The sequence below is a fragment of the Mycobacterium sp. PTI7 genome, from assembly GCF_056679845.1.
This window is the reverse complement of record NZ_CM155252.1, coordinates 4,545,350-4,655,923: the sequence shown is the minus strand read 5'-3', so window position 1 is coordinate 4,655,923 and position 110,574 is coordinate 4,545,350. Positions and strand designations below refer to the sequence as shown.

Sequence of the window (110,574 nt, the reverse complement as noted above, 5' to 3'; positions counted from 1 at the left end):
CTTGAGGACCGGCAGAGCCGAGAACACGGTCGGCCAGCCCGCGTAGAACGCCAATTGGGTCAGGGTCTCCGACGCCTGGTCCCGGGTGAGGCCGTTGTCCATGGCCTTGCCGAGGTGGAAGGTCACCTGACCCACCTGTCCGGCGGCTACGAGCGCACTGACGGTCACCAGGCTGCGGTCGCGGGGCGCAAGGCCGGGCCGCAACCAGAGGTCGGTGAAGAGGACGTCGGTGGTGTACTGGACGACGCCCGGCGCGACGGCGCCGAAGTCCCGGTCGACGCCGGTGCGCCGCCGGTCCTCGGCGGCCTGATCGATCGGCAGTGGCGGGTCGTCGGCGGAGGGCAGATCCGCGGCCTGAACACCACGCTCGTCGAACACGGGTGTGGCGGCGGCGACGGCCGCGAGCGCGTTGGGCCAGCCCGCGTAGAAGGCGAGATGGGTGATGATCTCCGACAGCTCGGCGGGGGTGACGCCGTTGTCCAACGCACGCCCGAACTGTGCCGGCATGTCGATCGTCTGATTGCGGGCGATCAACGCGGCGACCGTGACGACGCTGCGGTCACGCGACGACAGGCCGGGCCGGTCCCACAGTTCGCCTTCGATGATGCGGTCGCGGTAGTCGGCCAGTGCGGGGGATACCGCCGCGACGTCGCCGGTGGGCGTCGCCGCACCCGACCGGTCGGACTGCGCGCAGCCGCTCATCCACACCGACGCCGACGTGACCGTGGCGGCCAACAGCGTCCACCTGCCGCCCCTCACCGGCGGTACTCCTCGTCGCTCACGTGCTCCAGCCAGTTCACCCCGGTGCCGTCGACGTGGGTCTGGATCGCGAGGTGGGTCAGCGTCGTGTCCTCGGTGGCGCCGTGCCAGTGCTTCACGCCCGGGGGCGTCCACACCACGTCGCCGGGATTCAGCTGCTGCTTGGGCCCGCCCCACTCCTGCACCCAGCCCGTGCCGGTCGTGACGACGAGCGTCTGGCCGGCGGGATGGGTGTGCCACGCACTACGTGCGCAGGGACTGAACGTGACCTCCGCCGAACTGAAGTCCCGCGCGTCGTTGACGTCGAAGAGCGGCGTGACGCGAACCTCGCCGGTGAACGTCTCGGCCGGACCGGTCGACGAGGGGCGGGTCTCGGAGCGGGACACCTCCATCCGCTCGCCGTCGGCTCCCGCCGGCGTGGCCTTGAACGTGCCCATCGACAGGGCCGCCGCCGCCAGTGCCGCGGTCGTGAACAGTCGTCTCATCATCGTCGTGCTCCTTCGCTCGTGCGGTGGTCTGGCCGGGGTCAGCCCAGGTTGGTGGTGAAGAACTGGTCGAGGGTGTCGAACGGGATCATCTCGACGCGGTCGTAGAGGTCGACGTGGCCGGCGCCCGGGACGATCACCAGCTCCTTGGGCTCGGCCGCGAGTCGGTAGGCGTCCTCGCTGAAGTAGCGCGAGTGGGCGTTCTCACCGGCGACGAACAGCAGCGGCCGGGGCGAGATCGCGTCGATCTGCGCGAACGGGTAGTAGGCGTTCATCGCGGCCGTGCTGGTCTGGCTGAACGCCGTGGTCGAGCGGGGGTGCTCGCCGCGGGGCGTGCGGTAGTAGTCGAAGAATTCGCGGTCGACGGCGGTGGACTCCGCGGTCAGTTCGACCGGTGTTCCCGGCACCATGGCGCGGTCGGCGCCGTCGAGTTCCGCCCAGCGCTGGTCGGCGGCCGCCCGAAGGTTCTGCCGGCGCTGGTCCTCGGGCACGGCGTCGTTCAGGCCCTGCCGGTTGGCGCGGCCCATGTCGTACATGCTGACGGTGGCCAGCGCGCGGATGCGCGGGTCGACCGCCGCGGCGCTCAGCGAGAAGCTGCCGCTGCCGCAGACGCCGATCACGCCGATGCGGTTCCGGTCGACGAGGTCGTTGCCGCCGAGGTAGTCGACGGCCGCGCTGAAGTCCTCGGTGAAGGCCTCGGGCGAGGCCAGGTTGCGGGGCGACCCGCCACTCTCGCCGCCGTAGGAGGCGTCGAATGCCAGTGCCACGTAACCCCGTTCGGCCATCTGCTGGGCGTACAGACCGGAGGACTGCTCCTTCACGCCGCCGTAGGGATGACCCACGATGATCGCCGGGTGGCGGCGGGTGGTGTCGACGTCGGCGGGCACGTAGAGGTCGCCGACGAGGTCGATGCCCAGCCTGTTGTCGAACCGCACCTTCTCGACGTCCACCCGGTCGCTCTGGGGGAACGTCTTGTCCCACTCCGCGCTCGCCGCGGTGGGAGCGTCGGGTTGACCCGAGGACGACGCGCAACTGGTGAGCGCCAGTGCGCCGATGGCGACGAGGGCGGCACCGATCAGCGGGCGCGGGCCGCGGCGCTTCCGGGCGGTGGTGGGTGTGTCTGTCATGTCGAATCCTCATGTGACGTCGGTTGTTCGGGTCCGGTGGGTGTGCCTCCAGACAACGCCCATCCGGGCCGACGTGGGAGTCACCGTCGAGACGTGTACCGGCAGTGCATCCCTCCCGGTCGCCGATGGTCGTACGGTCGGACACGTGGACAACCGACACGAGGTACGTGACTTCCTGACGTCGCGGCGCGCCAAGATCACGCCGGCGCAGGTGGGCATGCCCGACTTCGGGCACCGGAGGGTGCCGGGCCTGCGCCGGGCCGAGGTCGCCGCGCTAGCGGGTGTCAGCGTCGAGTACTACGCAAAGCTGGAACGCGGGTCGCTCGGCGGGGTCTCGGCGTCGGTCCTCGACGCACTGGCCCGCGCGCTGCGGCTCGACGACGCCGAACGGGCACACCTGTTCCACCTCGCCCACGCCGCCGACGGCACCAGCGCCGGCATGCGTCCGCGTCGACGGCCGAGTGCCAAGTGGACGCCGCGGCCCGCGCTGCAGTGGATGCTGGCCGGCATCCATCCGCCCGCGCTGATCCGCAACGGCCGGATGGACCTGCTGGCCACCAACCACCTGGGCCACGCGATGCACACCTCGGTGTACGACAGCCAGCCGGGCGAGACGCCGAACTTCGCCCGCTACACCTTCCTCGACGACGACGCGCAGCGGTTCTATCCGGACTGGGACACCGCTGCCGACACCTGCGTCACCATCCTGCGGACCGAAGCCGGCCGCGACCCCCACGACAAGGCCCTGCACGACCTCGTCGGCGAGTTGTCCACGCGCAGTGAGCCGTTCCGCCGCCGCTGGAGCGCCCACGACGTCAGCCTGCACGGCGCGGGCACCAAGCGGTTCCACCACACCGTCGTCGGCAACCTGGACCTGAACTACGAGAGCGTCGACATGATCGCCGACGCGGGGCTGTCCCTGACCATCTACGTCGCCGAGCCCGGGTCGCCGACCGCGCACGCGTTGGACCTGCTGGCGTCCTGGGCGGGCACGCCCGCGGACGTCGACGCGCCGTGACGGTCCTGCGTCCCTGGGCGCTACTGGTGGTCGTCGGCCTCGCCGCCTGTTCGGCCGAGCCGGGCCGGTCGAGTGCCCAACCCGAAGCGCCCAGCCCGTCCGCGAGCGCCTCCGCCATGGACGTCCGACTGACCGTCGACGGCCGCGACGTCGAGGCGCGGCTGGCGGACAACCCGACCGCGCGCGCCCTCGCCGGACTGCTTCCGCTTCGGCTGAGCTTCCGCGACCTGAACGACGTCGAGAAGATCGCCCGGCTCCCGCGCCCGTTGACCACCGACGGCGTGCCCGGCGGCTCCGATCCCGAGGTCGCCGACATCGGCTACTACGCGCCCACGGACGACCTCGTCCTCTACTACGGGGACGTCGGCTACTTCGACGGCATCGTGCACGTCGGCCGGTTCGACGCGGAAGCGCTCGACTGGATCCGCGATCGGCCCGACGGGTTCACGGTCGCCCTCGACCGCGCGTGACGCGCGTCGAGACTGCCGTGGGGGTCGTGCTCCCGCGATAATCGCAGCCCTGAGCGCATTCTCGACGCAAACTCCCGACCTGCCGACTTCGACGCGATGGGGTTACACATCGACCGTCAGGGGTAAAGCTCGACCACAGATCCGTTCGAGCAGTCGAGGAGACACCATGACGTCGCAGGAACCCACGCAGCCGTCCGACGACGAGGTCGCCGACGAGGTCCTCGCGCCGGCCACGCCGGGTGCCGAAGCGCTCGGCACCGATGCCCCCGAGGAATCCGACGAGGCCACGGGCCAGTAGGCGCTGCCCTCACCGATAGCGCCGGGGAACCGTCCACGGCCGCCCGAACACCTCGTCGAAGGACTCCGGCACGAAGACGCTGTCGCCGCCCGCCGGGAAGCTGGTGAGTTCGCCGAAGACCACGCGTCCGTCAAGGTCGTAGAGGTCGACGCGCACGAAGTCGGTGTCCACGCCGAGGCGTTCGGCGAGGTCGATCATCGTGGCGAGGCCGGGCGCCCGCGGCGGTTCGGGCCGGGCCCAGGGTGGCCCACCGCTCATCGGAAGGTGCTGCCATTCCCGGGTGAAGAAGTCCTGGGTCCGCACGCCGAAGCGTCCGGCGTCCACCTGGACGAACTCACACCGGCCGTGGAACACGAAGAACTTGTAGTCCGCGGGGATGCCGCCGTCGGTGCCGGCCAGCATCTCCTCCACGATGACGCGGCGCGGGACGCGGCCGTACACCCATTCGCGGTTGGGTCCCTGGCCGTAGAGCTGGGTGAGCCAGCCGGCGGCCACCCGGATGAGTTCCGCGCGGGGCGCCGCCTCCGGGCGGACGTGGGAGTAGACCCAGCTGCCGGGGTCCGTCGGCAAGGTGGCGTCGGCCGGGGCCCGGCCCGAGACGACGATGGCCGCGCCGCTGCCGTGCGTCGGCTTCACCACGAAGTCGGCGGGGAGCGGTACGTCGGCGAGCTGCGCGGCGTCGTCGACAATGGCGTACGCGCGCGGCAGGAACCCGGGTCCGATCGCGTCGGCCACGTAGTCGCGCACGGCGGCCTTGTCGGCGAACGTCACGACCAGTCCACGGTGGTCGCGCAGCATCTTGTAGCGCACCTTGTCGCGGAACGTGCGCGGCCGCCGCGTACGCCACAGCCGGACGGCGCGGACGAGGCGGCTGCGCTCGCGCCGGCGGACGGTGGTCACGCGTCCAGGCTAGGAGCACGCTCTCCCGCCCGATAGGTTCTGTGTCGTGGCCCTGTCCCCAGACATCGTCGGCATGACGTACACCTACCCCGACCACTACGAGGTCGGGCGGGAGAAGATCCGCGAGTACGCCGAGGCGGTCAAGAACGACGACGCGGCGTACGTCGACGAGGACGCGGCTCACGAGCTGGGCCACGACGCGCTCCTCGCGCCCCTGACGTTCATCTCGATCTTCGGTCTGCAGGCGCAGATGGCGTTCTTCGAACACGCGAACATCCCGATCACCGACGAGAAGATCGTCCAGGTGGAGCAGGGGCTGACGTTTCTGCGGCCCGTCAAGGCGGGTGACAAGCTGTACTGCCACATCCGGCTCGACTCGCTGCGGCAGGCCTTCGGGGCCGACGTGCTGACCATCCGGAGCCGCATCACCAACCAGCACGGCGAGACGGTGCAGGAGGACTACACCACCATGGCGGGGCGCAGCGAAACGGAGTGATTGGGGCCGTGGAGTCCATCACATCGCGTCTGAGCACCCCCGAAACGGGCATATTGCATACACTCGCAAGCGTTGTGCTTGCAAAAGTTAGCAAGTGTGTTGTCAAGAATGGGCACGCACGCCTAGGCATGGAGGCGTAATGGCGATTCTTGAGGTCGGTGCACACATCGGCGGCATCGGCGACGAGATGGTCAACCGGATGCGTCCGGCGACGAATCTGTTGATCGACGCGGCGCGCGCAAGTTCGTCGTACGTCGACCGTCTGCTCCGCACGGACGGAGCCGACACCGGGCGCGCCGGATCCGGACTGCTCCTGCACGCCCTGCGCCGCGACGACGTGGGTCGCCGCCCCGGCGACGTCATCGTCCCCCGCGACGTCACGCGCTGCTGACGGCCACGCGGTACGGTTCCGGCAGGGTTTTGTTCGAGGCGCTACAAAATGCGTCTCCCCTGTGAAGGAGTCGCTCATGTCCGAGTCGATCGAGACGTTGATGCACGACAATCTGCTCGCGGTGTTCAATGAACGCGACGACGCCGCGCGCGCGTCCGCGATCGAGCGGACCTATGCGGCCGACGTGCGGTGGACCGACGACGAGGGCGTGACCACCGGACGCGCCGCGCTCGACGCCAAGTGCGTCGCACTGCAGGCCAACCTGGGTGATCAGCAGTTCGCGACCGACGGCCCCGTGCGCAGCCTCGAGGGCTTCGGATACCTCGGCTGGCACCTGCTCGATCCCTCGACCGGAGAACCGGTCCTGTCCGGCTTCGACACGGCACTGATCGCCGACGGGATGATCACCGACCTGTGGACCGTGCTGATCCCGCCGCAGTAGGCCGGGAATAGGACGCCCCCGCGCGGGCATTCGACTCTGATAGCCGACTACGCATGGGAGACGACCGATGAAGTTCGGAATCGCGACGTTCGTGACCGACGACGGGATCGACCCGGTGTCGCTCGCCCGCGCCATCGAGGAGCGCGGCTTCGAGTCCCTGGTGATCGCCGAGCACACCCACATCCCGGCCAGCCGGGAGTCGGCGTATCCCGGAGGCGGGGAGCTGCCGGAGCCGTACTACCGCACCCTCGATCCCTTCGTCACCCTCGCTGCGGCGGCGGCGGTCACGACGACGATCGAGTTGTTCACCGGCATCGCGCTCCTGATCCAGCGAGACCCCATCACGACCGCCAAGGAGGCGGCCAGCGTCGACCTCGTCTCGAACGGGCGCTTCGTCTTCGGGGTGGGCGCCGGCTGGAACATCGAGGAGCTGCGGCACCACGGCACGGACCCCAAGACCCGGGGCGCGCTGCTCGACGAACGCCTCGACGCCATCAAGGCGCTGTGGACCGCCGAGCCGGCCGAGTATCACGGCCGCTACGTCGAGTTCGACTCGTCCTACCTACGGCCCAAGCCGGTCCGGAAGCCGCATCCGCCCATCTTCATCGGCGGCAACTCCGATGCCACCGTCAAGCGGGTGGTCCGCCACGACGCCGGGTGGATCTCGAACCCGCTGCCCGCCGAGCAGCTCGCGAAGCGGATCGGACAGATTCGCGACGGCGCCGGTCACGACGTCCCGCTGGCCATGTTCGGCACCCCGATCGACGCCGACTACTGGCGCACCGCCGACGACCTGGGCTTCGGGCAGGTGGCGCTCATGCTGCCCACCCGGCCGCGCGACGAGACGCTCGCGCTCCTCGACGACTTCGCCGCGAAGGTTCGGCAGTACCGGGCGTGACCACCGGGGGAGGCTCCCGTCCCGACGTCGCGACGCCTACGGTCGAACGATGGATTTCGAGGAGTACCGCTCATACGACGCCACCGGCCTCGCCGGGCTGGTGGCCGACGGACAGGTGACGGCGGACGAGCTGCTGACACTGGCGCGCGACCGTGCGGCGCGGGTCAACCCGAAGATCAACGCGATCGTGCGGGACGTGCCCGCCGCACCCGCGGACGCACCCAGCGGCCCGTTCACCGGGGTGCCGTTCCTGATCAAGGACCTGGCCCAGGACTACGCGGGCCTGCCCACCTCGGCGGGGTCGCGGGCACTCCGGTCGACGCCGGTTCCCGCGCACGCCACCATCGTTCAGCGCTGGCTCGACGCGGGCCTGGTCATCTTCGGCAAGACCAACACCCCGGAGTTCGGCGCCAAGGGCATCACCGAGCCGGAACTGTGGGGCCCGGCGCGCAACCCGTGGGACCTCTCGCGGACGCCCGGCGGATCCTCGGGCGGGTCGGCGGCCGCCGTCGCGGCCGGGATCGTGCCGGCGGCGGGGGCCAACGACGGCGGCGGATCCATCCGCATCCCCGCCGCCTGCTGCGGTCTGGTGGGACTCAAGCCCGGACGCGGACTCACCCCGTCGGGCCCGTCGACCGGCGAGTCGATGCACGGCGCAGCGGTCCAGGGCGTCGTGTCGCGGACGGTGCGCGACACCGCCGCGATGCTCGACGTGATCAGCGGCGGTGAGCCGTTCGGCCCGTTCTCCCCCGCAATGCCCGAGGCGTCGTTCGCGTCGTGCGTCGGCCAGGACCCCGGCAGACTGCGCATCGGGGTCCGGGTCCCGTCGGCGATCAACCCGACACCGGACCGCGAGGCGGTGGCGGCCGTCGATGCCGCCGTCCGCGTGCTCACCGACCTCGGCCACCACGTCGAGGAGCTGCCCGCTGCGCCGTTCGACGACGCCGCGCTGGCCCGGGACTTCCTGCTCACCTGGTTCGTCTACACCGCATGGGAACTCGACGAGGCGAAGCGCCTGACGGGTGCGGGTGACGAGTCCTTCGAGCGCGACACCCTGATCCTCGCCGCGATCGGGCGCGCCACGCCCAGCGTCGACTACGTGGACGCCGTGCAGCGGCGCCACGAACACACCCGCCGGCTGAGCACGTTCTTCGAGTCGTACGACCTGCTGCTGACGCCGACGCTGGCGACTCCGCCGCCCAGGATCGGAGAGTTCGACCTGCCGTTCGCGTTGCAGCGCGCGTCGGACGTGCTCATCAAGACCCGCACGGCCCGGCTCCTGCGCTACACCAAGATCGTCGACGACATGGTGGACAAGAACCTGAACTGGGTGCCGTACACGCAGCTCGCGAACCTGACCGGGCGCCCCGCGATCACCGTCCCGATGTACTGGACGGCCACCGGACTGCCGCTCGGCGTGCAGTTCGTCGCGCCGCTCGACGGTGAGTCGACGCTGATCAGGCTGGCGGCGCAGCTCGAGGCCGCGGCGCCGTGGGCGGATCGGCGCGCGGGCGTTTAACGGGGTTCGCCGGTGGTAGTCCCCTCCTCGATCCGCCGCCGCCCGGCGTGCGATCGTGCCGAAGGAGCGATCCCCAGTGAGCCAAGGGCCCGACCCCGCCGAGGAACTGGTGGGGATGTTCGCACGGATGTCGGGGATGCTGCTGACGGAGACGACGGTGGCCGGTGCACTCTCCACCGTCACGTCGCTGGCCGCCGAGACCATCGCCGGCAGCGCCGGCTCGGGCATCAGCCTGATGGACCACCACGGTAGGCGAACCACGTCGGCCGCCACCGACGCCCTGGTTCGGCAGCTCGACGACGCCCAGTACGAGCTGGACGAGGGACCGTGTCTGACCGCGTGGCGGGAGGGCACCGTGATCCGCTCGCACGGAGACGACGACGCACGACGCTGGCCGGCCTGGATGTCACGCGCCACCGCGCTCGGCATGCGGTCGTTCCTCAGCGCCCCAGTCACCCACGGCGACGACCACCTCGGTGCCATGAAGGTGTACTCGACCACCGTCGACGCCTACGACGACCACGCCGAGCACCTCCTCCGGCGCTTCGCCGACCAGGCGGCCATCTTCGTCGGCAACGTCAAGACCGTCCGCTCCGCGGAACGCCTGAGCGAGCAGTTGAAGGAGACCCTGCGATCGCGCGACTTGATCGCGACGGCGCGCGGGATCCTGATGGCACGGTTGGGGATCGGCTCCGCCGAGGCATTCCGCGAACTGGCCATGGAGTCACACCGCACCCACCGGCTGGTCGGTGACGTCGCCGCCCGGATTGTCGCCTCGACGACGGACGCGTGAGTCGCTGATGGCTGCCTACGACGAGCTGGACAAGCGATTCCACTTAGCCTTCGAGTCCGCGGACATCTCGATCGACCAGCTGTGGCTGCGCTACTTCAGCCTCGGCGGCGACGCCGGCCGCTTCGAGCTGGACGCCTACATGAACGGCGCGATCGCGCTGCCCCCCGACCAGCACGACATGCTCGCCCACGCCATCAACGAACGGCTCGACGAGATCGCGCCGCCGCGCGCGCCCTACAGCGACGAGTTTCAGAGCGCGGACGAGTCGAGTGGGGTGGAGGGAAGCCTCTGAGCGGGCGGGCTCAGCCCTGGCCGCGGGTGTCGATGACCCGTTGGGCGATGTCGACGAGTTTCGCGTTGCCCTCCTGCGAGAGCTGACGCAACATGTCGAAGGCCTGCACGTCGTCGATGCCGAAGCGCTCCATGATGATTCCCTTGGCCTGACCGATGCGATCCCGGCTCGTCACTGCCGACTGCAGCTGCTCGCCCTGCTGGAACGACATGATGGCGGCCGCCGCGTGAGCGGCGAGCACCGTGCCGACCGACTGTCGCTCGGCGTCCCACTCCGTCGGCTCGAATCCGAACAGGTTGAGGGCACCCGCGGTGCGGTCCTTCGTGTACAGCTTGAACGAGATCCCGCTCCGCACGCCCAACTCCAGGACGGCCGGCGAGTACTGCGGCCAGCGCTGCTCCTCGCGGAAGTCGTCGGTGCGGACGACCACGTCATGGATCGCCGCATCCATGCACGGGCCCTGCTGATGCCGGTGCTGCAACTCGTCGAGCTGATGCGGCAGGTCGGTGGTGCCGGCATGGGACTCGAACCGGCCGCCTCGCCTGATCAGGAGGATGCCTGCGGTGCTGACACCGGGGATCAACTCCACCGCGGCCTCGGTGACCTCCGTGAAGATCTCCTCCACCGAGCGCGGAGCTGCGACGGCGCGGGCCATCTCGGCCATCTTCATCGCAAGGTCCTGTGGGTTCGGCTGGGACATGGAGTTGTGTCTGCCCGGTGAGGTTCCGGACAAACCTCCACCTGGCGAGCGGTCCGAGCGCGTCCGGGGGCGTGTCGGGGTCCGTCACCGCACCGTCAGAAACGTCTCTGACGTGCGCCGACGTAGCTCGGGACGGGACCCCTGCGGACGGGATGGCGTGCGGTGCGAGCGTCGTCCAGCGACCCCACAGCAACCGACCGTAGCGTCCCGCGGTGCGGCCAGACGAGCACGACGTGTCGGCCCTCGACCCAGGAGGAAGCCGATGAACCCCGAGCAGAAGCGCGCCCTGATCCTCGACGTGGTGATCCTCCTGCCCGCGGACGTGCGGCAGCGCGCCATCGAGTGCAGCTCTGCGCTCGCGACGCTGATGGACGATGACGGCGCCCGGGCGTGCTTCCGACTGGGGGCAGGCTTTCCCGGCGAGACCGAGGGCAGCTGTGAGCCGCACGTCTCGCTGTTCATGCTGACGGTCGACGAGGACGAGATCGACCAGGTGCGAACGGCACTCGACGACGTCGTCCCCGCCCTCGCGGCGTTCGCCGCCGAGGCCACCGAATATCGGTTCAACCGCGAAGGTGCACCCGAACTCTTCTACCGGCGCAGCGACCCGTGGCGACGAACGCAGGCGGCGGTGATCGGAGCAGTGGAGCCGTTGCGGCGGGGTCGGCTTCGCGATCACGGTCCCGGCGGCGAGGTCCTGGCCGACGTGGTGGCCGACGGCCGAGCGGACGACCCCGCGCTCGTCGGCCAACTCCTTCGCTACGGGTACGACGCGGTCTCCGACGACCATGACGACCGCTTCGACCCGCACGTCACGCTGACCTGGCCGCGTGACGAGGTCTTCCGCGTCGACCTCTCCGCACTGCCGCGACCGTCGGCGTTCGACGGGACGGTCGGCGAGATCGGGCTGTACGAGATGAGTCCGAACGGGACCTGCACCCGATGCCGAGGAACGTGGGCACTCGGTGCCCACGCCGCCGCCACGTGACCCCGCCGTGGCCGGAGATCCTGTCTCTGACGCTGCTGGCCGCCGTCCTGATCTTCGCGATGGTCCAGCCGCGCGGCCTGCCCGAGGCGACGCTGGCGGTACCCGCCGCGGCCGCGCTGTTGCTGACCGGTGCGATCTCGTGGGCCGAGGCGGAACACGAGGTCCTGCTGCTGGCACCGACCGTGGGATTCCTCGCCGCCATCCTGGTGCTCGCGCGACTGGCCGACGTCCTCGGCGTATTTCATTGGCTGGGAACGGTTCTCGGCCGTTCGTCGCGGCACCGACCGCAGCGGCTGCTCGCCCTGGTGTTCGTCGCGGCGTCGGTGACCACCGCGGTGCTCAGCCTGGATGCCACCGTGGTGCTCCTGACGCCGGTGGTGATCGGATCCGCGCGGCTCGCCGGCGTGCGGTCCGGTCCGCACGTGTACGCGTGCGCCCACCTGTCGAACACGGCATCCACCCTGCTGCCGGTCTCGAATCTCACCAACCTGTTGGCGTTCTCGGCGTGCGGGCTGTCGTTCGCATCGTTCGCCTCGGTGATGGCCCTGCCGTGGCTGGTGTCGATCCTGATCGAGTACGGCATCTTCCGGTTGTTCTTCCGGCGCGACCTGGCCGGGTCCGAACCGCTGCCCGAGGACGAGGACGAGGGTGCGGTGCCCGACGCCCCACTGTTCGCGTTCGCCGTCATCGGCGCCACTCTGGTCGGATTCGGGGTGTCGGGATGGCTGGGCGTCGAGCCTGTGTGGATCGCCGTCGCCGGGGCAGCGGTACTGGCCGTCCCGGCACTCGCGGGCCGGTCGATCACGCCGCGGGCGATCGTCGGGTCGGCGTCAGCGCTGTTCTGCGTCTTCGTGCTGGCGCTGAGCGTCGTGGTCGCGGCCGTCAGCACGAACGGCCTCGGCGACGCCATCGAGGCGGTGGTCCCCGCGTCGACGTCACTGCTCGGGCTCGTCGCGATGGCAGCACTGGCCGCCGTGCTGGCCAACGTGGTGAACAACCTGCCCGCGACGCTGATCCTGCTGGCCGCGGTCGGCACCACGGCGCCGCCCGGCCTGATCCTCGCGATGCTGCTGGGCGTCAACATCGGCCCCAACCTGACCTACGTCGGATCGCTGGCGACGCTGCTGTGGCGCCGCGTCCTGAACGCGAGCGGCCAACCGCCGCACCTCGGCCGGTTCACGGCACTCGGGGCGGTCACGGTGCCGATCGGCCTGCTCGGTGCGGTCGGCGCACTGTGGCTGGGCCTGCGGGTCGGACTGGGCCAGAACTGATTCCGGCCCAATCCGTCCCGGCTACGAGCCCGCCAGCCGCTTGTTGACCAGGCGCGTGATCCACGCCGGGGAGAACCGGGCGCCGACCGCGAGGGCCTTGGCCTGCCTGCCCACCGGGAAGTGCACCTGGTGGACGAGACGGCGCGGTGTCGACGGATCGACGGCCTTCACGATGTCGTCGGCGATGTCCTGTGCGGTGAGCCGGATGCCCAGCGAATCCGTGGTGCCGGTCTTCACGTCGGTCGTCATGGCGGTCTGAACGTAGAGCGGCCACATCGCCACCACCCGGATGCCGTACCGCGCCCACTCGAGGTCGAGCGCCTCGGTGACGGCCCGGACGAAGAACTTGGTGGCGCTGTAGTTGGCGAGTTCGGCCTGGCCGTAGATCGCCGACGCCGACGCCATGTTGACGACGGTGGAGTTGGGCGTGGACTTGAGATACGGGAACGCCGCGTGCAGACCGTTCACGACGCCCTTGGCGTTGATGTCGATCTCGCGGTGGTGCCGGGCCACCGGGATCTCCTCGAACCGTCCGGCGATCAAGATTCCCGCGTTGTTGATCATGACGTCGAGCCGGCCGCCCGTCGTCGCGACGAATGCTTCGACGGCCGAGGCCATCTCGTCGGCGTCGGTCACGTCGAGCCGCCCGGTGACGATCGTGGCCCCGAGCGACTCGACCTCGTCGGTCAGGGACTTCAACCCCACCTCGTCGAGGTCATAGGCCCCGATGGCATATCCGCGCTTGGCGAAGGACAGTGCTGTGGCGCGTCCGATACCGGCGGCTGCGCCGGTGATGAAGACCGATTTTCCCTGAGTCATGACCCCATCTTGTCGCACGGCCGCGACGGTCAGTCGGCCACGCTCTCGGATGCGTCCGGAGTGCGGGTGTCGACGACGCGCTGGGCCACGTCGGCGAGCGTGATCCCGGCCTCCTGCGACAGCCGGCGCAGTATCTCGAACGCGCGCACGTCGTCGACCCCGTAGCGCTCCATGACGATGCCCTTGGCCTGTCCGATGCGATCGCGCAGGCTCAGCGGCGAGTGCACCGTCGCACCCCACCTGCTGGCCGTGATGGCCGCCGCCGCGTGCGCCGCGAGGATCTCTCCGATCGTCTCGGCGCGGTCGTCCCACACGTCGGGCCGATGGCCGAAGACGTTCATCGTGGCCGCGATCCGGCCCTCGCCGTACAGCTTGAACGACAGGCAGCTGCGTACCCCGAGTTCGACTGCTGCCGGGGCATATTCGCGCCAGCGGGTCTCCGAGCGGAAGTCGTCGGCGCGCACCGTGGTGGCCGTGAAGGCGGCGTCCGAGCACGGCCCCTCCCCGAACCTGCGCTGCAGCTCGTCGAGCCGGGCCGAGAGGTCCGACGTCGCGCCCACCGAGACGACGTGATCATCCCGGATCAGCATGATGTCGGCGTGGTCGGCGCCGTCGATGAGTTCGACGGCGGACGCGCACACCTCGGCGAACACGTTCTCGACGGGCTCGTGCACGGGCGCTGCCTCGGCGAGGTGTGCCAGCCGGTTCACCAACCGCGGTCCCACCAGGTCGTCGGTGATCATGGTCGAGTCGTCTCCCTTCGCGCGGCGGCCAGATGTTCTCGGACCCACCACCTGTCGTCCCGAGTCGTCGAGTACCAGCCAGCCCTGGGCGGCGAGCCGTGCACTGACGCGTGCGCAGTCGTCCGTCGGCGCCCGGTCCCGTACCAGGGTCGCCACCGCGGCCCGGACGTCGGCGGCCAGAATCGGCGGTGCCGCCTTCGCGAGCACGTCCGCGACGAGGTCCACCTCGTCGGCGCAGAGCCGCCGCGGACACAGCGCGAGAAGCGGCACGTGACCGGTCCGCGGCGCCACCTCGGGATAGCCGGTGCGCACGAAGGCGACCAGCCGAGACATCACCGAGGGGCTCGTCATGGGGACGTGCTGTTCCCGGACGGATCTCGGTCAAACCGCCTGTTTGGCGTCAGGGCCGGCACACGTGTGTCGAGCGTGAATCTGGCGACGTCTGCCGGGCTCGAACCGTCGCCACGTTCACACTCGCGGTGACGACGTCAACTATCGCCGCGGCGGCCGCGGGCCGGGGCGCGTCGGCGGGGGCAGCGTGGCCCGGGGGCGGAACGGGCGGGTGGGAGGTTCGGCCTGCGCGACGGGTGCCTGCGCGCGCATCCGCGTGGTCTGCGGCTCGGCCGGCGGCGGGGGCGGTGCACCCAGCTTCATCGGCCGGGTCTCGTTGTCGGATGCCCCCTGCTCGAGGAGGACGCCGCGGGCGATGCGGTCGAGCGCGCCCTGCACCTGCATCCGGTCGGGCCGGCCGGCGAAGTCGTCGGACTGCGCCAGGGTCTCGGTGATCCAGCTCGAGATCACGTCGCGGGCCGTGTTGACCTCCGCGGCACCTGCGGGGGTGAGCGTGAACAGGTTGCCCAGCCGTGTCGCGTAGCCCGTGGACACCAGGCGGTCGAACGTCGGTTCCAGGATCTGGCGCGGCACGCGGCGCTCCTCGGCGATGGCGAGCAGGTTGGCGTTGCCCGCCGCCGCGGCATGGCGGTACACCTGGATGAGCGCCCACAGCCGCGCCGTGTCCAGGCGGCTGCGCGACGAGTGCGACACCGATTCCAGGTCGATCCCGTGGGTGCGCTGCAGCAGCCGTCCGATCGACACCTCGAGCAGTTTCTCCGGCGGCTCCGTGGTGGGCATGCCGAAGCCCTCGCCGAGGTCGGTGCTGCCGCTGGCCGCGGCGTCACGCAGCGGGACCTGCTTGAGGAACAGTGCGAGGACGAAGCCGACGACGGCGATCGGTGCGGCGAACAGGAACACCTGGCTCAGCGAATCGGCGTAGGCGCCGACGATCGGCGCCGCGATCTGCTCGGGCAGGCGGTGCAGCGCCTGCGGTGACGTCGCGGCCTCCGGTGGCGCGCCGCTGCCCGCCATCGCCGCCGGCAGCCGGTCCTCGAGGAAGTTCGAGAACAGCGAGCCGAAGATCGCGGCGCCGAACGAGCTGCCGATGGTCCGGAAGAACGTGACGCCCGACGTCGCGACGCCCAGGTCGGTGAAGTCGACGGTGTTCTGCACCACCAGGATCAGCACCTGCATGCTCAACCCGATGCCCGCGCCCAGCACCAGCAGGTAGAGCGACTGCACCAGCAGCGACGTGCCGGGGCCCATCGTCGACAGCAGCACGAACCCCAGCGCCATGATCGCCGTGCCGGCGACGGGGAAGATCTTGTACCGCCCGGTGCGGCCCACGATCACGCCGCTGCCCAGCGAGGTGACCAGCAGGCCGAGGACCATCGGCAGCGTGCGGAGTCCCGAGGCGGTGGCGGAGACGCCGTCGACGAACTGCATGTAGGTCGGCAGGAACGTCAGCGCGCCGAGCATCGCGAAGCCGACCACGAACGACAGCACGCAGCACACCGTGAACACGGGGTTCCCGAACAGCCGCATCGGCAGGATCGGTTCGGTGGCGCGCCGCTCCGCGACGACGAATGCGACCAGGGCGGCCGTCGAGCCGACGAACAGCGCGATTATGGTCGCCGATCCCCACGGGTAGGTGGTGCCACCCCAGCTGGTGGCCAGTGTCAGGCCTGCCGCGCCGAGTCCGATCAGGACGATGCCCGCGTAGTCGAGGACCGGGCGTGCGGTGCTGGCGAGCTTCGGCATGGCGGCGCCGACGATCGCGAGGACGATCAGCCCGATGGGCACGTTGATCCAAAACGCCCACCGCCACGTCAGGTGGTCGGTGAACAGCCCGCCGAGGAGCGGTCCGATGACGGTGGTCACGCCGAACACCGCGCCCAACGCGCCCTGGTAGCGGCCGCGTTCGCGCAGCGGGATCACCTCGCCGATCACCGCGACCGCGGTCACCGTGATGGCACCACCGCCGAGGCCCTGCAGCGCGCGCGCCGCGACCAGCATCCCCATCGAACCGGCCAGGGCGCACAGCACCGAGCCGCCGAGGAACAGCACGATCGCGACTTGGAAGATGCGCTTGCGGCCGAAGATGTCGCCGAGCTTGCCGACGACCGCGGTGACGATCGTCGACGCGAGCAGATAGCTGGTGACCACCCACGCCTGGTGGCCGGCGCCGCCAAGATCGGCGACGACGGTGGGCAGTGCGGTGGCGACGATGGTCTGGTCGAGGGCGGCCAGCAGCATGGCGAGCACGACGGCCAGGAAGATGAAGTTGCGCTGCCGGAGGTCCAGCGATTCGGGCACCGACGCCGACGGCGCGGCCGCTGCTCCAGGTTGACCCGTCATTGACACCGCGAGGGCTTACCCACGCGAGCCCCCGCTGACACGGGAACGTCGCGATCGTCACCGCGTCGTGTCGGGACCCTTCTTACTCAATGAGCGCGCTCGGCGGGCGGACGACCGTCTCCTGGCCCATGAACGGCGCGCTCTGGCCGGCCATCGCGACGACGGCGACGAGGCGGCCGACGGCGTCGGCCCGCTCGGACGCGTGCGACAGCCACGCGACGAGCACCCCGAGGAGCGCGACGACGAAAATTCCGGTCAGGAGGGCCATGGAACGAGCCTGCCGCCGGGCGGTGCCGGTCGCCACGGGCTGCACGGTCACGCGTGCACGAGATGCCGCCAGAGCGACGGAACGCTAGCCGTGCTAAACAGTTGGCATGACGCAGCGGCGTGCCATGTCGGCCGACACCCTGGTGATCGCCCTGCTGGTCGGGTCCGCGTTCGTCATGATCCTCAACGAGACGATCATGAGCGTCGCGCTGCCCGCCCTGATCGTGGATCTCGACGTCACGGCAGCCACCGCGCAGTGGCTCACCAGCGGCTTCCTGCTGACCATGGCCGTGGTGATCCCGATGACGGGGGCGCTGCTGCAGCGCTTTCCGGCGCGCGCGATCTACCTGGGATCGATGCTGCTGTTCTGCACCGGCACGCTGCTCGCGGCGCTGGCACCGGGCTTCGCCGTGCTGCTCGCGGCGCGCGTGGTGCAGGCCTGCGGCACGGCCGTGATGGTGCCGCTGCTGATGACGACGATCATGACCCTGGTGCCGGTGGAGCGCCGAGGCCAGACGATGGGCACGATCTCGATCGTCATCGCCGTCGCGCCCGCCGTGGGCCCGACGCTGTCGGGTCTGATCCTGGGTTCGCTCGGCTGGCGATGGATGTTCTGGATCGTGCTGCCCATCGCCCTCGTCGCCCTCGCCTTCGGCGCCCGCTACCTGCGCGTCGCCGCCGAGCAGCGCCGGGTGACGCCGGTGGACGCGCTGTCGGTGCCGCTGTCCGCGATGGCGTTCGCCGGACTGGTCCTCGGGTTGTCGCTGTTCGGCCAGTCCGCCACCGGGCACGCCGGCATCCCGGCGTGGCTGCCGCTGCTGATCGGCGCCGTCGCGATGGTGTGGTTCGTCCTGCGCCAGCTCCGGTTGCAGCGTCGCGACGGCGCGCTACTGGACCTGCGGCCGTTCACCTACGGCAGGTTCTCCGTGTCGCTGGCGCTGGTGGTCCTCGGGTTCATGGCGCTGTTCGGCGCCATCATCATGCTGCCGCTCTACGTCCAGGACGTGCTGGGCCGCAGCGCGCTGATCGCGGGTCTGATCGGCCTGCCCGGCGGCCTGCTGATGGGTCTGGCCGGTCCGTTCGTCGGCCGCGCCTACGACCGGCACGGCGCCCGGGTGCTCGTCGTCCCCGGCACGGTGCTGCTGTGCGGCGCGCTGTGGGGTTTCGCGACGTTGGCCGTCGCCTCGCCGCTGTGGGAGGTGATCGCCCTGCAGACCGTGATGATGCTCGGCCTGTCGATGATGTTCACGCCGTTGATGACCGACGCGCTCGGCGTCCTGCCCGAGACGCTGTACTCGCACGGCAGCGCCATCCTGACCACGCTGCAGCAGGTGGCCGGAGCGGCGGGGACCGCGCTGTTCATCACCGTGATGACGACGAACTCAGTGTCCGGCGGTGCGCCCGATCTGCCCGGGGTGCGGGCGGCGTTCACCGTCGCCGCGGTGATCGCGGTGGTGGCCGTGGGTGCGGCGTTCTTCACCGGCAGGAAGCCGGCTCCAGCCGACGCCGTCGCGGTGCACTGACGTCGGTCAGTACGAGACTGCGGTGCGCGGGTGGGCGCAGCTGACCAGCGCGGGCTCGGCGACCTTCTTGGGAGCGCGCCGCTTCTGCGGGCGGGCCGCGCGTGCGATGCGGCGCTCGAGGGCACGCGCGTCACGGTTGCTCAGTGCACGGTTCTTGCGGGCCAGGAGGTCGAGCTGCTCCCAGCTCAGGCCGTCGAGGTCGCCGTCGGCGTCGTGGGTCGCGATGACGACGGCACCGTGCAGCAGTGGCACGTTGCGTGCGGTGAACGGCGTCGTGGCCAGGAGGAGTTCGGTGGCGCTCTGGTTGACCCGGCGCTGGCATCCCGGTGTGACGGGGCTGAACCAGAAGTCGAACTGGCGATCGGCGCTGGTCAGCGACTCGAGGCCCTGGTCGGTGACGAGCTGGTCGATGTCAGCCTTGCTGAAGGCGCGGGTCTCGTGGATGGCGCCGTTGGCGCTGCAGTAGAGGACGGTGTTCATGTCGATGATCCATTCACTTCTTTCTCGGCGGGCGGGGGACCGGACCATGGCCCGGGCTGTTACTGGAGTTACCCATGTGATATTTGGGACAAACTTTGATAACGGAATAGGAACGGAAAAATTCCCCGGCGCACGCGAAGTCTCCGCACGCGGCGTCGCCGAACGTGCGGTGATGGCGGGATTCGGGCGGTGATGTCAAGCGGTTAGTGCATCTGGGTTATGCCGCTGCGTCGAGGAGTGCGGCGAGTCGGGCGGCTGGTGTGTCGAGGTTCAGGGTGGGTCTGGGTCGTGTGTTGAGGGTGTCTTGGATCCGTTTGAGGTCGGCCTTGGTGTGCACGCGCAGGTCTGTGCCCTTCTCGAACCAAAACCGGAGGAGTCGGTTGGTGTTCTCGTTGCTGCCGCGTTGCCAGGGCGAATGCGGGTCGCAGAAGTAGACCGGAGCCTGCAACTGCAGATTGATGTCGCGCCAGTTCGCCATCTCCTTGCCGCGGTCCCAGGTGATGGTGCGCCGTAGATGCGCTGGTAGTTCGCTCATCGCCGCGATCATCGCGGTGGCCACCGAGTCGGCGGTGTGATCGACCGGTAGATGCAGCAGGATGGTGAACCGGGTGCTGCGCTCGACCAGGGTGCCGATCGCCGAGCCGCTGCGGGCGCCGATGATCAGATCACCCTCCCAATGACCGGGTACGGCGCGGTCGGCGGCCTCGGCGGGTCGGTCCCGGATGGTGAACACGTCGCCGAACTTGCCGCGCCGTTCGGCCTGCCCCCGGGTCCTTCGTGCCGTGCGTTTGGTCGACAGACACTTGTGCAGGTCGGCGCGCAAACGGCCACGGGTCTGCACGTAGAGGCACTGGTAGATGGTTTCGTGGCTCACCCTGGCCAGCCTGTCATCGGGGTGATCGCGCGCCAACATCTCGGCGATCAGCCGTGGACTCCACCCGATGTCCATCCAGGCAGTGATCCGATCACAGAGCCGGTGGTCGTCGAGTTTGAAGGCCTTGGGCCGCTTGCCGTTCTGCGTGGCCCGCGCGTGAGCCAAACGGGCGTGGTAGTCCCCATCGGGGTTGCGGTTTCGTGCGATCTCCCGACTGATGACTGATCGATCGCGATTGAGTTCGCGGGCTATCGCCACCTGCTTGAGGCCCGCATCCAGACCGCGCATGATGACGACGCGTTCGTCGAAACTGATCCGATGCCCGCGCCCGCCCGGCCGATCCAGATCGCCAGGATCGACCAGCCCCAATGCACCCTTGCCGCTGCGCAACTGCATTGCTCCAGCGTCGCGCCACCACAGGCCGGCCGATGTCGAGGACACACCCATCTCCCGGGCCGCCTGCCTCAACCCGGTCCCCAGACAGATCCGGTCGAGCAGTTCCCGACGCACCAACACGCAATGGCGGTGACCACTCGGCATGACAACCTCCCAAATCAATGGATGTTGTCTTGACCGTATGAATCTGCCGGCCGTTTCGCCGCCGTACTCGCACGTACGGCGGCGGGCCTACGCTAGTCGGTCGTGCGGAAGGCGGCGGCGATCTCGGCGACCCGCGGATCGTCGCGCAACTGCTCCAGCGTCATAGGCAGGGGGAGCCGCCAGTTCGGGTACTCGTCGACGGTGCCCGGCAGGTTCGGCTGGCGGGGTTCGGCGATCACGTCGTACGGCGAGACGAGCTTCAGCCGGCTCGGGGTCGACGCCAGGAAGCGGTGCATCGCCATGATGACCGCGGCCTCGTCGGACGCGTCGTCGGCGAGCAGTCCCTCCGAGCGCAGCAGCGCCAGCCACTCGTCGCGTTCGCGGGCGGCGTTGGCCTCCTCGGCGGGGACGTCGTCGAGCAGTCCGAGGTCGGCGCGGGCACGCACGTGCTCGCCGCGCAGGAAGCCCGCGGCGGTCGGCAGGTCGTGGGTGGACAGGCTGGCCGCGGCGCGCGACGGCCACTGCGCCGAGGGGAGCAGCGGCTCGTCGGGGTCGGACTGATCGCGGGTGAACCATGACACCGCACACCCCAGCATCTCGTTGTCCGCCAACGCCTCCGTGACCTCCGGCTCGACGGTGCCCAGGTCCTCGCCCACCACGGTGGCCCCCGCGCGGTGCGCCTCCAGCGCCAGCACGGCGAGCATCACCTCGGCGTCGTAGTACACGTAGGTCCCGCGGCCGGGACCGTCGCCCGGCGGGATCCACCACAGCCGCCAGAGACCGGCGACGTGATCGATTCGCAGACCGTCGGCGTGCGCCAGCACCGCCCGCAGCATGTCCCGCAGCGCGGCATAGCCGGTGGCGGCCAGGCGATCCGGTCGCCACGGCGGCAGTCCCCAGTCCTGACCACGCGGCGTGAAGTTGTCCGGCGGCGCGCCGATGCTCACGCCGGTGGCGAGCACGTCGGCCAGGGCCCAGGAGTCCGCGCCGTCGGCGTCGACGCCCACCGCGAGGTCGTGCAGTACCCCCAGCGACATCCCCGCCCGGTGCGCCGCGTCGCGCACGCCGATCAACTGCTCGGCGCACTGCTCCTGCACCCAGGCGTGAAATGCCACGCGGGAAGCCAGTTCTCGGCGGGCATCTGCGACGGCTGCGCCTCCGACGTCGCGCAGATCCTCCGGCCACGTCGACCAGCGACCGCCGTGGCGCTCCGCGAGTGCGCAGTACGTGGCCCAGTCCCGCAGGCCGTCCGACGCGTCGGGTAGTGGGTCCGGACGCCCCTCGGCGCGCCAGAGCAGTTCCAGCGCATCGCGTTTGGCCGCCCACACCAGATCGTGCTCGATGCGCTCGGTGGTCGCCGAGACGCGGAGCGCGTCGACCTCGGCGCGGGTGTCCGCGTCGGCGCGACCGTAGGCGTCCAGGTCCTCGATGCGCAGCGCCAGCGGGTTGGCGAACCGTCGGCTGGACGGCGTGTACGGCGACGGCTGTACGGGATGCGTCGGGCCCGGGGCATGCAGCGGGTTGAGCAGGACCGCGCCGGCGCCGTGGGCCGCGGCGGTCCAGTCGACGAACTCGCGGAGGTCGCCGAGATCGCCGATGCCCCACGACCGCGCCGATCGCAGCGCGTACAGCTGCAGCATCCAGCCCCACGTCGCGGGCGCCGACGGCACCGTCGGCGGCGCCGCCACCAGGGTGGACGTCCGGCCGTCGCGGGTGTGCAGTCGGTACCACCCGGGTTCGAGGTCACCCGGGATCTCGTCACTCACGTCGACCCGTGACCCGTCCTCGCCCTCGACGGCTACGGCGCCCGGCATCGCCGTCGGCCGTCCGTCCAGGCGCACCGCGACCGTCGGCGGCAGGACCCCGGCGCGGTCGAGTTCCTCCAGCCGGTCCAGTTCGCGGCGACGGTCGGCCTCGGTGCCGGCGGCGACGTCCATCAAGCCGAGCACGCGGATCACGACGTCGGCGTCGACCTCCACCGGCTCGCGGCGCTCGTTGTTGTAGGAGGTGGCCACCCCGTGGGCGGCGGCCAACCGGCGCAGGTCCTCGGGTACCGGGGTCGGGTTCGTCACCGCCGCGCTATACCCGCGGGAACCGACCTTGAACCGATGCGGCGACGCGGTAGGATAACCGTTGACTTATATAAGTGGCTGCTCATACGATGGCAGGGTGCACGCGTTCGACGTCCTGGGCGATCCGGTCCGGCGTCGCATCCTCGAACTCCTCGCCGACGGGGAGATGCCTGCGGGTGCCATCGCCGACGCCATCCACCGGGACTTCGACATCAGTCAGCCGGCCGTGTCGCAGCACCTGAAGGTGCTGCGCGACAACGGGTTCACGTCGGTTCGTCCCGACGGGCCCCGCAGACTCTATGCGGTGGACGGCACCGCCCTGCGGGACGTCGACGAATGGCTCGACGGGTTCCGCCGGTTCTGGGCTCCGCGGCTGGACGCGCTCGGCACCGAGATCGCCCGAGGGCGACGCCGACGACGAGAGGAAGAGACATGACCGAGATCGACGTCCGACATCAGATCGACGCCGTCAGCCGACGGGTGGCACACCGCGCCCTCGAGACCGGCCCCGCGCACGTGGTCACCATCGGCCAGTCCTACGACACCGACGTAGACGACCTGTGGGACGCCGTGACCAACGTCGAACGGATTCCGCGTTGGTTGATGCCCGTCACGGGCAACCTGGAGGTCGGCGGGACCTATCAGCTCGAGGGCCATGCCCACGGCACGATCCTGACCTGCGACCCGCCCACCGCGTTCACCGCGACGTGGGAGTACGGCGACGACGTCAGCTGGATCGCGGTGACCACGAGCGCGGATGGACCGGACCGCTCACACCTGACGATCGAGCACGTCGTGGACGCCGACGACGACAACTGGCGCTCGTTCGGGCCGGGTGCACTAGGCATCGGATGGGACTCGATGGTGCTCGGGTTGTCGATACACCTGTCGACCGGCGAGTCCATCGATCCGTCGTTCGGCCCCGAGTGGACCGCCACCGACGAGGGCCGGCTCTTCCTGACCCTCTCCGGGGAGGGCTGGCACGCCGCGAACACGGCCGCGGGCGTGGACGCTTCGACGGCTCGCGAGCTGACCGACCGATGCCTCGGGGCCTACCTCGGCGAGGGCTGACGGGCGCTCCATCACGCGACTCTCGACGCAGGGAGACCCCTCAACGCACGCGGCGCGCCACGTCCGAGTGGACGTGACGCGCCGCGTGTGTCGTTACGTGCTGGGTCTAGCCAGTGCCGACGCAGACGCCGCCGGCGCATGCGCTCGCACCGCCGGGGCCCGCACCCGCGCCCGCTCCGGGCACGCCCGCGGAGGCTCCACCCGGTCCGGCACCTGCGCCGCCACCGGGGACGACCGCGCTCGCGCCGCCGGGGCCTGCGCCCGCTCCGGCACCCGGAACGCTGGCGGACGCGCCGCCTTCGCCCGCTCCGGCTCCGGTGCCACCGGGCACCTCTGCGGTGGCGCCACCTTCACCGGCACCCGCGCCGGGCGCGCCCGTGCCGCTGGGTGCGCCGCCCGCGCCGGACGGTGCGGTGGTGGTCATGGCGGGGGCGGACGTCGTGGTCGCCGTCGTCGTCGCGCTCGAGGTGCTCGACGACGTGCTCGACTCCTCGGTGCTGTCCGATCCGCCGCAAGCCACGGTCATGGTGCTCACGGCGAACGCGGCGGCAATCGCCGCGGTGACGGAGAGTCGGCGGGAAATCCGGGTCTGGGTCATGTCAGCGCTCGTCTTCTATGCGTAGGTTCCGTGCGTTGGGGGTGTTCCCCGAACGGAGTTACCCATCGAGGGCCGGTTCTATGCGTCGGGGCGGTCACGAGGTTTGTAGAACGGCCGAGTGGTGAATATCACCGGCCATGGTCGGACTGGGCGATGCCCTCGAGTGGACGAAACACCAGGTCACGTCGCGCGTACCGAAGGCTGACCTGGACCAACGCGATGCGGACTACATCCGAGAGCAGCTCCCCGGGCTGTGGTTGCTGGCGTCGCTGTACTTCCGCGCGGACGTCCGCGGCCTCGACCGGATCCGCAAGGACGGCCCGGTCCTGTTGGTGGGCAACCACAGTGGTGGCAACCTCCCGCCCGACACGTTCGTGTTCACGCTGGCCTTCTGCTCCTACTTCGGCGTCGAGCGGCCGTTCTATCAACTCGCGCACAACCTGGTGGTGTCGATGCCGGGTCTCGGCTCGCTGCGCAAGTTCGGCACCGTCGCCGCCAACCACGACAACGCGGTGATGGCCCTGAAGTCGAATGGTGCGCTGCTGGTCTATCCGGGCGGCGACTACGAGGTGTTCCGACCGTCGTGGAAGCGTCACGAGGTCGACTTCGGGGGCCGCAAGGGTTACGTGAAGCTGGCGCGCGAGGCGGGGGTGCCCATCGTGCCGATCGCCAGCGTCGGCGGTCAGGAGGCGGCGCTGTTCCTGGACCGCGGGCAGTGGCTGGCCAGACTCCTGCGGGTCGACAAGGTGGCGCGGCTCAAGAGCGTGCCCATCCTGCTGGCGCCGCCATGGGGACTCGCCATCAGCGACATGGTGCCGAGACTGCCGCTTCCGACCAAGATCTCGATCGAGGTGCAGGAGCCGATTTCGGTCGACGACGTTCAGGCCGACGGCGACGACGAGATCAACGACCGCGTGCTCGCCAGCCTGCAGTCCGCGGTGGACCGGATGGCCGCGCAGCGACGATTCCCGGTGCTGGGATGAGGCTCGACCGCAAGGTGATCGCCGATGTCCCGCCGCACGCGGTGTGGAAGCACGTGAGCGACCCGAACTGCTATCCCGAGTTCATGGCGCGACTCGAGCGCTGGGAGACCGTCACCGACGGCCCGATGGGAGTGGGCTCCCGCTACACCGTGCACTGGTTGGTCGGGTCGGTCCCGATCGGCGGCGTCGTGGAGATCACCGAGGCCGACGAGGGCCGCGACCTCGCGTGGATCGGGATCACCGGCGTGACGCTGCGCGGGAGGTTCCGGCTGCGGGACCACGGCGACGGCCGCACGAAGGTGACGTTCCGGCTGGCCTACGAGGCGCCGGGCGGCGTGCTGGGCCTGCTCGCCGACTGGGTCGCGGCACGTCAGGTGGGTCGCATCATGGACGAGACGCTCAAGCGGCTGAAGGTGCTCGTCGAGTCCTGACCGGTCACGCCGTTTGAAGGCATCCGAATCGGATATCTGGCGCCGGTGACCACAGCCGACCCCGATCCGCGCGACCCCACGGTGGCGGGCCGCTACCGCTTGGTCGCACGCCACGGGGGTGCGCCGCACCTTCGGTTCTGGCAGGGCGTCGACACCCGGTCGTACGCGTGGGTGGCCGTCACCCTCGTCGACGCGGACGGCGTCCTCCCGATCGAGCGCGTGGACCGGATCCTGTCGATGGCCTCCCGACTCCGGGGACTCGACGTGGTCGGCGTGGCGCGGGTGCTGGACGTCGTGCACACCGGCGCCGTCGGCGTGGTGGTGAGCGAATGGGTCCGCGGCGGGTCGCTGCGCGAGGTCGTGGACACGTCGCCCGCGCCGATGGCGTCCGCCGCGGCGATGGAGTCGCTGATCGTCGCCGCGGACTGCGCGCACCACGCCGGTCTGGTGCTGGGCATCGACCATCCCGACCGGATCAGGGTGAGTTCGCACGGCGACGTCGTGCTGGCCTACCCCGCCCCGATGCCGGACACCACGCCGACCGACGACCTGCGCGGGATCGGTGGCGCGCTGTACGCGCTGCTCGCCGACCGGTGGCCGCCGCAGGACCCGATGCCGACCGGGTGGACGCCGGCCGACCTCGCGGCCGCCGGTTGGCCGGTGGAACCCGCCGAGGTCGACGGCCGGATCCCGTTCCTGGTCTCCACCGCCACGTCGGGTCTGCTCCGTACCGACGGCGGAATCACCTCGGCGCGAACGCTTCTGACGCTGCTCCGCCAGGCGCAGGCGGATCCGGCGCCACCCGCGCCGCCACGGCCGGCACCGGCCGTCACGCCCGCCGACCCGGCACGGCGCCGTCAGGTCATGACGATCTCCGCCGTGGCGGCGGTACTCGCCGTCGTGGTGGCGATCGCGAGCGTGAACGTCATCCGATCCTTCGGCGGCAGCACCGGCAACGCCCTCGACGCCACCCGGCTGGGCCTGCTCCCCACGGCAACACCGCCGTCGGGCGAGCCGCCGGTGACCCGGCAGGCCGCGGGCACGCCGGTCCGGCCGACGGACGCGTCGGTGTTCTCGCCCGACGGCGCGCCCGACAACCCCGGCTCGGCGGGACTGGCGGTCGACGGGGAACGTAGTACTGCGTGGAGCACCGATAGGTACTTCGACCCGAACCCGTTCCCCGGCTACAAGACCGGGGTCGGTCTCCTGCTGACGCTGCCGCGCGCGTCGACGCTCACCGGCGTGGCCATCGACGTGGGGAGCAGCGGCACCGCAGTGGAGATCCGGACGGCGTCGGCCACCCCGACGGCCCTGTGGGACACGACCCGGCTGGCCGGGCCGATCGCACTGACGCAGGGCGTCAACCGGATCCCGCTGGCCGACAGGTCCGAGACGTCGTCGGTCCTGGTCTGGATCACCACGCTGGGCACGACCGACGGCGCGAGCCGCGCGACGATCGAGGAAGTCGAGACGTTCACGACCGCCCCTGCCTGATCCGTCGCGGCGGGAACGCCGAGCGGCGGGCGACCGATGCGACGCAGAGGGCGACCAGGGCCAGGACGATCATGACGATCGGCAGGCCGAGTCCGTCGTCGACGGTGATCAGCACGGCCCCGGCGACACCGCCGCCGAAGATGGCGACGTTGAACGCGACGCCGACGAGGGAGTTGGCGACGTCGGCGTTCTCGCCGCTCGCCTCGGCCATCGCCGTCTGGAGCTGGGTGGCGGCGCCGCCGAATGCCACGCCCCACAGCACGATTGCGGCGATCACGGCCGCCTGCGAGTCGTGCGCGACGGCGAAGACGACGCCGGCGGCGACGAAGGCCGCGATGCTGCTCAGGACCAGCACCCGCAGGGCCCGGTCGATCAGCAGCCCGGTGACCCACACGCCCACGATCGCGGCGAGGCCGAAGGTGACCAGAGCGACCTGGGTGCTGAGTCCGACGCCCGCGAATCCCAGGTAGGACGCGATGTAGGTGTAGAAGGTGTTGTGCGCCAACATCCAGGCGAAGATCACCACCAGGATGAGCGCCACCCCGGGCAGCGCGAACACCTTGGCCACCGGCATGCGGGACGCGGCGCGCTGACCGCTCGCGTCCGGGACGACGATCAGCGTCAGCACGATCGTCACGATCGCCAGCACCGACAGCGTGGCGAACGAGTAGCGCCACCCCCAGGTCGATCCGATCCACGAGCCGAGCGGGGTGCCGAACGCCAGCCCGGCGGGGACGCCGATCGACGCGATCGCGAGGGCCCGCCCGGCGAGGTCGGGCGGGCTGATCCGTCGGGCGTAGCCGGCGAGGATCCCCCACAGCAGGCCCGAGCAGGCGCCGGCGAACAGTCGCACGCCGAGCGACACCGCGATCTCCGGGGACACCGCGGTCACCACGTTGGCGAGCAGGATGCCTGCCATGCCGCCCACGGCGAGCGGCTTGCGCCGCAGTCCGCGGGTCGCCGCGGTGGCGGGGATGGCGGCGAGCACGGTGCCCAGCGCGTAGGCGCTCACGAGCTGTCCCGCCGTCGCCTCGCCCACGTGCAGGCCGTCAGCGATCTGCGGGAGCAGCCCGGCGGGCATGGTCTCGGAGGCGATCAGAACGAAGCCCATCAGCGCCATGATCAGTAGGGCGGCCGTGGGCAGCCCGTCGCCGTCGGCGGTGGTCGCATCGGTGGGGGAGTCTCGTAAGTCGGTCACTGGAACCTCGGGTGGTCGTCGTGCGGAATCGGCGTCGATCCCAGTGAAGTCGACTCGGCAGCGGGATGGGAGTGCCCACCCGTGCACGTACCGGCAGTGCACCCCTGCGAAGAACGCCCCGGTGGGACACCATCGTTATATGGTCTAAGTATGAGTCGAGTAGCGGTGATCACCGGCGGTGCGGGCGGCATGGGTCTGGCGACGGCCAGGATCCTCGGGAGGGACCACGACCTGGTGCTCTGCGACGTCCGGCAGGATCGGCTCGACGCGGCGATCGCGACGCTGACCGACCTCGGCGTCACCGCCACGGCCGTCGCGTGCGACGTCACCGACCGCAAGGCCGTGTCGCGCCTGTTCGGCACCGCGGCCGAGATCGGCACGATCGCCTCGGTGGTGCACGCCGCCGGCATCAGCCCGAGCATGGGCGACGCGGACCACGTCGCCAGGACCAACGCGCTCGGCACGGTCGCCGTGGGAGAGGCCTTCTTCGAGACGGCCGGTGAGGGCGCCGCGATCGTCAACGTGGCCTCGATGGCGTCGTACATGCTCCCCGAGGAGATCGTCCCCTACAACGTGTTCCCGGTGGCCCTCGACGATCCGGAGCGCTTCATGGCCGGGCTGTCGGCGGCGTTCGAGATCGCGCCGGCGCCGGCGCGGCCCGGCCTCGCGTACGGGATCAGCAAGACGTTCGTCAGGTGGTACAGCACCTCGCAGGCGGAGCGGTTCAACGGCCGACGGCTGCGCATCGTCTCGGTGTCGCCGGGTTCGGTCGACACCGAGATGGGCAGGCTCGAGGAGCAGGCGGGTGCGGGCGCCATGGTCGCCGACTTCGCGGTGCCGCGTTGGGGCAACGCGGAGGAGATGGCGGAGCTGTTCGCGTTCTGCGTCAGTTCCAAGGCCGGATACCTCACGGGCACGGACATTCTCAACGACGGCGGCGTGATCGCGTCGATGCGGGAGCGGGCGCGGGTCGCCGCCACGGCCTAACACCGACTGACCGAAAATAACATCAGACATGTTGAATGTGTGATGTTTCCTGTGATAATTTCGGCCCATGGCAGCGCAGCCGCGGCGGAACGGTAGCCACGCCCACCGGCGCTCGGAGATCGTCGAGTTCGTGAAGGCGCGGGGGTGGGCCCGCATCGACGAGCTGGCCGGGCAGTTCAGCGTCAGCACCATGACGATCCACCGCGACCTCGACCACCTGCACGCCCAGGGGATGCTGCGGAAGGTGCGCTCCGGTGCCGAGGCCCCGCCCAGCGAGGCGTTCGAGCGCAACGTCGACCTGCGCAAGGCGCTCAACCTGGCCGAGAAGCAGGCCGTCGCCCGGGCCGGATTCGACTGGGCCACAGCGCAGATGGACCTGCAGGCGATCGCGCTGGACGACAGCACCACCGCGCTGCACGTGCTGCCGCACCTCGCCGCACACCTGCCGCTGACCGTCGTCACCAACTTCCTCCCGGCGATCGACGAGCTGGCCGCCGACCCCGGGGTGCGGCTCAACGCGATCGGCGGCGACTACGTGCCGGAGTTCTCGTCGTTCGTCGGGTCGCAGTCGGTCCGGGCGCTGCGCGACATGCACTACGACGTCCTGTTCATGTCGGTGCCCGCGGTGTCCCGCGGCATGTGCTTCCACCCGTCGAGTGCGGCGGCCGAACTCAAGCGCGCCTTCATGGACAGCGCCGAACGCCGCGTGCTGCTGATCGACCACACCAAGTTCGCCCGCCGGGCCATCCACCGGATCAGTGCGCTCGAGGACTTCGACGCCGTGGTGGTCGACGACGGACTGGCCGAGCAGGACCTCGAGCAGCTCGGGGCGAGCGGGGTCAACGTCGTCGTGGCGTCGACGGCGCCGGCCTCCGACGAGGCGGTGCAGGCGTGACCGCGACCCGGCTGGTGGTCGCCGTCGACTGCTCGACCACCGCCGCCAAGGCGATCGTCGTCGACCCGTCGGGCGAGGTGGTCGGCACCGGTGCGCATCCCCTGGAGACGCGCAGTCCCGCCACGCACTGGTTCGAGCAGCAGGCGGACCAGTGGTGGACCGCCACCGACGTCGCGGTCCGGCAGGCGCTGGCGGACGTCCCCGACCGCGGCGCGGTGGCCGCCATCTGCGTCACCCACCAGCGGGAGAGCTTCGTCTGCCTGGACGCCGACGACCAGCCGCTGCGGCCCGCCATCCTGTGGATGGACGGTCGCGCCGACGTCGAGGTCGCGCGCTACGGCTCCGATCGCGTCGAGCTGCTGTCGGGCAAGCCCGCGGACATCACGCCCGGGCTCTACAAGCTGCTGTGGCTGCGCGACCACGAGCCCGAGACCATGGCGCGGTGCCACCGCGTCGCCGACGTGCACACCTTCCTGGTGCACGCGATGACCGGACGCTGGGTGTCGAGTACGGCGTCGGTGGACCCGCTCGCGCTGATCGACCAGGCCACCGGCGACTACGCCGACGAACTGCTGGAGCTGGCGGGTCTGCGCCGCGACCAGTTGCCGGACCTCGTCCCCACCGGGACGTCGCTCGGCCCGCTGCGGACCGAGGTGGCCCGGTCGTGGGGGCTCGGCGGCGACGTCGTGGTGGTGGCCGGTCTCGGCGACGGTCAGGCGGCGGGCGTCGGACTGGACGTCACGCACCCCGGCGCGGCCTACCTCGTGCTGGGCACCGCCGTGGTGATCGGCAGCGAGACCACGTCGTACCTGCCCGCGCGCGCCTACCGGTCGATGATCTCGGCGACCCCCGGCCAGACGACGGTCGAGACCTTCAGCTCGTCGGGCACCTACCTGCCGACGTGGTTCCGCACCGAGTTCGGCGAGCCCGGACTCGCCGGCGCGCCGGACCCCCGGCTGGAGCGCGAGGCCGCCGCGCTGCCCGCAGGCAGCGAGCGCCTGATGACCCTGCCGTACTGGAACGGTGCGCAGACCCCGCACTGGGACAGCCAGGCGTCGGGCATCACGCTCGGCTGGCGCGGCTGCCACACCCGGGCGCACTTCTACCGCTCACTGTTCGAGGGCATCGCGTTCGAACTGCGGATGCAACTCGACGGCCTCGAGGAGGCGCGCGGTGAACGCGTCGAGGTGCTCCGGGCGATGGGCGGCGGCGCGCGCAGTCCGCTGTGGACGCAGATCCTCGCCGACGTCGTCGACCGCCCGATCGAGGTGTGCGCGTCCGGCGAGGTGAGCGCCCTGGGCGCCGCGGCCGTCGCCTTCACCGCGATCGGCCGGTACGCCTCGCTCGCCGAGGCAGCGGCCGCCGTCGCGAGGACTGACGCCGTCATCGAGCCCCGTCCCGAGTTCGCCGCCGAGTACCGGCGGCTGCGCGGGCTGTACGAATCGGTCTTCGCCGAGACGCGCGACATCCTGCACCGACTGCACGCGCACGACGACCTACACGACGACACACGAGACGACACGCGAGGAGAACGACGATGAGAGCGGCCATGTTCTACGGGCCCGGCGACCTCCGGCTGGAGGACGTCCCCGCCGGGGAGCCCGCGCCGGGCGAGGTGCTGGTCGACGTCAAGGCGGCCGCCACCTGCGGCACCGACCTCAAGTCCTACCGGCGCGGCCACCCCAAGCTGTTCCCGACGCTGCCCTCGCGGTTCGGTCACGAGTTCGCCGGCGTGGTCTCCGCCGTCGGCGACGGTGTCGACGGGTTCGCCGTGGGCGACCGCGTGGTCGCCGCCAACACCGCACCGTGCGGGCACTGCTGGGCGTGCACACGCGGACGCCAGAGCCTGTGCGAGAACCTGGAATTCCTCAACGGCGCGTTCGCCGAGCAGGTGATCATTCCGCCGTCGATCGTGCAGCGGAACACCTACCTGCTGCCCGACGACCTGGACTTCGCGTCGGCCGCTCCGCTGGAACCGCTGGCCACCGTCGTGCACGGCATGGCCGAGACGGGGATCGAACTCGGTGACACCGTCGTCGTCCACGGCGCGGGCCCGATCGGCCTCATGTTCGTCCGGCTGGCGACGCTGCGCGGGGCGAACGTGATCTCGGTGGACCAGTCGCCCTGGCGGTTGCAGCAGGCGCTGGTGGCGGGTGCGGTCGAGACCATCGACCTGACGGACACCCCCGATGCCGACGACCGGGTGGCGCTGATCAAGCGGCACACCCCGCACGGCCGCGGCGCCGACGTGGGCATCGAGGCGGTCGGGCTCCCCGGCGTGTGGGAGCAGACGGTCCGGACGCTGCGGCCCGGCGCGACGGCCGTGCTGTTCGGCGGGACGCCCAAGGGTGCTCCGTTCTCCGTCGACTCCAGCGCCATGCACTACGAGGAGTACACGCTCAAGGGCGTCTTCCACCACACGCCGAACTACGTGCGGATCGCGGTCGACCTGCTGGCCAGCAAGAAGGTCGACGGGTCGATGCTGATCACCGAGCACCGGCCGCTCGACGCGCTGCTGCCCAGTCTCGAGGACATGGCGGCGGGCCGCGGGTCGAAGTACGTGCTGGTCCCGTGAGCGGCGCCGACGGTGACCTCCGCCTGGCTCCCGAGCGACAGCAGGTGGTCGACGCCTGTCGCCACCTGAGCCGCTCCGGCCTCGTCGTCGGCACCGCGGGCAACGTGTCCGTGCGGGTCGGGGACCTCGTGGTCATCTCGCCCAGCGGGGTGGACTACGACGCGATGTCGGCGCGCGACGTCGGCATCCACGATCTCGACGGCAACGCCGTCGACGCGGTGCTGGAGCCGTCCAGCGAGTTGGCGCTGCACCTCGCGGTGTACGCGACGACGGCGCACACGGCGGTGGTGCACACCCACGGGCCGGCGTCGACCGCGATGTCGACGGTGGCCGACGAGGTGCCGGCGTCGCACTACTACGCCGCGCTGTTCGGCGGCGCGGTGCGGGTGGCGCCGTACGCCACCTTCGGCACGACGCAGTTGGCGGACAACGTGACCGCCGCACTCGTCGACCGCACCGCGGCGCTGATGGGCAACCACGGCGCGGTGCTGGTGGGCGCGGCGCTGCCGAAGGTACTGAGCATGGTGCCCTACCTGGAGTACCTGTGTGACGTCCAGTTGCGGGCCATGGCCAGCGGTGCCCCGGTGCGGGTGCTCGACGACGACGAGATCGCGGAGGTCGGTCGCCGGCTCGCCGGCTACGGCCAGCAGGCGACGGGCGGCGACTCGGAGGCCTGAGCAGGGACGCTGGCGCGGTGGCGGCCGTGCCGCTACCCTCGGGCAGGGCTCGTGGAGCGGGCGCCCGACGGAGATGTCGGGTGTGCCAATTTCATTGCGACACAAGCTCGTTCGGTGTAACCGGGGTCGGGGTGGCCTGTCGGTGTCCCACGGGACCGATCTGGTCGGCCCATGGGCGGTGCGGCTGCCGAATCCCGCAGATCCGAACCGCGAAGGATGTCCCACTTGGTACGCGAGCCCCGTCTCCTGCACCGCCGCGCCGCCGTCAAGCTCCCGTTGCTCCTCGCCGGGGGAGCCGCGGTCTCCCGGCTGCCGCGGGCGTCGGCCGCACCGGGTCGGTGGTCCGCGGACCGGGCCAACCGCTGGTACCGGGCGCAGGAGTGGCTCGTCGGCGCGAACTACGTCACGTCGAACGCGGTCAACCAGCTCGAGATGTTCCAGGCCGGGACGTACGACCCGCGGCGCATCGACGCCGAGCTGCGGATGGCGCGCGCGATGGGCATCAACACCGTGCGGGTGTTCCTGCACGACCAGCTCTGGACCCAGGACCGCGCGGGGCTGCAGCGCCGGCTCGGCCAGTTCGTGGGAATCGCGGCGCGACACCGCATCAAGCCGCTCTTCGTGTTCTTCGACTCCTGCTGGGACCCGATGCCGAAGATGGGCAGGCAGCGCGCGCCGCGGCCCGGCATCCACAACTCGGGGTGGGTGCAGAGTCCTGGCGCCGAGCGTCTCGACGACCGCTTCTACACCCGCGTCCTCTACGACTACGTCGTCGGCGTGATGAGCCAGTTCCGGCACGACCCGCGGGTGCTCGGGTGGGATCTGTGGAACGAGCCGGACAACCCCGCCCCGCAGTACGCCCGCGTCGAGCGCCGCGACAAGGAGGAACTGGTCGCCGCCCTGCTACCGCAGGTCTTCGCCTGGGCCCGCTCGGTGAACGCCGTCCAGCCCCTGACCAGCGGTGTGTGGGACGGCTTCTGGGGCGACCCGGGCAGGCGCAGCCGGATGGCCGCCCTGCAGCTCGAGCTGTCCGACGTGATCACGTTCCACAGCTATGCCAAGCCGGACGAGTTCAGCTCGCGCATCGACGAATTGGCGCCGTGGGGGCGGCCGATCCTGTGCACCGAGTACATGGCCCGCACCCTGGGCAGCACGGTCGAGGGCATCCTCCCGATCGCGCGCAGGCACCGCGTCGGCGCGTTCACCTGGGGACTGGTGGCGGGCAAGACCCAGACGTTCCTGCCGTGGGACTCCTGGGAGCGCCCGTACCTCGAACCGCCCGCCGAGTGGTTCCACGACCTGCTGCACGCCGACGGCCGGCCGTACCGGGACGCCGACGCCGTCGTGATGAAGCGTCTCACCGCCCGGCCGCACCCGAAGTAGCGGTCAGCGCGGCGGCGAGGACAACCCGGCCCGGACGGTGCGGGTCAGCTCGTCGGCGAGGATCTCCGGTTCCCCGGCGAACAGCCCGTCGAGCGCGAGGGTGGCGACGACGGCCGGATCGGTCTTCTGATCGGCGGGGACGTAGCTCACCATGTCGGTGTCCATGTATCCGACGTGCAGCGCGGCGACGTGTATCCCCTTCGGCGCCAACTCGGTTCGGAGGGCGTCGGTCATGGCCCACCCGGCGGCCTTCGCGGCGGAGTACGCGCCGCTGGTCGGCGGGTGCACCCACGACAGCACAGACAGCACGTTGAGGATCGCGCCGCCGCCGGCACGGTCGCGGTTGCGCTCGATGACCGGCACGAAGGCGCGGGTCACCTGCAGGGTGCCGAAGTAGTGCGTCTCCATCTCGAGACGGACGTCCTCGAGGGACCCGTCGAGCAGCGTCGCGCGGGTCGACACGCCCGCGTTGTTGATCAGGACGTTGACGTCGCCGGCCTCGGCTGCGGCCCGGCGCACCGACTCGGGGTCGGTCACGTCGAGCTGGATGGGAATGACACCCGGGACGTCGATGGTGTCGGGGTTGCGGGCCGCCGCGTAGACCGTCGCGCCGCGGGCGACGAGTTCCTCGGCGAACCGCCGACCGAGCCCTCGATTGGCTCCCGTGACCAGTGCCGTGACGTGTTCCGTGTTCATGGTGTCCTCCTCCGTCGGTGCCCCACGAGGGGCTGCCGAGAAGAACGCCGAGAGTCGATCGTGACGTCCCGCTGCGCCGAAGAGTGCCGCTGGCAGGAAGCGTCAGGTGATGCTGACCACCGCTCGGTCGCCCACGGGGGCGCCCAGCGGGACGACGAGTGAGCCCAGCACCCCGAGCGCCACGCACACGCGGTCCCCAGACCCCGGCGGAACACCCGAGCGCAACTTCACCGCCACGATGTCGGGCGTCTCGGAGACCTCGGCGTGTACCGCGTGACACTCGGGCACGCCGCCGGTGAAGTGCACGGCGATGGCGTCGGCACCCGGAATGCGACTCCACGAATCGATCTCCTGGGGGCGGCCACCCTCGAGCGACGGGGTGTCGGTGAACTCGGTGGTGCCGACAGCGCCGGGTGTCTCGGGCAGCGTGGTGACCACGGGTGCGGCGCCGGCGGGGGCGGCGCCGAGCATCCCGACACCGATGACGAGGGCGATCGTCGCAGCCAGTCTCACGCGACGAATCCAACCACCAACGCCGCGGGCCGCGCCACCCGATGGGTGACGCGGCCCGGTACTGGCGATGCGGACTAGCTGAGCTTGTCCTTGATGTTCTCGCCGACCTTCTTGGCGCCGGAGACGCCCTGGTCCTTCTGGCCCTCGGCCTTCAGGTCGTCATTGTTGGTGACGTCACCGACGACCTCCTTGGCCTTGCCGATGGCGTCTTCTGCTGCGTTCTTGGCCTTGTCGACGATTCCCATGATGGGTTCCCTTCTTGTTGTGGTCGGTACCCGGTCGGGTACCGACGGCCTTCGATGTCGAGGGATGTGCCCCCCGGCACGATCAGGAGGTGATGGCCTTGAGCAGTCCGGCCTTGGCGCCGGCCTTGGCTCCCGCCTTCGCCTTGTTCTTCGCGATGCGCTTGGGCGTGCTGCCGCCGTCGCGCCGCTTCGACCGGCGACGGACCAGCGCCACGGTGATGGTCGCGCCGGCGATCGCCAGCACCACCAGCAGGCGGTTGTCGTCGAGGTTGGCGTCCTTCGCGGTGTCGGCGACGTCGGCACGGATCTCCGAGACCTTCGCCGAGACATGCTCGGCCTTCTCCTCCACGACCTGCTTGGCCTCGCCGGCCTTCTCCTGCACGGTCTCCGCGACGTCCTCGGCCTTGTCGACCGCGGCGTCGGCCGCCTGCTTCACCTGAGCCTTGGCCTCGTCGGCCGTGCCCTCGGCGCGAAGGTCGTCGTTGTCGGTCAGATCGCCTGCGGCCTGCTTGGCGCGGCCGGCCAGTTCGTCGGCCTTATTCGAGATGTCGCCCATGATGGCGGTCCTCCTTGGTTGGTTACTTGTCTGGGTAGACGGGACGAGCGGGGCGATCCGAATGCGCGATCGGCGTGACGTGCGCCACGGTCCTCAGGCCGGGTCGACGTGCACGGAGATCTGCGCGGTCGAGAGCGGATGGCCGAGCAGATCGGAGATGGTGTTCGCGGTGACGAGCGCGATCCGGTCCGACACCGCGGTCGACGCGTGCCGGGCGACGATCACCAGCCGCGCGCCGGTGCAGCGATGCCCGTCGACGGTGAGGTCGACGTGCAGCAGGAGCACCTCGCCGGACCGGTTCACCGCGCTGCGCACCGCCGTACGCACCACGCGGTCGCTGATCCGCAGCCGGTCACCGGAACGGGATCGCGGATCGGCGGGGAAGACGGCGTCGATCGGCCACGACCGGCGCGCGGCGCGGCTGATCCTCGACACGATCGCGTTGCTCACGTCGATCCACGTCGGGTCGGTCGGGCGTCGATGGAGTTCGCGCGCGGCGCGGCGTACGACCGGGTCGCCCGGCCCGTCGCCCGGCGTCATCGCCAGGCCGTCAGCCGCGCACTCAGCGTGGTGCGGGCCCGGGTCACGTGTCCGCGGGCAGCGCCGTCGGAGAGTCCGGTGACCACGGCGATCTCGGGGTAGGACATGTCCTCGACCTCCCGCAGCAACCAGCACGCGCGCTGCCGGTAGGGCAGCTCGGCGAGGGCGTCGCGGAGGTCGGCCATGAAGTCGCGGGCCGACACTGCGGCGAAGGGGTCGGTCCTGCCGTCGTCGGGCCAGTCGGGCATCCCGTCGCCGACCGTGGCGATGATCCGGCGGCGCCGGTGGTCGCAGATCTTGCGGGACAGGATCGCGAACAGCCACGTGCGCAACGAGGAATCGCCGCGATAGTTCGGCAGGTGCTGCCAGGCGGAGACGAACGCGTCCTGGACCACCTCGTCGGCGGCTCCGGCGTCTCTCAGCGTGGCGCGGGCATACCGGTGCAGCTGCGGGCCGTAGTGGTTGACGAGGTCGGCGAACGCCTCCTCATCACCGTCGGCCGCCGCGCCGACGACGGCGCGTTCGGGCAGCAGGGCATCGAGGACCATCGGTGGGCTCCAACGTCATGGCGGTGCAGCCCATCGGCGGCAGTGCGTGTCGACGATCTTGTTCCCACTGCGGTGAACCGGCCAATCCAGGAGTGAGGTACGTCACACCGCGAAAGGCGAACTCACAGCAAACGCACGGGGTGCGCTTTGCACCGGCCGCGTGCGGTGCCCCTGCTAGCGCGTCGCCGCCGGTGGGCGGTTCCGTCCGGTCGGCGCCGCGGCGGCGTTCACCTTGTCGGCCGCAAAGGTCGCGGCCTGGTCGGTGAGGCCGTCGGCGACGTAGGCGTCGTGCGATCCGGGGCCGCCGCCCGTCGAACACACGGGGTCGCCGGGGATGCAGACGTCGGTGGTCTTCGCGACGTAGCGCGATCCCACGTTGATGGGCGGCGCGCCGCTGTAGATCATCTGCAGGAAGCCGCTCGACGGCTTGCCGAACAGGACCACCGCGGCCACGTGGTCGGCCACCTCGGCGGGCATGGGCTCGGTGATGCCCGGCGGCAGGTCGAAGCCCTGCGGCACCGAGTCCTCGGTGATGTAGGCCGCCACGGCGGCGCCCTGCGAGTAGCCGCCGACGACGATCTTGGTGTCGGGGCAGCGCGCCGCGACGTCGCGAACCCGGTTGCTCGCATCGATGACACCGTCGGCGGCGGCCCCGAAGTCGAGGGACGCCGGGTAGTTCACGGCGTAGACGTCGACGGACTTGCCTTCGGTCTTGGCGCGCAGCGAGTCGATGAACGCCTGCCCGGTACCGCCGACGCCGGCGGGTTCGAAGGTGCCGCGGGCGAAGACCACCTCGACGTCCGCGCAGGGTTCCGGCTCCGCGTGCGCCGGGGCGGCGACGATGGCCGATCCCGTCAGTGCCAACACGACTGGTGCCGCCGCAGCGAACAACCGACCGACGTAACTCATCCCGACCGCCCATCTCGTAGTGTCCGTGGTCAGTGCTTAGCCTAGCTCTGCAACGGTGGTCGCGCAGATGTCGCCCGACCCCGCTCAGGCGCGGCGCAGCACCAGGAGTTCGCCCGAGAGCCGGCCGTCGGACAGCAGATCGCCGATGCGCGAACTCTGCCGTTCGGCCAACTGCCAGGCGGGTTCTCGCCCGTAGCGCTCCTCGAGCTTCGCCTCCACGGCGTCTTCGCGCTCCTGCCAGTCGCGGGGTGCCGACGGGAGATCCGCTGTGGCCTGCCAGGTTTCGACGTGCAGCCCGGCCGACCCGGCGAGATCGGTCAGGAGGCCGACCGTCGGGAAGTCGTTGCCCTCGGGGACGTCCGTGCCCAGGACGTCCGTGGCGACGAAGACGAGCAACCCGATCGCGCCCGCGGGACGGACCACCCGGCGTAGCTCGGTGAGGACGCCGAGCTTGTCCGGTGTGGTGCACAACACGCCCAAACACCACGCGGCGTCGAATGATTCGTCGGCGACCGGCAGCGCCGCACCGCCGGCCTGGACGACGGGGTGATCGAACAGTCGGCGTGCCGCCCGGCAGGCGCCCGCCTCGGGTTCGACGAGAAGCGGCCGCACCGACCGCTGCTCGGCGGCGAGGGCGGCCGGTCCGCCGACGCCGGCGCCGCAGTCGAGCACCGTCGTGCCCGGGCCGAAGTCCATCCGGTCGGCGAGCCAGTCCAGCGCGGCGGGACTGCCGCTGCCGCGGCATCCCGCGGGCACGTGATGGTCGGGTCCGAGGTCGATCGCCACCTCGGCCGTCCACTCGGCCACGGTGTCGAACTCCGCGTCCATCGCCTCGGTCACACGACCACCTCCGCTCGAATGCGTGCACCGACCTCGGCCTTGATCCGCGCACCCACGTGCCCACCCGCACCGCTCGCCAACCCCGACACGTTGACGCCCTCGACGCCGTCGATCGCCAGCAGCTCGCGGGCCTCCGCGACGGCGGCGTCGATGCCCGCCTGGACCGGGTCGGCGTGATTCACCACGTGCGCGACGACGTCCCGGTCCAGTTCGAGGCCGGGCAGCCCCTGCAGCACCGCGGCCGACACCTCGTCGGTGAACACCGCAACTGCAGCCAGCACGGGGATCCGGAGTCCTCGACGACGGGCCGCGGCCATGAAGTCGGCGACCATGGCCGGAGTGGTCACGTGGTTGAGCACCGCCAGCGAGGCGCCGGCGTGCTGCTTCTGCACGAGCCGCCCGGGTCGCGCCGCGACGGGCGGCGCGGTGGGGGTCTCGGGGACGGCCGCGCACATGCCGAGAGAGGCGGCCAGCGCCGTGAGCCGCGGGCCGTCGAGGTCGAACGTCTGCGTCACGTCGGGGCGCACGTCGTAACCGCGGCCGTCGCCGGTGACGCAGAAGACCGTGTCGACCCCGAGCCACAGCAGCCCGCGCAACTCCTGTTCGAGGACGATGCGGTTGCGGTCCCGGCAGGACAGCGTGATCCACGGCGTCGCGCCGCTGTCGAGGAGCAACCGACCCATCACCGCGGGCGGGAAGTCCGGCCGGTTCTGGTGCTCGCCGACCAGCACCGCGTCGCAGGACGGGCCGAGGATCGCCGCGGTCGCGGCCACCTCCGCCGGGTCGAACGGCGTGCAGCTGAAGTCGGTGAGGATGAGCGGCGCCCGGACCGGCGGCGCGACCGTCGGCGGCTCCGGCCACGGCACGGCCGCGTCGAACGCGCATGGTCCGGGCCGCATCTCGCACTGACCGTCGGGCCGCACACCGCCGCACGGCCCGTACTCCATGCGCTTGGGGCAGCCGAGGTCCACCGACGTCATGGAGGCGCGATACCCGCTCCCGTGGCTCGCAATCCGTCCTGACGGGCTAGGTGGCCGTGACCCCGGGGATCCGGCCCTCGCGGAACGCCTCGACGAAGTGCCGGTGGTCGTCGCGGACCACCGACGCGTACTCGAGTCCGAAGGCCGCCATGTCGTCGGCGAAGGCCGCCTCGTCGGCACCGATCACCGCGATGATGGCGTCCTCGGTCTGGAAGGGCACCAGCGACTGGTCGCTGTCGGTGTCGCTGACGCAGTGCACCTTCGCGACCGCCTGGCCCAGTTGCTCGACCACCTCGGCCAACTCGTCCGGCTCGGTGAGTTCCGTCCAGTCGAGATCCGCCTCGTACGGCGAGATCTCGCTGACGACGAAGCCGACGCCGTCGATGGTCGTGTAGCCCAGTAGCGGGTCGGCGTGCGCCTGCAGCGCCCGCTGGGACACCGCCGTGCGATGGCCCTGGTGCTCGAAGTAGCCGTGCACCTCGGGGTCGGCGACCACGCGGCTCGGCGCGGGGACGTTGCCCTGCTTCATCGACAACACCACGTCGTTGTCGAGCGCCTGGTTGAAGCCCTCGATCAGCACGGTGTAGGCGGGCAGACCGGCACTGCCGATGCCGAAGCCCGTCTTGGCGATGACGTCCTTGACGTCGTAGGCGATGCCGTGGAAGCGCTGCGCCCGCGGGATGGTCTCGAGGTAGGCGTCGAACGCGCCCTCCACCTTGGCCCGCTCGTCGTCGCCGAGGCGGCGGACGCCCGGCAGTTCGCGGAACTTGCGGTCGCAGTCGTCGACGATGGTGATCCGGTTGAGCATCTCGGCACGCGTCGACAGTCGCGCCGACTGCAGCGCGGAACGTACTGCCCCGCGGGACGTCTCGAGGTCGAGGGCGAACGTCGAGTCGTCCTCGACGGTCACGAACCACCGGACCTGGCGCACGTACGCCTGGATGAAGACATCGATGAGCGTCGTGATCGCCTGATCGGAAAGCGCCTTCTGCCAACACATCAGCGCGATGCTGGCGGCGAAGCGCTGCAGATCCCAGGTGAAGTGCCCAACGTAGGCCTCGTCGAAGTCGTTGACGTCGAAGATGAGCTTGCCCGCGCCGTCCATGTAGGTGCCGAAGTTCTGCGCGTGCAGGTCACCCTGGATCCAGACCCGGCTGGTGCGCTCGTCGGCCCAGCGGTCCTCGCGTGCGGCCACGTCGGCGTAGAAGATGCAGGCGCTGCCGCGGTAGAAGGCGAAGGGATCGGCCGCCATCTTGCGGAACTTGGTGCGGAACGAATCCGGGTCCGTCGCCATCAGGTCGGAGAAGGCCTCGACCAGGGACGCGACGATGAAGGCCTCCCGCTCGTCCTGGCCGGGCTGTGTTGACGACATGCCACACCATACGGCCGCGTCAGCCCCTGGCGGCGGCCCGTTCGGTGGGGAGGTCGTCCTGACTCGCCGCCCAGGAGGCGAGCAGCGCCAGGCCGTCGGCGGTCGGGGTGCCCGGTGCGGCGGTGTAGACGTTCAGCTGCAGGCCAGGATCGCCGGGCAGCTCCATCGATTCGAAGTCGAGGTCGAGCTGGCCCACCACCGGATGGCGCAGCCGCTTGCGTCCCGAGCGGTGCAGATGCACGTCCTGGGATGCCCACCGCTGGCGGAAGAGGTCACTGCGCGTGGACATCTCGCCGACGAGCGCGATCAGTTCCTCGTCGTGCGGGTTGCGGCCGGCCTCGAGGCGGAGCATCGCCGCCGCGTCGCGGGTGACCGTGTCGTAGTCGACGAAGAAGTCCGCGGCGGCCTCGGGCTGCAGATAGACGAACCGGGCGGTGTTGGCGGGCCGGCGCGGATCGGCCAGCACGGGGGCGTAGAGGGCGCGGGCCAGCTGGTTCATCGCGAGGACGTCGTGGCGGCCGTTGCGGATCCAGGCCGGTGCGTGGGTCATCGCGTCGAGCACCTGCTGCAGTGCGGGCCGGACGGTGGCCGACGTCTTGCGTCTGCGGCGGGTGGGCTGCGGACCGGATTGCCGCGCGAGGTGGAAGAGGTGGTCGCGCTCGGCCTCGTCGAGTCGCAGTGCCACCGCGAGACTGTCGAGCACGCCATCGGAGGCGCCCGCCAGGCTGCCGCGCTCCATCCGCACGTAGTAGTCGACGGAGACGCCGGCGAGCATCGCCACCTCCTCGCGGCGCAGGCCCTTCACCCGCCGGTTGCCGCCGTACGCGGGCAGGCCGGCGTCCTGCGGCGCGATGCGCGCCCGCCGCGAGCTGAGGAACTCGCGGATCTCGCTGCGCAGATCCATCGTGGCCACGACACCACGGTAGGCACCCCCGACCCGTGGTGGGAGGTACTGCGGGTACCCCGTTCGACAGACACTCCCAGTACCCAGGTTCCGGGCCTACCGTCGGGGACATGAGCATTCCCACCTTCACCCTCAACAACGGCGTCGAGATACCGGCCCTGGGCTTCGGCGTCTTCCAGTCCGCGCCCGAGGACACCGTCGCCGCGGTGACCACCGCGCTGGAGACCGGCTACCGCCACGTCGACACCGCGGCGGCCTATGGCAACGAGCGCGAGGTGGGAGAGGCGATCCGCCGGTCCGGGCTCGACCGCGACGAGGTGTTCGTCGAGACCAAGGTGTGGATCACCGACTTCGGCTACGACGAGACGCTGCACGCGTTCGACAAGGCGGTGGGCAAGCTCGGCGTGGAGCGACTCGACCTGCTGATCCTGCACCAGGCGCTGCCCGACGAGTTCGAACTCACCATCGGTGCATACAAGGCGTTGGAGAAGCTGTACGCCGACGGCCGGGTGCGCGCCATCGGCGTCTCCAACTTCATGCCCCGTCACCTCGAGCGGCTGCTGGCCGAGACCGAGGTGGTGCCCGCGATCAACCAGATCGAGGTGCACCCGTACTTCCGGCAGTCGGAACTGCTCGCGGTCGACGACGAGCACGGCATCCTCAACCAGGCGTGGGCGCCGATCGGCGGCATCACGTTCTACCGGGAGGGCCCGCACACCTCCACCCTCGACAACCCGGTGATCGGCGAGATCGCATCCACCCACGCGAAGACCCCCGCGCAGGTCATGCTGCGCTGGCACGTCCAGCAGGGCCGCCAGGTGATCCCGAAGTCGGTGACGCCCGCGCGGATCGCCGAGAACTTCGACGTCTTCGACTTCGAGCTGAGCGCCGAACAGCTCGCCGCCATCGACGCCCTCGACACCGGCATCCGCGGCGGACCGGAGCCCGAGGACATCACCCGCAAGAACTACGGCATCACGATTCCGGAGGCATGAGCATGCACACACGCACACTCGGTCAGGGACTGGAAGTCTCGGCCATCGGCTTCGGCGCCATGGGGATGTCGCAGGGCTACGGCCCCAACCCCGGCGACCGCGACGACATGATCGGCGTCCTCCGGTACGCGGTTGAGGCCGGCCTGACGTTCGTCGACACCGCCGAGGTCTACGGGCCCTACGTCAACGAGGAACTCGTCGGCGAGGCGCTCGCGCCGCTGCGGGACCAGGTGGTGATCGCCACGAAGTTCGGCTGGGACATCGCCGACGGCAAGATGGTCGGCACCGACTCGCGACCCGAGCAGATCCGCCGGGTGGCCGACGCGTCGCTGCGGCGGCTGCGCACCGACGTGATCGACCTCTTTTATCAGCACCGCGTCGACCCCGACGTGCCCATCGAGGACGTCGCCGGCACGGTCGGCGAGTTGGTCGCCGCGGGCAAGGTGCGCCACTTCGGTCTCTCGGAGGCCGGCCCGGACACCATCCGGCGCGCGCACGCGACGCACCCGGTGACCGCCCTGCAGAGCGAATACTCCCTGTGGACACGGGATCCCGAGCCAGAGGTGCTGCCCACATGCGCGGAACTCGGCATCGGGTTCGTGCCGTTCAGCCCTCTGGGCAAGGGCTTCCTCACCGGTACCGTCACGGGGTCTACGGGGTTCGGCGACGGGGACATCCGGAGCAATCTCCCACGGTTCACTGCCGACAACATCGGCGCCAACGAGGCCCTCGTCGGTCAGGTGCGCGCACTCGCCGAGGGCAAGGGAAGCAGCCCGGGGCAGATCGCACTCGCGTGGCTGCTCGCCCAGCAGCCGTGGATCGTTCCCATCCCGGGCACCCGCCGCCGGGAACGGATCGACGAGAACGCGGGCGCGTCGACGGTCGCGCTGTCGGCCGACGAGGTCGCCGACCTCGACGCGCTCGCCGCCCGGGTCGGCGTCCAGGGCGACAGGTACACCCCGGCGATGATGGCGATGGTGGGGCTGTAGCGCTGGAACTACCGTGGAGGCATGACCGCCGGAGACACCGCCCCGCCGCTGCGGGTCGCGAGCCTGCACCGCTATCCCGTCAAGTCGATGCTCGGTGAGGCCGTCACCTCGCTGCCCGTCTCCTTCGCGGGGGCCGACGGCGATCGGCGGCTGGCGTTCGTCGACCAGGAGACGGGCCGGGTGGCCAGCGCCAAGCAGGCCCGCCTGTGGCGCGATCTGCTGAAGTGCACCGCCGGCACCGATGACGCTGGGCGCGTGTGGGTTCGGCTACCCGACGGCACCCGGATGGCGACCGACGACGACGGATTCGACGACGCGATGTCCCGCCTGCTGTCGCGACCGGTGCGGCTGGCCGACCACCGGCCACCCGGCGCCACCCTGGAGCGTGCCGACCCCGAGCAGGTCCTGCGCGACGGCCTCGACGCCGAGGTCGACGCGCCGCTGCTCGAGCTGGCCGAGGGGACGCCGGGGGACTCCTTCGTGGATCTCGCACCGCTGCACGTCATCACCACCGCGACGCTCGAACGCATCGGCACCGAGGCCGCGCGCTATCGGCCGAACATCGTGATCGAGACCCCGCCGGACTACCGGGCGTACGACGAGAACGGATGGACGGGCCGCACGCTCGCGGTGGGGTCCGTGCGGCTGCGGGCGATGGGACCGACGCCGCGATGCGTGATCCCGACCCTCGAACACGGCGACCTCGGCCGGGCGACGCACGCGCTGCGCACCCCGGCCGTCGAGAACCGCGTCGAGTCCTTCGGGCTGGGCGAATTGCCCTGCGCCGGGGCGTACTTCGAGGTGCTCACCGAGGGCGACGTGCACGTGGGCGACGAGGTCACGCTCGACTGAGTCGCAGGCTCAGCCGGCGAAGGCCTTGGTCGGCAGGCCGCTGACGCCGGGACGGGCGCTGAACAGCGAACCGGCGAGCGGATCCGCACCCGCGTCGAGACCCTCGCGCGACGTCGTGATGAAGAGGGTGGCCATGTCGTCGCCACCGAACGTGCACGCCGTGACCTGGCGGGCCGGGACGTCGATCACGGCGTCGAGGACGCCCCGATCGGTGTAGCGGTGGACCGCCCCGCCGCCGAACAGCGCCGTCCACACCCCGCCCTCGGCGTCGACGGTCAGGCCGTCGGGCGACCCCCCGTCGGGGATGGTGACGAAGGAGCGGCGGTCGTGCAGGCCGCGGTCGGGATCCCAGGAGAACACGTCGATGCGGTGGGTCTCGGTGTCGTTGTAGTAGGCGAGCGTGCCGTCCGGCGACCACTCGATGCCGTTGGACACCGTGACGCCGGTGAGGACGACCGACACCGAGTGGTCCGGGTCGAGGCGGTAGAGCGACGCCGCCCCCGGGCGCTTGTCGTACGCCATCGACCCGCAGTAGAAGGATCCGTCCGGCGCGCACCCGCCCTCGTTCATCCGGATGCCCGGATCGGTCCACACCTCCGGCAGCAGCGACGTGGACCCGTCGTCGTCGACGAGCAGGAAGCCGCGTTCGACGGCGATCACCGCGCCGCCGGAGCGCCGGGGCCGCACCGCCGCGGCGATGCTGCCCGCGTGGGCGCGGTCGACGCCGCCCTCGGCGTCCAGTGCGAGCACGTCGCCCGCGGTCATGTCGACCCAGCGCAGCCCGCCCCAGCTCGTGGACCACACGGGTCCCTCGGCGTGCTCGGCGATGGGATCGGTGACCTGGTCCACGTTCACGCCCACCCGGGTCCCCACCGGCGGCGGCGTGCAAACGGGCTCAGGCGTGTTGGCGGTGCATCCCGTAGGGCACCGCCGCGACGAGCGTCACGGGTACGGACTCGCCGCTGGGCACCACGTACTCCCGCCGATCGCCCACCCGGGCGCCGAGCAGTGCGAGGCCGAGTGGTGAGCGCACCGAGTACACCTCGACGTCGCCGTACTCGGCGCCGCGCAGGCCCATCAGGAAGGTCTCGGTGTCCCCGGTCCGGTCGAACCGGACGGTGAGCACCATGCCGGGTTCGGCGACGCCGTCGTCCGGAGGGTTCTCGTCGACCACGGCGTACAGCAGCCACTCCAGGATCTGCTGGATACGGGACTGGCGGGCCGCGCGCACGGCGACGGCGTTCTCCTCGCCGTCGTCGGGGACGTCGGTGGCCACCAGGAGTTGCAGGTCGGCCAGCTCCTCCTCGAGTCGGCGGTAGGCGGCGGGCGTCATCCAGATCGGTTGCGTGGCGGTCATGGTCGCTCCTCTCGGGTGTGCGGGGGTCGTCGTCAGGGGCGGGCGTGCTGCCTCCGCCCCTGACGACTCGATGCGGGTCCTGGTCAGCGCAGCGGGTCGACGGTCCACAGCGCCGCGGGTTGCTTGCCGGTGGTGATCTGCTCGGCGAGCAGCCGTCCGGTGATCGGGCCGTGCGCGAGCCCCCACATGCCGTGGCCACCGGCGACGTAGACGCCGGCGGCGACCTCGCCGATCAACGGTCGGCCGTCAGTGGTGACGGGCCGCGGGCCCACCCACTCGTCGGTACGTTCGGTCCACCGCACGCCGCCCAGCAGCGGTCCCGCGGAGGCGACGATCGCGTCGAGTCGCGCGGGCACGCCGGGCTCGTCGGGTCCGCGGAACTCCATCGTTCCCGCGACGCGCAGGCCGCCCCGGTAGGGCGTGCAGGCGACCCGTGCCTCGGGCAGGTAGACGGGTCCGGGCACCGGCCGGTTCACGGGAACGGTGAACGAGTAGCCGCGTCCGGCCCGCACCGGCGTGCGGACCCACCGGGACACCAGTCGCGACAGCCAGGCGCCGGTGGCGATGACGGCCGCGTCGGCGATCAGCGGCTCGGCGCCGTCAAGGTCGACCCGCGCGCCTCGGCCCGCGGGCCGGACGTCGACCACGGTCGCGGTGCGGATCTCGCCGCCGCGCTCGATCACCGCGCGGGCCAGCGCCTTGGTGAAGCGGCCCGGGTCGACGAAGCGCTGGTCCTCGACGCTGACTCCCAGCGCGACCCGGTCCGACGCCAGCGGTGCCGCATCGCGCAGGCCCGGCCCCTCGAGGGTGCGGTACGACAGGGGCTGGCCGACGCGGCGCAGGCCCTCGAGTTCGTCGATCAGGTGGGCGGCGTGCCGTTCGGTGGCGAACAGCGCGGTGATCGGTCCGTCGGTGGTCGGGGCGTCCACGCCGTTGGCGGTCAGCACGTCGAACGCCTCGAGGCACTCGGCGTTGAACGGGACGTTCGCGCTCGCCGCCCGATCCCACGCGGAGCGGCGGCAGTTGGCGGCGAAGCGGGCGAGGAACGCCCACAGGCCCACGTCGACGCGGGCCGGAACGTGCAGCGGCGCAGCCGGATCGGTGAGCGATCGCAGACCGTGGACGAGTGCCGACGGCTGGTTGAGGGGGATGGTCAGAGCGGGCGACACCCAACCGGCGTTGCCCCACGACGCACCGGCCGCCACGCCACGGCGGTCCACGACCGTCACCGCCACGCCGCGTTCCTGAAGGAACCACGCGGTGGACAGGCCGACGATGCCGGCGCCCACCACGATCGCCGATCGCGGTCCACCGTCGAAGCGTTCGTCGCCGGCCATCACGCCACCTCCTGGAGTTCGTGTCTCCTTCGATGGTGGCGCAGTCTCGGCGTCGACGGTTGCCGGAATCCGACAATCCGTCGGGTGTTAGTTGTCGCCTTCGAACAACGCGGTCGTGTCGTCGTCGGTAGCGGCCAACTCGATGGTCATCGCCAGCCGCTTGCGGCCGTCGGTCAGGTCGAGGACGGTCAGCTCGGACATCTTCCGCAGCCGGTAGCGGACGGTGTTCTCGTGCACGCCGAGGCGTTCCGCGGCCTCGGGCAGGTCGCCCTGCGCGGCCAGCCACGCGCGGAGGGTGTCGACGTACCTGGTCCCGCGCGCGGCGTCGTGGCGCCGGAGTTCCGCGATGGGACCGCGCTGCGGCGCCCGACCCACTCGCGTCGCGATGCGCAGCCGCCGCAGCACGATGTCGTCCCACGACTCGTCGTAGGCCGGGGCGGCGCCGGCCGCGTTCCGCAGCTCGTGCAGGGCCAGGCACTCGTCGGCCTCGTCGCGGGCCGTGCGCAGCTCGAGAATGGTGGCGACGCTGCTGATCCCGGCCACGACGCCGGCCCGCTCGGGCAGCGCGGCCCGCAGGTCGTCCACCCAGCGGCGGGCGGCATCCACCCCGTCGCTGGGCAGCACGGTGTAGATGGTGTTGTCGGCCAACGTCGTTCGACCTGGACGCGACCACCCGAATCCGGTGGTCGCCTGCTCGAAGGCCAGCAGCAGCGCGGCGTGCAACTCGTCGTCGAGACGCGCGCGCAGCGCGATGACGCGCAGCCCGGACGGCGGCAGCGCGAGCCTGCTCATCACCGTCCCCGCGTCGACCGTGCCGTCGAGCAGCCCGATCACCAGGTCCGACTCGACCTGGCGTTCCAGGTCGGCGCTGGCGCGGGACCGCAGGAGGTGCAGGGCGACCAGGCGGGCGCCGTCGGTAAGCGCTCGCAACGGCTCGCCGACCAGTTCGTCCGCGCACGCCACCCACACCGAGCCGAGGAGTTCGCGACCGGTGCGCGCCGCCACGGCCATTCGTCCGGCGAGGCCCTCGTCGGGTGCGGGCGAGACGAAGATCGGGGCGTCCGAGGACGCGAGGTGGGTGGTGACGCCGCGTGCGGCGAACAGGCTCCGGAGCCGGTCCGGCGTCTGGCGACCGAGGATCGTCTCGGCGCGAGCCCCGTCGGCGTGCTGCTGCAGACGGGAGTAGGCGAGCACCCGTGAGTGTCGGTCCTCGATGGTGACCGCGCCGCCGATCGCGTCGGCCAGGCTGTCGGCGAGCGCGAACAGGTCGGTGGGCCCGCGCCCGGACTCGGTCTCGCGACCCTCCAGGACCAGCCCGAAGAGGACCGCCGCCACCTCGCTCCACGACACGTCGCGGTCGACCGTCAGCACGGCCGGACCGTCCGGGGTCGCGGTGACGGCGGTGTCGTCGTCGCGCACCAGCACGGCCACCGCTCGCGACGCCCGGGCCCAGGCGAGGGCCGTCTCCACCGAGTCGGCGTCGACGGCCAGCAGGACGTCACCCACCACCTGGCGATCCTCGTGCAGGACGACGGACCGCAGTTCGGTCGAGCGCGGTGCGGAGCCGGTCACCAGCCGGACGCCGTAGCCGCCGAGGACGTTGACGAGTCGGTCCAAGGTGACCATCGAGACTCCCCACGCCGGCCGTCGCGGCCCAGCCTAGGGGGTCAGTCGTCGGCCGACGTCCAGGCGTAGGGCAGGAACTTGCCGTCCAGCGTGACCACCACGCGGTCGCCGTCGGGATGCGGCTTGCGCGTGACGTCGAGGCTGAAGTTGATGGCGCTCATGATGCCGTCGCCGAACTCCTCGTGGATGGCCTCCTTGATGGCGCCGCCGTACACCTGCAGCACCTCGTAGAAGCGGTAGACCGTCGGATCCGTCGGGACGGCGGTGGGCAGCCCGCCGCGCCCGGGCACCGCGGCGAGCACCGGCACGACCGACTCGTCGAGGCCCAGCAGCTCGGCCAGCACCGCACCCTGCTCGGCCGGGATCGGGTGCTGGCCCTGCAGTGCGGCGATGGTCCACAGCAGCGGCCGCTGCACCGCGTCGGCGAGCTGCTGCCAGGTCAGCCCCTTCGCGAGTCTGGCGGCGACGATCTCGGCGGTGACCTCGTCGCGTGTCACGCGTTCACCTTGGTGGGGATCTCGAAGTCCTGCAGGGGGGTGCTGGGCCGGCGCCACTCGCCGCCGGTGCGGGCATGGGTCGCGTACAGCGTGAGGCCGACGAACGCCAGGCCGCCGACGAGATTGCCGATGACCGTGGGGATCTCGTTCCACAGCAGGTAGTCGGCGATCGAGAAGTCGCCGCCCATCATCAGGCCGGACGGGAAGAGGAACATGTTGACCACGGAGTGCTCGAAGCCCATGTAGAAGAACAGCATGATGGGCATCCACATCGTGATGACCTTGCCCGACACCGACGTCGACATCATCGCGGCGACGACGCCCGTCGACACCATCCAGTTGCAGAGCACGCCGCGGACGAAGAGCGTCAGCATGCCGGCCGCGCCGTGTTCGGCGTAACCGACCGTCCGGGTGGAGCCGATCTCGCCGAGTCGCTGACCGACTTCGTTCGGGTCGACGGTGAACCCGTAGGTCAGCGTGACGGCGATCATCACCGCCACCGTGACGGCGCCCAGGAAGTTGCCGACGAACACCAGACCCCAGTTGCGCAGCATCGACCGGACGGTCACGCCGCGACGCTTGTCGAGCAGCGCCAGCGGTACGAGCGTGAACACGCCGGTGAGGAGGTCGAACCCCATCAGATAGAGCAGGCAGAAGCCGACGGGGAAGAGCACCGCGCCGAGCAGGGCGTTGCCGGTCTGCACGGTGATCGTCACCGCGAACGCCGCCGCCAGCGCGAGGATGGCGCCGGCCATGTAGGCGCGGATGACGGTGTCCCGGGTCGACATGAACACCTTCGACTCTCCGGCGTCCACCATCTTCATCACGAACTGTCTCGGGTCCACATAGGACATGGCGAGGCTTCTTTCGTCGTCGGGGGGTGGTGAGTGCGTGCCAGCGTGCAGGTCGGCCATGACGTCGATGTGAAGTGGCTGAGAGGGCCCTGTGACGAACTCTTCACCGGCGGGGGCCGGGCGCTGTGAGGTCGGGTCGCCGGGCCCTGCTCGGCCGCCAGGGGAGTGGGGTGTCTCGCCCGCGCGTCAACGAATGATGACGCGTGGGGGAGTGCACATGGCTTGGTCCCGGCCGCAGCGCGCGCCGAGTGTCCAGTTGCGTCACGCGAAACGGCGTATGGCGTGGCATAAGTGGACACTCGGCAGCGTCAGAACCGCCCCGCGTCGACGACCTTCAGCACCGCCGCGCCCTCCTCGTCGGACGCCTCGAGGTCGACTTCGACGACGATGCCCCAGTCCTTGTCGCCCGCGGGGTCGTCGAGGATCTGCCGCACCCGCCACACCTCGGGTTGCTTGTCGATGATCAGCATCCCGGGCCCGCGCGCGTCTGCGCCGATGCCCACGTCCTCGTGCTCGTCGAAGTACGCGTCGACGACCTCGTGCCACCGCTCGGCCGTCCACCCGGACCCGCCGTCGAGTTCGCCGAGGTCGTACCAGCGGCCACGGGCGAACAGCTCGACGCGGCGGAACAGCGCATTGCGGATCATCGCGGTGAACGCTCGCTCGTTGCCGGTCAGCGGACGCGGCCGGGCCGGCACCGTGACCGGGGCGTCCAGCGGCTGATCGGGGCTGGTGAGCTGCTCCCACTCGTCGAGCAGGCTCGAATCCACCTGCCGCACCAGCTCTCCCAGCCACTCGACGACGTCGGTCACCGCCTCCGTCCTCGCCGACGCGGGCACCCCGGAGCGCAACGCCTTGAACGCATCCGACAGATACCGCAGCACCGCGCCCTCGGAGCGGGTCAGCCCGTACAGGCTGATCAGCTCGCGGAACGTCAGCGCCTTCTCCCACATCTCGCGCACGATCGACTTCGGCGACAGCCGCGCGTCCGCCGCCCACGGGTTGCTCTGCAGGTAGGTCTCGAACGTGGCCTGCAGCAGCTCGTCGAGCGGCTTGGGATAGGTGACGTCGTCGAGCAGTTCGATGCGCTCGTCGTACTCGATGCCCTCGGCCTTCATCTCGGCGACGGCCTCGCCCCTGGCCTTGTTCAGCTGCGCCGCGAGGATCTGGCGCGGATCCTCGAGCGTCGCCTCGATCACCGAGACCACGTCCAACGCATGGGTTTCCGACTCCGGATCGAGCACCTCGACGGCCGCGAGCGCGAACGTCGACAGCGGCTGGTTCAGCGCGAAGTCGGGCGGCAGGTCGACGGTGAGCTGGTAACGCCGGTGGCCGGAGGGTTCGGTGACGCGCTCGAGCACGCCGGCCTGCAGCAGTGAGCGGGCGATGCCGACGGCCTCGCGGACGTGCTGCAGCTGACGCTTGCGCGGCTCGTGGTTCTCGGTGAGCAGGCGGCGCATCGCCACGAAGGGATCGCCGGGCCGGTCGACGACGTCGAGGATCATCGCCGTCGACACCCGCATGTTGCTGGTCAGCGGCTCCGGGGTGGCGTCCACCAGTCGCGTCATGGTCGACTCGCTCCACGGCACCATGCCCTCGGGCACCTTGCGCCGCACCAGCTTCCGACGCTTCTTCGGATCGTCGGCGACCTTCGCGAACTGCTTGAGGTTCTCCACCTCGTGATCGGGCGCCTGCACGACGACGGTGCCCGCGGTGTCGAAGCCGGCGCGCCCCGCGCGTCCCGCGATCTGATGGAACTCCCGCGCGCTGAGCAACCGGGTCCGGGTGCCGTCGTACTTCGACAGCGCCGAGAACACGACGGTCCGGATCGGCACGTTGATGCCGACGCCGAGGGTGTCGGTGCCGCAGATGACCTTGAGCAGCCCGGCCTGCGCCAGCTGCTCGACCAGGCGCCGGTACTTCGGCAGCATGCCGGCGTGGTGCACCCCGATGCCGTGGCGCACCAGCCGCGACAGCGTCGTCCCGAACGCCGACGAGAACCGGAACGCGCCGATCAGATCGGCGATCGCGGCCTTCTCGTCCTTGGTGCTGACGTTGACGCTCATCAGCGCCTGCGCCCGCTCCAGTGCCGACGCCTGGGTGAAGTGCACGACGTAGATCGGCGCCTGCTTGGTGTCCAGCAGATCGCCGATGGTCTCGTGCATCGGCGTCGTGGCGTAGGAGAAGTACAGCGGTACGGGTCGTTCGGCGTTGGCCACCAGCGCCGTGGTCCGGCCGGTGCGCCCCGTCAGGTCGTCGCGGAGGAAGGCGACGTCGCCGAGCGTCGCCGACATGAGCAGGAACTGGGCGCGCGGCAGTTCGAGCAGCGGCACCTGCCACGCCCAGCCGCGGTCGGGATCGCCGTAGAAGTGGAACTCGTCCATCACGACCAGACCGATGTCGGCGTCGGCGCCCTCCCGCAGCGCGATGTTGGCCAGCACCTCGGCGGTGCACGCGATGATCGGCGCATCCGAGTTGACCGACGCGTCGCCGGTGAGCATGCCGACGTTGACCGCGCCGAACACGTCGCACAGCGCGAAGAACTTCTCGCTCACCAGGGCCTTGATCGGCGCGGTGTAGTAACTGGTCCGCCCCGCCGCCAGCGCGGCGTACAGCGCCCCGGTGGCCACCAGCGACTTGCCCGAGCCCGTCGGCGTGGCCAGCACCACGTTCGCACCGCTGACCAGCTCGATCAGCGCCTCCTCCTGGGCGGGGTAGAGGGTGGTGCCGCTTGCCTCGGCCCACGCCGCGAAGGTGGCGAACAGCTCGTCGGGGTCGGCGCCCGCGGCACGCAGGCCGCTCAGGTCGCTGGGGTCGTCGAGCAGGGGGGTGGCGGTCATGTCGGTCACCAGCCTGCCTGACGGCCCGACGCGCGCGTCAGCCGAACCCGATCCCGACGCCGACGTCGCCGCCCTCGTCCGAGTGGTTGGGGCACCGGACGTCGACGTAGACGGTGTCGCCGGACCGCATCGGCTCACCCGAGTGGTTCGGGTCGTTGATCGACACCACGGTGCAGTCCGCGAGGGGTTTGGTGTCGAAGCCGCTGAGCCAGTTGATCTGGACGAGGTACCCCTGGTCCTGCAGTTCGGCGATCGTCGCGTCGGCGCCGGCGGCCCGCGCGGCGGGCATCCCGACGACCGCGGCCGCGAGTCCGGCGGCCACGATCACGAGCACCGCCCAGTTGGATCGCATGACAGCGATGGTCCTCTCCGGGGCGGCTCCCGTGCAACACCGGTCGTTCAGCGGGCGCCTGTATCTTCTCGGCACTCGCGGTCGGCGGCCCGTCGCCCGGTGACACACCACAGGAGCACGTCGTGACTCGAGACGCGATCGACGGCCTGCGCGCCGACTACGACGCGACGCCGTACACCTCGGACGCCTTCGCGCAGTCCGCGCCGGGAAACCTGGCGGCGATCGCGCACGTCTTCGGTCTGGACGCACCAGCGGTCGCGACGGCGCGCGTCCTCGAGATCGGCTGCGCCGCAGCGGGCAACCTCATCCCGTTCGCCGCCACCCACCCCGACGCTCGGGCGGTGGGCATCGACCTGTCCAGGGTGCAGATCGACCTGGGCCGCGCCCGAGTGGACGCGCTCGGGCTGCGCAACGTCGAGCTGATCGCGGGCGACGTGGCGGCCATCGACGTCGCGGCGCTCGGTCGGTTCGACTTCATCGTGGCGCACGGCGTGTACAGCTGGGTGCCCGAGACGGTGCGGGACGCCATCCTGGCGCTGGTGAGCTCGGTACTCGCGCCGAACGGCGTCGCCTACCTCAGCTACAACACCTACCCGGGTTGGAAGGCCAAGGAGGTGGTCCGCGACGCCATGCTGCTGGCCGGCGGCGCCAGTGGGACGCCGAGGGAGAAGGTCGACGCGGCGCGCGACGTGGTCGGCTTCCTGCGGGACGTGGCGCCCGCCGACGGCGTGCTGGCCCGCACCCTCGCCGAATTCGTGGCCAGGGACGAGGACTTCGGTGATTCCTACCTGTTGCACGACGAGCTGGAGACGTTCAACGCGCCCTGCTACTTCTACGAGTTCGTCGGCCGCGCGGGCGGTCACGGCCTGGCCTTCCTAGCCGAGGCACGGCCGGAGACGATGTTCCCGTCGAACCACGGCCCGCGGGTCGCCGAGTACCTGACCCAGAAGTGCGGCGGCTCGCAGGTGCTGGTGGAGCAGTACCTCGACTTCGTGGTCAACCGGGCGTTCCGGGAGTCGCTGCTCGTCCACGCCGACCGCGCGCCCCGGATCCGGTATGCACTCGACCACGGCCGCTTTGGTGCGCTGCACGTCGCGGCCTGGTCGCCGCCCGTCGACGGGGTCACCGTGCTGGACCACTCCCGCCAGGAGTTCGAGGTCGCCGATGGCGCAACGCTGTTCACGAACGACCCGGGGCTCAAGGCGGCGCTCGAGACGCTGAACGAGCGGTGGCCGTGGACGACCTCTCGCGGCGAGCTGGTGCAGGCGGTGCGGGACCGGCTGACCGCCGCGGGCTTCACGCCTGGCGCGGACCTCGCCGCGCACGTCGACAACCTGCTGGGCGTGCTGATCGTGCAGGGCCACGCCCGCTACCGGCTCGAGCCCGTTCGGCCGCGCGGTGGCCCGGCGCTGCGCCTACCGGAGGCGATCCGGCGGACCGTCGAGGCGACGCGTGACGACCACGGGGCGTCGATCTTCAACCTCTGGCACGAGCCGCTCATCCTCGCGCCCGTCGACCGGGTGCTCCTGCCGCTGCTCGACGGCACCCGCGACCGCGCGGCGCTGCTCGCGGACCTCGTCGATCGGCAGGACGAGACGGGCCTGGGGGCCGACGAGCTCGCGGACTACGTCGACGCCCTGCCCGGGCACCTGCGCGACCTCAAGCTCGCGTGAGCCCGTCGGCCAGCGCGGCGCCGAGACGGTGACCCGACAGCCACGCCGACTCGACGCGTGGCGCGCCCGACGGACACCACGAGTCGCCGCACAGGCCCAGCGCGCGACCGCCGTGGGTGGTCAGTCCGAACGGCTCGTCGCCGTGCGTGCCAACGGGTTTCGCGAACGTCCAACGGTGGGCATGGGTCCACTCCGGCGCGGCGGCGACGTCGAGCAGGCGCCGTAGGGCGTCGAGGACGGGTGCCACGGCGTCCTCGGGGTGGTCGAGATGGAGGGCCGCGCGGTCGGCGGTCGTGTGGGCGACGAGCACCGCGGCCCCGTCACCGCGCCGGGCGCCGTCGTCGGCGATGAAGCTGACGTCGGCGTCGTCGTTGACGAACGCGGCGTCGGCGATCGGCCAGCACCGGTCGGCCCAGCCCGCGGCGACGGCGACGACGGGTTCGTAGGTCACCCAGTCCGCGGCGTCGGGCGCGAGGCGGGCGGCCTGCGGGTCGGGCATCGCGAGGACGACGGCGTCGTGGTCCAGGTCGTCCAAAGAGCGGATCTCGGTCTCGAGCCGGACGTCGTCGGGCACCGCGTCGACGACCAGGGATCGCAGGCCGTCGGGTGCGGCGTACCGCAGTGGACCGGTCGTGGTGTCGAGCCCGTCGGGGGATGCGACGCCGAACGTGTCGGTCCAGCCGCGGGCGAGGCCGGCGGCCACCCAGCGCTCCACGACCGCGGTGAACTCGGGCTCCTTCGTGGTGAAGTACGCCGCTCCGACGTCGACGCGCCGGCCGTGCACGCTCGGCGAGGCCATCCGCCCGCCGGGACGGTGGCCGCGTTCGATCAGGTCGACGGTGACGCCGCGCTCTCGCAACGCCCGAGCGCAGGCCGAACCGGACAGGCCTGCACCGATGACGGCGACGCGTGACGACATGACCTCACGGTAGTCACGTCGCCACGCGTGCCGGGGTGGGTCTAGTCGTGCTCGGCGTCGGGAATGCCCTCGGGCGGCGGGGTGCCGTAGGCGGGGGCAGCGGGCGGCACCTCCAGGGGCTGGCCGTCCTCGGCTTCGGGATCACCTTCGTGCTGTTCGGGATTGGTCATCTGACAGCCGTACCCGCTCCGCGTACGCGGTATCCGCTCAGCGAACTCCGTGTTTGGACGCGAACCGACCGGATATGTGGCGCCGCATGGCAACTCCAGGCACTCAGGGATCACCCAAGGCAGCACCGACGGCAGGCCGCTCCGCCGTCCAATGGGCCGCGATCGCGGTCGGGGCGGTGTTCCTGCTCGTCGGCATCCTCGGCTTCATCCCGGGGGTCACCACCGACTACGACACGATGACCTTCGCCGGTCACCACTCCGAGGCCAAGCTGCTCGGCCTGTTCAACGTGTCCGGCCTGCACAACGTGGTCCACCTCCTGTTCGGCGTCGTGGGCCTCGCGCTGTCGGGCACGTTCTCGGCCGCCCGCTGGTACCTGGTGGGCGGCGGCATCGTCTACGCGGTGCTGTTCGTCTACGGACTGGTGATCGACCACGACTCGTCGGCCAACTTCGTCCCGGTGAACACCGCCGACAACTGGCTGCACCTCGGTCTGGCGATCGGCATGCTCGCGCTGGGGATCGTGCTGGGCCGCGCCGACGCACCTCGGGACGTCCGCCACACCTAGCCGTGCCTATGGTCGAGCGGTGACGATCAGCTACGACGACGCGCTGCGCGACCGGATCCGGCACCACCTGGCCGGGCACGACCGCCGCGTGGTGACCGACCCGACCAAGCGGCACGCCGCCGTCGCGGTGGTCCTCGTCGACTCCGAGGAGGGCGAGGACCGCGTCGACCCGGCACCCGTCGACGACTGGATCGCGGGCCGGCCGATGGAGGCGGGTCTCGACGGACGCATGGTCGGGGTGTCGGGCGGGGCGGCGTTCCTGCTGTGCCGGCGGGCGTCGCGGCTCAGCTCGCACTCCGCGCAGTGGGCGCTGCCGGGCGGCCGGCTCGACCCGGGCGAGACCGTCGAGGTGGCCGCGCTGCGCGAACTCGAGGAGGAGGTCGGCGTCACGCTGCCCGAGTCCGCGATCCTCGGCCTGCTCGACGACTACCCGACCCGGTCGGGCTACGTGATCACCCCGGTCGTCGTCTGGGGTGGTGGGCGGCTCGATCCGCGGCCGTCGCCGGACGAGGTGGTCGCCGTCTACCGGATCGGCCTGCACCAGCTGCAACGCGACGACTCGCCGCGGTTCGTCGACATCCCGGAGAGCACGCGGCCCGTCGTGCAGATCCCGCTGGGCAACGACCTGATCCACGCCCCCACCGGCGCCGTCCTCCTGCAACTGCGGTGGCTGTGCCTGGAGGGCCGCCACGACGCCGTCGACCAGCTGGAACAGCCGGTGTTCGCCTGGAAGTAACGCCGCGGGCCTCTCCCAGCGAAGTACCAGTCGAAGCGTCGGACACGTGGACCGTCCGCGCGGAGTCGGAGGGAACCCAACCGTGAGTCGTCGTCAGAGCATCCGCCGCCTGGGGCTGACCGTCGCTGCCGCCACGCTGGCGCTGACCGGTCTGTCGACCGCGGGCACCGCGTCGGCCGAGCCGGGCTGCGCCGACTACCACTGGCTCGGTGCTGCCGGATCCGGCCAGCGCGACGGTGCCGGGCTCACCCAGAACGGTGGCATGGGCGGCGTCGTCTACCAGTCCTACCTGCAGCTCAGTTCCGAACTGGCGGCCGACGGACGCACCATCACCGCCGAGGCCGTGCAGTACCCGGCCGCGCCCGTCCCGCTCGAGGGCGGCATCGGTGGCTGGATGGGCTTCATGGACAGCGTCGAGGACGGCGCCGACGCGACCGCCGAGCAGCTCGAGGCGTTCACCGCCCGCTGCCCGAACACGATGGTGGTGCTCGCCGGCTACTCGCAAGGCGCCATGGTGGTCCACCGCAACCTGTACGACGTCGCCGAGAACCCCAACGTCGCGGCCGCGCTCCTGATCGCCGACGGCGACCGGCTGCCCGTCGACACCACGATCAACCTCGGCTCCACCGCCATCACGCCCGGCATCGGCAAGGGCGTCGCCCAGGAGCACTCCTTTCTCGCCTCGACCGACACGTCGCCGCTGCCGCCGTCGATCGGCGCCAAGACCATCAGCGTCTGCGACGTCGGCGACCCGGTGTGCGACTACGACCCGGAGGCCGACGAACTCGCCCCGGCGGCGCTCGCCATCCACACCTCCTACGCACCGATGGTCGGCGGCCCGCACGACTGGGGCACGCCGCTCTACCAGCTGGTGAGCAGCGCCTCCCCGCTGCCGGTGGTGCCGGCCGAGTAAGTGGCCCACCTACGGGGTAACTGAGGCGGAGTCGTCCCGCGAAGGAGCCTCACATGAGCGCCGCCACCAAAACCACGTCCACGAAGCACCAGGTGGTCGTCATCGGCTCCGGGTTCGGCGGCCTGAACGCCGTGAAGGGGTTCAAGCACGCCGACGTCGACGTCAAGATGATCGCCCGCACCACCCACCACCTGTTCCAGCCGCTGCTCTACCAGGTGGCGACGGGCATCATCTCCGAGGGCGAGATCGCCCCGGCCACCCGGATGATCCTGCGCAAGCAGCGCAACGCGCAGGTCCTCCTCGGCGACGTCACCCGCATCGACCTGACCCGCAAGCTCGTCGTCTCCGAACTCCTCGGCCACGTATACGAGACGCCGTTCGACACGCTGATCGTCGCGGCCGGCGCCGGGCAGTCGTACTTCGGCAACGACCACTTCGCCCAGCACGCGCCCGGCATGAAGACCATCGACGACGCGCTCGAGCTGCGCGGCCGCATCCTGGGCGCGTTCGAGCAGGCCGAGCGGTCCAGCGAGCGCGAACGCCGGCAGAAGCTGCTGACCTTCACCGTCGTCGGCGCCGGCCCGACGGGCGTGGAGATGGCCGGCCAGATCGCCGAACTCGCCGACGAGACGCTCAAGGGGAGCTTCCGGCTCATCGATCCCACCGAGGCACGGATCATCCTGCTCGACGCGGCGCCCGCGGTGCTGCCGCCGATGGGCGAGAACCTCGGCAACAAGGCCCGCGCGAAGCTGGAGAAGCTCGGCGTCGAGATTCAGCTCGGTGCGATGGTCACCGACGTCGACCGCAACGGACTGACGGTCAAGGACACCGACGGCACCGTCCGCCGCATCGAGTCGGCCTGCAAGGTGTGGTCGGCCGGCGTGGCCGCGAGCCCGCTGGGCCGCGACCTCGCCGACCAGTCCGGGGTGGAACTCGACCGCGCGGGCCGGGTCCAGGTGCTGCCCGACCTGTCGATCCCCGGCCATCCCCACGTGTTCGTGATCGGCGACATGGCCGCCGTCCCCGGCGTCCCCGGCATGGCCCAGGGGGCGATCCAGGGCGCCAAGTACGTCACCAAGCACGTGCGGCGCGAGCTGAAGGGCGCCTCGCCCGACGCGCGAAAGCCGTTCTCGTACTTCGACAAGGGCTCGATGGCGACGGTGTCGAAGTACAACGCCGTCGCCAAGATCGGGCCGATCGAGTTCGGCGGATTCCTCGGCTGGCTCGCCTGGCTGGGCCTGCACCTCGCGCTGCTCGTCGGGTTCAGCTCAAAGGTCGCCACCCTGCTGGCCTGGACCGGTACGTTCATCGGACACAGCCGCGGACAGCTGGCGATCACCGAGCAACAGGCTTACGCCAGAACGCGTTTGGAGACGCTCGCGGAGGTCGCCGAGCAGGTGCGGACCGAGGAACGCGCTGCCGGCTGACCGCCGGCAGCGCGTCGACGAGAGGTCAGGGCAGCAGGCGCTGCAGCGCGCCCCTGCCGACCTCCTCGGGCCGGTACTGCTCGGCGGCGAAGGCGCCGATCGCGACGAGTGCGCCGGTCGCGGCGGGTATCACCCACTGCAGCAGCTTCAGCTGCTTCTGCGCGGCGGCGACCTCCGGCGGCGTCGTCGAGGTGGGCGTGGTGCCGTCGGCTGCCGGCACCGCCCGGTGATCGGAGACCCGTCGGCCCAGGATGCGGCTGTAGCCGGTGACGCCGAGTGCGACGGCGGTGAGCCCGATCTTGGTGGCCGCCATCGACGGCACGCCCTGCTGGGCCTTCGCGCGCCCGAGATCGTGCTTGAGCAGCCCGGTGGCACCGATCAGGTGCACGCCGATCGCGGCGGCGTTGATCGGCGTCCAGCGATCCCAGCCGTCATTGGTGACGGCGCCGACGCTCGCCGCGTCGCCCGCCGACGACGCCGCGGGGTTGAGGGTGACGGCGTTGGCGAGGGTGCCGCCGAACCAGGCGGCCAGACCGAGGTCGTGCATCTGGTGGACCAGTGTTGCGCGTGCCATGGGTTCTCCTAGGTGAGGTGGTGGATCGTCGGCCGATACCCCGTCGAGGGCACGCGAAACGGTCCGCACCGCAAGAGAACTGACGTCACCCGTCGCCGGCGAGCCGGCGCAGGATCGTGGCCGTGGGCTCCTGGCGGGCCGTGCGGTAGGCGGTGCCTGCCCACAGGTGGACCAGGTCGGCGTCGCCCGCCGCGGCGGCGGCCTTGCGCAGCGCGCTGGTGAGGTGGTGCAGCGCCGGGTAGCCCAGCGGCGCGGTCGGCTCGAAGCGGTCGATGAAGCCGTTGCGCAGTCCGCGCGCCGGTCGCCCGGTGAACGCCCGGGTCAGCACCGTCTCGGTGCGCTCCGGGTCGGTGAGGGCCGCGCGGTGGGTGGCCGACGCGCCGCTCTCGTCGGCGAGCAGCAGGGCCGTGCCGACGGCGACGGCCTCCGCACCCGCGGCGAGCACCGCGGCCACGTCCTCGGGGGTGCCCAGCCCGCCCGCGGCGACGATCGGCAGCGAGGTGCGGTGCGCAACGTCGGCGACGAGGTCGGTGAGCGCGACGTCGGCGAGTGGCCGGTCGGGGCTCAACGTGCCCGAGTGGCCGCCGGCGCCGATGCCCTGCAGCACCAGCACGTCGACGCCCGCGGCCGCGGCCCGCTCCGCCTCCGCGCTCGACGTGACGGTCTGGGCGACGGTGGTGCCGGCCTTGCGCAACCGTGCGACGACGTCGGGACCGGGGATGCCGAACGTGAAGCTGACGAGTGGGACCGGTTGCGCGAGAAGTAGATCGAGCTTGGCGTCGAACCGATCGTCGTCGTCGACCACGTCCTCGGGCAGCGTCAGGCCGTACCGGTCGGCGTCGGGTTGGACCGCCGCGCGGTAGGCGCGGTAGGCGTCGGCCGTGATCGGCACGGGATTGGGCGCGAACACGTTGACGCCGAACGGGACGTCCGCCGCGCGCACGGCGTCGATCTCGGCCGCGAGCGCGTCGGCGGTCTTGTACCCGGCGGCGAGGAGCCCGAGGCCGCCGGCGTGGTGTGCGGCGATCACCATCGCGGGGGTGGTCGCGCCGCCGGCCATGGGCGCGGCGAGCACGGGGATGGTGAGGCCGAGGTCGGCCAGCGGGGACGTCATCGGAATACCTTCCGTCGATTCTGCCGGACTACGTGTCCGTCCTCGGTACAACGATTCTCGGCCGTCGGGCTTCCGCAGGGCAACGACGGGTCTTCTTCCTGCTGCGAGGGCTCGCCTACCAGCCTGAGAGGATCGTCCCCGTGCTCGCCGTCCTCGAAGCCTTCGCCGTCATCGGCGTCGTGATCGTCGTCGGTGCGATCGTCGGCAGGACGGGCGTCCTCGGTGACAACGCCCGAATGGTGCTCAACCGCGTGGCCTTCCACGTGGGGGTGCCTGCGCTGCTGCTGCTCAGCCTCTCGGAGGCGACGCTCGACCAGATCTTCTCGCTGCCGCTGCTGGTGTCGGCCATCGCGACGCTGCTGGCGTTCGCCGGGTGCTTCGCGGTGGTCGCCCTCGTCCGGCGGCGCAATCGCGGCGACTCGACGATCGCCTCCTGGACCGCCTGCTACGTGAATGCGGGCAACCTCGGCATCCCGCTCAGCGTCTACGTCTTCGGCAGCACCACCGAGATATCGGCGCTCATCCTGTTCCAGGCGACGGTGATGGCGCCGATCGGCATCGCGATCCTGAACTCCGCCGCGCGGCCCCGCCGCTCCGCCGGTCGCCAGGTGATCGCCCTGATCACCAACCCGATCATCGCGGCCAGCGCCGTCGGACTGGTGTTCGCCGGCACCGGCGTCAACCTGAGCGGACCGGTCGCCGATCCGCTGCGGCTGCTCGCCGACCTCGCCATCCCCACCGTGCTGCTGGCGTTCGGCATCTCGCTCAGCAGCCGCGCCGAACGCACCGCACCGTCCGACCGGGTGGACCTCGGGGTGGTCGTGGTGTTCAAGACGGTGCTCATGCCCGCGCTGGCGTTCGCGCTGGCCCGCTGGGTGTTCGGTGCGTCGCCGGAGCAGACGCTGCTGGTGACGGTGTTCGCGGCGTTGCCGTCCGCGCAGAACATCAACACCTATGCCGCCGTGTACCGCAGCAACGAGTCCCTGGCACGCGACGCGACGCTGATCTCGAGCGTGGTGTCCGTGCCGATCATCTGCGCCATCGTCGCCCTGCTGGGCTGACAATCGGTTTGCCGGGTGGTCTCCCGGGTATGGGTGCGATGGCGGCGGGTGTCGCCACGAAGAAGGGTGGACCAAGGGTGAAGTCGAAGACAGTCAGCAAGGCGCTCCGCGCGAGCGTCGTCGTGGCAACGGGTGCGTGGATGGCGCTGGTGGGTGGCTCCGTGCCCCAGGCGGCGGCCGAACCCGCGTGTCCCGACATCGAGGTCGTCTTCGCCCGCGGGACCAGCGAGGCCCCCGGCGTCGGCGGGATCGGGCAGGCGTTCGTCGACTCCGTCCGCGCCCAGGCCGGCGGCAGGACCGTCGGCGTCTACGCCGTGAACTACCCGGCGAGTTCGAACTTCGACGACCGCGACGCCTTCGCGCGCACCGTCGTCGACGGGATCCGCGACGAGGGCGGCCGCATCCAGCAGATGTCCGTGGACTGCCCCAACACCCGCCTCGTGCTGGGTGGGTACTCCCAGGGCGCGGTCGTGACGGGCTTCACCACCTCCGACGTGGTGCCCAGCGGCGTGCCCGCCGACCTGGTGCCCGCACCGCTGTCGCAGCAGGCCGTCGACCACGTCGCCGCCGTCGTGCTGTTCGGCACGCCCTCGGGCCAGTTCCTGAACAAGTACGGCGCTCCCCAGATCACGATCGGTTCGCGGTTCGCCGACAGGACGCTGCAGCTGTGCGCTCCCGGCGACACGATCTGCGACGGCGACTTCACCGGCGCACCGTCGGTGGCGCACGCGCTCTACGCGGTCAACGGGCAGGTCAACGAGGGCGCCGCGTTCGCGATCGGGAAGCTCTAGCCCGACTGCTCCCGGCGCGCCCGGGCCCGCCGCTTGCCCTCGTGCATCGCGGCGACCCGGGCCACGGGGATGGTCCGGCCCTGCTCGATCAGGTCGTCGGGCAGACGCTGCGGTGCGGGCATCGACTCGCGCCACGGGTCGCGTCCGCCGAGGGCGTCGAGCGCGGTGTGCACGGTCATCGCGGTGGGGTCGACGGCGTCGAGATCGCCCCAGTCGACGGGGAACGACACGGGTAGCCCCGGCCGCAGCCGCGGGGTGTACGCCGCGGCGACGGTGTTGCCGCCCGCCCGCGTCGAGTCGACGAACACCTTGCCGCCGCGTTCCTCCAGGACGTATTTGGTTGTGGCGAGGTCCGGGTCGAGCGCCTCCGTGCGGGCGGCCAGCGCGCGGGTGGCGGCGGCCACGTCGTCGGCCGGGGCCGCGTCGTCGATCGGCACGAACACGTGAATGCCCTTGGCGCCGCTGGTCTTCGCCGCACCGGCCAGGCCGCAGTCCGCCAGCGCCCGACGCACCAGGTGCGCGACGGCCACCACGGCGTCGAACCCCGAGTCGGCGGGCGGGTCGAGGTCGAGCACCAGGTGCGTGGCGCGGTAGAGGTCGTCGGCGAGGCCCAGCGCCGGGTGGTACTCGATGGCGCGCTGATTGGCCAACCACAGCAGCGTGCGACGGTCGTCGCACAGCGGGTAATGCACCTCGCGGTGCGACGCCTCCGCCCAGATCGCCGCGGTCCGCACCCAGTCCGGCGTGTACTTGGGCACGTTCTTCTGCATGAACGGCGCCCGGCCGCGCAGCGCCCGCAGCACCGTGAGCGGACGGCCCGCCAGGCCGGGGAGCATCCGCTCCGCCACCCCGTCGAGGTAGTCCACCAGATCGCGCTTGGTGGCCCCCGCCTCCGGGGTCAACGGCTGGTCGAGGTTGGTCAGGTCGACCCCGTCGCGCTGTTCCGCGGCCATCGACCCAGCCTAGGCCGCGCTACTTCGCCGGCGGTCCCGGTTCGGGCTCGTGGTACTCGGTGACCAGGTCGAAGTGCTCGCCGTGCTCACCGGCACCGGTGACCACCGCGCGCTCCACCAGTTCGGTGCTGCGGCGGTCGAGGGTCACCAGACGGTCGGTCCGCAGGTCCCGGTAGAGCGCCACGCACAGCAGCACCATCACGAACACGAACGGCACCGCCGCCACGATCGTCAGGTTCTGCAGACCGGTCAGGGCTTCATCGCCGCCACCGCCGATGATCAGCATGATCGCGGCGACCGCCCCGGTGAGCGCACCCCAGAACACGACGGTGCTCTTGCGCGGGTCGTGCGAGCCCTTCTCCGACAGCGAGCCCATCACGATCGATGCGGCGTCGGCGCCCGAGACGAAGAAGATCGCGACCAGCACCATGACCAGCACGCTGGTGATGCCGGCCAGCGGCATCGTGTCCAGCAGCCGGAACAGGGCGCCGGTGCTGTCGACCGCGCCGTCCGCGTCCACCATGTCGCCGACGGTGCGCTGGCGGTCGATCGCGGAGCCGCCGAAGACGGCGAACCACACCAGGCTGACCAGGGTGGGCACCAGCAGCACGCCGGTCACGAACTGGCGGATGGTGCGGCCGCGGCTGATGCGTGCGATGAACATGCCGACGAACGGCGTCCACGACACCCACCACGCCCAGTAGAAGATCGTCCAGCCCGACAGCCAGGCTGCGAGGGCCTCGTCGCCGTTGGCGTCGGTGCGGGCGCTCATCGCGACGAAGTCCCGCACGTAGTCGCCGAGTGCGCTCGGGATGAGGTTGAGGATCAGCAGCGTCGGTCCCGCGACGAAGACGAACACCGCCAGGGTGAGCGCCAGCACCATGTTGATGTTGGACAGCCACTGGATGCCGCGGGCGATGCCGGAGACGGCCGACAGGATGAACGCGACGGTCAGCACGGCGATGATCGTCACCAGGATCGGGGTGCCGATGGTGCCGACCCACCCGTTGAACTCCATGCCCTGGCCGATCTGCAGCGCGCCGAGGCCGAGCGACGCCGCGGACCCGAACAGGGTCGCGAATATCGCGAGGATGTCGATGACCTTCCCGGCCGGACCGTTGGCGCGGTCACCGAAGAGCGAGGTGAACGCCGCCGACAGCAGCCCCGGCCGGCCCTTGCGGAACATGCCGTAGCCGATCGCCAGTCCCACCACCGCGTAGATGGCCCACGGGTGCAGTCCCCAGTGGAACATCGTGGTGGCCATGGCGGTCTGGAAGGCCTCGTCGGTCTGTGCCTGACTGGTGCCGGGAGGCGGCGTGACGAAGTACGTCAGCGGTTCGGCGACGCCCCAGAACATCAGGCCGATGCCCATGCCCGCGCTGAACATCATCGCGATCCACGACGTGGTGCGGAACTCGGGTTCCTCGTCGTCGGCGCCCAGCGGGATGCGGCCGTACTTGCTGGCGGCCAGCCACAGGACGTAGATGACGAAGAAGCTCGCCGCAAGGACGAAGAACCAGCCCAGGCCCTTGATCAGCGAGTCCTTGGCGCCGGACGACACCGTCGACAGGCTCTCGGTGCTGAGCAGGCCCCACAGCACGAAACCGATCGCCAGCGTGCCGGTGACGCCGAACACGACCCAGTCCCTGCCGGGATTGCGATCGGCGGGCTCGACGCGGTTGGTGATCGGCGCCAGCGGGTTGTGCCCCACCTTGGGCTTGACCTTGCGTGCGCTCGGGTCCGGGTCCGCAGCGGACGCGCCTGCGGTGTTCACGTCCAGTGACATGTCGATTTCCTCGCCTCGTCCGTCGGCTGTGGGCGCACTGCGCTCGTGTGCGTATTAGACAGCACGAGCGTGTCACGTGCTGAGCGAATGACCAAACCGGTCCGTCGGGGACCGGTTCGTATTCGCTTGTCAGACAAGGCTTGCGCCTGCCTCACCCGGTGTGTCCGAGTCGGCGGCTCACGGCTGCGGCCGCAGCCGTGGCCATTTCGGCCACCACGTCGAATCGAATGGTCTCCAGCCGGTAGGCCGGACCCGAAACGCTGAGTGCCGCAACTACTTTGCCGGTGCTGTCGCGGACCGGCGCGGCGACGGCATTGAGGCCGATCTCCAGTTCCTCACGCACGCTGGCCCACCCGGCCGCACGCACGCCCGCCAGCTCGGCGCGCAGCGTCGCGAGGTCGGCGATCGTGTGCGGCGTGAACGTGGTGAGCGGGACGTCGACGAGGTCGTCGACCTCGTCGGGCGGGAGGTCCGCCAGGAGGACCTTGCCGCTGGACGTCGCGTGTGCGGGGCAGTTCTGGCCCACCCAGCTGCGCAGCGTGATCTCGGCGGGACCGTGCGCCTCCACGACGTTGATGATGCGGTCGTCGTCGAGGATCGCGAGGTTCGTGGTCTCGCCGCACTGCGTGGCGAGCCGGTCGCAGATCGCCTGACTCTCCTTGGCCAGATCCATCCGGGCGCTGGTCGAGCCGGCCAGCCTGACGATCGCGAAGCCCAGCCGGTACTTGCCGCGCTCGGAGAGCTGCTCGACGAATCCGCGCGACTCCAGCACCGCGATCAACCGGGACACCGTCGACTTGTGAACCCCCAGCTCACCGGCGATCTCGGTGACGCCGGCGGTGCCGAGTTTGCCGACGATTTCGAGGACGGTCAGCGCGCGATCGACCGATTGCACCGCAGCGACGGACTTCTCCATGGTCCGGCCAGTGTAGGCAATGGTGCTCGTCATCTAGTGGCCCCCCTTCCGTGCACGCGTCAGCCGCGCACCTTGTTTGCCACCCAATCGTGGAAGTCACCGATGTGATGTTCGGACGGAACCAGCACGCCACCTGCGCGGTAGGCGCGCGACGACATCGCCGGCTGGGTGCGCTCGCACGCGTCGAAGTCCTGCACGTTCACCCGGTGGAAGAGTTCGACCGAACGCTCCAGGTCCATGCCGCGTTCGACGACGTCCGGGACGTACAGCCAGTCGCACTCCACCACGGTCCGGTCGGCCGCCATCGGGTACATCCGGTGGAAGATCACGTGGTCGGGCACCAGGCTGATGAACACGTTCGGTCGCACCGTGATCGCGTAGTAGCGCCGGTCCTGCTCGGGCGACACGGTCGGGATCGGATCCACGCCCGCGCTGCCGTCGATCGTGAACCCCTGCACCTGCTCACCGAACAGCGCACCGTGGCCCACGAAGTACTGCGCCGCCAGACCGTCGGCGAACTCCGGCAGCACCTCGGTGAGTTCGGGGTGGATCGTGGCGCAGTGGTAGCACTCCATGAAGTTCTCGATGATGAGCTTCCAGTTGGCCTTCACGTCGTAGACCACCCGGCGCCCCACGGCGAGTCCACCGACGCCGTAGTTCTCGACCGCGTCGGCGGCGCCCAGGCGCGCGCTCACCGTGCCGACGACGTCGGTCTCGAACGACGGCGGCTCGTCGGCCAGGCACACCCAGGCGTAGCCCAGCCACTCGCGCAGCGCGACCGGGACGAGGCCGTACTCGGTGCGGCTGATCCGCGCCCCGTTCGCGTCGGTGAGCGATCCGAGATTCGGTGCGGCCTTGAGCTTTCCGTCGAGATCGTAGGTCCACGCGTGGTACGGGCACCGCAGGTGGCGCTTGACGGTGCCGGCGTCCTCGGTGCACAGCATCGCACCGCGGTGGCGGCAGACGTTCAGGAAGGCGTTGAGCGCACCGTCGCGGCCGCGGACCACCAGGACGCTCTCGCGACCCACCTGGACCTTGCGGAACGCTCCCGGGGTCGCGAGGTCGGCGCCCCGGGCCGCGCAGAACCACATCTGCTCGAAGATGCGGTCCTGCTCGGCCTCGAACACGCCCTGGTCGCAGTAGTACTTGCCGCCCAGCGTGGGCACCAGGGTGCTCGCGGGGCGGGGGTCGTCGATCGTCGTCATGTCGTCACCAGCCGGCGGGGGTCGAAGAGTCCAATGGGATGGGTGGTCGCCCCGTCGGTCGCGAGATCGGCGAGGACCTCACCGACCACGGGGACGAACTTGAAGCCGTGGCCCGAGAACCCGCACGCCACCGTCACGTTGACAAGGTCGGCGGGCCGGGTAATGACGAAGTGCTCGTCGGGGGTGTTGGAGTACATGCAGGTGGCGGTGTGCACCGCGGGGCCGTCCAGACTCGGCAGCAATTGCGTGACGCGGGAACGCATCTCGTCGATCTCGGCCGCGTGCACGGTGCGGTCGATCGTCTCGGGCGTGCACACCCGGCCGCGGCGGAAGAACGCCGTCTTCACGCCGCCGTCGGGTCCGTCGATGGCCGGGAAGCCGTAGATCTGCTCACCGGACTCGTTCTCGTTGATGTAGATGGGGTGGTCCACGAACGGTCCGACGCCGCCGCGTGCCTCCAGCCAGTACAGCACCTGACGCTCGATCGTGATCGGAATCCCCAACGCGGTCAACAGCGTCGGCGCCCAGGCGCCCGGACACACCACCAGCTGGCCCGCGGTGTAGGTGCCTCCGGCGGTGGTGACGCGGACCCCGCGCGGGCCGTCGGTCCAGTCCAGCACCTCCTCGCCGAACCGGAGGTCGGCACCCTCGCGGGCGGCGAGGTCGAGGTGCGCGCGCACGGTCGCCTCGGGCCGCGCGAACCCGGCGTTGGCCTCGTACAGCGCGACGTCGCCGGGCGCCGGGGTGAACGTCGGGTAGCGGCGGCGGATCTCGCCGGCGTCGAGCATCTCGTGCGGTAGCGACCACTCCTGGGCGGCGCGCAGACTGCCCGCGACGGTGAGGCTGTCGGGCGGTCCGATGAAGAGTCCACCGGTGAGGCGGTGAACCTCGACACCGGTGTCCGCGGTCAACTCGGCCCACAGCTCGTAGGCGCGCAGCAGCAGCGGCACGTACGCGGGATCCTCGAAGTAGGACTGCCGGATGATGCGCGAGCCGCCGTGGCTCGACCCGCGGTCGTGCGCCGGCGTGAACTTCTCCAGCCCGAGCACCCGCACGCCCCGGCGCGCCAGGTGGTACGCCGCCGCGCTGCCCATGCCGCCCAGGCCGACGACGATGACGTCGTATCCGTTGTCGCTCATCGGTGCTCGATTCTCTTCGCGCAGGCGCTCATCGCCTTATCAGCTTCATCTCGGGATCCACCACCGGTTCCTCGTGCACCGTCGCGCCGTAGGTCTCGGTCAGATAGTCGACGGACACCGCATCGCCGACCTCGACGGCCGCAGGCAGCCACGCGTAGGCGATGCAACGGCCGATCGTGGCTGAGTAGCCGCCGCTGGTGACGTAGCCGATGACGGCTCCCGAGCCATCCCGCACGGGTTCCTTGCCCAGCACCACGGCATTCGGTTCGTCGAGCACGATGCTGCGCAACGTCGTCGTCGGCGGAGCGGCGGCGTCCAGGGCCGCCCTGCCCAGGAAGTCGCCCTTCTTGGCCGACACCGCGAAGCCGACGCCCGCGGCTGCGGGGTGGTGCTCGGTGGTCATGTCGGTGCCCCAGGACCGGTAGCCCTTCTCCAGCCGCAGGCTGTTGAACGCGATCCGTCCCGCGGCGATCGCGCGGTGCTCGCGGCCCGCGTCCCACAGCAGGTCCCACAGCTTGGCGCCGTGTTCGGCGGATGCGTAGATCTCCCAGCCGAGTTCGCCGACGTAGGACACCCGCATCATCGTCACGGGCACCGGCCCGATGAAGGTGCGGATCGCCTTGAAGTAGCCGAACGCGTCGTGGGAGACGTCCGCGGCGCACAGCGGCGCCACCAGGTCGCGGGCCAGCGGACCCCAGACGCCCACGCAGCACGTCCCGCCGGTGACGTCGCGCACCGTCACCCCCGACGTGGGCAGGTGCCGCGTCATCCAGTCCAGGTCGAGGGGCCCGTTCGCGCCCACCTGGAAGAGGTCGTCGGCGAGTCGCGCAACGGTGAGATCGCTACGGATGCCGCCGGTCTCGTCGAGCATCAGGGTGTAGGTGACCGACCCGGTCCGCTTGTCCACGTTGTTGGTGGTGAGCCGCTGCAGGAAGGCGCACGCGCCCGGCCCGCTCACCTCGTAGCGGGTCAGCGGCGTCATGTCGTAGAGCGCCACGTGTTCGCGCGTCCACCGCGCCTCGGCGATCGAGATCGGCGAGTAGAACCGCCCCGACCAGTCGTCGCGTTCGGGGAAGGCGACGCCCTCGACGGCCAGCTCGGCCATCAGCGGCGCATTGGCCTCGTACCAGGCGGGCCGCTCCCAGCACGCCCCCTCGAAGAAGAACGCGCCCAGCTCCCGCTGGCGGGCGTGGAACGGGCTGACCCGCAGGTCGCGCGGATCGCTGCGGTACTGGTGCGGGTGCAGGATGTCGTACACCTCGACGAACGCCTGGGAGCTGGTCGTCATGATGAACTCGGGGCTCTTGGCGGGCTCCTCGAACCGGTAGAGGTCGCACTCATGGACGTCGGTGGCGGGTGCGCCGTCGAGGATCCACTCCGCCATCGCCTTCGCCACGCCCGCCGAGTGGGTCACCCAGACCGCCTCGGCGACCCAGAAGCCGGGCAGGTCGCGATGCTCACCCATGATGGAGAGCCCGTCGGGGGTGAACGAGAAGATGCCGTTGAAGCCCTCCTCGACCTTCGAATCAACCAGTGCGGGAAGCAGTTCGGCACTGGCTGCCCAGCCGGGCGCGAAGTCGTCGTCGGTGAACGGCAACATCGACGGCATGGACTGCCCGCCGGTGTCGTCCAGCAGCGTCGCCATGTCCACCGGCATCGGCCGGTGGCCGTAGTAGCCGATCCCCAGGCGGTCGCCGTGCTCGCGGTAGTACAGGTCCTGGTCCTGGTGGCGCAGAATCGGCAGACGGCGCCCGCCCCCGGTGTCGTCGTCGCCGCGCAGTTCGGCGAGCTGGCCGGTCTTGGCGTACTGGTGGGCCATCGGCACCAGCGGCACGGTCAGGCCCACGCGGGCGCCGAGCTGGGCGCCCCAGAACCCCGCGGCGGACACCACGACGTCGGCGGGGAACTCCTCGCCCGCCGCGGTGCGGACGCCGACCACCCGGCCGCCTCGATCGAGGACGTCGACCACCTCGTGGTTGCCGAGGAAGCGCGCCCCACGCGACGCCGCCCGCTCCGCCTGGGCCGTCGCGGCGCGCAGGGCGACGGCCAGCCCGTCGGTGGGGGTGTGGAAGCCGCCCAGGATGCGGTCGGCGTCGAGCAGGGGATGCAACCGGGCGCAGCTCGCCGCGTCGATCAGTTCACCGGGGATGCCCCAGGACGAGGCCCAGCCGTGGCGGCGGTGCAGCTCGACCCAGCGGGCCTCGGTGGTGGCCACCTCGAGGCCGCCGACCTGGTCGAACGCGTCGAGGCCGACGAACTTCTCGACCGTGTACCGGGCGAACTCGGTCATCGTCTTGCTGCCGTTGGTCTGGAACACGAGGCCGGGCGCATGCGACGTCGAGCCGCCGGTGGTGAACATCGGTCCGCGGTCGAGCACGGTGACGTCGGTGCACCCGCGTGCGGTCAGTTCGTCGGCCAGTGACGTGCCGACGATTCCCGCTCCGATGACGACGACCTTGGGGTGGGTCATGAATGCAACTCCTGTTGCGTCTTGTGCAACCAATGCGTGATGCGCAACAGTATGCGGCCGTCGTCGGGCGGCCGCAACACCTCGTCGGGGGTGAGTTGCGGGCTAGTTGCGCGGGGAGTCGACCAGGCCGCGGAGGATGAGGTCCAGCCCGTCCTCGAACGACGCTTCCAGCATCAGGGTCTGCAGGTGGCCGGCGACCGACTCGGTGTGCGGCGCGTTCGCCGCGGGCAGCCTGTCGGGCAGTCCCTCCCACGCCGCCAGGTCCGTGACCTGCACGTTCGCGGGCAACGCGGCGAAGGCCGTCTCCAGCATCGCCTGGCCGAGTAGGAAGTCGGAGATCGCGCGGAAGCGTCGGGCGGCGTTCGGTTCGTCGAACCCGCCCGCGCGCAGCAGGCCGATGGTGATCTCGACGGCGCGGATCTCGTTCGGCAGCCCCGTGGTGCGGGCCGCTGTGGCGAAGCCGACGAGGGGGAATTCGCGGGTGTAGACGTGGTGCAGCGCTCGCGCCAGCGTCCGCAGCGACTCGACCCAGTCCGCGTCGGGCGCCCATCGGTCCAGCGCGATGCCGATCATGCGGTCGGCCACCGCGCGCAACACGTCGTCGATGCCGGGGAAGTACCGGTACAGCGCGGTGGGGTCGGCACCGACGGCGGTGCCCAGCGTGCGGGCGCTCAGCACCGCGGCGCCGCGCGTCTCGATCAGGTGCACCGCCGCGTCGACGAACACCTCGCGCGACAACTCGATGCCGGTTCGGGTCCGCCGCCGCCGTCGGCCCGCCGCCGGCTGCCTACCCGGAGTGGTCACTCCGCCAGCTTATGTCAACACCGTTGACGTTATGTCGGGGATCGCAGAGTGTGGCGGGCGGAGGAGGCAGCGTGGACCTGAACGGGACGAGTGTGCGGCGCATCGAACGGATCCCCGGTGTCGGCGGGCACGTCGATTACCACGTCGATGTCGACGCTCGCGAGGTCCAACGGCGGCTGGTGTTCAGCGGCAACATCTTCGTGGGCCCCGTGGTGGTCACCGGCGACGACGACGACGGCGGCCGATGGGACCGGGTGATCGACGAGCCCCGCCGGTACGGCGAGTTCGCGACGGCCGACTGGATCAGCCGTTTCCTCGACCACCACCGCTGAACCGTTCGCGCAGCGTGTCGGTGAGGAACTTCGACGCCGACACCGGACGGAACTCCCGCGCGGCGCTGGTCAGCGCCTCAACTGCAGCACCGCTCAACTCGACTTCGGCGGCCGCGACGTTGAACTCCAGCTGTTCCACACTCGAGGCGCCGGGGATGGCCACGACGCCGGGCTGGCTGATCAGCCAGGCGAGCGCCACCTGCGCGGGACGGGCGCCCACGTCGTCGGCCACGTCACGCAACGTCTGCAACAGCGGCTCGGCGCGGCGCAGGTTCTCGGTGCCGAACAGCGGATTGAGCGCGCGCACGCCGCCGGGGCGGTTGTCCGGGCCGTACTTTCCGCCGAGCAGCCCCTGCGCGAGCGGACTGTAGGCGATCACCACGCGGTTCTCCCGCTCGGCGAACGGGACCAGGTCCTTCAGCGCCCGCGGATGGGCCAGCGAGAAGTGCACCTGGTTGCTGATCACGGGCCTGCCGAGCGCAGCATCCGCCTTCCGCCATCTGTCCAGCGAATAGTTGGAGACGCCGACCGCACCGATCGTGCCGTCGTCGAGCAGGTCCCGCATGCCCGGCATGATCACCGAGTCGGGGACCAGCGGGTTGGACTGGTGGATCTGGTACAGCGGGATGTGGTCCACGCCCAGTCGCCGCGCGCTGGCCCGGGCGCGCTGCCGGACCACGGCGGGCAGCGGCGCGACCGGCATGATCTTGCTGGCCACCGCGACCCGGCTGCGCTCCTCGCCCAACGCCTCGCCGAGGATTCGCTCGCTCTTGCCGAGGCCGTATACCTCTGCGGTGTCGAACAGCGTGACGCCCAGCGCGAGCGCCCGCTGCACGATCTCGCGCGCGGGTCCTGACGCGTAGTCGTCGCCGTACCCCCACTCGCGCGAGCCGAATTGCCAGGTCCCCAGGCCGATGCGGCTCACCTTGCCGATTCCGGCCACGTCGAGAAACTTCATGACCTCCACGGTACGGTTTCGACACGGGGACCGTGGGGTACAGCAACCCCTGCGCTGCAGACCAGCCGGCGTCGTACTTGTTAGCCCCGACCCGGCCCTAGGTGGTAACCGTGCTCGACATCCCCCGCGCACTCAATCCGTTGGACATCGCGCTCGCCGCGACCCGGATGTACTCGACTCTCCCGGTCGTCGGAAAGCACCTCGAACCGTTCGCCGGCCTCACCGCGATGGCCCTCTACGGCGGTCACTACGCGCCGGCCGCGCTGAAGGCGGCCATCAGCCGTCGCGCCGGAACCGGCGCCGAGGTCCAGGTGCCGGTCGAGGCGCCCGGTGAGGACGTCGAGGTCGAGGACATCCACGGCAGCCTGGTGCCGCCGTTCGTGCGGTTCCGTGCGCAGAAGCGCCGGTACCTGCACCGGGGTTCGGTCCGCTACGGCGACCACCCCTCGCAGCTGCTCGACGTGTGGCGCAGGCCCGACCTGCCGCCGAACGCGCCGGTGCTGCTGTTCGTCCCCGGCGGCGCATGGGTGCAGGGCACCCGCGTGCTGCAGGGTCACACACTGCTGGCACACCTGGTCCGCAAGGGCTGGGTCTGCCTGACCATGGACTACCGCGTCTCGCCGGTGCACCGGTGGCCCCGCCACGTCGCCGACGTCAACGCGGCCATCGCCTGGGCCCGCGCCAACGTCGACCGCTTCGGCGGCGACCGTGACTTCGTCGCGGTCGCCGGCTGCTCGGCAGGTGGCCACCTCGCCACGCTGGCGGCGCTCACCCCCGGTGACGAGCGATTCCGCGGCGAGCTGACCGACGACGCCGACACGTCCGTCGACGCCGTGGTCGGCATCTACGGCCGCTACGACTGGGAGGACCGGTCGACGGCGTCGCGCAGGAGCTTCCAGGGCTTCCTGGAGCACGTCGTGGTCGGCCGCAAGCAGTCCCGTCACCCCGAGGTGTTCGAGGCGGCGTCACCGATGGCCCGCATCCACGCCGACGCGCCGCCGACGTTGCTGATCCACGGCGAGCACGACGCCATCATCCCGGTGCAGGAGGCACGCGACTTCCACGCCGCACTCGGCGCGGTGTCCCGCAATCCGGTCCGGTACTGCGAGGTGCCGCGCGCGGGTCACGCGTTCGACCTCGTCGACACGTCCCACGCACGGCGGTGCGCCACCGAGGTGTCGAAGTTCCTCACCTCGGTGCGCGCGAGTCACGCCGAGCGTGACGCCGTCGTCGCCAGCTAGTCGGTCAGCCAGATCGCCCCGTCGCGTACCTCGACGGGGAAGGTCCGGAGCTTCACGGCGTTGCCGACGGCCTTGAACGCGGCCGAGTAGGGCTTGAATCCGAAGATCCGGCCCTTCGGCCCGGCGACCATGGCCCCGGTCCGAACGTCGAAGTCCGCTCGGTGCCAAGGACATTCGAGGCAGCCCTCCTCGGTGACGCGGCCGCGCCCGAGCTTGGCGTACTGGTGCCGGCAGACGTTGCTCGTCGCGAACGGGACGTCGTCGGGGGTGACGCCCACGGCGAGGACGCCGTGCGCGTCGGTGTCCACCTCGATGACGCGGCGGTCGTCCAGGTCGTCGAGCGCCACCAGACGCCGGCCTTGGGCGCGGACGGGATGGTCGTGGGTGACGGGGGGCAGGATGCTCTTGGTGTCGACACCGCGGCCGTGCGGATCGTTGCGGAGGTTCATCGACCCCCGATACCCCCGCCCAGAGGCCCGAAACCGGGTTTGACATCCCGCGACGCGGCAATCCGCATCGCATGCGCATCGTCATCACCGGAGCATCCGGCAACGTCGGGACCGCCCTCCTTCGTCGGTTGACCACCGCCGCGGATCCCCACGAACTGATCGGCGTGGTGCGCCGTCCGCCTGAACCGACCGGCGTGTATGCCGGCGTCACGTGGCACGGTGTCGATCTCGCCGAGCCCGCGGCGGCCAGTGAACTCCGCTCGATCTTCGAGGGTGCCGACGCCGTCGTCCACCTGGCGTGGGGATTCCAGCCCACCCGCAACACCGAGTACCTGACGAAGCTGGGCGTCGGCGGCACGTCGGCCGTGCTGAAGGCGGCGCACGCCGCGAACGTCGGTCACCTGCTGCACATGTCGTCGGTGGGCACCTATGCCGGCGGCCGCTACGGCGAGCGGGTCGACGAGTCGTGGCCGACCACGGGCATCCCCTCCTCGGCGTACAGCCGGGACAAGTCGGCGGCCGAGGCCGTCCTCGACGGGTACGAGAACGAGTACGGCGACGAGGGCGTCGGCATCACCAGGATGCGGCCCGGGTTCATCGTCCAGCGCGCCGCCGCGAGCGGTCTGATGCGCTACGCACTGCCCGGATGGGTTCCGATGCAGGCGGTTCCGCTGCTGCCGCTGCTGCCGCTGGACCGCAAGCTCTGCATCCCGCTGGTCCACGCCGACGACGTCGCCGAGGCCTTCACCAGCGCGATCGAACGGCGCGCGACCGGCGCGTTCAACCTCGCTGCCGAGCCGCTGATCAGCCGGTCCGACGTCGCAGAGGTGTTGGGCGCAAAGCAGATTCACGTCCCGTCGGGGCTGCTCGGCAAGCTCGTCGACGTGAGTTGGCGCCTGCGCGCGCAGCCGATCGACCGTGGCTGGCTCGACCTGGCGTTCAGCGTGCCGCTGCTGGACTGCTCGCGGGCCCGCACCGAACTGGGCTGGAATCCGCACTGGACGTCGGTCGAGGCGCTCGCCGACGTCATCTCGGGCGTCGCCGAGGAGGCCCACGCCGACAGCCCGCCGCTGCGTCGGCGGTCGATGGTGGAGCAGCTCCACCGCGACCTGACCGAGGGACTGATGACCACGAGGCACCTGCCCTGACCGACGTCGCCGAGCGGGTCGTCGTCGTGGGCGCCGGCCCGTGCGGCCTCGCCATCGCCCGCCAGCTCGGTCACCGAGAGGGCATCGACGCGCTCGTCGTGGACCGCGCGACCGCACCCGCATCGTCGTGGCGCGCCCGCTACGACGGGTTCCGGCTCAACACCTGCGGCTACTGGTCGCACCTGCCCGGCCAGCGGATCCCGCGTGCGGACGGTCGCTGGCCGTCGCGTGACGCGATGGTCGCCTACTTCGACGACTACGCGCGCCGGCAGCGGGTGCGGCTGCGGCTGGGCGTCACGGTGCTGCGGGTGGACGCGGACGGTGACCGGTGGCAGGTCACCACCGACCACGAAACCCTCAGTGCCGCAGCCGTGGTGGTCGCGACCGGCAACTACCACACGCCGGCCATCCCGCCGTGGCCCGGCATGGAGGGGTACGGCGGCGACCTGCTCCACTCGCAGGACTACCGCAACGCCGCGCCGTTCGCGGGCCGCGACGTGCTGGTCGTCGGTGCGGGCAACTCGGCCACCGACGTCGTGCTGCAACTCGCCCGCGGTGGCGCGGCACGCATCCCGATGTCGGTGCGGACCCCGCCGCACCTGGTCCCACGATCCGCTGCGGGCGTGCCCGTCGACGCGTTCAGTCCGGCGTTCGTCCACCTGCCGGCGCCCGTGCTCGACCGGGCCGCGGCGGTGATGCGGCGGCTGTGGTTCGGCGACCTCACCGACGCCGGGCTGCCGGTACCGGACCGCGGCATCTACACCGCACTGCTCGAGGACGCCCAGATCCCGACCATCGCCGACGAGCTGGTGCCGCTCGTCAGGTCCGGCCGGGTCGAGATCGTTTCCGCCGTCGAGTCATTCGACGGCGATCGGGTGCTCCTGGTCGACGGCACGTCGCTCGCCCCCGACGCGGTGATCGCCGCGACCGGTTACCTGCGCGGCCTCGAGCCCATGGTCGGCCACCTCGGCGTGCTCGACGGGGACGGCCATCCCACGTCGTCGCGACCGGGGCTATGGTTCTCGGGCTACGACGAGCCGCTCATCGGACCGCTGCGCGCGATGCGCAGACGATCGGGCCCGCTGGCGCGCGACGTTGCGCGTCACCTCACCGTCGCGGGCTGATCGGCCGCCTCGGCCTTGCGCTCGAGTGCCGTGCCCTCGATGTCGACGTCGGGCACGAACCTGTCGAACCACCGGGAGTGCGCCCACGCCTTGTCGCCGAGCATCGCGAGCACGGCCGGGATGAGGGTCAGCCGGACGACGAACGCGTCGAGGAACACTCCGACGGCCAGGGTCAGGCCGACCGACTTGATGATGGGGTCGCCGCCGGCGAGGAACGCGATGAACACGCCGAACATGATCAGCGCGGCGGCGGTGACGACGCGGGCGGACAGGCCGACGCCGGTGCGGATCGCCTCGAGGGCGTCGTCGGTCTTGACCAGCTCCTCCTTGATGCGCGACACCACGAACACCTGGTAGTCGCTGGACAGCCCGAAGACGATCGCGAGCACGATGATCGGGAGGAAGCTGATGGTCTCGCCGGGTGTGACGCCGAGAAGGTCGGCCGCCCAACCCCATTGGAAGACGGCGACCTGGACGCCCATGGCCGCGAACACCGACAGCAGGAACCCGACGATCGACGTGATGGGCACCAGCGCCGCACGGAACGCGACCGTCAGCAGGACGAACGCCAACCCGACCACGACCACCAGGAAGATCGGCAGCGCCGCCGCCAGTTTGTCGGACGTGTCGATGTTCGACGCGGTCGTGCCCCCGACCTGGATCGTGGCGCCGGTGCCCGCGGTGATCGCGTCGCGGTCGGCACGGATGCGCTTGACCAGGTCGGCCGTGGCGGTGTCGTTGGGGCCGGTCTCGGGGATCACCTGGATGACGGCGGCACCGTTGTCGGCCATGGCGGGGGCTGCGGTCACCACGCCGCTCTCGCGGGCGATGTTCGACGCGATCGTCTGCACCGCAGCCGGATCGGACGACCGAGAGGTGTCGGCGACCACCAGCAGCGGGCCGTTGAAGCCGGGACCCATGTGCTCGGCGGTGATGTCGTAGGCACGTCGCGAGGTGTTCGACTCGGCCTGTGAGGCGCCGCTCGGCAGGCCGAGGTGCATGTCGAGGGTGGGGAGCCCGATCAGGATCAGCCCGGCGACGCCGGCGAGCAGGACGGGCCTGCGGTGCGCGACGACGGCGCGGGCCCACTTCGCGCCCATCGTGCGCTGCGGCGTGTACGCGGCGACCTGGGCGACCTCCTTGGCGCGCCCCGGCTGCAGCGGCGTGGAGATGAACTTGGCGATCCGGCCGCCGGCGAAGCCGAGCAGCGCGGGCAGCAGGGTCAGCGCGATCAGCAGCGCCACCAGGACCGAGACCGCGGCGGCCAGGCCCATGTAGGTGAGGAAGGGGATGCCGACAACGGCGAGGCCGCAGAGCGCGATGATCACCGTCAGCGCCGCGAACACGACGGCGCTGCCCGCGGTGCCCACCGCCAGGCCGATGGACTCCTCGCGCGGCCGCAGCAGTAGCAGGTTGGTCCGGTACCGGTTGAGGATGAACAGCGCGTAGTCGATGCCGCACGACAGGCCGAGCATCAGCGCCAGCGACAGTGCGGCCGAGGGCATCTCGACGAACGCGGCGACCGCGAAGATGCCGAGTGCGCCGATGCCGACGCCGACGCATGCGGTGATGATCGGCATTCCCGCGGCGAGCAGGGAGCCGAACGTGACGACCAGGATCAGGAAGGCGACTGCGATGCCGATGATCTCCGGCAGCTCGGGGACCTCGACCTTGTACCCGGGGAACACGCTGCCCGAGTACTCCACCTGGACGCCGGCGGCGACGGCCGGCGCCATCGCCGTCTCGAGCTCGTCCAGCGCCGCGTCGTCGACCTCGCCGGGAGGCGCCCGCCACTGCACGGTGCCCAGTCCCACGCGGCCGTCGGGCGACGCCAGCCGGGTCTGGGCCGGACCGGCCGCGATCGCGACGTCGGGGATCTTGCCGACCTCGGCGACGGCCTGGTCGATCGCCGCGGAGGTCGCCGGGTCGGCCAGCGTGCGGTCGCCGGTCGCGGCGAACGTGACCTGCGTCTGTGCGCCTCCGAACGCCGGCAGCTTCTGCTGCAGCTGCTCGACGGCCTGCTGGGACTCCGTGCCGGGGATGCTGAAGCTGTCACTCGGCTGGCCGCCCAGGCCGAGGCTCGTCCCGGCCACGGCGACCAGCGCCGCGAGCCACGTCGCGAGCACCAGCCACCGCTTGCGGTAGCTGAATCGTCCGATGGCGTAGAGGTAGCGCGACATGACGCCTTCATGCCCGCTCGGCGCCGGCCTAAGCCTGTGACGTTGCTTTCATCGGCGCCTCGGGCTTGGTTAGTGCACTAACCATTCGCGTACTATGAAGGCATGGCACCGACGACGGCAGTGGAGGTCGACCCGCTCGCACTCGAGCAGCAGGTGTGCTTCGCGCTGGCCGTGACGAACCGCGCGGTGCTGTCGGTGTACCGGCCGCTGCTCGAGCCGCTGGGCCTGACGCATCCGCAGTACCTGGTGATGCTGGCGCTCTGGGACCACCGGAAGGCCGACGCCGAGGGCGCACTGTCGGTGAAGCAGATCGCCGCGGCGCTGCAACTCGACTCCGCGACGCTGTCGCCGATGCTGAAGCGGCTGGAGTCGCTCGGCTTCGTGACCAGGAGCAGGAGCGCCGCCGACGAGCGCACCATCCGGGTGGAGCTGACGCGGGCCGGTGCCGAGCTGCGCGACCGTGCGCTCCAGATACCGCTTACCGTCGTGTCCAAGCTGGGCGTCGATCTCGACGAGTTGATCGAGCTGCGCCGGGCACTCACACGCATCAACACCGCCGCGCTCGCCGCAGGCGCACTCGACAGCTGACACCACCGACCCGACAGGAGTCACCATGGCCGACGACAAGCCGACCGCCCTGCAGTACATCGCCTACTCCTACGGTCGCAGGCTGCCACCGTCCATGAGCCGCTGGGTGGCCGAGGACCTCGCAGGTCAGGGCGCGGTGCGCAGGCACGTCATCCGGATGGCGATCCCGCCGCTGCTGGTGCTCGGCCCGCTGTGGCTGATCCCCGCGTCGTTCTACGTGCACCTGGAGATGACGGCGCCGATCTACGTGTGGGCGGTGCTCATGGCGGTGGCGCTCAACAAGGTGTGGCGTAGGCACCGGCTAAGCCAGCACGGCCTCGACCCGAACCTGGTCGACGTGATCAAGCGCAAGCGGGACGCCCACATCCACGAGGACTACGCCCGCCGCTTCGGCGCACGGCCCGACGAGGCCAAGTGGCAGCAGAACAGCAGCCCGTTCTAGCCGTGATCCATCGTGCGCCGGGCTACCAGGTGTCCACGTAACGCCGCCTGCCGTCCTCTTTCCCCGTCGGCGCCGCCGCGAGCGTGTTCGCGATCAGGGCGCGGGTGTCGGCCGGATCGATGACGTCGTCGATCTCGAACATCGCCGCCGCGTTGATCGCCTTGGCGTTCTCCTGGGCTGCCGCCGTCGCCTGCCGGACCACCTCCTCGCGCGCCGCGTCGTCGGCGATGGCCTCGAGTTCCTTCCGCATGCCAAGGCGCACGGCACCTTCGAGGCCCATCGGTCCGAGGTGGGCGCCGGGCCACGCGACCGTCAGCAGCGGCTCGTGCAGGCTGCCGCCCGCCATCGCCTGCGCGCCCAGGCCGTAGCCGCGGCGGAGCACCACCGCGATCAGCGGGACGGTCAGCGACGCGCCGGCCACCAGGAGCCGTGAGCCGCGCCGCACCAGCGCGTCGGCCTCGGCGGCCGGACCGACCATGTAGCCCGGGCAGTCGATCAGCGAGATCACCGGCAGGCCGAACGCCTCGCACAGCTGCAGGAACCGCGCCGCCTTGTCCGCCGCGTCGGCGGTGATCGCGCCGGCCATCACGCGGGTGTCGTTGGCGATCACGCCGACCGGCCTGCCCTCGATGCGCGCGAACGCGGTGACCATCTCGCGGGCGAACCGCTCGCGCAGGAACGTGACACTGCCGGTGTCGGAGAGCGTTTCGATGATCGGCCGCACGTCGTAGGCGCGGCGGGCCCGCTCCGGGACGAGCGTGCGCAGCGCCGTCTGATTGGCGGCGGTGCCCGGGGGAGTGGCGCCCTGGAAGTAGCCGACGAGCGTCTTGGTGACCGCGACCGCCTCCGCCTCGTCGGCGACCACCACGTCGACGACCCCGTTGGGCGCCTGCGTGGTCATCGGGCCGACCTCGTCGGGATGGACGTCGCCGAGGCCGCCGCCGGCGATCATCGCGGGACCGCCCATGCCGATCGACGCGTCGGCCGTGGCGACGATCAGGTCCGAGCATCCGGCGATGACGGCGTTGCCCGCGAAGCAGCGGCCCTTGACGATCGCGATGCGTGGCACCAGACCCGACAGGCCGGCCCACAGTGCGAACGCCCGTACGTCGAGCGAGGAGACGACCGGGTAGTCGGTGTCGCCGGGCCGCCCGCCGCCGCCCTCGGCGAAGAAGACCGTCGGCAGCTGCATCCGCTCGATCAGCTCGAACAGCCGGTCCTTCTTCCGATGGCCGAGGACGCCCTGCGTGCCCGCCAGCACCGTGTAGTCGTAGGACAGCACGGCGCAGGCGCCGCCGTTGATGCGGGCGGTGCCGGCCACCAGGCCGTCGGCGGGAGTGCGGGCGATCAGGTCGTCGAGATCGCGACGCCCGCGCTGTGCGGCGATCGCGAATCTGCCGTACTCGACGAAGGATTCGGGGTCGACGAGGTCGGCCACGTTCTCCCGGGCGGTGCGCCCGCCCGCGGCGTGCCGGCGCTCGACGGCCTCCGGTCGGGCGTCGTCCTCGGTGAGCGCCCGCCGGTGCAGGAGGTATCGATGGTCGTCGCGGAGGGCATCGGCGGGCTCGCCGGCGTTCTGCTCGGTCATGGTGTTCGCACTGTAGTCAGAACCTCGGGATGGCCAGGCGTCGGCGGCGTTCGACGTACGGGCCGTTGAGGGCGCGTTCGTGGTGGATGCGTTGGATGCGGGCGTCGGCGCGGGTCTGGGCGCGTCGAGGCATGGGCAGCGTGACCGGCGATGCGGTGTGCTGGGCGGCCGCTCGGACGGGCCGGGGGTCGACGGGTGAGGTGGGCCGGCACAGGGCGGGGAAGAGCAGCCTGCTGCCGGGGGTGGTGATGTAGGTGGTGCCGTCGGGCCCGGTCCAGATGACCGTCCCGTCGGGCAGCTGTCGGTCCCGCCATCCGTGTGGCCCTCCCCAGAACGTTTTCAGGAGGTGGTGTCGGCGGCAGAGTGCCTTGAGGTTGGCAGCCTGGGTGGGACCGACGGGGTAGGCGATCGTGTGGTCGAGGTCGCAGTCGGTGGCAGGGGCGTCGCAGCCGGGGAACCGGCAGGTGAGGTCGCGGCACCGGACGTAGGCCGCGAGCTTCGACGACGGGGTGTAGTGGGGTTCGGGCGGTGCATCGCCGGGGTGGACTATGCGGCGGATGGCGGCGGTGAGGGCGGCCCGGCGGGTGATGGCGCCGGGAAGGAAGGGGCCGCCGATCACCTGGCCGGGGCGGGTGGCGGCGCGTTCGCCGGGGTCGGGTTTGGTGAGCATCTCGGTCAGGGACCGGTCCCAGGGGTGCTTCTCGGCGGGCGGGCCGGCGGGCGGGTTGGCGAGGTAGGCGTCGCGTTCTCGTCGGAGCGCGATGAGATCGATGCTGGTGTCGGCGGTCTGGCCGTCGAGAGCGGCGTCCTGGGCGACCGCGGCCGGGGTCTGGTCGTCGAGGGTGTCGTCGTTGACCACCACGTACACCATGGTGGACGACGCGCCGGTGGTCGCGGGTTCGGCGGTGCAGTCGTCCTGTCCGCAGAGGCAGGGCAGGTGGTCGGCGCCGACGAGGAGTGCGCCGACGGCGTCGGCGCGGCGCTGGTCCTTGGTCCGCGGGTCACCCGGGCAGGTGGTGGCGGCGAGTTGGTCGAGGCGGGTGTCGAAGGTGGCGGCGTCGGTGGCGAGCAGCTCGCCGAGCAGGGTGGCGGTTCCGTTGCCGTGGATGTCGACGTCGACGTAGCGGGAGCGGGCGGCCACCTGGCTGCGGAGTACGGCGTGGGGGTCGTGTGTCTCGACGACGGCGTCGATGGCGGTGGTGATCTTCTTCTTCGACATGGGCGGCCACTCGCGCAGGGCGGTGGCGAGGTCGGCGTCGACGGCGGCGAGTGCGTCGGGGTCGAGGATGGTGAAGGTGCGGTAGGCGATGGTGGACACGATCGCCAGGGTCACCGACCCGTCGGCGAAGACCTCGCCGACCTTGGGAAGTCGACTGCGGATGGCGTGGGCGATCAACAGCTGGGCGGCGGCCGCGTCGGCGGTGGTGTTCTGGGCGGCGCCGATCTCGGCGGAGACGGCAGCCCAGTTGTCGAGGTACCACTGCTCGCGGTTGTCGGAGTCGGCGGCGGCGCGGCGCGCTTCGAGGAGATCGGCCATGGCGGCGAGGCGTCGGGCAGCGGCAGCGTTCTCGACGCGGGCCCACGCGGCGACGGCGCCACCACCGGTGCGGTGGTGGTGGGTGTCGGCGACCAGTGAGTCGAACATGCATTCGAATCTAGGTGTCGCACGGCCTCGGCGCAGGAGCCGAACGCCGATCTGTGGATGAATCCGCGTCTGGGGATGAATCGGTTGTCGGGCAACGTCTTTGTCGGACCCCGGTGGTAGGGCGCGCGGGGTTTGTCGCGAGTTGTCGCTCAGAGGCGGGCACGCGAAACGCCCGTCGGACGCGCGCCTCGGTACCCTCGAAGAAATGTCAGAGATTCCCGCGGACACCCCCGCCGCCGAGGTCGACGCGGCAACCGACGCACGGCGCCCCGCACGGTGGCGGCGTCTCGCCCTGGTCGCCACGATCCTGGGGCTCCTCTTCGGCGTCCCGTGGTTGACGGTCGTTGCGGCAGGACCGAACTGGCCCACCCTCGGCGTCGTCATCGGCACGGTGGCGTTCGTGGCCGCGCTCGTCGCGCTGCCCCTGTCGATGTGGCTGGGCCACGGCCGCAACCACTCCGACCGCGCCGCGGTCACCGGTGACGCCCTGCTCGGCGCGGCCTGGGTGCTGTTCGTTTGGTCGGTGCTGTCGCTGCTACTGCGGCTGGCGCTGTACGTCGCCGGAGTCGAGGATCCGGCGCGGTCGCGCATCGTCGCGATCGCGGTGCTGGTCACCGCCGCCACCCTGCTGGCCTGGGGTCACTTCGAGGCCATGCGCGTGCCCCGCATCAAGCGGGTCGACGTCGCGATCCGGAACCTGGGCCGCGGACTCGACGGCGTGACGGTCGCCATGATCACCGACACGCACTACGGGCCCATCGACCGCGCGGGCTGGTCGGCCCGAACGATCAACCGGGTCAACGAGATCGACGCCGACGTCGTCTGTCACGTCGGCGACATCGCCGACGGCACGGTCCGGGTACGCGAGGCCCAGGCCGCCCCGCTCGCGACCGTCAAGGCCCACCTCGCCCGCGTCTACGTGACCGGCAATCACGAATACTTCAGCGAAGCGCAGGGCTGGCTCGACTACATGACCCAGATCGGCTGGGACGCCCTGCACAACCGGCACATCGTCATCGAACGCGACGGAGCCCGCATGGTGATCGCGGGCGTCGACGACGCCACGGCAAAGGCGTCGGGGTTGCGCGGGCACGGCGCGAATCTCGCGGCGGCACTGCGCGATGCGGACCGCACCCTTCCCGTCCTCCTGCTCGCGCACCAGCCCAAGCAGATCCCGCAGGCCGTCGCAGCGAACGTCGACCTGCAGATCTCCGGTCACACGCACGGCGGACAGATCTGGCCGTTCAACTTCCTGGTGCGGCTCGACCAGCCGGTGGTCCATGGCCTCAGCAGGCACGGCGACCGCACGCAGCTGTACACCAGCCGAGGAACCGGATTCTGGGGTCCGCCGTTCCGGGTGTTCGCGCCGAGTGAGATCACGGTGCTGACGTTGCGCGCCGAATCGCACTCCGACTGACGTTTTGGGCCTCGATCGTCGGGTAGCCGCCGGGCCAACCCAACGATCGGAGAGGCCCGTGAACGTACTGGAAACCGCCAAGGCTCAGGTCAAGCAGCTCGTCGAGAAGGTGACCGAACGACCGGCGTCGACGACGCAGGCCGTCACGATCGGCGCATCGCGCGACGACGTCACCGCCCTGCTGCACGACGCCGAACGCCTCTCCCGGGTGTTCGGCGACATCGCCGAGGTGCAGTCGACCGGACCCGATCGGATGCGGTGGACCTTCGTCCACGACGGCGACGACCAGGGTCCTGCGTGGGACTGCATCGTGTCGGCCGACGGGGACGCCGTCCGCTACGTCGACGTCCGGGCCGACAGCAGCTCGAACATCGTCGTCGAACTGCGCGACGCGCCGGGCGGCCGTGGCACCGAGGTGATCGCGCGGGTCAGCACGCCCGCGCCCGGGATGCTCACCGGCCTGCTGCTGTACAAGGCGCTCTATCGAGCGCGCGCACTCCTCCAGACCGGAGAAGTGCCCACCCTGCAACGCAATCCGAGCGCACGCGACTCGGCACGGTAGAGAGAGGACACGACATGAGGGCACTCGTATGGAACGGCGTCAACGACCTCGCCGTGGAGACCGTCGACAATCCTAAGATCCTGAACCCCCACGACGTCATCGTGGCCGTCACCCTGACCACCACGTGCGGATCGGACCTGCACTTCATCGACGGGTACCTCCCCGGCATGCGCGAGGGCGACGTCTTCGGGCACGAGTTCATGGGCGTCGTCGCCGACGTCGGCAGTGAGGTGACCGACACGAAGGTCGGCGACCGCGTCGTCGTCCCGTCCTTCATCGCCTGCAACCACTGCTGGTACTGCGACCACGACATGTACTCGCTGTGCGACACCACCAACCCGAACGCCGATCTGCAGCAGACGGTCCTGGGCGCGCCGACCGGCGGCATCTACGGCTACACGCACCCGTTCGGCGGCTACGCCGGCTCGCACGCGCAGTACGTCCGCGTCCCGTTCGGCGACGCCAACTGCTTCACCGTCCCCGACTACGTCACCGACGAGCAGGCACTGTTCATGTCGGACGCCGTGCCCACCGGATACATGGGCGCCGACTTCTGCGACATCTCCGCCGGCGACGTCGTCGCGGTGTGGGGCGCCGGTGGCGTCGGACTCATGGCGGCCCGCAGCGCGCTGCTCAACGGCGCCGAACGCGTGATCTCGATCGACCGCGTCCCCGAGCGGCTGGCCCTGGCGAAGAAGCTGGGCGCCGAGACCATCGACTACGCCACCACCGACAGCGTGCAGGACGCCCTGCGCGAGGCCACCGGTGGCCGCGGCCCGGACTCGGTGATCGACGCCGTCGGCATGGAGGGCCACAGCTTCGGCGTGCAGGAGGCCTACGACCGGGCAAAGCAACTGCTGCGGCTCGAGACCGACCGCGCCAGCAGCCTGCGCGAGGCGATCCTCGCGTGCCGCAAGGGCGGCGTGGTGTCGGTGCTCGGCGTGTACGGGGTCACCGACAAGTTCCCGATGGGCGTCGTGCTCAACAAGGGACTGACCATCCGGTCGGCGCAGCAGCACGGCCAGCGCTACGTGCCGCAGTTCTTCGACTACGTGCAGCAGGGCGACCTCGACCCGTCGATCCTCATCACCCACGACGTCTCGCTCGAGGAGGGCGTGCGCGCCTACGACATGTTCAAGAACAAGACCGACGGGTGCATCAGGGTCGCGATCCGGCCCTGACCGGGGCCCGCGCGGCCGCTCCGACCAACCGCCCGGTTTGGAGTTCGGCCGCGCTGGCTATCGTGTGGGCATGGCCGTCACCGAGACCCGCGAACTCACCATCGAAGCAACGCCCGAGCAAATCATGGACGTGCTGACGGATCTCGAGTCGCTGACCGAGTGGTCGTCGTCGCACCAGGAGATCGAGATCCTCGAGCGCGACGAGCAGGGCCGGCCCAAGCGGTCACGCCAGGTGGTGAAGATCGTCGGGATCAACGACGAGCAGGTGCTCGACTACACCGTGCACGACGACGGCGTCAGCTGGACGCTCGTCAGCTCGAAGCAGCAGCGCGCGCAGGACGCCCGTTACACGCTGACGCCGGACGGGGACCACACCAAGGTTCGGTTCGAACTGACCGTCGACCCCACGGTGCCCATCCCCGGCTTCCTGGTGAAGCGCGGCGCGAAGAGCCTGATGGACACCGCGACCAAGGGACTCCGCGACCGGGTCCTCAAGGTCACCAAGAGCTGACGGCAGCCCCCGTCACCCACCGAGCACCACACACGATGAAGAGGTTTTGACCATGCAACTGGCGCTGAGCGAAGAAGACGCCGCGTTTCGCGAAGAACTGCGGACGTTCTACACCACCGAGATCCCCGCCGATCTGCGCGAGCGCATCCAGTCGGGCCACGGGAACTTCCCCGAGGACATGGTCACCACGCAGCGCATCCTCAACGCCAAGGGCCTGGCGGTGCCGAACTGGCCCGTCGAGTGGGGCGGTAAGGACTGGTCGCCGCTGCGCCAACAGATCTGGCTCGACGAGATGCAGCTGGCGGGCGTGCCGGAGCCGCTGGCGTTCAACACCAAGATGGTGGGCCCGGTGATCGCCCAGTTCGGTTCCCAGGAACTCAAGGAGCGCTTCCTGCCCCCGACGGCCAACCTCGACATGTGGTGGTGCCAGGGCTTCTCCGAGCCCGAGGCGGGCTCCGACCTCGCGTCGCTGCGCACGACCGCGGTCCGCGACGGCGACTCGTACATCGTGAACGGGCAGAAGACGTGGACCACGCTCGGCCAGCACGCCGACTGGATCTTCTTCCTCGCCCGCACCAACCCCGACGCCCCGAAGCGACAGGCAGGCATCTCGTTCCTGCTCGCCGAGATGTCAACGCCCGGAATCACATTGCGCCCGATCAAGCTGATCGACGGCGGCTACGAGGTCAACGAGGTCTTCTTCGAGGACGTCCGGGTGCCCGCCGACCAGCTCGTCGGCGAGGAGAACCAGGGCTGGACGTACGCCAAGTTCCTGCTCGGCAACGAGCGGTCCGGCATCGCCCGGATCGGCCTGACCAAGCTGTGGCTCTCCCAGGTCAAGGAACGCGCCGCGCAGATCAAGGTCGACGGCGGCACGCTGCTCGACGACCCGCTGTTCGCCGCCCGCGTCGCCGAAGTCGAGAACGGCGTGCTCGCACTCGAACTCACGCAGCTGCGGGTCAGCGGCTCGGACGCCGACGGCAAGCCCAACCCGGCGTCGTCGATCCTCAAGCTCCGCGGCAGCCAGCTGCAGCAGGCCGCCACCGAACTGCTCGTCGAGGTGGCCGGGCCGGATGCCGTGGCATTCGGCGAGGCCGACGGCGTCGACGTCCCCGCATGGGCGCAGGACGCCGCACCGCGTTACCTCAACTACCGCAAGACGTCGATCTACGGCGGCACCAACGAGGTGCAGCGCACGATCATCGCGTCCACGATTCTGGGATTGTGAGCCACCCGTGAACTTCGATCTGACCGAAGAACAGCAGCTCCTGCGCGACGTCACGCGCGACGTGCTGGCCCGCAGCTACGACGTCACCAAGCTCAACGAGGTGGCCGAGGGCGACCTCGGCTGGCGCCGCGAGGTCTGGGACCAGCTCGCCGAGGTCGGCCTCCTCGGCCTCGGATTCGACCCCGAGGAAGCCGGTGCGATCGAGCACATGGTGATCCTGACCGAGGCCGGCAAGCGCCTGTCGCCGGAACCCATCGCCGACGCCGCGCTGATCCCCGGCGGCCTGATCGCCGAACTGGGCAGCGACGAGCAGAAGGCCATCCTCGACGACGTCGCAGCCGGTCAGGTCCTGCTCGCGTTCGCGCACGGCGAGCCCGGTGTGCGTGCGGTGTCCACCGGCACGCAGACCACCGCGACCCAGGACGGCGACGCGTGGACCGTCACCGGCCGCAAGCGCCCCGTGTCCGCGGGCGACTCCGCCGACAAGGTCATCGTCAGCGCCACCCTGCCCGACGGCGGGGTGGGGCTCTTCCTGGTCGACGGCGCCGCGGCGGGCAAGCACCCGTACCGCACGTTCGACGGCAGGCGCGGCGCGCAACTCGACTTCGACGCAGCGCCGGCCGAGCCGCTCGGAGCCGGCGGGGACGCGTCCGAGCACGTTCGGCGCACCCTGGTCCGGCAGCAGTCGGCGCTGTGCGCCGAGGCCATCGGCGCGATGGAGGAGGCCCTGCGGCTCACCACCGAGTACCTCACCAGCCGCAAGCAGTTCGGCGTGCCGCTGAGCAAGTTCCAGACGCTGACGCAGCGCGCTGCGGACATGTACGTGTCGCTGGAGCTGGCGCGCAGCATGAACTTCTACGCCGCGATGTCGATCGCCGACGGCACGTTCGACCCGGTGATCGCGGCCAGGGCGAAGCTGCAGGTCGGCCGCTCGGGACGCCACATCGCGCAGGAGGCCATCCAGCTGCACGGTGGCATCGGCATCACCGCGGAGTACCCGGTGGGCCACTTCGCGGCGCGGCTGACCGCGATCGACAACACCCTCGGCACGGCCGACGACCAACTGCGGGTGCTCAGCGCCCAGGTCGGCGACTACGCGATCGTCACCCTGTAACGGGGTCGGGCCGCGGTTCCACGCTGTGGATCGCGGCCCGGATCGACCGCTGCAGCGTGCTGTCGGCGACGAAGAGCATCTCGTCGCCGGCCACGAACACGTCGTCGGGCCGGGGCATCATGACCTCGCCGCCGCGCAGCAGCGTCACGAGGGCGGAGCCGGCGGGCAGCTCCAGGTCCGAGACCCGTTGACCGACCAGCGGATTGTCGTGCGGCAGCGTCAACTTCGCGAGATCGGCGCGCCCCTCGCGCAGGCCCATCAGCCGTACCAGATGGCCGACGTCGATGGCGCCCTCGATGCCGGCGACCAGGGCGCCCGGCGTCGACACGGCGACGTCGATGCCCCACTCCCTGCTGAACAGCCACTCGTTGCGCACCTCGTTGATCCGGGCCACCACGCGGGGCACGCCGAACTCGGTCTTGGCCAGCAGGCCGACCACGAGGTTCGACTTGTCGTCACCGGTCGCGGCGATCAGCACGTCGCACGTCTGGGCGCCGGCCTCCTCGAGTGCGGTCAGCTCGCACGCGTCGGCGTTGAGCCAGTCGGCGCCGGGGACGGTGGCGGGTTCGAAGCGCCGTCGCTCACGCTCGATCAGCAGCACCTTGTGCCCGTATTCGAGTAGTTCGCGCGCGACGGAGCGACCCACGTTGCCTGCCCCGGCGATGCCCACTCGCATGCCGACCCGGGCCGTCCGTTGCGCCACCCTGCCATCTTGGCTCATCACGGCGGGGCATGCCCTGAAATACTGACCGCGATGACACTGCAGCAGCTCTACCTGGCGCTCCTGATCGGCGGCTTGGTGCTGCTGGCCAGCATCGTCGGGACGCGTGTCGCGACCCGGATCGGCTTCCCCAGCCTGCTGTTCTTCCTGCTCGTCGGCGTCGTGCTCGGCGAGGACTTCCTCGGCGTCGACTTCGACGACGTCGAACTCGCGCGCAACGTCTGCACGGCCGCGCTGGCGGTGATCCTCGTCGAGGGCGGTCTGACCACGAAGTTCGCCGACATCCGCAAGGTGCTCGCGCCGGCGGGGGCGCTCGCGACCATCGGCGTGCTGGTCAGCACGATGGTGACCGCGGTCGCCGCGCACCTGCTGCTGGGGTTGACCTGGCAGCTGTCGCTGCTCGTCGGCGCGATCGTCTCGTCGACCGACGCCGCGGCGGTCTTCTCGGTGCTGCGGGTGCTGCCGCTGCCACGTCGCGTCGCCGGCCTGCTCGAGGCGGAGTCCGGCTTCAACGACGCGCCCGCGGTGATCCTGGTGCTCACGTTCAGCGTGGTGCCGTTCTTCGTCGAACCCGAACACGCCGTGACCGAGATGGTCTACGAGCTGGCCGTCGGTTCGGCGTTCGGACTCGGCGTCGGATTCCTCGGAGCGGCCACCCTGCGCCGGATGGCCCTGCCCGCGTCGGGGCTCTACCCGATCGCAACGTTCGGTCTGGGCTTAGTCGCCTTCGCCGCGGCGGGCAGCGTGCACGCCAGCGGCTTCATCGCCGCGTACCTAGCGGCGGTGGTGCTCGCGAACTCGGGTCTGCCGCACCGGTCGGCGACCCGGTCGTTCGCCGAGGGGGTGGGCTGGCTCGCGCAGATCGGGCTGTTCGTCCTGCTCGGCCTGCTGGTCGACCCCAGTGAGCTGGCGGCCGACGTCGTCCCGGCGATCATCATCGGCACGGTGCTCCTGCTCGTCGCGCGGCCGCTGTCGGTGGTGGGGTCGCTGTTCTGGTTCCGCATCCCGTGGCGCGAACAGCTCTTCCTGTCCTGGGCCGGGCTGCGCGGCGCCGTGCCGATCGTGCTGGCGACGTTCCCGATCGTCGCCGGCGTGCCCGACAGCTCGCGACTGCTCAACATCGTGTTCATCCTCGTCGTGGTGTTCACGCTTGTGCAGGGCCCGAGCCTGCGGCCCATCGCGCGGGCCCTGGGCCTGATCACCCGCGAGTCGACTCGCGAGATCCAGGTGGAGGCGGCACCGCTGGACGTGCTCGACGCCGAGCTGCTGACCATGACCGTGCAACCGCAGTCCCGCCTGCACAGCGTCACGATCCTCGAACTCCGGCTGCCCGACCCCGCGGTCATCACGCTGATCATTCGCGACGGCCACACCTTCGTCCCGCTGCCCGACACCCGCATCGAGGCGGGCGACGAACTGCTGATCGTCACCACCAGCAAGACCCGCGCCGCGGCCGAGTCCCGGCTGCGCGCGGTCAGCCGGCGCGGCAAGCTCGCGTACTGGTTCGACGAGTACGGGCTGCCGGACTGAGTCCGGGCGGGCCGGAATGGGTTCGGGCGAGGAAATTGGGTGGGTAATGGGTATGGAAGCCAACATGCTGGGTCTCCCCGACGACGTCCGCGCGTGCCTGTTCGACCTGGACGGCGTCCTCACCGACACCGCCAGCGTGCACCGGAAGGCCTGGAAGGCCATGTTCGACGACTTCCTGAAGGCCCGCGCCGAGCGCGAGGGTGAGCCGTTCCGCGAGTTCGACGTCGACGCCGACTATGGGCTGTACGTGGACGGCAAGCGCCGGGAGGACGGGGTGCGGGCCTTCCTCGCCAGCCGCGACGTCACGCTGCCGGAGGGGACGCCCGACGACGGCCCGGACGCCGAGACGGTCAGTGGTCTGGGCAACCGCAAGAACGCGCTCTTTCAGAAGGTCCTCGAGACCGACGGCGTCACCGTCTTCGAGGGGTCGCGCCGCTATCTGGCGGCCGCGCACGAGGCGGGCCTGCGGATCGCCGTGGTGTCGTCGAGCGCCAACACCGCGGAGGTCCTGCGGATCACCGGATTGGAGAAGTACGTGGCACAACGCGTCGACGCCATCACGATGCGCGACGAGGACATCCCCGGCAAGCCCGCGCCGGACTCGTTCCTGCGCGGCGCCGAACTCCTCGACACCAGGCCCGACCAGTCGGCGGTCTTCGAGGACGCGATCGCGGGCGTGCAGGCCGGTCACGCCGGACACTTCGCGATCGTGGTGGGCGTGAACCGGGTGGGTCACGCCGACGCGCTGAAGAGCAACGGCGCCGACGTGGTGGTCGACGACCTCGCCGACCTGATGCCGGCCACCTCGTGATCGATACGGGCACGTATCCCGCCGAACCGTGGCACGTGCGTGAGACCAGCCTCGACCTCGACACGATCGCGCAGTCGGAGTCGGTCTTCGCGCTGTCCAACGGACACGTCGGATTGCGCGGCAACCTCGACGAGGGCGAGCCGCACGGACTGCCCGGGACGTACCTGAACTCGTTCTACGAGTCCCGGCCGCTGCCGTATGCGGAGTCCGGCTTCGGCTACCCGGAGGACGGCCAGTCGCTGATCGACGTCACCAACGGCAAGATCCTGCGCCTGCTGGTCGACGACGAGCCGTTCGACGTCCGCTACGGCGACCTGGTCGAACACGAACGCGTCCTCGACCTGCGGGCCGGAACGCTGTCGCGGCGCGCGCGGTGGCGGTCGCCCGCGGGCAAGCAGGTGCTGATCACCTCGACCCGGCTGGTGTCGCTGACCCAGCGCAGCGTCGTCGCGATCGAGTACACCGTGGAGGCGGTCGACGAGTTCACCCGCGTGACGGTGCAATCCGAACTCGTCGCCAACGAGGACCAGCCGGAGCAGTCCGACGATCCGCGCGTGTCGGCGGTGCTGCGCAGCCCGCTGGAGTCGGTGGCGTCCGAGGTCGCCGACCAGGGTGCGCTGCTGATGCACCGGACCAAGTCGAGCGAGTTGATGATGGCCGCGGCGATGGACCACCTGGTCGAGGTGCCCGGCCGGGTCGAGGTGGACACCGACGCCGGCGAGGACTGGGCGCGGACCACCGTGATCTGCGGCCTGCGACCCGGCCAGAAGCTGCGGATCGTCAAGTACGTCGCCTACGGCTGGTCGAGCCTGCGGTCGCGGCCCGCGCTGAAGGACCAGGTGTCGGCGGCGATCGCGGGCGCCCGCTACACCGGGTGGGACGGCCTGGTGGAGGCGCAGCGCTCCTACCTGGACGACTTCTGGGACGCCGCCGACGTCGAGATCGAGGGCGACCCCGTCTCCCAGCAGGCGGTGCGGTTCGGCATCTTCCACGTGCTGCAGGCCAGCGCCCGCGCCGAACGCCGCGCGATCGCCGGCAAGGGACTGACGGGGACCGGCTACGACGGGCACGCCTTCTGGGACACCGAGGGATACGTCCTGCCGCTGCTGACCTACACCGTTCCGGAGGCCGCATCGGACGCCCTGCGTTGGCGGGCAACCACTTTGGACCTCGCACGCGAGCGCGCGACCGAACTCGACCTGAATGGTGCGAGCTTCCCGTGGCGAACCATCCGCGGCCAGGAGTGCTCGGCGTACTGGCCGGCGGGCACCGCGGCGTGGCACGTCAACGCCGACATCGCGATGGCATTCGACCGGTACCGCCTGGTGACCGGCGACCAGTCACTCGAGGAGGACTGCGGTCTGGAGGTGTTGATCGAGACCGCCCGGCTGTGGATGTCGCTGGGCTACTACGACCGGCACGGTGTCTGGCACCTCGCCGGGGTGACGGGACCCGACGAGTACACCGCGGTGGTGCGCGACAACGTCTTCACCAACCTGATGGCAGCCCACAACCTGCGCATCGCCGTCGACGCGTGCGGTCGCCACCCCTCGGAGGCCGGTGCGTTCGGCGTGTCGACCGAGGAGACCGCGGCATGGCGCAATGCCGCTGCGGCCGTGCACATCCCGTACGACGAGGACCTCGGCGTGCACGAGCAGTGCGACGGCTTCACGACGCTGCGGGAGTGGGACTTCCACGACAACACCGAGTACCCGCTGCTGCTGCACGAGCCCTACGTGCGGCTGTACCCGTCGCAGGTGATCAAGCAGGCCGACCTCGTGCTCGCGATGCACTGGCAGGGCCATGCGTTCACGCCGGAGCAGAAGGCGCGCAACGTCGACTACTACGAGCGGCGCACCACCAGGGACTCGTCGCTGTCGGCATGTACGCAGGCGGTGATGTGCGCCGAGGTGGGTCACCTCGAACTCGCCCACGACTACGCCAGCGAGGCTGCGCTGATCGACCTGCGCGACCTGCACGGCAACAGCCGCGACGGACTGCACATGGCGTCGCTGGCCGGCGGCTGGATCGCCTGGGTGTCCGGCTTCGGCGGGCTGCGCGACGACGAGGAAGAGCTGTCCTTCAACCCCCAGCTGCCCAGCGCCGTCAGCCATCTGCGATTCCGGTTGCGGTGGCGCAACTTCCGGATCATCGTCGACGTCGACCACGAGCAGGCCACGTACACGCTGCGCGACGGGCCGGACGGCACGCTCACCATCCAGCACGCCGGCGAGCACGTCGAGCTGACCACGCAGGCGCCCACCACGCTGCCCGTCGTGCCGCGCGAGGCGCTGCTGCCGCCGCCGCCGCAGCCACCGGGACGGGAGCCGCTGCGCCGGCACTGACACGGGGCTAGATGCTGAGCCGACGGTGGCGCTGCAGGCGCTTCAGGCCCGCAGCCGGTGCGGGTCCGTCGACCGGACGCAGCGCGGCGTCGAGGCGCTCGCGGGCGTCGTCGACGTCGATGCCGGTGCCGATCGCGACGAGGTTGTTGCCACGACCCGTCCGGGATGCGGCCGCGACGTGGATCGACGCGCCGACGACGTTCACGACGTACCGGCGCACCTGGGCGCGGTACCGCACCGCGACCGTGCCCTTCATCCGGTACACCCCGGCGGGCGGCTGCTCCAGCAGGTCGACGAGCGCCCCGGGATCGACGCAGCCCTCGGAGAGCGACGTCACCGAGGCGGCGTGCACGTGGTCGTGTTGCTCCTCGATCAGCAGCTCGCGGAACGAGAGCTGGCCGGGCTCGTCGGCCATGTCGGTGACGTCGTACAGCAACCGGGGATCGACCCGCCCGCCGATCGCACCGACGACGTGCACCTCCGGATTGCGTTCGCGCACGCGGGCTTCCACGCGCGCCAGCGCGGCGTCGCGGTCGCCCTCGCCGACCTGGTCGAGTTTGTTCACCACGATCAGCGACGCCGCCGCGTAGCGGGCGGGCGCGATGGCCGAGTGGTCCACGGTGTCGAAGTGGGTGGCGACGTCGACCACGTCGACCACCCCGCCGTGCCGGATCCGCTCCACGCCGCTGAAGCGGATGATCCGCGAGATCGCGACTGGGTCGGCCAGCCCGCTCGCCTCGACGATGATCGCGTCGAGTGCCAGCTTCGGATCGGCCAGCTTCTCCAGCGCCTCGTCGAGTCCGCCGTCGTCGGGCAGACAGCAGATGCACCCGCCGGTGATGGACGCGGGCTCGTCGACCTGCCCGGTGACCAGTCCCGCGTCGACGTTGAGTTCGCCGAAGTCGTTGATGACCACGCCGATTCGGGCACCGGGTGCGCGCAGCACGTGGTTGAGGAGCGTCGTCTTCCCCGCGCCGAGGTAGCCGGTCAGCGCGATGACGGGGATGGCCTGCACCCGGTCTACAGTCCTGCGGCGTCGTCGGGCACGTCCACGGCGTGCTCGCGCAGGACGTCGAGCGGCACGACGTCGAGCGTGCGCTCGTGCGTGCACGCGAGCACCACCGGGCAGGCCTTGCCGTCCTCGCGGGCGCGCAGCCAGTTCCGCGCGGTGACGCACCAGCGGTCGCCGGGGGTGAGGCCGGGGAACCGGTACTGCGGCATCGGCGTCGCCAGGTCGTTGCCGATGGAACGCTGGTGGTCGAGGAACTCGGAACTCATCACCCCGCAGATGGTGTGCAGCCCGGAGTCCTCCTCGCCCGTCGAGCAGCAGCCGTCGCGGTAGAAGCCCGTCATCGGCTCGGTGCCGCACGTCCCGAGTTCGCCGCCGAGCACGTTGCGATCAGCCATGCCGATCAGTATCGCGTGCGGCGGACGAGCGGAGCGCCAACCGGGCCGCCTCGGGCTCGGGCCGGCCCCGCGGCCAGTGAAGCGCATCACTGGCCCGACCACCGGTCGGCGGGCCCCCGCGGCGCGCCACGGGGTCCGGCGGTGGGTGGACGACCACGTCCGGGCCCGACCGCAAGGCCCCGGGACCACCCGGGCCCGCGGTCGGTGGATGGTGGCGTCGGCGCTGGTCGCGGGTGGTTTCGGGCCGGCCGTGTCCGACGGGTCCCGCATCGATCCGCCGCACCCGGCGGTCCCGATCGCCGACGCCCATCCCGGGTGGGACGTCGCGCCGTACCGACCGGCCACCGCGGCGGCGTGTCCGCGCGCCGGATTGGCGTCGTCACCGAAACCGGGTGGAATGTAAACCGCTGCCGGGCAGTTCGTACGAGCAGACGCCTCGGCCACACGCAGGGGCCACATGAACCAGGAGACCGCCATGTCTGATCGTCACGCAACGCACCGAGGATTCGGCGTGGCCGTCACCGGCGCTCTCGCCGGCTGCGTACTCGGTGCCGCCAGCCTCGTCGGGTTCGCGCCGGCCGCCTCTGCGGCCGCGTGCTCCGACGTCCAGGTGCTCTTCGCCCGGGGCACCGGCGAACCCGTCGGCGTGGGACGCGTCGGACAGGCCTTCGTCGACTCCCTGAAGGGCGACCTCAGGGGTGAGACCGTCGCCGTCAGCGCGGTGAACTACCCCGCCTCCGACGACTTCATGCAGGCCGTCGCGGGCGCCAACGACGCCGCGGCGCAGGTGCAGTCCATCGCCGCGAGCTGTCCCGACACCAGCATCGTGCTGGGTGGCTTCAGCCAGGGTGCCGCCGTGGTCGACCTGATCACCGCGGACCCCGCGCAGGCGTTCGGCTTCGGCGTCCCGATGTCGCCCGAGGTGGCCAACCACGTCGCCGCCGTCGCGGTGTTCGGCAACCCGTCGCAGAAGATCGGCCGCCCGCTCGTCGCGAACAGCCCGCTCTACGGCACCAAGACCATCGAGCTGTGCAACGGGGCCGACCCGGTGTGCTCCAGCGGCGACGATCGGGCAGCCCACAGCCAATACCCCCAGGCCGGCCTGACCGACCAGGCGGCGTCGTTCGCCGCGGACCGCGTCAAGGGCCACACGCCCGGTGCGCCGGTCAGCGAGATGGCCGCGGGCATCGCACCCCGGTAGTCGCCGGGCGCATCCGCGCGGGCTCAGTACGCTCGGACGGGTGACGGACAACAGGTCGCCGTTCGACGCCCTGCTCGCCCGGGCCGGCGGTTACAGCGGACTCATCTACACGTCGCTGCCGGTCACCGTCTTCGCCCTGGCACTGTCGTTCGCCGACCTCACCGCGGCGATCGTGGCGTCGCTCGGCACCGCGGCGGCGGTCCTCGCGTGGCAGCTGATCCGGCGCGAATCGCTGCGGCCGTCGCTGTTCGGCTTCGTCGCCGTGGCCGGTTCCGCCGCGTACGCGCTGATCACCGGCCGGGCCAAGGACTTCTACCTGCCCGGCATCTGGTCCTATCTGGCCGCGGCCATCGTCTTCACCCTGTCGGTACTGATCCGGTGGCCGCTGGTCGGCGTGGGCTGGGCGTGGATCACCGGCCGCGACGGCTCGTGGCGCCGGGTGCGCCGGGTGCGGGTGGCCTTCGACCTCGCGACGCTGGTGCTCGCGGTGGCGGGCTGGTCGCGGTTCGGCGTGCAGTACTACCTCTACGAGACGAATCAGACCGGTCTGCTCGGCGTCGCGCGCATCGCGATGGGCTGGCCTGTGTTCCTGATCACGTCGACGTCAATTTACTTCGCCATCCGGACGGCGCTGCGTGCGCTACCGCGCACGTCGGCGACCGAAGACGATCCGCACAGCGAAGTGACGTCCGCCTGATCCGGTGCGGGGGCGGGTTTGGATCCGGCCAGGCGAGGAATCTCCATCGGCAGGTAACCATGCCGAAAGGAGAACCGGATGACCAACGAGGACACAGCAGGCGAAGCACGCAAGGGATTGGTCGACTCGGTCAAGGGCAAGGCCAAGGAGATCGCAGGCGCGGTCACGGGCAATGACTCGCTGACCGCCGAGGGCCAGCTCGAGCAGGCCCAGGCCAAGGAGCGCAAGGAGGCCAACAGCGTCGACGCGATCGCCGAGGCCGAGAGCGCCGAAGCCCGCGAGGAGGCCCGCGAGGCCCAACTCGAGGGCGCGCAGCGCCGGGCGGAGACCGCCGCACGCACGGCCGGTGTCGAGGCGACCGCCGAGAGCGAGCGGCAGGCGCAGAAGGCCGCCGCCGAGCAAGCCGGCGCGCAGGATCTGGCCCGCGAGCGCGTGGCCGCCGAGTCCGCCGCGCAGCGCGAGACGCAGGTCGCCGAGGCGAAGCACCGGGCCGAGGTGGCTGGCGCCGCCGAGGAGTACGGCGAGGCCGTCGAGGACTACCGCGAGGACCTCGACGAGGCCGCCTCCCTCGAGGAGCGCGCGAAGCTGATGCGCGAGCGGGCGGCCGAATCCGACGACGCGACCAAGTCCTGACGAGAACGAGGAGCCGACGATGAACATCACCGAACTTCCCCTGACCGTGCTGCGACTGCAGTATCGGATCGCCCGGATCCCCCTGCAGATCATCGAGAGTCGAGTGGTCGCACAGATGGATTCCGAGGCGCCCGGACGCCTGCTCTACGAGCGCTCGTTCGGCGCGATCGACGCGACCGTGGGGCACTGGCTGCGTGATCGCGACCTGGAGACCGGCGGTGCGGCGCGCGCCGAGCGCGGCGCTGCGCTGGCCCGGGCGACCCAGCTCGAGCAGGCCGCCGAGCAGAAGCGGCAGCAGGCCAAGACCGACCTGCAGCAGGAGCGCGAGAACATCGCCGAGGAGCAGGACCAGGCTCGTCAGGCGAAGGCCCAGCAGCAGGCGAAGGCCCGCGAGGACGCCGACGCCCGCAAGCAGCGTGCGGCGGAGACGGTGGCCAAGCGCACCAGCACCGCCAAGGAGCGCGCCGACGAGGCCGCCGCCGAGCGCAAGAAGCAGGCGGAGCAGGCCAAGCGCGCCGAGACCGCCCGCATCGACGCGGCGGAGAAGGCCGTGACCGACGTCGCCGACGCGCAGGAGAAGGACGCCGCGCAGAAGCGCACGGAGGCCGCCGCCAAGCGCGACCGTGCCGACCGCGTGGAGGAACTGGCCGACGTCGAGAAGCAGAAGCGCCAGGCCGAGCGCGCCGCGGATTCGTCGTAGCGACATGACGACGCTCCCGCCGGATCCGGAACCGGACCAGGAGGACATCCCCGCCCTCGACGAGGGCGGGGGTGTGCAGCCCGGCGATACGCCGCCTGACGCCTCCTCCATGTCCGCGACGGCGAACAAGGATCCCGTCGTGCCCCACGGCGGCGACACCAGGTCACGGACTTGGCTGATCGTGTTGATCGCGTTCGCGTCGATCTTCCTGGTGGCTGCCGTGTACCTGGTGTTCAGGATGTTCGACGTCTACGGGTAGTCGGCAATCCCGCCCGCCCTGCTGAGCGAGCGCTTAGCATCGGGGTCGTGTCCCAGCCCTCCACCGGCATCACCCAGCCGGGCATCTGCCGGATCTGCTCCGCGCATTGCGGTGTGCTCGCCACCGTCACCGACGGCAGGCTCACCAAGGTCACCGGCGATCCTGACAACCCGATGTTCAAGGGTTACACCTGCGCCAAGGGCCGGGCGCTGCCCGAGATCCACAACAATCCACACCGCCTGCTCACCAGCCAGAAGCGCCGGGCCGACGGCACCTACGAAGACGTGGGCGCCGAGCGCGCGATGGACGAGATCGCCGTCGAGCTGCAGCGGCTGATCGACGAGCACGGACCCCGCTCGATCGCGATGTACCTCGGCACCAACGGGCTGCCTTACCCGGCATCGGCACTGATGGCGAACGCGTTCATCCGCGCCATCGAATCGCCGATGTTCTTCACCGCCAACACGATCGATCAGCCGGGCAAGCAGATCGCACTCGCCGCCCACGGACATTGGCTCGGCGGCGACGTCGACTTCCACGCCGCGGACAGTTGGCTGCTGATCGGCACCAACCCGCTGGTGTCGAAGGCGATCGGCATCCCCGGCCAGAACCCGGGTCAGGGCCTGCGCGCCGCGATCGCCCGCGGCATGAAGCTGATCGTGATCGACCCCCGTCGCTCGCAGACGGCCGCGCGCGCCGCGATCCACATCCAGCCGCGGCCCGGCGAGGACGCCACGATCGTCGCCGGCATCATCAAGATCATCATCGACGAGAAGCTCTACGACGAGGCCTTCATCGCCGAGAACGTCAGCGGCTTCGACGAACTCGCCGCCGCAGTCGCGGACTTCGACTCCGGGTACGTGGCCCGCCGCGCCGACATCCCCGAGCAGCAGCTGATCGACGCCGCGCGACTGTTCGCCACCCACGGCGACCGTCCCGGCATGGTCAACGCGGGCACCGGCGCCAACTTCGCGATGCACGGCAACCTGCTCGAATACCTGTGTCTCTGCCTGACCACGATCTGCGGGCGGTGGCAGCGCGCCGGCGAACGGGTGCTGCGACCCAACACGCTGATGCCCGCGTTCACCGCGAAGGCGCAGGCGCACCCGCCCTACGAGGGCTGGGGGTACGGCGAGAAGCTGCGGGTGCGCGACCTCACCGACGCGGTGTGCGGGATGCCGACCGCCGCGCTGGCCGACGAGATCCTCCTCGAGGGCGAGGGGCAGGTGAAGGCGCTGATCTGCATCGGCGGCAACCCGATGGCGGCCTGGCCCGACCAGCGAAAGACGTTGCGCGCACTCGAGAGTCTGGACCTGCTCGTCACGCTCGACACCGAGATGTCGCTGACCTCACGGCTGGCCGACTACGTCATCGCGCCGATGATGCAGATGGAGACCCCGGCGATGACGATGGGCAGCGAACTCATCAAGTACTACACCTCGGGCACCGGGATCCCGGCGCCATACGGCCAGTACGTCCCGCGCATCCTCGAACCGCCGGTGGGCTCCGACCTCACCGAGGAATGGCAGTTCTTCCTCGGCCTGGCCAAGCGGATGAACCTCGACCTGTGGTTCGTGAACTTCTTCGGCGGGGGCGGCGGCAGGTTCATGGAGTCGCCGCCGGTGGTGCTCAACATGAACGGCGAGACGACCCTCACCACCGAGGAACTGTTCGAGCAGATGTGCGCGGGCTCCCGCATCCCGTTCGACGAGGTGCGACGGCACCCGCACGGCAAGATCTACGACGTCGACGACGTGGTGGCGGAGCGCGACGCCGACTGCACCGCGCGTCTCGACGTGGCCAACGCGTTCATGATCGACGACCTCGGTGCCGTGCTGGCCGAGGACTTCGCCACGGCGCGAGCGGATTCCACGTACCCGTTCCGGCTGATCCCGCGCAGGCACGGCAGCTTCATGAACTCGTCGGGTACTGCCCTGCCCGCGCTGAACCGGGGCAAGGCCTACAACCCCGCCTTCATGCACCCCGACGCGATCGCCGAGCTGGGACTGGTGTCCGGCGAGCTGGTCACCGTCACCTCACCGCACGACAGCATCCCGAGCGTGGTCGAGGCCGACGACAGCCTGCGCCGCGACGTCATCGCCATGCACCACGCCTTCGGCGGCCTGCCCGCCGAGGACGACGAGGTGCGCGACCGGGGGAGCAACGTCGGGCGGCTGGTGCCCACCGACGTCGACTACGACCCGATCACGGGGATGCCCAGGCAGGGCAACATCCCGGTGCGGGTCACCGCCGGGGCGTGACCGCTCTTGCGCAACCGCTTGTGCCGGTACAGGTCTCGATCGGCAGCGGGTAGCAGGTCGCTGACGGAGGACGGTCCGGCCGGACCCAGTGCCACGCCGTAGGTGACGCGCACGGGGTCGCGGCCCGCCAGCCGGGCAGCGAGGTCGCGGACCCGGGCCTCGTCGTAACCGACCGCGAACACCACGAACTCGTCGCCGCCGACCCGGCCGAGCACGGCCGAGTCCGGTAGCGCCGCAGACCAGCGCCGGGCCAGGTCGATCAGCACCGCATCGCCCGCGGCGTGCCCGTACCGGTCGTTGACGTGCTTGAAGTCGTCGACGTCGAACAGGATGACCGCCGCGCGCTGCCCACGGACGCGCGCTCCGTTCACCACGAGCCGCGCCTGGCGGTCGACGCCCGCGCGGTTCCACAGGCCGGTCAGCGGATCGCGCAACGCCACGTCCAACAGGGCCGAGTTCACCGACCCGAACACCTCGCCGGCCCCCACGATGCACACCACGAACAGCGGCAGCCAGAGCGGCGGGACCTCGGCCGGCGCGATCAGCAGGCACGTCACCGCCGCGACGGACAGCAGACCGCCGGCGATGCGCGTCGTCCCGGCCGAGTGCCAGGTCCGCAGGAACACCATCGCGAAGAGCAGCGGGATCAGCGACCAGATCTGGCCCACCGCCGCGGTGTGGAACAGCAGCGCGGTCAGGGGTGCGGTGCACATCACCAGGGCCGCCACCACGTACCGCCAGCCCCGCAGCGGCGCGCGCACCGACACCGCCAGTCCGAGCACGCACAGCCCCGCCGAGATGCACTCGCCCGCCGCGGTGTGCAGCGTCGACGCCACGCCCACCTCGGTCGCGATGGCCAGCGCGTACAGCACCAGGAGTAGGCCGAGATACCCGAGCACCATGCGGCGGCGCAGGGACAGACCGAGATCGGGACCCAGCTGTCGGCGCATACGAGACCTCGTCGGTGTCGGGGCGACCGGGCACGGACCATCGCGATCGCCGCGCCGCCCCCAACGCATTTTGACGACAGTGTAAGTGACGACGGGCAGAAAGGGGAGGTCCGGGTATCGCCGCCGGGCATACTGGCGTCGTGTTCACCTCTGCCTGCGCCGAGTCCCGCCCATGAAGGCCGTCAGCTGCGTCCACGGTGACCTGACCGTCGTCGACCTGCCTGACCCGCGGCCCGGCCCGGGGCAGCTCGTGCTCGACGTCCGGCGCTGCGGCATCTGCGGCTCCGACCTGCACGCCAAGGACCACGCCGACGAACTCACCGACGTCATGGCGGCCGTCGACTACGGCGACTTCATGCGCGGCGACACCCCGGTGGTGCTCGGGCACGAGTTCTGCGGCGAGGTCGTCGAACGCGGCCGCGGCGCCGCCAAGGAGTTCAAGTCCGGGGCCACCGTCGTGTCGTTCCCGCTGGTGCGCTCGGCCGGCGCGGTCCACCTGACCGGGCTGTCGCCCAAGGCGCCGGGCGCCTACGCCGAACAGGTCGTCGTCGAGGGGGCGATGACCTTCGTCGTGCCGAACGGGCTGTCCGTCGACGTCGCCGCGCTGACCGAACCCATGGCGGTGGCACTGCACGCCGTGCGACGCAGCGACATCGGCAAGCGGGACGTCGCGGTGGTGGTCGGCTGCGGGCCCGTCGGCCTCGCGGTGATCTGCCACCTCGCGGCGATCGGGGTGTCCACCATCATCGCCAGCGACTTCTCGCCAGGCCGGCGGGCGCTGGCATCGCGGTGCGGTGCCCACGTGGTGGTCGACCCGGCCGTCGCGTCGCCGTTCGACGAGCTGGCCCGCCAGAAGGGCGTGCTGACCTCCGCGCCCGCCCTCTACGAACTCGGCATGGGATCGATGGAGAAGCTGCGGAAGGTGCCGGGCTGGCAGCACCTCTACCGTGCCGCCGACCGGTTCGGCGCCGCGGGCCCCAAGCGCCCGGTGGTCTTCGAGTGCGTCGGCGTGCCCGGCATGCTCGACGGCGTGGTCGCCGCCGCACCGCTGAGCGCGCTGGTGGTGGTCGTCGGCGTGTGCATGGGCGAGGACCGGCTGCGCCCGGCGATGGCCATCAGCAAGGAGATCGACATGCGCTTCGCCTTCGGCTACACGCCGCTGGAGTTCCGCGACACCCTGGCCATGCTCGGCGAGGGCAAGGTCGACGCGTCGCCGCTGATCACCGGAACCGTCGGGCTGACCGGCGTGGTGGACGCCTTCGCCGCACTCGGCGACCCCGAGACGCACGCCAAGATCCTCATCGACCCCCGCGAGACGTCGTCCGAGGTCCGGCTGACCGCCGCCGGGGCGCGATAGATGCGCCCCGCGCTCGCCGCGGCCGTACTCGCGACGGTGCTCGCGGTGACGGGTTGCGGCAGCGATCGGACCGGTGACGACACAGCGGATTTCGGCACCGTGACGCCGACCGGCGGCGGTCCGCCGGACCCGGACGTCGGCGTCGACAAGTACCCGCTCGGGCCCGGCCGGCACACCCTCGACGCCGATCCGGGCTGGGTCTACTTCCGGACGCCGGCGGGGAAGGGATGCGCCATCGGCCCCATCGGGCAGGTCGCGGCGTGCGACTTCGCCCCGCGTGACGCGCCGCCGGGCAGCAACCAGACGATCATCGAGGGCGGCCGGGCCGCGGAGTACCGCCGGTTGGCCGCGCCCGGGTTCACCCGCACCGTCGACGTGCTGCCCGTGCGGCACCGCCTCACCAACGGGGCGACCCGGTGCGCGGTCGATCCGCGCGGTGCGGTCCGGTGCGAAACCCTCAACGGCGCACACGGATTCGTGATCGACCAGGCCACCGGGACGCTCTGGTAGGACCGCCCCGGATCCGGCACCGACTAGAGTGGCCGGCGTGGCGGACGAGCGATCGAGTGGCGGCAGGACCCCCCGGATGCTGGCGGGCATGCCCTGGGGCACGATCGCGGCGGTCGTGGTGATCGCGGTGATCGGCGTGGTGCTGTGGCTGACGCTGGGCTCCCGCGGTGACGACGCGCCGCCGCCGCAGCAGGCCGACGCGACCTCGGATCCGTCGTTGAGCATTCCGGGAATCGTCCACGAGGACTATCCCGCGGGCGACCACGTGGACGCCGACCAGCGCGTCGCCTACGACCACGCGCCCCCGTTCGGCGGCGCCCACGACCAGGTGTGGGCTACCTGCACCGGCGTCGTCTACCCGACGGCGATCCGGTCCGAGAACGCGGTGCACTCCCTCGAGCACGGCGCCATCTGGATCACCTACGACCCCGACGCGCTGAACTCGGAGCAGATCGCCGGCCTCGCCGCGATGGTGGAGGACCAGCCGTACTCGCTGATGTCGCCGTATCCGGGCCTCGACACGCCGCTGTCGGTCCAGTCGTGGGGGCACCAGCTCAAGCTCACCGACCCCGCCGACCCGCGCCTGGTCGAGTTCATCGAGAAGCTGCGGCTCAACGAGAGCACCTACCCGGAGCCCGGCGCCAGTTGCGCCTCACCGTATTTCGACGTCGACAACCCGCCCGCGTTCGATCCGTCCCCGCCGGGACCGGACGCCGCGCCCGTCCGGGAGAAGTAGCGGATGGCCCGCCGTCGCGGGTGGCTCGTCCTCCTCGCCGCCGTCCTGCTGCTCGCCGCCGGCACCGGCATCGGGCTGCTGATCCGCGGCGGCGACCACCCCGCCGACGCCGCGGTGGGCGCCGTCGACGTCGGCTTCTCGCAGGACATGTCGGTGCACCACGCGCAGGCGGTCGACATGGCCACCACCGAGATCACCGGCGGCGCCGACCCCGCGGTCAAGAACCTGGCCTTCGACATCCTCACCAGCCAGCAGAACCAGATCGGTCGGATGCAGGGCTGGCTGACGGCGTGGGACCGGCCGCTGCTGCCCACCGGCGGGTACATGGGCTGGATGTCGCACGACGGCCACGAGGGCCACGACGGCCACGGGGGCATGGCGGGGATGGGTGCCGCCACGACCATGCCCGGGATGGCCGACGCCGCCGATCTCGCCGCGCTGCGGCAGGCCACCGGCCCGGCGCGCGACGTGCTCTTCCTGCAGCTGATGCTGCGCCACCACGAGGGCGGAACGGACATGCTCGTCGCGGGCGCCGAGCGCGCCGAGACCGGTTACGTGCGCGATCTCGCGCGGCAGATGCTCGCCACGCAGCAGTCCGAGGGTCAGTTGATGACGCAGATGTTGCAGCAGCGCAACGCTTCACCCCTACCCGTGCGCTGAGAGGATTCTCAGCGGCACTTCCTCATCTACTATGTCGGTACGTAGATCCGACGTCTTCAGGGGAGGAATCGTGGCCGTCCGACGCCGACACCGAACGCTGGTGTTGACCGCCGTCAGCGTGATCACCGCGCTGGTGGTCGTGATGCAGAGCGGGTCGTCGACGGTCGCGGCGGATCCGACCGTCACCACCGCGAAGGCCGCCGCCGTGCTGCCGCCGCTGGTGCCCGCCGCCGTGTCGATCACCCCGCGCACCGGCGCCCAGGACGTCCGCCCCGCGGACGAGGTCGTGGTCCGCGCGACGTCCGGCACGCTCGCCGAGGTGCGGATGACCAACGAGCAGGGCCGCGAGGTCGCGGGCCGCATGGCCGAGGACCGCCGGGCGTGGTGGCCCGCCGAACCGCTCGGCTACGGACGCGACTACACCGTCAGCGTCACCGGCCGAGGCACCAACGCCACCACCGCGACCCAGACGTCGACCTTCTCCACGGTCGTGCCGGAGAAGCAGGCCGACGTCACGCTCAACACCACCGCCGGCGTCCCGATCCGCCAGGACGGCACGTACGGCGTCGGCACCGTGATCGTCGCGCAGTTCGATCGCGCCGTGGCCGACCGGGCCGCCGCGCAGAGCAGGCTGCAGGTCACCACCAGCCCGCGCGTCGACGGCGCCTGGTCGTGGATCAACGATCGCAAGGCGCACTGGCGTCCGCGCGAGTACTTCCCGTCGGGCACCGAGGTGACCGTCGCGGCCAAGCTCTACGGCGCGCATCTCGGCGACGGCGTCTACGGCGAGCAGGACCGGCGGGTCGGCTTCCGGATCGGGCGGTCGCACGTCTCGATCGCCGACGACGTGACCAAGCAGGTCAGCGTCTTCGTCGACGGCAAGCTCGTCCGCACGATGCCCACCTCGATGGGCCGCGGCGGCACCACGTCCGCGGGGGGCCAGACCATCCACTTCTGGACCCAGAGCGGCACCTACACCGTGATGGACAAGGCCAACCCCGTGATGATGGACTCGTCGACCTACGGGCTGCCGGTCAACTCAGCGGCCGGCTACCGCATCAGCGTGCCGCACGCGGTCCGCATCAGTCAGGACGGCATCTACCTGCACGAGCGGGAGGCCACCGTGTGGGCGCAGGGCAACACCAACGTGTCCGCCGGCTGCCTGAACCTCAGTGCCGAGAATGCGGAATGGTTCTACGAATTCGCCCAACCGGGCGACGTCGTCGAGGTGCGCAACACCGGCGGGAAGCCGTTGGAGCAGTGGCAGAACGGCGACTGGAGCGTGCCCTGGGAGACGTGGCTGAAGGGCAGCGCGGTGCGCGCGTGAGGGGCTTCGGCGACCTCGAAGCGGTCGTCATGGAGCACGTCTGGGACCACGGTGGCGGCGTCACCGTGCGCGAGGTGTTCGACGAGATGACCGGCACCCGCGAGATCGCCTACACCACGGTGATGTCGACGTGCGACAACCTGCACCGCAAGGGCTGGCTGGAGCGGGAGCGCGAAGGCAAGGCGTACCGCTACTGGCCGACGATGACCCGCGAGGAACGCTCGGCCCACCTGATGCGCGATGCCTTCCAGGAGGGCGGCGACGCCGACCTGGTGCTGAACTTCTTCCTCGACCAGATCAGCGAGGAGGAGTCGGCGCGACTGCGGGTGGCGCTGCGCAGGGCGGCCCGCCGGCGACCGGTCCCGTGAACGCCTCGCTCTGCCTGCTGGGCTACGCCGCGGTGCTGACGTTCCTCGGCCCGCGAATCCTGCTCGGACGCACCAGCAGCGGCGCGAGTCCCCGGCTCGCCGTGGTGGTGTGGCTGAGCGCGATGGCGCTGGCGGTCGCGGCCTGGCTGGTGGCCGGCGCCGGGGTGGCCGCCGGATTCCTCCACCACCATGCCACCGCATCCGCCCGGTACTGCGCCGACGTGCT

117 protein-coding genes and 1 pseudogene (2 of these 118 only partly in view) are annotated in these 110,574 nt (G+C 70.9%); 64 read left to right on the top strand and 54 right to left on the bottom strand.

Going from position 1 to position 110,574, the window contains the following annotated elements; all coding sequences use genetic code 11:
• The 3 genes in view from AC1MEY_RS22505 to AC1MEY_RS22495 are tightly spaced (at most 38 nt apart) and all read right to left on the bottom strand, a layout consistent with a single transcriptional unit that may run on beyond the window.
• Positions 1-759, bottom strand: partial view of a carboxymuconolactone decarboxylase family protein gene (locus AC1MEY_RS22505; protein WP_480227596.1) — the 5' portion only. It extends 21 nt beyond the left edge of the window; the window shows 759 of its 780 coding nt (coding positions 1-759); the start codon lies at positions 757-759; its stop codon lies beyond the left edge, outside the window.
• Positions 756-1,247 carry a (R)-mandelonitrile lyase gene (locus AC1MEY_RS22500; protein WP_480227595.1) on the bottom strand — a complete coding sequence of 164 codons (492 nt, stop codon included), beginning with the start codon at positions 1,245-1,247 and terminating at the stop codon, positions 756-758. The genes AC1MEY_RS22505 and AC1MEY_RS22500 overlap by 4 nt, the downstream gene beginning before the upstream one ends.
• Before the next feature lie 38 nt (positions 1,248-1,285).
• Positions 1,286-2,371 carry an alpha/beta hydrolase gene (locus AC1MEY_RS22495; protein WP_480227594.1) on the bottom strand — a complete coding sequence of 362 codons (1,086 nt, stop codon included), beginning with the start codon at positions 2,369-2,371 and terminating at the stop codon, positions 1,286-1,288.
• 145 nt (positions 2,372-2,516) lie between these two features.
• On the opposite strand from AC1MEY_RS22495, the gene AC1MEY_RS22490 reads away from it, so the two are divergent.
• From AC1MEY_RS22490 to AC1MEY_RS22480, 3 genes are all read left to right on the top strand, one after another.
• Complete coding sequence (locus AC1MEY_RS22490; RefSeq protein ID WP_480227593.1) at positions 2,517-3,389, top strand: helix-turn-helix transcriptional regulator; 873 nt, start codon at positions 2,517-2,519, stop codon at positions 3,387-3,389.
• Positions 3,386-3,859: a cyclophilin-like fold protein gene (locus AC1MEY_RS22485; protein WP_480227592.1), complete on the top strand. Its 474-nt coding sequence runs from the start codon at positions 3,386-3,388 to the stop codon at positions 3,857-3,859. The genes AC1MEY_RS22490 and AC1MEY_RS22485 overlap by 4 nt, the downstream gene beginning before the upstream one ends.
• Before the next feature lie 166 nt (positions 3,860-4,025).
• On the top strand, positions 4,026-4,157 hold the full coding sequence (locus AC1MEY_RS22480) for a hypothetical protein (protein ID WP_480227591.1): 132 nt from the start codon (positions 4,026-4,028) through the stop codon (positions 4,155-4,157).
• Positions 4,158-4,166: 9 nt separating this feature from the next.
• Here AC1MEY_RS22480 and AC1MEY_RS22475 read toward each other — a convergent pair whose 3' ends face one another.
• Complete coding sequence (locus AC1MEY_RS22475; RefSeq protein WP_480227590.1) at positions 4,167-5,057, bottom strand: ATP-grasp fold amidoligase family protein; 891 nt, start codon at positions 5,055-5,057, stop codon at positions 4,167-4,169.
• Positions 5,058-5,103: 46 nt separating this feature from the next.
• Here AC1MEY_RS22475 and hadA point away from each other — a divergent pair, with 46 nt between their 5' ends.
• The 7 genes from hadA to AC1MEY_RS22440 all read left to right on the top strand — a co-directional run bounded on the left by hadA (position 5,104) and on the right by AC1MEY_RS22440 (position 9,888).
• The gene (gene hadA, locus AC1MEY_RS22470) at positions 5,104-5,553 is read left to right on the top strand and encodes a (3R)-hydroxyacyl-ACP dehydratase subunit HadA (protein ID WP_480227589.1); all 450 of its coding nucleotides are present in this window, start codon (positions 5,104-5,106) and stop codon (positions 5,551-5,553) included.
• A 139-nt stretch (positions 5,554-5,692) separates the two neighbouring features.
• A complete protein-coding gene (locus tag AC1MEY_RS22465) occupies positions 5,693-5,944 on the top strand; it encodes a hypothetical protein (protein ID WP_480227588.1) in 252 nt (83 codons plus the stop codon).
• A gap of 76 nt (positions 5,945-6,020) precedes the next feature.
• Positions 6,021-6,386 (top strand): nuclear transport factor 2 family protein, encoded by a 366-nt coding sequence (locus AC1MEY_RS22460; RefSeq protein ID WP_480227587.1) that lies wholly within the window; start codon positions 6,021-6,023, stop codon positions 6,384-6,386.
• Between the two features lie 67 nt (positions 6,387-6,453).
• Entirely contained in the window at positions 6,454-7,284 is an 831-nt protein-coding gene (locus tag AC1MEY_RS22455) for an LLM class F420-dependent oxidoreductase (protein ID WP_480227586.1), read from the top strand.
• A gap of 49 nt (positions 7,285-7,333) precedes the next feature.
• Entirely contained in the window at positions 7,334-8,803 is a 1,470-nt protein-coding gene (locus tag AC1MEY_RS22450) for an amidase (RefSeq protein WP_480227585.1), read from the top strand.
• A gap of 76 nt (positions 8,804-8,879) precedes the next feature.
• Positions 8,880-9,596 carry a GAF and ANTAR domain-containing protein gene (locus tag AC1MEY_RS22445; RefSeq protein ID WP_480227584.1) on the top strand — a complete coding sequence of 239 codons (717 nt, stop codon included), beginning with the start codon at positions 8,880-8,882 and terminating at the stop codon, positions 9,594-9,596.
• 7 nt (positions 9,597-9,603) lie between these two features.
• The gene (locus tag AC1MEY_RS22440) at positions 9,604-9,888 is read left to right on the top strand and encodes a hypothetical protein (RefSeq protein WP_480227583.1); all 285 of its coding nucleotides are present in this window, start codon (positions 9,604-9,606) and stop codon (positions 9,886-9,888) included.
• Positions 9,889-9,898: 10 nt separating this feature from the next.
• On the opposite strand, the gene AC1MEY_RS22435 is transcribed toward AC1MEY_RS22440, so the two are convergent.
• A complete protein-coding gene (locus AC1MEY_RS22435) occupies positions 9,899-10,558 on the bottom strand; it encodes a GAF and ANTAR domain-containing protein (protein WP_480227582.1) in 660 nt (219 codons plus the stop codon).
• Between the two features lie 292 nt (positions 10,559-10,850).
• Between AC1MEY_RS22435 and AC1MEY_RS22430 the strand changes: the two genes are divergently transcribed.
• Positions 10,851-11,576 (top strand): hypothetical protein, encoded by a 726-nt coding sequence (locus AC1MEY_RS22430; protein ID WP_480227581.1) that lies wholly within the window; start codon positions 10,851-10,853, stop codon positions 11,574-11,576.
• Entirely contained in the window at positions 11,531-12,847 is a 1,317-nt protein-coding gene (locus tag AC1MEY_RS22425) for an ArsB/NhaD family transporter (protein WP_480227580.1), read from the top strand. The genes AC1MEY_RS22430 and AC1MEY_RS22425 overlap by 46 nt, the downstream gene beginning before the upstream one ends.
• 21 nt (positions 12,848-12,868) lie before the next feature.
• On the opposite strand, the gene AC1MEY_RS22420 is transcribed toward AC1MEY_RS22425, so the two are convergent.
• From AC1MEY_RS22420 to AC1MEY_RS22400, 5 genes and pseudogenes are all read right to left on the bottom strand, one after another.
• Complete coding sequence (locus AC1MEY_RS22420) at positions 12,869-13,666, bottom strand: SDR family oxidoreductase (protein WP_480227579.1); 798 nt, start codon at positions 13,664-13,666, stop codon at positions 12,869-12,871.
• 29 nt (positions 13,667-13,695) lie between these two features.
• Positions 13,696-14,409 (bottom strand): GAF and ANTAR domain-containing protein, encoded by a 714-nt coding sequence (locus tag AC1MEY_RS22415; protein WP_480231621.1) that lies wholly within the window; start codon positions 14,407-14,409, stop codon positions 13,696-13,698.
• Between the two features lie 132 nt (positions 14,410-14,541).
• Positions 14,542-14,742: pseudogene (locus AC1MEY_RS22410) on the bottom strand (DUF3349 domain-containing protein); the annotation flags it as partial.
• A 159-nt stretch (positions 14,743-14,901) separates the two neighbouring features.
• Positions 14,902-17,100, bottom strand: a complete 2,199-nt coding sequence (locus AC1MEY_RS22405; RefSeq protein ID WP_480227578.1) for an MDR family MFS transporter — start codon at positions 17,098-17,100, stop codon at positions 14,902-14,904.
• A gap of 82 nt (positions 17,101-17,182) precedes the next feature.
• Positions 17,183-17,419, bottom strand: coding sequence for a hypothetical protein (locus tag AC1MEY_RS22400; protein ID WP_480227577.1), 237 nt, complete (start codon positions 17,417-17,419; stop codon positions 17,183-17,185).
• Positions 17,420-17,474: 55 nt separating this feature from the next.
• On the opposite strand from AC1MEY_RS22400, the gene AC1MEY_RS22395 reads away from it, so the two are divergent.
• Positions 17,475-18,890, top strand: a complete 1,416-nt coding sequence (locus AC1MEY_RS22395; RefSeq protein WP_480227576.1) for a DHA2 family efflux MFS transporter permease subunit — start codon at positions 17,475-17,477, stop codon at positions 18,888-18,890.
• Between the two features lie 6 nt (positions 18,891-18,896).
• Here the strand turns inward: AC1MEY_RS22395 and AC1MEY_RS22390 are convergent, their stop codons facing one another.
• From AC1MEY_RS22390 to malQ, 3 genes are all read right to left on the bottom strand, one after another.
• Positions 18,897-19,370: a hypothetical protein gene (locus AC1MEY_RS22390; protein ID WP_480227575.1), complete on the bottom strand. Its 474-nt coding sequence runs from the start codon at positions 19,368-19,370 to the stop codon at positions 18,897-18,899.
• Positions 19,371-19,587: 217 nt separating this feature from the next.
• A complete protein-coding gene (locus AC1MEY_RS22385; protein WP_480226552.1) occupies positions 19,588-20,784 on the bottom strand; it encodes an IS30 family transposase in 1,197 nt (398 codons plus the stop codon).
• Positions 20,785-20,876: 92 nt separating this feature from the next.
• The gene (gene malQ, locus AC1MEY_RS22380; RefSeq protein WP_480227574.1) at positions 20,877-22,856 is read right to left on the bottom strand and encodes a 4-alpha-glucanotransferase; all 1,980 of its coding nucleotides are present in this window, start codon (positions 22,854-22,856) and stop codon (positions 20,877-20,879) included.
• A gap of 97 nt (positions 22,857-22,953) precedes the next feature.
• Between malQ and AC1MEY_RS22375 the strand changes: the two genes are divergently transcribed.
• Both AC1MEY_RS22375 and AC1MEY_RS22370 read left to right on the top strand, forming a co-directional pair.
• Positions 22,954-23,292 (top strand): ArsR/SmtB family transcription factor, encoded by a 339-nt coding sequence (locus tag AC1MEY_RS22375; protein ID WP_480227573.1) that lies wholly within the window; start codon positions 22,954-22,956, stop codon positions 23,290-23,292.
• A complete protein-coding gene (locus tag AC1MEY_RS22370; RefSeq protein WP_480227572.1) occupies positions 23,289-23,927 on the top strand; it encodes an SRPBCC domain-containing protein in 639 nt (212 codons plus the stop codon). Before AC1MEY_RS22375 ends, AC1MEY_RS22370 begins: the two co-directional genes overlap by 4 nt.
• A gap of 106 nt (positions 23,928-24,033) precedes the next feature.
• Here AC1MEY_RS22370 and AC1MEY_RS22365 read toward each other — a convergent pair whose 3' ends face one another.
• Positions 24,034-24,351, bottom strand: coding sequence for a hypothetical protein (locus tag AC1MEY_RS22365; RefSeq protein WP_480227571.1), 318 nt, complete (start codon positions 24,349-24,351; stop codon positions 24,034-24,036).
• Positions 24,352-24,367: 16 nt separating this feature from the next.
• Between AC1MEY_RS22365 and AC1MEY_RS22360 the strand changes: the two genes are divergently transcribed.
• The 4 genes from AC1MEY_RS22360 to AC1MEY_RS22345 all read left to right on the top strand — a co-directional run bounded on the left by AC1MEY_RS22360 (position 24,368) and on the right by AC1MEY_RS22345 (position 27,433).
• The gene (locus tag AC1MEY_RS22360; RefSeq protein ID WP_480227570.1) at positions 24,368-24,550 is read left to right on the top strand and encodes a hypothetical protein; all 183 of its coding nucleotides are present in this window, start codon (positions 24,368-24,370) and stop codon (positions 24,548-24,550) included.
• A 112-nt stretch (positions 24,551-24,662) separates the two neighbouring features.
• Entirely contained in the window at positions 24,663-25,508 is an 846-nt protein-coding gene (locus tag AC1MEY_RS22355; protein WP_480227569.1) for a lysophospholipid acyltransferase family protein, read from the top strand.
• Entirely contained in the window at positions 25,505-25,939 is a 435-nt protein-coding gene (locus tag AC1MEY_RS22350; protein ID WP_480227568.1) for an SRPBCC family protein, read from the top strand. Before AC1MEY_RS22355 ends, AC1MEY_RS22350 begins: the two co-directional genes overlap by 4 nt.
• A gap of 45 nt (positions 25,940-25,984) precedes the next feature.
• On the top strand, positions 25,985-27,433 hold the full coding sequence (locus tag AC1MEY_RS22345; RefSeq protein WP_480227567.1) for a hypothetical protein: 1,449 nt from the start codon (positions 25,985-25,987) through the stop codon (positions 27,431-27,433).
• On the opposite strand, the gene AC1MEY_RS22340 is transcribed toward AC1MEY_RS22345, so the two are convergent.
• A complete protein-coding gene (locus tag AC1MEY_RS22340; protein WP_480227566.1) occupies positions 27,414-28,631 on the bottom strand; it encodes an MFS transporter in 1,218 nt (405 codons plus the stop codon). The two genes, AC1MEY_RS22345 and AC1MEY_RS22340, sit on opposite strands and share 20 nt — an antisense overlap.
• A gap of 150 nt (positions 28,632-28,781) precedes the next feature.
• On the opposite strand from AC1MEY_RS22340, the gene AC1MEY_RS22335 reads away from it, so the two are divergent.
• From AC1MEY_RS22335 to AC1MEY_RS22310, 6 genes are all read left to right on the top strand, one after another.
• A complete protein-coding gene (locus tag AC1MEY_RS22335; protein ID WP_480227565.1) occupies positions 28,782-29,618 on the top strand; it encodes an SDR family oxidoreductase in 837 nt (278 codons plus the stop codon).
• A gap of 67 nt (positions 29,619-29,685) precedes the next feature.
• Positions 29,686-30,513 (top strand): DeoR/GlpR family DNA-binding transcription regulator, encoded by an 828-nt coding sequence (locus tag AC1MEY_RS22330; RefSeq protein ID WP_480227564.1) that lies wholly within the window; start codon positions 29,686-29,688, stop codon positions 30,511-30,513.
• Entirely contained in the window at positions 30,510-32,054 is a 1,545-nt protein-coding gene (locus tag AC1MEY_RS22325; protein WP_480227563.1) for a xylulokinase, read from the top strand. Before AC1MEY_RS22330 ends, AC1MEY_RS22325 begins: the two co-directional genes overlap by 4 nt.
• Positions 32,051-33,088 carry a zinc-dependent alcohol dehydrogenase gene (locus AC1MEY_RS22320; protein ID WP_480227562.1) on the top strand — a complete coding sequence of 346 codons (1,038 nt, stop codon included), beginning with the start codon at positions 32,051-32,053 and terminating at the stop codon, positions 33,086-33,088. Before AC1MEY_RS22325 ends, AC1MEY_RS22320 begins: the two co-directional genes overlap by 4 nt.
• Entirely contained in the window at positions 33,085-33,765 is a 681-nt protein-coding gene (locus AC1MEY_RS22315) for a class II aldolase/adducin family protein (RefSeq protein WP_480227561.1), read from the top strand. The genes AC1MEY_RS22320 and AC1MEY_RS22315 overlap by 4 nt, the downstream gene beginning before the upstream one ends.
• 246 nt (positions 33,766-34,011) lie before the next feature.
• Positions 34,012-35,148 (top strand): glycoside hydrolase 5 family protein, encoded by a 1,137-nt coding sequence (locus AC1MEY_RS22310; protein ID WP_480231620.1) that lies wholly within the window; start codon positions 34,012-34,014, stop codon positions 35,146-35,148.
• 3 nt (positions 35,149-35,151) lie between these two features.
• Here AC1MEY_RS22310 and AC1MEY_RS22305 read toward each other — a convergent pair whose 3' ends face one another.
• The 11 genes from AC1MEY_RS22305 to AC1MEY_RS22255 all read right to left on the bottom strand — a co-directional run bounded on the left by AC1MEY_RS22305 (position 35,152) and on the right by AC1MEY_RS22255 (position 43,260).
• Positions 35,152-35,844 carry an SDR family oxidoreductase gene (locus tag AC1MEY_RS22305; protein WP_480227560.1) on the bottom strand — a complete coding sequence of 231 codons (693 nt, stop codon included), beginning with the start codon at positions 35,842-35,844 and terminating at the stop codon, positions 35,152-35,154.
• 102 nt (positions 35,845-35,946) lie between these two features.
• Complete coding sequence (locus tag AC1MEY_RS22300) at positions 35,947-36,357, bottom strand: hypothetical protein (RefSeq protein WP_480227559.1); 411 nt, start codon at positions 36,355-36,357, stop codon at positions 35,947-35,949.
• A gap of 74 nt (positions 36,358-36,431) precedes the next feature.
• A complete protein-coding gene (locus AC1MEY_RS22295; protein WP_480227558.1) occupies positions 36,432-36,602 on the bottom strand; it encodes a CsbD family protein in 171 nt (56 codons plus the stop codon).
• Between the two features lie 82 nt (positions 36,603-36,684).
• Positions 36,685-37,158, bottom strand: a complete 474-nt coding sequence (locus tag AC1MEY_RS22290) for a CsbD family protein (RefSeq protein ID WP_480227557.1) — start codon at positions 37,156-37,158, stop codon at positions 36,685-36,687.
• A gap of 93 nt (positions 37,159-37,251) precedes the next feature.
• Positions 37,252-37,608 (bottom strand): hypothetical protein, encoded by a 357-nt coding sequence (locus tag AC1MEY_RS22285; RefSeq protein ID WP_480227556.1) that lies wholly within the window; start codon positions 37,606-37,608, stop codon positions 37,252-37,254.
• An 86-nt stretch (positions 37,609-37,694) separates the two neighbouring features.
• Positions 37,695-38,246: an RNA polymerase sigma factor gene (locus AC1MEY_RS22280; RefSeq protein ID WP_480227555.1), complete on the bottom strand. Its 552-nt coding sequence runs from the start codon at positions 38,244-38,246 to the stop codon at positions 37,695-37,697.
• Between the two features lie 174 nt (positions 38,247-38,420).
• Positions 38,421-39,155, bottom strand: a complete 735-nt coding sequence (locus AC1MEY_RS22275) for a cutinase family protein (RefSeq protein ID WP_480227554.1) — start codon at positions 39,153-39,155, stop codon at positions 38,421-38,423.
• An 84-nt stretch (positions 39,156-39,239) separates the two neighbouring features.
• Positions 39,240-39,995: a class I SAM-dependent methyltransferase gene (locus AC1MEY_RS22270; protein ID WP_480227553.1), complete on the bottom strand. Its 756-nt coding sequence runs from the start codon at positions 39,993-39,995 to the stop codon at positions 39,240-39,242.
• Complete coding sequence (locus AC1MEY_RS22265; RefSeq protein WP_480227552.1) at positions 39,992-40,975, bottom strand: methylenetetrahydrofolate reductase; 984 nt, start codon at positions 40,973-40,975, stop codon at positions 39,992-39,994. The genes AC1MEY_RS22270 and AC1MEY_RS22265 overlap by 4 nt, the downstream gene beginning before the upstream one ends.
• Before the next feature lie 46 nt (positions 40,976-41,021).
• Positions 41,022-42,347: a DUF2252 domain-containing protein gene (locus tag AC1MEY_RS22260; protein WP_480227551.1), complete on the bottom strand. Its 1,326-nt coding sequence runs from the start codon at positions 42,345-42,347 to the stop codon at positions 41,022-41,024.
• Between the two features lie 19 nt (positions 42,348-42,366).
• The gene (locus AC1MEY_RS22255; RefSeq protein ID WP_480227550.1) at positions 42,367-43,260 is read right to left on the bottom strand and encodes a helix-turn-helix transcriptional regulator; all 894 of its coding nucleotides are present in this window, start codon (positions 43,258-43,260) and stop codon (positions 42,367-42,369) included.
• Between the two features lie 101 nt (positions 43,261-43,361).
• Here AC1MEY_RS22255 and AC1MEY_RS22250 point away from each other — a divergent pair, with 101 nt between their 5' ends.
• The 3 genes from AC1MEY_RS22250 to AC1MEY_RS22240 are packed head-to-tail and all read left to right on the top strand — an operon-like array spanning position 43,362 to position 46,087.
• Positions 43,362-44,246: an aldo/keto reductase gene (locus tag AC1MEY_RS22250; protein ID WP_480227549.1), complete on the top strand. Its 885-nt coding sequence runs from the start codon at positions 43,362-43,364 to the stop codon at positions 44,244-44,246.
• 2 nt (positions 44,247-44,248) lie between these two features.
• Positions 44,249-45,235: an aldo/keto reductase gene (locus AC1MEY_RS22245; RefSeq protein WP_480231619.1), complete on the top strand. Its 987-nt coding sequence runs from the start codon at positions 44,249-44,251 to the stop codon at positions 45,233-45,235.
• Between the two features lie 21 nt (positions 45,236-45,256).
• On the top strand, positions 45,257-46,087 hold the full coding sequence (locus AC1MEY_RS22240) for an MOSC domain-containing protein (RefSeq protein WP_480227548.1): 831 nt from the start codon (positions 45,257-45,259) through the stop codon (positions 46,085-46,087).
• Positions 46,088-46,096: 9 nt separating this feature from the next.
• Here the strand turns inward: AC1MEY_RS22240 and AC1MEY_RS22235 are convergent, their stop codons facing one another.
• The 8 genes from AC1MEY_RS22235 to AC1MEY_RS22200 all read right to left on the bottom strand — a co-directional run bounded on the left by AC1MEY_RS22235 (position 46,097) and on the right by AC1MEY_RS22200 (position 54,950).
• Complete coding sequence (locus AC1MEY_RS22235) at positions 46,097-46,948, bottom strand: SMP-30/gluconolactonase/LRE family protein (protein ID WP_480227547.1); 852 nt, start codon at positions 46,946-46,948, stop codon at positions 46,097-46,099.
• Between the two features lie 34 nt (positions 46,949-46,982).
• Positions 46,983-47,444: a GreA/GreB family elongation factor gene (locus AC1MEY_RS22230; RefSeq protein WP_480227546.1), complete on the bottom strand. Its 462-nt coding sequence runs from the start codon at positions 47,442-47,444 to the stop codon at positions 46,983-46,985.
• Positions 47,445-47,527: 83 nt separating this feature from the next.
• A complete protein-coding gene (locus AC1MEY_RS22225; RefSeq protein ID WP_480227545.1) occupies positions 47,528-48,781 on the bottom strand; it encodes an NAD(P)/FAD-dependent oxidoreductase in 1,254 nt (417 codons plus the stop codon).
• An 87-nt stretch (positions 48,782-48,868) separates the two neighbouring features.
• Positions 48,869-50,407: a PucR family transcriptional regulator gene (locus AC1MEY_RS22220; RefSeq protein WP_480227544.1), complete on the bottom strand. Its 1,539-nt coding sequence runs from the start codon at positions 50,405-50,407 to the stop codon at positions 48,869-48,871.
• 41 nt (positions 50,408-50,448) lie between these two features.
• Positions 50,449-50,904: a cyanase gene (gene cynS / locus AC1MEY_RS22215; protein WP_480227543.1), complete on the bottom strand. Its 456-nt coding sequence runs from the start codon at positions 50,902-50,904 to the stop codon at positions 50,449-50,451.
• Positions 50,901-51,758 (bottom strand): formate/nitrite transporter family protein, encoded by an 858-nt coding sequence (locus tag AC1MEY_RS22210; protein WP_480227542.1) that lies wholly within the window; start codon positions 51,756-51,758, stop codon positions 50,901-50,903. Before AC1MEY_RS22210 ends, cynS begins: the two co-directional genes overlap by 4 nt.
• Before the next feature lie 308 nt (positions 51,759-52,066).
• The gene (locus AC1MEY_RS22205; protein WP_480227541.1) at positions 52,067-54,598 is read right to left on the bottom strand and encodes a DEAD/DEAH box helicase; all 2,532 of its coding nucleotides are present in this window, start codon (positions 54,596-54,598) and stop codon (positions 52,067-52,069) included.
• A gap of 37 nt (positions 54,599-54,635) precedes the next feature.
• Positions 54,636-54,950 carry a hypothetical protein gene (locus tag AC1MEY_RS22200; protein ID WP_480227540.1) on the bottom strand — a complete coding sequence of 105 codons (315 nt, stop codon included), beginning with the start codon at positions 54,948-54,950 and terminating at the stop codon, positions 54,636-54,638.
• Positions 54,951-55,072: 122 nt separating this feature from the next.
• Between AC1MEY_RS22200 and AC1MEY_RS22195 the strand changes: the two genes are divergently transcribed.
• Positions 55,073-56,623 (top strand): methyltransferase regulatory domain-containing protein, encoded by a 1,551-nt coding sequence (locus tag AC1MEY_RS22195; protein WP_480227539.1) that lies wholly within the window; start codon positions 55,073-55,075, stop codon positions 56,621-56,623.
• On the opposite strand, the gene AC1MEY_RS22190 is transcribed toward AC1MEY_RS22195, so the two are convergent.
• On the bottom strand, positions 56,610-57,542 hold the full coding sequence (locus AC1MEY_RS22190) for an NAD(P)/FAD-dependent oxidoreductase (RefSeq protein ID WP_480227538.1): 933 nt from the start codon (positions 57,540-57,542) through the stop codon (positions 56,610-56,612). The two genes, AC1MEY_RS22195 and AC1MEY_RS22190, sit on opposite strands and share 14 nt — an antisense overlap.
• A 41-nt stretch (positions 57,543-57,583) precedes the next feature.
• Positions 57,584-57,712, bottom strand: a complete 129-nt coding sequence (locus tag AC1MEY_RS22185) for a hypothetical protein (protein WP_480227537.1) — start codon at positions 57,710-57,712, stop codon at positions 57,584-57,586.
• A gap of 86 nt (positions 57,713-57,798) precedes the next feature.
• Between AC1MEY_RS22185 and AC1MEY_RS22180 the strand changes: the two genes are divergently transcribed.
• From AC1MEY_RS22180 to AC1MEY_RS22165, 4 genes are all read left to right on the top strand, one after another.
• Entirely contained in the window at positions 57,799-58,278 is a 480-nt protein-coding gene (locus tag AC1MEY_RS22180; RefSeq protein ID WP_480227536.1) for a DUF4383 domain-containing protein, read from the top strand.
• Between the two features lie 19 nt (positions 58,279-58,297).
• Positions 58,298-59,014: an NUDIX hydrolase gene (locus AC1MEY_RS22175; protein ID WP_480227535.1), complete on the top strand. Its 717-nt coding sequence runs from the start codon at positions 58,298-58,300 to the stop codon at positions 59,012-59,014.
• 82 nt (positions 59,015-59,096) lie between these two features.
• Complete coding sequence (locus tag AC1MEY_RS22170) at positions 59,097-59,927, top strand: cutinase family protein (protein WP_480227534.1); 831 nt, start codon at positions 59,097-59,099, stop codon at positions 59,925-59,927.
• Between the two features lie 53 nt (positions 59,928-59,980).
• Positions 59,981-61,354: an NAD(P)/FAD-dependent oxidoreductase gene (locus AC1MEY_RS22165; RefSeq protein ID WP_480227533.1), complete on the top strand. Its 1,374-nt coding sequence runs from the start codon at positions 59,981-59,983 to the stop codon at positions 61,352-61,354.
• Between the two features lie 25 nt (positions 61,355-61,379).
• Here AC1MEY_RS22165 and AC1MEY_RS22160 read toward each other — a convergent pair whose 3' ends face one another.
• Both AC1MEY_RS22160 and AC1MEY_RS22155 read right to left on the bottom strand, forming a co-directional pair.
• Positions 61,380-61,928: a hypothetical protein gene (locus AC1MEY_RS22160; protein WP_480227532.1), complete on the bottom strand. Its 549-nt coding sequence runs from the start codon at positions 61,926-61,928 to the stop codon at positions 61,380-61,382.
• A gap of 85 nt (positions 61,929-62,013) precedes the next feature.
• On the bottom strand, positions 62,014-63,042 hold the full coding sequence (locus tag AC1MEY_RS22155; RefSeq protein ID WP_480227531.1) for a nitronate monooxygenase: 1,029 nt from the start codon (positions 63,040-63,042) through the stop codon (positions 62,014-62,016).
• A gap of 140 nt (positions 63,043-63,182) precedes the next feature.
• On the opposite strand from AC1MEY_RS22155, the gene AC1MEY_RS22150 reads away from it, so the two are divergent.
• Positions 63,183-64,103, top strand: coding sequence for an AEC family transporter (locus AC1MEY_RS22150; RefSeq protein WP_480227530.1), 921 nt, complete (start codon positions 63,183-63,185; stop codon positions 64,101-64,103).
• Positions 64,104-64,243: 140 nt separating this feature from the next.
• Positions 64,244-64,894, top strand: coding sequence for a cutinase family protein (locus AC1MEY_RS22145; RefSeq protein ID WP_480231618.1), 651 nt, complete (start codon positions 64,244-64,246; stop codon positions 64,892-64,894).
• Here the strand turns inward: AC1MEY_RS22145 and AC1MEY_RS22140 are convergent.
• From AC1MEY_RS22140 to AC1MEY_RS22110, 7 genes are all read right to left on the bottom strand, one after another.
• Entirely contained in the window at positions 64,891-65,847 is a 957-nt protein-coding gene (locus AC1MEY_RS22140; RefSeq protein WP_480227529.1) for a DNA polymerase domain-containing protein, read from the bottom strand. The two genes, AC1MEY_RS22145 and AC1MEY_RS22140, sit on opposite strands and share 4 nt — an antisense overlap.
• 19 nt (positions 65,848-65,866) lie before the next feature.
• Entirely contained in the window at positions 65,867-67,633 is a 1,767-nt protein-coding gene (locus tag AC1MEY_RS22135; RefSeq protein ID WP_480227528.1) for a BCCT family transporter, read from the bottom strand.
• A gap of 151 nt (positions 67,634-67,784) precedes the next feature.
• Positions 67,785-68,582, bottom strand: coding sequence for an IclR family transcriptional regulator (locus AC1MEY_RS22130; RefSeq protein ID WP_480227527.1), 798 nt, complete (start codon positions 68,580-68,582; stop codon positions 67,785-67,787).
• A 26-nt stretch (positions 68,583-68,608) separates the two neighbouring features.
• Entirely contained in the window at positions 68,609-69,754 is a 1,146-nt protein-coding gene (locus AC1MEY_RS22125; RefSeq protein ID WP_480227526.1) for an aromatic ring-hydroxylating oxygenase subunit alpha, read from the bottom strand.
• Positions 69,751-70,893 (bottom strand): N-methyl-L-tryptophan oxidase, encoded by a 1,143-nt coding sequence (gene solA / locus AC1MEY_RS22120; RefSeq protein WP_480227525.1) that lies wholly within the window; start codon positions 70,891-70,893, stop codon positions 69,751-69,753. The genes AC1MEY_RS22125 and solA overlap by 4 nt, the downstream gene beginning before the upstream one ends.
• A 28-nt stretch (positions 70,894-70,921) precedes the next feature.
• Positions 70,922-73,363 (bottom strand): GcvT family protein, encoded by a 2,442-nt coding sequence (locus AC1MEY_RS22115; RefSeq protein ID WP_480227524.1) that lies wholly within the window; start codon positions 73,361-73,363, stop codon positions 70,922-70,924.
• Positions 73,364-73,465: 102 nt separating this feature from the next.
• Complete coding sequence (locus tag AC1MEY_RS22110; protein WP_480227523.1) at positions 73,466-74,167, bottom strand: TetR/AcrR family transcriptional regulator; 702 nt, start codon at positions 74,165-74,167, stop codon at positions 73,466-73,468.
• A 71-nt stretch (positions 74,168-74,238) separates the two neighbouring features.
• On the opposite strand from AC1MEY_RS22110, the gene AC1MEY_RS22105 reads away from it, so the two are divergent.
• Positions 74,239-74,499 carry a hypothetical protein gene (locus AC1MEY_RS22105; RefSeq protein ID WP_480227522.1) on the top strand — a complete coding sequence of 87 codons (261 nt, stop codon included), beginning with the start codon at positions 74,239-74,241 and terminating at the stop codon, positions 74,497-74,499.
• Here AC1MEY_RS22105 and AC1MEY_RS22100 read toward each other — a convergent pair.
• Positions 74,471-75,457 (bottom strand): aldo/keto reductase, encoded by a 987-nt coding sequence (locus AC1MEY_RS22100; protein ID WP_480227521.1) that lies wholly within the window; start codon positions 75,455-75,457, stop codon positions 74,471-74,473. The genes AC1MEY_RS22105 and AC1MEY_RS22100 overlap by 29 nt on opposite strands.
• Positions 75,458-75,624: 167 nt before the next feature.
• Here AC1MEY_RS22100 and AC1MEY_RS22095 point away from each other — a divergent pair, with 167 nt between their 5' ends.
• Positions 75,625-76,698, top strand: coding sequence for an alpha/beta hydrolase fold domain-containing protein (locus AC1MEY_RS22095; protein WP_480231617.1), 1,074 nt, complete (start codon positions 75,625-75,627; stop codon positions 76,696-76,698).
• On the opposite strand, the gene AC1MEY_RS22090 is transcribed toward AC1MEY_RS22095, so the two are convergent.
• Complete coding sequence (locus tag AC1MEY_RS22090; protein ID WP_480227520.1) at positions 76,695-77,147, bottom strand: Rieske (2Fe-2S) protein; 453 nt, start codon at positions 77,145-77,147, stop codon at positions 76,695-76,697. The genes AC1MEY_RS22095 and AC1MEY_RS22090 overlap by 4 nt on opposite strands.
• A gap of 71 nt (positions 77,148-77,218) precedes the next feature.
• Here AC1MEY_RS22090 and AC1MEY_RS22085 point away from each other — a divergent pair, with 71 nt between their 5' ends.
• Both AC1MEY_RS22085 and AC1MEY_RS22080 read left to right on the top strand, forming a co-directional pair.
• Positions 77,219-78,295: an NAD-dependent epimerase/dehydratase family protein gene (locus AC1MEY_RS22085; protein WP_480227519.1), complete on the top strand. Its 1,077-nt coding sequence runs from the start codon at positions 77,219-77,221 to the stop codon at positions 78,293-78,295.
• Positions 78,296-78,321: 26 nt separating this feature from the next.
• A complete protein-coding gene (locus tag AC1MEY_RS22080) occupies positions 78,322-79,419 on the top strand; it encodes a flavin-containing monooxygenase (RefSeq protein ID WP_480227518.1) in 1,098 nt (365 codons plus the stop codon).
• Here AC1MEY_RS22080 and AC1MEY_RS22075 read toward each other — a convergent pair.
• A complete protein-coding gene (locus AC1MEY_RS22075; protein WP_480227517.1) occupies positions 79,398-81,599 on the bottom strand; it encodes an MMPL family transporter in 2,202 nt (733 codons plus the stop codon). The two genes, AC1MEY_RS22080 and AC1MEY_RS22075, sit on opposite strands and share 22 nt — an antisense overlap.
• Before the next feature lie 102 nt (positions 81,600-81,701).
• Here AC1MEY_RS22075 and AC1MEY_RS22070 point away from each other — a divergent pair, with 102 nt between their 5' ends.
• Together AC1MEY_RS22070 and AC1MEY_RS22065 are read left to right on the top strand one after the other, a co-directional pair.
• Positions 81,702-82,187, top strand: a complete 486-nt coding sequence (locus tag AC1MEY_RS22070) for a MarR family winged helix-turn-helix transcriptional regulator (RefSeq protein ID WP_480227516.1) — start codon at positions 81,702-81,704, stop codon at positions 82,185-82,187.
• Between the two features lie 25 nt (positions 82,188-82,212).
• Complete coding sequence (locus tag AC1MEY_RS22065) at positions 82,213-82,629, top strand: DUF5313 domain-containing protein (RefSeq protein ID WP_480227515.1); 417 nt, start codon at positions 82,213-82,215, stop codon at positions 82,627-82,629.
• Positions 82,630-82,651: 22 nt separating this feature from the next.
• On the opposite strand, the gene AC1MEY_RS22060 is transcribed toward AC1MEY_RS22065, so the two are convergent.
• Positions 82,652-84,217, bottom strand: a complete 1,566-nt coding sequence (locus AC1MEY_RS22060) for an acyl-CoA carboxylase subunit beta (RefSeq protein WP_480227514.1) — start codon at positions 84,215-84,217, stop codon at positions 82,652-82,654.
• 16 nt (positions 84,218-84,233) lie between these two features.
• Positions 84,234-85,862, bottom strand: coding sequence for an HNH endonuclease signature motif containing protein (locus AC1MEY_RS22055; RefSeq protein WP_480227513.1), 1,629 nt, complete (start codon positions 85,860-85,862; stop codon positions 84,234-84,236).
• A 205-nt stretch (positions 85,863-86,067) separates the two neighbouring features.
• On the opposite strand from AC1MEY_RS22055, the gene AC1MEY_RS22050 reads away from it, so the two are divergent.
• The 6 genes from AC1MEY_RS22050 to AC1MEY_RS22025 all read left to right on the top strand — a co-directional run bounded on the left by AC1MEY_RS22050 (position 86,068) and on the right by AC1MEY_RS22025 (position 91,875).
• Positions 86,068-87,279 (top strand): metallophosphoesterase, encoded by a 1,212-nt coding sequence (locus tag AC1MEY_RS22050; protein ID WP_480227512.1) that lies wholly within the window; start codon positions 86,068-86,070, stop codon positions 87,277-87,279.
• Between the two features lie 58 nt (positions 87,280-87,337).
• Positions 87,338-87,841 carry a hypothetical protein gene (locus AC1MEY_RS22045; RefSeq protein ID WP_480227511.1) on the top strand — a complete coding sequence of 168 codons (504 nt, stop codon included), beginning with the start codon at positions 87,338-87,340 and terminating at the stop codon, positions 87,839-87,841.
• Between the two features lie 14 nt (positions 87,842-87,855).
• Positions 87,856-89,022: a zinc-dependent alcohol dehydrogenase gene (locus AC1MEY_RS22040; RefSeq protein ID WP_480227510.1), complete on the top strand. Its 1,167-nt coding sequence runs from the start codon at positions 87,856-87,858 to the stop codon at positions 89,020-89,022.
• A gap of 70 nt (positions 89,023-89,092) precedes the next feature.
• Complete coding sequence (locus AC1MEY_RS22035) at positions 89,093-89,533, top strand: SRPBCC family protein (RefSeq protein ID WP_480227509.1); 441 nt, start codon at positions 89,093-89,095, stop codon at positions 89,531-89,533.
• A 52-nt stretch (positions 89,534-89,585) separates the two neighbouring features.
• Entirely contained in the window at positions 89,586-90,761 is a 1,176-nt protein-coding gene (locus AC1MEY_RS22030) for an acyl-CoA dehydrogenase family protein (RefSeq protein WP_480227508.1), read from the top strand.
• A gap of 7 nt (positions 90,762-90,768) precedes the next feature.
• Positions 90,769-91,875 (top strand): acyl-CoA dehydrogenase family protein, encoded by a 1,107-nt coding sequence (locus AC1MEY_RS22025; RefSeq protein WP_480227507.1) that lies wholly within the window; start codon positions 90,769-90,771, stop codon positions 91,873-91,875.
• Here AC1MEY_RS22025 and AC1MEY_RS22020 read toward each other — a convergent pair.
• Positions 91,865-92,551 (bottom strand): potassium channel family protein, encoded by a 687-nt coding sequence (locus AC1MEY_RS22020; RefSeq protein WP_480231616.1) that lies wholly within the window; start codon positions 92,549-92,551, stop codon positions 91,865-91,867. The genes AC1MEY_RS22025 and AC1MEY_RS22020 overlap by 11 nt on opposite strands.
• 78 nt (positions 92,552-92,629) lie before the next feature.
• Here AC1MEY_RS22020 and AC1MEY_RS22015 point away from each other — a divergent pair, with 78 nt between their 5' ends.
• The 3 genes from AC1MEY_RS22015 to AC1MEY_RS22005 all read left to right on the top strand — a co-directional run bounded on the left by AC1MEY_RS22015 (position 92,630) and on the right by AC1MEY_RS22005 (position 97,282).
• Positions 92,630-94,126 (top strand): potassium/proton antiporter, encoded by a 1,497-nt coding sequence (locus tag AC1MEY_RS22015; protein WP_480227506.1) that lies wholly within the window; start codon positions 92,630-92,632, stop codon positions 94,124-94,126.
• Between the two features lie 64 nt (positions 94,127-94,190).
• The gene (locus AC1MEY_RS22010; RefSeq protein ID WP_480227505.1) at positions 94,191-94,937 is read left to right on the top strand and encodes a beta-phosphoglucomutase family hydrolase; all 747 of its coding nucleotides are present in this window, start codon (positions 94,191-94,193) and stop codon (positions 94,935-94,937) included.
• Complete coding sequence (locus AC1MEY_RS22005; protein ID WP_480227504.1) at positions 94,934-97,282, top strand: glycoside hydrolase family 65 protein; 2,349 nt, start codon at positions 94,934-94,936, stop codon at positions 97,280-97,282. The genes AC1MEY_RS22010 and AC1MEY_RS22005 overlap by 4 nt, the downstream gene beginning before the upstream one ends.
• 7 nt (positions 97,283-97,289) lie before the next feature.
• Here the strand turns inward: AC1MEY_RS22005 and AC1MEY_RS22000 are convergent, their stop codons facing one another.
• Both AC1MEY_RS22000 and AC1MEY_RS21995 read right to left on the bottom strand, forming a co-directional pair.
• Positions 97,290-98,297: a CobW family GTP-binding protein gene (locus AC1MEY_RS22000; RefSeq protein ID WP_480227503.1), complete on the bottom strand. Its 1,008-nt coding sequence runs from the start codon at positions 98,295-98,297 to the stop codon at positions 97,290-97,292.
• A gap of 5 nt (positions 98,298-98,302) precedes the next feature.
• Positions 98,303-98,689, bottom strand: a complete 387-nt coding sequence (locus AC1MEY_RS21995) for a DUF2237 family protein (RefSeq protein WP_480227502.1) — start codon at positions 98,687-98,689, stop codon at positions 98,303-98,305.
• A gap of 145 nt (positions 98,690-98,834) precedes the next feature.
• Between AC1MEY_RS21995 and AC1MEY_RS21990 the strand changes: the two genes are divergently transcribed.
• The 7 genes from AC1MEY_RS21990 (at position 98,835) to AC1MEY_RS21960 (ending at position 104,440) form a co-directional block, all read left to right on the top strand.
• The gene (locus AC1MEY_RS21990; RefSeq protein WP_480227501.1) at positions 98,835-99,092 is read left to right on the top strand and encodes a hypothetical protein; all 258 of its coding nucleotides are present in this window, start codon (positions 98,835-98,837) and stop codon (positions 99,090-99,092) included.
• Positions 99,093-99,164: 72 nt separating this feature from the next.
• Positions 99,165-99,890, top strand: coding sequence for a cutinase family protein (locus AC1MEY_RS21985; protein ID WP_480227500.1), 726 nt, complete (start codon positions 99,165-99,167; stop codon positions 99,888-99,890).
• A gap of 40 nt (positions 99,891-99,930) precedes the next feature.
• On the top strand, positions 99,931-100,587 hold the full coding sequence (locus AC1MEY_RS21980; RefSeq protein WP_480227499.1) for a DUF3159 domain-containing protein: 657 nt from the start codon (positions 99,931-99,933) through the stop codon (positions 100,585-100,587).
• Positions 100,588-100,665: 78 nt separating this feature from the next.
• Entirely contained in the window at positions 100,666-101,220 is a 555-nt protein-coding gene (locus AC1MEY_RS21975) for a CsbD family protein (protein WP_480227498.1), read from the top strand.
• Between the two features lie 19 nt (positions 101,221-101,239).
• Positions 101,240-101,920 carry an IF2 family translation initiation factor gene (locus AC1MEY_RS21970; protein ID WP_480227497.1) on the top strand — a complete coding sequence of 227 codons (681 nt, stop codon included), beginning with the start codon at positions 101,240-101,242 and terminating at the stop codon, positions 101,918-101,920.
• Between the two features lie 4 nt (positions 101,921-101,924).
• The gene (locus AC1MEY_RS21965; protein ID WP_480227496.1) at positions 101,925-102,179 is read left to right on the top strand and encodes a DUF6480 family protein; all 255 of its coding nucleotides are present in this window, start codon (positions 101,925-101,927) and stop codon (positions 102,177-102,179) included.
• A 47-nt stretch (positions 102,180-102,226) separates the two neighbouring features.
• Positions 102,227-104,440, top strand: a complete 2,214-nt coding sequence (locus AC1MEY_RS21960) for a molybdopterin-containing oxidoreductase family protein (protein WP_480227495.1) — start codon at positions 102,227-102,229, stop codon at positions 104,438-104,440.
• Here AC1MEY_RS21960 and AC1MEY_RS21955 read toward each other — a convergent pair.
• The gene (locus AC1MEY_RS21955) at positions 104,374-105,390 is read right to left on the bottom strand and encodes a GGDEF domain-containing protein (RefSeq protein WP_480227494.1); all 1,017 of its coding nucleotides are present in this window, start codon (positions 105,388-105,390) and stop codon (positions 104,374-104,376) included. The genes AC1MEY_RS21960 and AC1MEY_RS21955 overlap by 67 nt on opposite strands.
• Positions 105,391-105,562: 172 nt before the next feature.
• Between AC1MEY_RS21955 and AC1MEY_RS21950 the strand changes: the two genes are divergently transcribed.
• The 7 genes from AC1MEY_RS21950 to AC1MEY_RS21920 form a co-directional block, all read left to right on the top strand.
• Positions 105,563-106,747 carry a zinc-binding dehydrogenase gene (locus AC1MEY_RS21950; RefSeq protein WP_480227493.1) on the top strand — a complete coding sequence of 395 codons (1,185 nt, stop codon included), beginning with the start codon at positions 105,563-105,565 and terminating at the stop codon, positions 106,745-106,747.
• Positions 106,748-107,257 carry a hypothetical protein gene (locus tag AC1MEY_RS21945; protein WP_480227492.1) on the top strand — a complete coding sequence of 170 codons (510 nt, stop codon included), beginning with the start codon at positions 106,748-106,750 and terminating at the stop codon, positions 107,255-107,257.
• Between the two features lie 88 nt (positions 107,258-107,345).
• Positions 107,346-107,993: a DUF3105 domain-containing protein gene (locus AC1MEY_RS21940; protein WP_480231615.1), complete on the top strand. Its 648-nt coding sequence runs from the start codon at positions 107,346-107,348 to the stop codon at positions 107,991-107,993.
• Positions 107,994-107,996: 3 nt separating this feature from the next.
• Positions 107,997-108,653: a DUF305 domain-containing protein gene (locus AC1MEY_RS21935; protein ID WP_480227491.1), complete on the top strand. Its 657-nt coding sequence runs from the start codon at positions 107,997-107,999 to the stop codon at positions 108,651-108,653.
• 31 nt (positions 108,654-108,684) lie between these two features.
• The gene (locus tag AC1MEY_RS21930) at positions 108,685-109,980 is read left to right on the top strand and encodes a L,D-transpeptidase (protein WP_480227490.1); all 1,296 of its coding nucleotides are present in this window, start codon (positions 108,685-108,687) and stop codon (positions 109,978-109,980) included.
• A 29-nt stretch (positions 109,981-110,009) separates the two neighbouring features.
• Complete coding sequence (locus AC1MEY_RS21925; RefSeq protein WP_480231614.1) at positions 110,010-110,348, top strand: BlaI/MecI/CopY family transcriptional regulator; 339 nt, start codon at positions 110,010-110,012, stop codon at positions 110,346-110,348.
• Positions 110,345-110,574 carry the start of a M56 family metallopeptidase gene (locus AC1MEY_RS21920; RefSeq protein ID WP_480227489.1) on the top strand. Its footprint extends 688 nt past the window's final position, so only the first 230 of its 918 coding nucleotides appear in the window; the start codon lies at positions 110,345-110,347; its stop codon lies beyond the right edge, outside the window. The genes AC1MEY_RS21925 and AC1MEY_RS21920 overlap by 4 nt, the downstream gene beginning before the upstream one ends.

What these genes read in the sequence shown, in the direction of transcription:
- AC1MEY_RS21930 (WP_480227490.1), top strand. Translation starts at nt 108,685, where the DNA reads ATGTCGGTACGTAGATCCGACGTCTTCAGGGGAGGAATCGTGGCCGTC.
- AC1MEY_RS22185 (WP_480227537.1), bottom strand. Translation starts at nt 57,712, where the DNA reads ATGACCAATCCCGAACAGCACGAAGGTGATCCCGAAGCCGAGGACGGC.
- AC1MEY_RS22050 (WP_480227512.1), top strand. Translation starts at nt 86,068, where the DNA reads ATGTCAGAGATTCCCGCGGACACCCCCGCCGCCGAGGTCGACGCGGCA.
- AC1MEY_RS21935 (WP_480227491.1), top strand. Translation starts at nt 107,997, where the DNA reads ATGGCCCGCCGTCGCGGGTGGCTCGTCCTCCTCGCCGCCGTCCTGCTG.
- AC1MEY_RS22115 (WP_480227524.1), bottom strand. Translation starts at nt 73,363, where the DNA reads ATGACCCACCCCAAGGTCGTCGTCATCGGAGCGGGAATCGTCGGCACG.
- AC1MEY_RS22035 (WP_480227509.1), top strand. Translation starts at nt 89,093, where the DNA reads ATGGCCGTCACCGAGACCCGCGAACTCACCATCGAAGCAACGCCCGAG.
- AC1MEY_RS22125 (WP_480227526.1), bottom strand. Translation starts at nt 69,754, where the DNA reads ATGACGACGATCGACGACCCCCGCCCCGCGAGCACCCTGGTGCCCACG.
- AC1MEY_RS22495 (WP_480227594.1), bottom strand. Translation starts at nt 2,371, where the DNA reads ATGACAGACACACCCACCACCGCCCGGAAGCGCCGCGGCCCGCGCCCG.
- AC1MEY_RS22250 (WP_480227549.1), top strand. Translation starts at nt 43,362, where the DNA reads ATGAGCATTCCCACCTTCACCCTCAACAACGGCGTCGAGATACCGGCC.
- AC1MEY_RS22350 (WP_480227568.1), top strand. Translation starts at nt 25,505, where the DNA reads ATGAGGCTCGACCGCAAGGTGATCGCCGATGTCCCGCCGCACGCGGTG.
- AC1MEY_RS21970 (WP_480227497.1), top strand. Translation starts at nt 101,240, where the DNA reads ATGAACATCACCGAACTTCCCCTGACCGTGCTGCGACTGCAGTATCGG.
- AC1MEY_RS21945 (WP_480227492.1), top strand. Translation starts at nt 106,748, where the DNA reads ATGCGCCCCGCGCTCGCCGCGGCCGTACTCGCGACGGTGCTCGCGGTG.
- AC1MEY_RS22330 (WP_480227564.1), top strand. Translation starts at nt 29,686, where the DNA reads ATGGCAGCGCAGCCGCGGCGGAACGGTAGCCACGCCCACCGGCGCTCG.
- AC1MEY_RS22030 (WP_480227508.1), top strand. Translation starts at nt 89,586, where the DNA reads ATGCAACTGGCGCTGAGCGAAGAAGACGCCGCGTTTCGCGAAGAACTG.
- AC1MEY_RS22040 (WP_480227510.1), top strand. Translation starts at nt 87,856, where the DNA reads ATGAGGGCACTCGTATGGAACGGCGTCAACGACCTCGCCGTGGAGACC.
- AC1MEY_RS21985 (WP_480227500.1), top strand. Translation starts at nt 99,165, where the DNA reads ATGTCTGATCGTCACGCAACGCACCGAGGATTCGGCGTGGCCGTCACC.
- AC1MEY_RS22455 (WP_480227586.1), top strand. Translation starts at nt 6,454, where the DNA reads ATGAAGTTCGGAATCGCGACGTTCGTGACCGACGACGGGATCGACCCG.
- AC1MEY_RS22390 (WP_480227575.1), bottom strand. Translation starts at nt 19,370, where the DNA reads ATGAACACCGTCCTCTACTGCAGCGCCAACGGCGCCATCCACGAGACC.
- AC1MEY_RS21925 (WP_480231614.1), top strand. Translation starts at nt 110,010, where the DNA reads ATGGAGCACGTCTGGGACCACGGTGGCGGCGTCACCGTGCGCGAGGTG.
- AC1MEY_RS22210 (WP_480227542.1), bottom strand. Translation starts at nt 51,758, where the DNA reads ATGTCCTATGTGGACCCGAGACAGTTCGTGATGAAGATGGTGGACGCC.
- AC1MEY_RS22130 (WP_480227527.1), bottom strand. Translation starts at nt 68,582, where the DNA reads ATGACGAGCACCATTGCCTACACTGGCCGGACCATGGAGAAGTCCGTC.
- AC1MEY_RS22265 (WP_480227552.1), bottom strand. Translation starts at nt 40,975, where the DNA reads ATGACGTCGGTGGACCTCGGCTGCCCCAAGCGCATGGAGTACGGGCCG.
- AC1MEY_RS22220 (WP_480227544.1), bottom strand. Translation starts at nt 50,407, where the DNA reads ATGGTCACCTTGGACCGACTCGTCAACGTCCTCGGCGGCTACGGCGTC.
- AC1MEY_RS22415 (WP_480231621.1), bottom strand. Translation starts at nt 14,409, where the DNA reads ATGATCACCGACGACCTGGTGGGACCGCGGTTGGTGAACCGGCTGGCA.
- AC1MEY_RS22365 (WP_480227571.1), bottom strand. Translation starts at nt 24,351, where the DNA reads ATGACCACCACCGCACCGTCCGGCGCGGGCGGCGCACCCAGCGGCACG.
- AC1MEY_RS22465 (WP_480227588.1), top strand. Translation starts at nt 5,693, where the DNA reads ATGGCGATTCTTGAGGTCGGTGCACACATCGGCGGCATCGGCGACGAG.
- AC1MEY_RS21995 (WP_480227502.1), bottom strand. Translation starts at nt 98,689, where the DNA reads ATGGCTGATCGCAACGTGCTCGGCGGCGAACTCGGGACGTGCGGCACC.
- AC1MEY_RS22420 (WP_480227579.1), bottom strand. Translation starts at nt 13,666, where the DNA reads ATGACTCAGGGAAAATCGGTCTTCATCACCGGCGCAGCCGCCGGTATC.
- AC1MEY_RS22460 (WP_480227587.1), top strand. Translation starts at nt 6,021, where the DNA reads ATGTCCGAGTCGATCGAGACGTTGATGCACGACAATCTGCTCGCGGTG.
- AC1MEY_RS22450 (WP_480227585.1), top strand. Translation starts at nt 7,334, where the DNA reads ATGGATTTCGAGGAGTACCGCTCATACGACGCCACCGGCCTCGCCGGG.
- AC1MEY_RS22165 (WP_480227533.1), top strand. Translation starts at nt 59,981, where the DNA reads ATGAGCGCCGCCACCAAAACCACGTCCACGAAGCACCAGGTGGTCGTC.
- AC1MEY_RS22095 (WP_480231617.1), top strand. Translation starts at nt 75,625, where the DNA reads ATGTACTCGACTCTCCCGGTCGTCGGAAAGCACCTCGAACCGTTCGCC.
- AC1MEY_RS22075 (WP_480227517.1), bottom strand. Translation starts at nt 81,599, where the DNA reads ATGTCGCGCTACCTCTACGCCATCGGACGATTCAGCTACCGCAAGCGG.
- AC1MEY_RS22425 (WP_480227580.1), top strand. Translation starts at nt 11,531, where the DNA reads ATGCCGAGGAACGTGGGCACTCGGTGCCCACGCCGCCGCCACGTGACC.
- AC1MEY_RS22480 (WP_480227591.1), top strand. Translation starts at nt 4,026, where the DNA reads ATGACGTCGCAGGAACCCACGCAGCCGTCCGACGACGAGGTCGCCGAC.
- AC1MEY_RS22090 (WP_480227520.1), bottom strand. Translation starts at nt 77,147, where the DNA reads ATGAACCTCCGCAACGATCCGCACGGCCGCGGTGTCGACACCAAGAGC.
- AC1MEY_RS22055 (WP_480227513.1), bottom strand. Translation starts at nt 85,862, where the DNA reads ATGTTCGACTCACTGGTCGCCGACACCCACCACCACCGCACCGGTGGT.
- AC1MEY_RS22280 (WP_480227555.1), bottom strand. Translation starts at nt 38,246, where the DNA reads ATGGTCCTCGATGCCCTGCTGCCCGAACGCGCCGTCGTCGGCGCGGCG.
- AC1MEY_RS21975 (WP_480227498.1), top strand. Translation starts at nt 100,666, where the DNA reads ATGACCAACGAGGACACAGCAGGCGAAGCACGCAAGGGATTGGTCGAC.
- AC1MEY_RS22180 (WP_480227536.1), top strand. Translation starts at nt 57,799, where the DNA reads ATGGCAACTCCAGGCACTCAGGGATCACCCAAGGCAGCACCGACGGCA.
- AC1MEY_RS22100 (WP_480227521.1), bottom strand. Translation starts at nt 75,457, where the DNA reads ATGAAGTTTCTCGACGTGGCCGGAATCGGCAAGGTGAGCCGCATCGGC.
- AC1MEY_RS22145 (WP_480231618.1), top strand. Translation starts at nt 64,244, where the DNA reads ATGGCGCTGGTGGGTGGCTCCGTGCCCCAGGCGGCGGCCGAACCCGCG.
- AC1MEY_RS22205 (WP_480227541.1), bottom strand. Translation starts at nt 54,598, where the DNA reads ATGACCGCCACCCCCCTGCTCGACGACCCCAGCGACCTGAGCGGCCTG.
- AC1MEY_RS22015 (WP_480227506.1), top strand. Translation starts at nt 92,630, where the DNA reads ATGACACTGCAGCAGCTCTACCTGGCGCTCCTGATCGGCGGCTTGGTG.
- AC1MEY_RS22395 (WP_480227576.1), top strand. Translation starts at nt 17,475, where the DNA reads ATGACGCAGCGGCGTGCCATGTCGGCCGACACCCTGGTGATCGCCCTG.
- AC1MEY_RS22305 (WP_480227560.1), bottom strand. Translation starts at nt 35,844, where the DNA reads ATGAACACGGAACACGTCACGGCACTGGTCACGGGAGCCAATCGAGGG.
- AC1MEY_RS22085 (WP_480227519.1), top strand. Translation starts at nt 77,219, where the DNA reads ATGCGCATCGTCATCACCGGAGCATCCGGCAACGTCGGGACCGCCCTC.
- AC1MEY_RS22190 (WP_480227538.1), bottom strand. Translation starts at nt 57,542, where the DNA reads ATGTCGTCACGCGTCGCCGTCATCGGTGCAGGCCTGTCCGGTTCGGCC.
- AC1MEY_RS22295 (WP_480227558.1), bottom strand. Translation starts at nt 36,602, where the DNA reads ATGGGAATCGTCGACAAGGCCAAGAACGCAGCAGAAGACGCCATCGGC.
- AC1MEY_RS21955 (WP_480227494.1), bottom strand. Translation starts at nt 105,390, where the DNA reads ATGCGCCGACAGCTGGGTCCCGATCTCGGTCTGTCCCTGCGCCGCCGC.
- AC1MEY_RS22435 (WP_480227582.1), bottom strand. Translation starts at nt 10,558, where the DNA reads ATGAAGATGGCCGAGATGGCCCGCGCCGTCGCAGCTCCGCGCTCGGTG.
- AC1MEY_RS22290 (WP_480227557.1), bottom strand. Translation starts at nt 37,158, where the DNA reads ATGGGCGACATCTCGAATAAGGCCGACGAACTGGCCGGCCGCGCCAAG.
- AC1MEY_RS22160 (WP_480227532.1), bottom strand. Translation starts at nt 61,928, where the DNA reads ATGGCACGCGCAACACTGGTCCACCAGATGCACGACCTCGGTCTGGCC.
- AC1MEY_RS22200 (WP_480227540.1), bottom strand. Translation starts at nt 54,950, where the DNA reads ATGCGATCCAACTGGGCGGTGCTCGTGATCGTGGCCGCCGGACTCGCG.
- AC1MEY_RS22245 (WP_480231619.1), top strand. Translation starts at nt 44,249, where the DNA reads ATGCACACACGCACACTCGGTCAGGGACTGGAAGTCTCGGCCATCGGC.
- AC1MEY_RS22230 (WP_480227546.1), bottom strand. Translation starts at nt 47,444, where the DNA reads ATGACCGCCACGCAACCGATCTGGATGACGCCCGCCGCCTACCGCCGA.
- AC1MEY_RS22405 (WP_480227578.1), bottom strand. Translation starts at nt 17,100, where the DNA reads ATGACGGGTCAACCTGGAGCAGCGGCCGCGCCGTCGGCGTCGGTGCCC.
- AC1MEY_RS22275 (WP_480227554.1), bottom strand. Translation starts at nt 39,155, where the DNA reads ATGAGTTACGTCGGTCGGTTGTTCGCTGCGGCGGCACCAGTCGTGTTG.
- AC1MEY_RS22135 (WP_480227528.1), bottom strand. Translation starts at nt 67,633, where the DNA reads ATGTCACTGGACGTGAACACCGCAGGCGCGTCCGCTGCGGACCCGGAC.
- AC1MEY_RS22430 (WP_480227581.1), top strand. Translation starts at nt 10,851, where the DNA reads ATGAACCCCGAGCAGAAGCGCGCCCTGATCCTCGACGTGGTGATCCTC.
- AC1MEY_RS22500 (WP_480227595.1), bottom strand. Translation starts at nt 1,247, where the DNA reads ATGATGAGACGACTGTTCACGACCGCGGCACTGGCGGCGGCGGCCCTG.
- AC1MEY_RS22240 (WP_480227548.1), top strand. Translation starts at nt 45,257, where the DNA reads ATGACCGCCGGAGACACCGCCCCGCCGCTGCGGGTCGCGAGCCTGCAC.
- AC1MEY_RS22440 (WP_480227583.1), top strand. Translation starts at nt 9,604, where the DNA reads ATGGCTGCCTACGACGAGCTGGACAAGCGATTCCACTTAGCCTTCGAG.
- AC1MEY_RS22065 (WP_480227515.1), top strand. Translation starts at nt 82,213, where the DNA reads ATGGCCGACGACAAGCCGACCGCCCTGCAGTACATCGCCTACTCCTAC.
- solA (WP_480227525.1), bottom strand. Translation starts at nt 70,893, where the DNA reads ATGAGCGACAACGGATACGACGTCATCGTCGTCGGCCTGGGCGGCATG.
- AC1MEY_RS22335 (WP_480227565.1), top strand. Translation starts at nt 28,782, where the DNA reads ATGAGTCGAGTAGCGGTGATCACCGGCGGTGCGGGCGGCATGGGTCTG.
- AC1MEY_RS22320 (WP_480227562.1), top strand. Translation starts at nt 32,051, where the DNA reads ATGAGAGCGGCCATGTTCTACGGGCCCGGCGACCTCCGGCTGGAGGAC.
- AC1MEY_RS22020 (WP_480231616.1), bottom strand. Translation starts at nt 92,551, where the DNA reads ATGCGAGTGGGCATCGCCGGGGCAGGCAACGTGGGTCGCTCCGTCGCG.
- AC1MEY_RS21965 (WP_480227496.1), top strand. Translation starts at nt 101,925, where the DNA reads ATGACGACGCTCCCGCCGGATCCGGAACCGGACCAGGAGGACATCCCC.
- AC1MEY_RS22070 (WP_480227516.1), top strand. Translation starts at nt 81,702, where the DNA reads ATGGCACCGACGACGGCAGTGGAGGTCGACCCGCTCGCACTCGAGCAG.
- AC1MEY_RS22370 (WP_480227572.1), top strand. Translation starts at nt 23,289, where the DNA reads ATGACCGAGATCGACGTCCGACATCAGATCGACGCCGTCAGCCGACGG.
- AC1MEY_RS22060 (WP_480227514.1), bottom strand. Translation starts at nt 84,217, where the DNA reads ATGACCGAGCAGAACGCCGGCGAGCCCGCCGATGCCCTCCGCGACGAC.
- AC1MEY_RS21940 (WP_480231615.1), top strand. Translation starts at nt 107,346, where the DNA reads ATGCCCTGGGGCACGATCGCGGCGGTCGTGGTGATCGCGGTGATCGGC.
- AC1MEY_RS22140 (WP_480227529.1), bottom strand. Translation starts at nt 65,847, where the DNA reads ATGGCCGCGGAACAGCGCGACGGGGTCGACCTGACCAACCTCGACCAG.
- AC1MEY_RS22355 (WP_480227569.1), top strand. Translation starts at nt 24,663, where the DNA reads ATGGTCGGACTGGGCGATGCCCTCGAGTGGACGAAACACCAGGTCACG.
- AC1MEY_RS22385 (WP_480226552.1), bottom strand. Translation starts at nt 20,784, where the DNA reads ATGCCGAGTGGTCACCGCCATTGCGTGTTGGTGCGTCGGGAACTGCTC.
- AC1MEY_RS22155 (WP_480227531.1), bottom strand. Translation starts at nt 63,042, where the DNA reads ATGACGTCCCCGCTGGCCGACCTCGGCCTCACCATCCCCGTGCTCGCC.
- AC1MEY_RS22225 (WP_480227545.1), bottom strand. Translation starts at nt 48,781, where the DNA reads ATGGCCGGCGACGAACGCTTCGACGGTGGACCGCGATCGGCGATCGTG.
- AC1MEY_RS22260 (WP_480227551.1), bottom strand. Translation starts at nt 42,347, where the DNA reads ATGTCGTCAACACAGCCCGGCCAGGACGAGCGGGAGGCCTTCATCGTC.
- AC1MEY_RS22010 (WP_480227505.1), top strand. Translation starts at nt 94,191, where the DNA reads ATGCTGGGTCTCCCCGACGACGTCCGCGCGTGCCTGTTCGACCTGGAC.
- AC1MEY_RS21950 (WP_480227493.1), top strand. Translation starts at nt 105,563, where the DNA reads ATGAAGGCCGTCAGCTGCGTCCACGGTGACCTGACCGTCGTCGACCTG.